The sequence below is a fragment of the Geodermatophilus sp. SYSU D00766 genome (assembly GCF_054049915.1).
Map to the genome: position 1 here is coordinate 1 of NZ_JBJGYI010000006.1, position 110,837 is coordinate 110,837.

Annotated in this window: 111 protein-coding genes, 2 pseudogenes and 2 riboswitches (1 of these 115 running past the window's edge); of the genes and pseudogenes, 59 read left to right on the forward strand and 54 right to left on the reverse strand. The window is 76.1% G+C overall.

The features are described 5' to 3' along the window. Window positions 1-203: 203 nt before the first annotated feature. Window positions 204-1,496, reverse strand: coding sequence for an NDMA-dependent methanol dehydrogenase (gene mdo / locus ACI8AD_RS07185; RefSeq protein ID WP_456869843.1), 1,293 nt, complete (start codon window positions 1,494-1,496; stop codon window positions 204-206). Window positions 1,497-1,731: 235 nt separating this feature from the next. Between mdo and ACI8AD_RS07190 the strand changes: the two genes are divergently transcribed. Beyond that, a complete protein-coding gene (locus tag ACI8AD_RS07190) occupies window positions 1,732-2,952 on the forward strand; it encodes a cysteine desulfurase-like protein (protein WP_456869844.1) in 1,221 nt (406 codons plus the stop codon). Window positions 2,953-3,021: 69 nt separating this feature from the next. On the opposite strand, the gene mftR is transcribed toward ACI8AD_RS07190, so the two are convergent. After that, complete coding sequence (mftR, locus tag ACI8AD_RS07195; RefSeq protein WP_456869845.1) at window positions 3,022-3,633, reverse strand: mycofactocin system transcriptional regulator; 612 nt, start codon at window positions 3,631-3,633, stop codon at window positions 3,022-3,024. Between the two features lie 129 nt (window positions 3,634-3,762). On the opposite strand from mftR, the gene mftA reads away from it, so the two are divergent. The 3 genes from mftA to mftC are packed head-to-tail and all read left to right on the forward strand — an operon-like array spanning window position 3,763 to window position 5,415. After that, window positions 3,763-3,900 (forward strand): mycofactocin precursor MftA, encoded by a 138-nt coding sequence (mftA, locus tag ACI8AD_RS07200; protein WP_456869846.1) that lies wholly within the window; start codon window positions 3,763-3,765, stop codon window positions 3,898-3,900. 10 nt (window positions 3,901-3,910) lie between these two features. Beyond that, the gene (mftB, locus tag ACI8AD_RS07205) at window positions 3,911-4,204 is read left to right on the forward strand and encodes a mycofactocin biosynthesis chaperone MftB (RefSeq protein WP_456869847.1); all 294 of its coding nucleotides are present in this window, start codon (window positions 3,911-3,913) and stop codon (window positions 4,202-4,204) included. Beyond that, window positions 4,201-5,415: a mycofactocin radical SAM maturase gene (gene mftC, locus ACI8AD_RS07210; RefSeq protein ID WP_456869848.1), complete on the forward strand. Its 1,215-nt coding sequence runs from the start codon at window positions 4,201-4,203 to the stop codon at window positions 5,413-5,415. The genes mftB and mftC overlap by 4 nt, the downstream gene beginning before the upstream one ends. A gap of 11 nt (window positions 5,416-5,426) precedes the next feature. On the opposite strand, the gene ACI8AD_RS07215 is transcribed toward mftC, so the two are convergent. Both ACI8AD_RS07215 and ACI8AD_RS07220 read right to left on the reverse strand, forming a co-directional pair. Next, window positions 5,427-5,795 (reverse strand): type II toxin-antitoxin system VapC family toxin, encoded by a 369-nt coding sequence (locus ACI8AD_RS07215; protein WP_456869849.1) that lies wholly within the window; start codon window positions 5,793-5,795, stop codon window positions 5,427-5,429. Continuing rightward, entirely contained in the window at window positions 5,792-6,037 is a 246-nt protein-coding gene (locus tag ACI8AD_RS07220) for an AbrB/MazE/SpoVT family DNA-binding domain-containing protein (RefSeq protein ID WP_456869850.1), read from the reverse strand. Before ACI8AD_RS07220 ends, ACI8AD_RS07215 begins: the two co-directional genes overlap by 4 nt. A gap of 362 nt (window positions 6,038-6,399) precedes the next feature. On the opposite strand from ACI8AD_RS07220, the gene ACI8AD_RS07225 reads away from it, so the two are divergent. Both ACI8AD_RS07225 and ACI8AD_RS07230 read left to right on the forward strand, forming a co-directional pair. Next, the gene (locus ACI8AD_RS07225) at window positions 6,400-7,236 is read left to right on the forward strand and encodes a mycofactocin-coupled SDR family oxidoreductase (RefSeq protein ID WP_456869851.1); all 837 of its coding nucleotides are present in this window, start codon (window positions 6,400-6,402) and stop codon (window positions 7,234-7,236) included. 37 nt (window positions 7,237-7,273) lie between these two features. Next, entirely contained in the window at window positions 7,274-8,107 is an 834-nt protein-coding gene (locus tag ACI8AD_RS07230) for a mycofactocin-coupled SDR family oxidoreductase (protein ID WP_456869852.1), read from the forward strand. An 18-nt stretch (window positions 8,108-8,125) separates the two neighbouring features. On the opposite strand, the gene ACI8AD_RS07235 is transcribed toward ACI8AD_RS07230, so the two are convergent. Further along, window positions 8,126-8,725, reverse strand: a complete 600-nt coding sequence (locus ACI8AD_RS07235) for a TetR/AcrR family transcriptional regulator (protein WP_456869853.1) — start codon at window positions 8,723-8,725, stop codon at window positions 8,126-8,128. A 75-nt stretch (window positions 8,726-8,800) separates the two neighbouring features. On the opposite strand from ACI8AD_RS07235, the gene ACI8AD_RS07240 reads away from it, so the two are divergent. Continuing rightward, window positions 8,801-10,345, forward strand: a complete 1,545-nt coding sequence (locus ACI8AD_RS07240) for an MFS transporter (protein ID WP_456869854.1) — start codon at window positions 8,801-8,803, stop codon at window positions 10,343-10,345. 43 nt (window positions 10,346-10,388) lie between these two features. On the opposite strand, the gene ACI8AD_RS07245 is transcribed toward ACI8AD_RS07240, so the two are convergent. Continuing rightward, window positions 10,389-10,877 carry a pyridoxamine 5'-phosphate oxidase family protein gene (locus ACI8AD_RS07245; protein WP_456869855.1) on the reverse strand — a complete coding sequence of 163 codons (489 nt, stop codon included), beginning with the start codon at window positions 10,875-10,877 and terminating at the stop codon, window positions 10,389-10,391. Between the two features lie 68 nt (window positions 10,878-10,945). Between ACI8AD_RS07245 and mftE the strand changes: the two genes are divergently transcribed. Both mftE and ACI8AD_RS07255 read left to right on the forward strand, forming a co-directional pair. Next, window positions 10,946-11,635: a mycofactocin biosynthesis peptidyl-dipeptidase MftE gene (gene mftE / locus ACI8AD_RS07250; protein WP_456869856.1), complete on the forward strand. Its 690-nt coding sequence runs from the start codon at window positions 10,946-10,948 to the stop codon at window positions 11,633-11,635. Between the two features lie 115 nt (window positions 11,636-11,750). Then, on the forward strand, window positions 11,751-13,247 hold the full coding sequence (locus ACI8AD_RS07255) for a purine-cytosine permease family protein (protein WP_456869857.1): 1,497 nt from the start codon (window positions 11,751-11,753) through the stop codon (window positions 13,245-13,247). Window positions 13,248-13,597: 350 nt separating this feature from the next. On the opposite strand, the gene ACI8AD_RS07260 is transcribed toward ACI8AD_RS07255, so the two are convergent. Then, on the reverse strand, window positions 13,598-14,599 hold the full coding sequence (locus ACI8AD_RS07260) for an iron-siderophore ABC transporter substrate-binding protein (protein ID WP_456869858.1): 1,002 nt from the start codon (window positions 14,597-14,599) through the stop codon (window positions 13,598-13,600). An 80-nt stretch (window positions 14,600-14,679) separates the two neighbouring features. Between ACI8AD_RS07260 and ACI8AD_RS07265 the strand changes: the two genes are divergently transcribed. The 8 genes from ACI8AD_RS07265 to ACI8AD_RS07300 all read left to right on the forward strand — a co-directional run bounded on the left by ACI8AD_RS07265 (window position 14,680) and on the right by ACI8AD_RS07300 (window position 24,574). Then, complete coding sequence (locus tag ACI8AD_RS07265) at window positions 14,680-15,219, forward strand: cysteine hydrolase family protein (RefSeq protein WP_456869859.1); 540 nt, start codon at window positions 14,680-14,682, stop codon at window positions 15,217-15,219. Beyond that, window positions 15,216-16,643, forward strand: a complete 1,428-nt coding sequence (gene mftF, locus ACI8AD_RS07270; protein WP_456869860.1) for a mycofactocin biosynthesis glycosyltransferase MftF — start codon at window positions 15,216-15,218, stop codon at window positions 16,641-16,643. The genes ACI8AD_RS07265 and mftF overlap by 4 nt, the downstream gene beginning before the upstream one ends. A gap of 81 nt (window positions 16,644-16,724) precedes the next feature. Next, window positions 16,725-18,041, forward strand: a complete 1,317-nt coding sequence (locus ACI8AD_RS07275; protein WP_456869861.1) for a GAF domain-containing protein — start codon at window positions 16,725-16,727, stop codon at window positions 18,039-18,041. Window positions 18,042-18,153: 112 nt separating this feature from the next. After that, window positions 18,154-19,341 carry an MFS transporter gene (locus tag ACI8AD_RS07280; RefSeq protein WP_456869862.1) on the forward strand — a complete coding sequence of 396 codons (1,188 nt, stop codon included), beginning with the start codon at window positions 18,154-18,156 and terminating at the stop codon, window positions 19,339-19,341. A 221-nt stretch (window positions 19,342-19,562) separates the two neighbouring features. Continuing rightward, window positions 19,563-20,057 (forward strand): (2Fe-2S)-binding protein, encoded by a 495-nt coding sequence (locus ACI8AD_RS07285; protein ID WP_456869863.1) that lies wholly within the window; start codon window positions 19,563-19,565, stop codon window positions 20,055-20,057. After that, window positions 20,054-22,546 carry a xanthine dehydrogenase family protein molybdopterin-binding subunit gene (locus ACI8AD_RS07290; RefSeq protein WP_456869864.1) on the forward strand — a complete coding sequence of 831 codons (2,493 nt, stop codon included), beginning with the start codon at window positions 20,054-20,056 and terminating at the stop codon, window positions 22,544-22,546. The genes ACI8AD_RS07285 and ACI8AD_RS07290 overlap by 4 nt, the downstream gene beginning before the upstream one ends. Beyond that, complete coding sequence (locus ACI8AD_RS07295; protein WP_456869865.1) at window positions 22,543-23,400, forward strand: FAD binding domain-containing protein; 858 nt, start codon at window positions 22,543-22,545, stop codon at window positions 23,398-23,400. Before ACI8AD_RS07290 ends, ACI8AD_RS07295 begins: the two co-directional genes overlap by 4 nt. 94 nt (window positions 23,401-23,494) lie before the next feature. Beyond that, entirely contained in the window at window positions 23,495-24,574 is a 1,080-nt protein-coding gene (locus ACI8AD_RS07300) for an SRPBCC family protein (protein ID WP_456869866.1), read from the forward strand. Window positions 24,575-24,694: 120 nt separating this feature from the next. Here ACI8AD_RS07300 and ACI8AD_RS07305 read toward each other — a convergent pair whose 3' ends face one another. From ACI8AD_RS07305 to ACI8AD_RS07315, 3 genes are read right to left on the reverse strand one after another with little or no spacing between them, the layout of a single operon-like run. After that, window positions 24,695-25,327, reverse strand: a complete 633-nt coding sequence (locus ACI8AD_RS07305; protein ID WP_456869867.1) for an alpha/beta hydrolase family protein — start codon at window positions 25,325-25,327, stop codon at window positions 24,695-24,697. Continuing rightward, entirely contained in the window at window positions 25,324-25,980 is a 657-nt protein-coding gene (locus ACI8AD_RS07310; RefSeq protein ID WP_456869868.1) for an HAD family hydrolase, read from the reverse strand. Before ACI8AD_RS07310 ends, ACI8AD_RS07305 begins: the two co-directional genes overlap by 4 nt. Beyond that, window positions 25,977-26,672 (reverse strand): DedA family protein, encoded by a 696-nt coding sequence (locus ACI8AD_RS07315; RefSeq protein ID WP_456869869.1) that lies wholly within the window; start codon window positions 26,670-26,672, stop codon window positions 25,977-25,979. The genes ACI8AD_RS07310 and ACI8AD_RS07315 overlap by 4 nt, the downstream gene beginning before the upstream one ends. Before the next feature lie 82 nt (window positions 26,673-26,754). On the opposite strand from ACI8AD_RS07315, the gene ACI8AD_RS07320 reads away from it, so the two are divergent. The 4 genes from ACI8AD_RS07320 (at window position 26,755) to ACI8AD_RS07335 (ending at window position 29,971) form a co-directional block, all read left to right on the forward strand. Continuing rightward, window positions 26,755-28,050: an amidohydrolase family protein gene (locus tag ACI8AD_RS07320; protein ID WP_456869870.1), complete on the forward strand. Its 1,296-nt coding sequence runs from the start codon at window positions 26,755-26,757 to the stop codon at window positions 28,048-28,050. Window positions 28,051-28,239: 189 nt separating this feature from the next. Continuing rightward, window positions 28,240-29,079: an endonuclease/exonuclease/phosphatase family protein gene (locus ACI8AD_RS07325; protein WP_456869871.1), complete on the forward strand. Its 840-nt coding sequence runs from the start codon at window positions 28,240-28,242 to the stop codon at window positions 29,077-29,079. Window positions 29,080-29,141: 62 nt separating this feature from the next. After that, on the forward strand, window positions 29,142-29,495 hold the full coding sequence (locus ACI8AD_RS07330) for a metalloregulator ArsR/SmtB family transcription factor (RefSeq protein WP_456869872.1): 354 nt from the start codon (window positions 29,142-29,144) through the stop codon (window positions 29,493-29,495). Beyond that, window positions 29,492-29,971, forward strand: a complete 480-nt coding sequence (locus ACI8AD_RS07335; RefSeq protein WP_456869873.1) for an SRPBCC family protein — start codon at window positions 29,492-29,494, stop codon at window positions 29,969-29,971. The genes ACI8AD_RS07330 and ACI8AD_RS07335 overlap by 4 nt, the downstream gene beginning before the upstream one ends. Here the strand turns inward: ACI8AD_RS07335 and ACI8AD_RS07340 are convergent, their stop codons facing one another. After that, entirely contained in the window at window positions 29,972-30,817 is an 846-nt protein-coding gene (locus tag ACI8AD_RS07340) for an MBL fold metallo-hydrolase (RefSeq protein ID WP_456869874.1), read from the reverse strand. Between the two features lie 86 nt (window positions 30,818-30,903). Here ACI8AD_RS07340 and ACI8AD_RS07345 point away from each other — a divergent pair, with 86 nt between their 5' ends. Together ACI8AD_RS07345 and ACI8AD_RS07350 are read left to right on the forward strand one after the other, a co-directional pair. After that, a complete protein-coding gene (locus ACI8AD_RS07345; RefSeq protein ID WP_456869875.1) occupies window positions 30,904-32,415 on the forward strand; it encodes a TldD/PmbA family protein in 1,512 nt (503 codons plus the stop codon). Further along, the gene (locus ACI8AD_RS07350; protein WP_456869876.1) at window positions 32,412-33,800 is read left to right on the forward strand and encodes a metallopeptidase TldD-related protein; all 1,389 of its coding nucleotides are present in this window, start codon (window positions 32,412-32,414) and stop codon (window positions 33,798-33,800) included. The genes ACI8AD_RS07345 and ACI8AD_RS07350 overlap by 4 nt, the downstream gene beginning before the upstream one ends. A 119-nt stretch (window positions 33,801-33,919) precedes the next feature. On the opposite strand, the gene ACI8AD_RS07355 is transcribed toward ACI8AD_RS07350, so the two are convergent. Both ACI8AD_RS07355 and ACI8AD_RS07360 read right to left on the reverse strand, forming a co-directional pair. Continuing rightward, the gene (locus ACI8AD_RS07355; RefSeq protein WP_456869877.1) at window positions 33,920-35,275 is read right to left on the reverse strand and encodes a phosphotransferase family protein; all 1,356 of its coding nucleotides are present in this window, start codon (window positions 35,273-35,275) and stop codon (window positions 33,920-33,922) included. After that, window positions 35,272-36,579: an acyl-CoA dehydrogenase family protein gene (locus tag ACI8AD_RS07360; protein ID WP_456869878.1), complete on the reverse strand. Its 1,308-nt coding sequence runs from the start codon at window positions 36,577-36,579 to the stop codon at window positions 35,272-35,274. The genes ACI8AD_RS07355 and ACI8AD_RS07360 overlap by 4 nt, the downstream gene beginning before the upstream one ends. Before the next feature lie 234 nt (window positions 36,580-36,813). Between ACI8AD_RS07360 and ACI8AD_RS07365 the strand changes: the two genes are divergently transcribed. The 5 genes from ACI8AD_RS07365 to ACI8AD_RS07385 all read left to right on the forward strand — a co-directional run bounded on the left by ACI8AD_RS07365 (window position 36,814) and on the right by ACI8AD_RS07385 (window position 40,868). Next, window positions 36,814-37,860 carry an LLM class F420-dependent oxidoreductase gene (locus ACI8AD_RS07365; protein ID WP_456869879.1) on the forward strand — a complete coding sequence of 349 codons (1,047 nt, stop codon included), beginning with the start codon at window positions 36,814-36,816 and terminating at the stop codon, window positions 37,858-37,860. 75 nt (window positions 37,861-37,935) lie between these two features. Next, window positions 37,936-38,619: an NADPH-dependent F420 reductase gene (npdG, locus tag ACI8AD_RS07370; RefSeq protein WP_456869880.1), complete on the forward strand. Its 684-nt coding sequence runs from the start codon at window positions 37,936-37,938 to the stop codon at window positions 38,617-38,619. Window positions 38,620-38,770: 151 nt separating this feature from the next. After that, complete coding sequence (locus ACI8AD_RS07375) at window positions 38,771-39,073, forward strand: hypothetical protein (RefSeq protein WP_456869881.1); 303 nt, start codon at window positions 38,771-38,773, stop codon at window positions 39,071-39,073. 119 nt (window positions 39,074-39,192) lie between these two features. Next, a complete protein-coding gene (locus ACI8AD_RS07380; protein WP_456869882.1) occupies window positions 39,193-39,666 on the forward strand; it encodes a hypothetical protein in 474 nt (157 codons plus the stop codon). 185 nt (window positions 39,667-39,851) lie between these two features. Next, window positions 39,852-40,868, forward strand: a complete 1,017-nt coding sequence (locus ACI8AD_RS07385) for a C40 family peptidase (RefSeq protein WP_456869883.1) — start codon at window positions 39,852-39,854, stop codon at window positions 40,866-40,868. Between the two features lies 1 nt (window position 40,869). Here ACI8AD_RS07385 and ACI8AD_RS07390 read toward each other — a convergent pair whose 3' ends face one another. Beyond that, on the reverse strand, window positions 40,870-41,451 hold the full coding sequence (locus ACI8AD_RS07390) for a YdeI/OmpD-associated family protein (RefSeq protein WP_456869884.1): 582 nt from the start codon (window positions 41,449-41,451) through the stop codon (window positions 40,870-40,872). Window positions 41,452-41,514: 63 nt separating this feature from the next. On the opposite strand from ACI8AD_RS07390, the gene ACI8AD_RS07395 reads away from it, so the two are divergent. Further along, a complete protein-coding gene (locus ACI8AD_RS07395) occupies window positions 41,515-42,093 on the forward strand; it encodes a gamma carbonic anhydrase family protein (protein ID WP_456869885.1) in 579 nt (192 codons plus the stop codon). Between the two features lie 89 nt (window positions 42,094-42,182). On the opposite strand, the gene ACI8AD_RS07400 is transcribed toward ACI8AD_RS07395, so the two are convergent. From ACI8AD_RS07400 to ACI8AD_RS07435, 8 genes are all read right to left on the reverse strand, one after another. Beyond that, window positions 42,183-43,241 carry a threonine aldolase family protein gene (locus ACI8AD_RS07400; RefSeq protein WP_456869886.1) on the reverse strand — a complete coding sequence of 353 codons (1,059 nt, stop codon included), beginning with the start codon at window positions 43,239-43,241 and terminating at the stop codon, window positions 42,183-42,185. A gap of 103 nt (window positions 43,242-43,344) precedes the next feature. After that, on the reverse strand, window positions 43,345-44,427 hold the full coding sequence (gene metX, locus ACI8AD_RS07405) for a homoserine O-acetyltransferase MetX (RefSeq protein WP_456869887.1): 1,083 nt from the start codon (window positions 44,425-44,427) through the stop codon (window positions 43,345-43,347). Between the two features lies 1 nt (window position 44,428). After that, window positions 44,429-45,721 carry a bifunctional o-acetylhomoserine/o-acetylserine sulfhydrylase gene (locus tag ACI8AD_RS07410; protein WP_456869888.1) on the reverse strand — a complete coding sequence of 431 codons (1,293 nt, stop codon included), beginning with the start codon at window positions 45,719-45,721 and terminating at the stop codon, window positions 44,429-44,431. 42 nt (window positions 45,722-45,763) lie between these two features. After that, window positions 45,764-45,881: riboswitch (SAM riboswitch) on the reverse strand. Between the two features lie 21 nt (window positions 45,882-45,902). Continuing rightward, window positions 45,903-46,949 (reverse strand): NAD(P)H-dependent flavin oxidoreductase, encoded by a 1,047-nt coding sequence (locus ACI8AD_RS07415; RefSeq protein ID WP_456869889.1) that lies wholly within the window; start codon window positions 46,947-46,949, stop codon window positions 45,903-45,905. A gap of 41 nt (window positions 46,950-46,990) precedes the next feature. Beyond that, window positions 46,991-47,479, reverse strand: coding sequence for a hypothetical protein (locus ACI8AD_RS07420; RefSeq protein ID WP_456869890.1), 489 nt, complete (start codon window positions 47,477-47,479; stop codon window positions 46,991-46,993). Next, window positions 47,476-48,363, reverse strand: coding sequence for a mechanosensitive ion channel family protein (locus tag ACI8AD_RS07425; RefSeq protein ID WP_456869891.1), 888 nt, complete (start codon window positions 48,361-48,363; stop codon window positions 47,476-47,478). Before ACI8AD_RS07425 ends, ACI8AD_RS07420 begins: the two co-directional genes overlap by 4 nt. Window positions 48,364-48,421: 58 nt before the next feature. Then, window positions 48,422-49,216, reverse strand: coding sequence for a thioesterase family protein (locus ACI8AD_RS07430; protein ID WP_456869892.1), 795 nt, complete (start codon window positions 49,214-49,216; stop codon window positions 48,422-48,424). A 29-nt stretch (window positions 49,217-49,245) separates the two neighbouring features. Next, the gene (locus ACI8AD_RS07435) at window positions 49,246-49,614 is read right to left on the reverse strand and encodes a hypothetical protein (RefSeq protein ID WP_456869893.1); all 369 of its coding nucleotides are present in this window, start codon (window positions 49,612-49,614) and stop codon (window positions 49,246-49,248) included. Between the two features lie 104 nt (window positions 49,615-49,718). Between ACI8AD_RS07435 and ACI8AD_RS07440 the strand changes: the two genes are divergently transcribed. Beyond that, window positions 49,719-50,711 carry an EamA family transporter gene (locus ACI8AD_RS07440; protein ID WP_456869894.1) on the forward strand — a complete coding sequence of 331 codons (993 nt, stop codon included), beginning with the start codon at window positions 49,719-49,721 and terminating at the stop codon, window positions 50,709-50,711. On the opposite strand, the gene ACI8AD_RS07445 is transcribed toward ACI8AD_RS07440, so the two are convergent. Beyond that, a complete protein-coding gene (locus tag ACI8AD_RS07445; protein ID WP_456869895.1) occupies window positions 50,708-51,709 on the reverse strand; it encodes an ABC transporter substrate-binding protein in 1,002 nt (333 codons plus the stop codon). The two genes, ACI8AD_RS07440 and ACI8AD_RS07445, sit on opposite strands and share 4 nt — an antisense overlap. Before the next feature lie 108 nt (window positions 51,710-51,817). Between ACI8AD_RS07445 and ACI8AD_RS07450 the strand changes: the two genes are divergently transcribed. Beyond that, on the forward strand, window positions 51,818-52,750 hold the full coding sequence (locus ACI8AD_RS07450; RefSeq protein WP_456869896.1) for a siderophore-interacting protein: 933 nt from the start codon (window positions 51,818-51,820) through the stop codon (window positions 52,748-52,750). Window positions 52,751-52,868: 118 nt separating this feature from the next. Here the strand turns inward: ACI8AD_RS07450 and ACI8AD_RS07455 are convergent, their stop codons facing one another. The 8 genes from ACI8AD_RS07455 to ACI8AD_RS07490 all read right to left on the reverse strand — a co-directional run bounded on the left by ACI8AD_RS07455 (window position 52,869) and on the right by ACI8AD_RS07490 (window position 60,078). Further along, complete coding sequence (locus tag ACI8AD_RS07455) at window positions 52,869-53,705, reverse strand: ABC transporter ATP-binding protein (RefSeq protein ID WP_456869897.1); 837 nt, start codon at window positions 53,703-53,705, stop codon at window positions 52,869-52,871. Further along, the gene (locus ACI8AD_RS07460) at window positions 53,702-54,811 is read right to left on the reverse strand and encodes a FecCD family ABC transporter permease (protein ID WP_456869898.1); all 1,110 of its coding nucleotides are present in this window, start codon (window positions 54,809-54,811) and stop codon (window positions 53,702-53,704) included. Before ACI8AD_RS07460 ends, ACI8AD_RS07455 begins: the two co-directional genes overlap by 4 nt. After that, window positions 54,808-55,791 carry a FecCD family ABC transporter permease gene (locus ACI8AD_RS07465; protein ID WP_456869899.1) on the reverse strand — a complete coding sequence of 328 codons (984 nt, stop codon included), beginning with the start codon at window positions 55,789-55,791 and terminating at the stop codon, window positions 54,808-54,810. Before ACI8AD_RS07465 ends, ACI8AD_RS07460 begins: the two co-directional genes overlap by 4 nt. Before the next feature lie 159 nt (window positions 55,792-55,950). After that, the gene (locus tag ACI8AD_RS07470) at window positions 55,951-56,667 is read right to left on the reverse strand and encodes a mycothiol-dependent nitroreductase Rv2466c family protein (RefSeq protein WP_456869900.1); all 717 of its coding nucleotides are present in this window, start codon (window positions 56,665-56,667) and stop codon (window positions 55,951-55,953) included. Between the two features lie 156 nt (window positions 56,668-56,823). After that, a complete protein-coding gene (locus ACI8AD_RS07475) occupies window positions 56,824-57,318 on the reverse strand; it encodes a glutathione peroxidase (protein ID WP_456869901.1) in 495 nt (164 codons plus the stop codon). A 55-nt stretch (window positions 57,319-57,373) separates the two neighbouring features. Further along, entirely contained in the window at window positions 57,374-57,775 is a 402-nt protein-coding gene (locus ACI8AD_RS07480) for a DUF2237 family protein (protein ID WP_456869902.1), read from the reverse strand. 79 nt (window positions 57,776-57,854) lie between these two features. After that, a complete protein-coding gene (locus tag ACI8AD_RS07485) occupies window positions 57,855-59,033 on the reverse strand; it encodes a hypothetical protein (protein WP_456869903.1) in 1,179 nt (392 codons plus the stop codon). A gap of 94 nt (window positions 59,034-59,127) precedes the next feature. Further along, window positions 59,128-60,078: a hypothetical protein gene (locus tag ACI8AD_RS07490; protein ID WP_456869904.1), complete on the reverse strand. Its 951-nt coding sequence runs from the start codon at window positions 60,076-60,078 to the stop codon at window positions 59,128-59,130. A 169-nt stretch (window positions 60,079-60,247) separates the two neighbouring features. Here ACI8AD_RS07490 and ACI8AD_RS07495 point away from each other — a divergent pair, with 169 nt between their 5' ends. Then, complete coding sequence (locus ACI8AD_RS07495) at window positions 60,248-62,305, forward strand: acetoacetate--CoA ligase (protein ID WP_456869905.1); 2,058 nt, start codon at window positions 60,248-60,250, stop codon at window positions 62,303-62,305. Here ACI8AD_RS07495 and ACI8AD_RS07500 read toward each other — a convergent pair. Genes ACI8AD_RS07500 through ACI8AD_RS07510 form a run of 3 tightly spaced genes read right to left on the reverse strand, consistent with a single transcriptional unit; the run spans window position 62,302 to window position 64,129 of the window. Continuing rightward, window positions 62,302-62,964: an NUDIX domain-containing protein gene (locus ACI8AD_RS07500; RefSeq protein ID WP_456869906.1), complete on the reverse strand. Its 663-nt coding sequence runs from the start codon at window positions 62,962-62,964 to the stop codon at window positions 62,302-62,304. The two genes, ACI8AD_RS07495 and ACI8AD_RS07500, sit on opposite strands and share 4 nt — an antisense overlap. Next, window positions 62,961-63,332: a DUF4406 domain-containing protein gene (locus ACI8AD_RS07505; protein WP_456869907.1), complete on the reverse strand. Its 372-nt coding sequence runs from the start codon at window positions 63,330-63,332 to the stop codon at window positions 62,961-62,963. The genes ACI8AD_RS07500 and ACI8AD_RS07505 overlap by 4 nt, the downstream gene beginning before the upstream one ends. Then, entirely contained in the window at window positions 63,329-64,129 is an 801-nt protein-coding gene (locus ACI8AD_RS07510; RefSeq protein WP_456869908.1) for a DeoR/GlpR family DNA-binding transcription regulator, read from the reverse strand. Before ACI8AD_RS07510 ends, ACI8AD_RS07505 begins: the two co-directional genes overlap by 4 nt. 190 nt (window positions 64,130-64,319) lie before the next feature. Between ACI8AD_RS07510 and ACI8AD_RS07515 the strand changes: the two genes are divergently transcribed. Then, the gene (locus ACI8AD_RS07515) at window positions 64,320-64,793 is read left to right on the forward strand and encodes a hypothetical protein (RefSeq protein WP_456869909.1); all 474 of its coding nucleotides are present in this window, start codon (window positions 64,320-64,322) and stop codon (window positions 64,791-64,793) included. A 67-nt stretch (window positions 64,794-64,860) separates the two neighbouring features. On the opposite strand, the gene ACI8AD_RS07520 is transcribed toward ACI8AD_RS07515, so the two are convergent. Beyond that, entirely contained in the window at window positions 64,861-66,102 is a 1,242-nt protein-coding gene (locus ACI8AD_RS07520) for an MFS transporter (RefSeq protein WP_456869910.1), read from the reverse strand. A gap of 127 nt (window positions 66,103-66,229) precedes the next feature. Here ACI8AD_RS07520 and ACI8AD_RS07525 point away from each other — a divergent pair, with 127 nt between their 5' ends. Next, entirely contained in the window at window positions 66,230-67,645 is a 1,416-nt protein-coding gene (locus ACI8AD_RS07525; RefSeq protein ID WP_456869911.1) for an MFS transporter, read from the forward strand. Here ACI8AD_RS07525 and ACI8AD_RS07530 read toward each other — a convergent pair. After that, a complete protein-coding gene (locus ACI8AD_RS07530) occupies window positions 67,608-69,317 on the reverse strand; it encodes a glycoside hydrolase family 13 protein (RefSeq protein WP_456869912.1) in 1,710 nt (569 codons plus the stop codon). The two genes, ACI8AD_RS07525 and ACI8AD_RS07530, sit on opposite strands and share 38 nt — an antisense overlap. A 284-nt stretch (window positions 69,318-69,601) precedes the next feature. On the opposite strand from ACI8AD_RS07530, the gene ACI8AD_RS07535 reads away from it, so the two are divergent. From ACI8AD_RS07535 to ACI8AD_RS07545, 3 genes are all read left to right on the forward strand, one after another. Beyond that, window positions 69,602-69,979 (forward strand): FKBP-type peptidyl-prolyl cis-trans isomerase, encoded by a 378-nt coding sequence (locus tag ACI8AD_RS07535; RefSeq protein WP_456869913.1) that lies wholly within the window; start codon window positions 69,602-69,604, stop codon window positions 69,977-69,979. Between the two features lie 148 nt (window positions 69,980-70,127). After that, window positions 70,128-71,129: a cation diffusion facilitator family transporter gene (locus ACI8AD_RS07540; protein WP_456869914.1), complete on the forward strand. Its 1,002-nt coding sequence runs from the start codon at window positions 70,128-70,130 to the stop codon at window positions 71,127-71,129. 28 nt (window positions 71,130-71,157) lie between these two features. Continuing rightward, the gene (locus ACI8AD_RS07545; RefSeq protein ID WP_456869915.1) at window positions 71,158-71,850 is read left to right on the forward strand and encodes a DsbA family oxidoreductase; all 693 of its coding nucleotides are present in this window, start codon (window positions 71,158-71,160) and stop codon (window positions 71,848-71,850) included. A gap of 55 nt (window positions 71,851-71,905) precedes the next feature. Here ACI8AD_RS07545 and ACI8AD_RS07550 read toward each other — a convergent pair whose 3' ends face one another. Both ACI8AD_RS07550 and ACI8AD_RS07555 read right to left on the reverse strand, forming a co-directional pair. Continuing rightward, on the reverse strand, window positions 71,906-72,148 hold the full coding sequence (locus ACI8AD_RS07550; RefSeq protein ID WP_089402767.1) for an acyl carrier protein: 243 nt from the start codon (window positions 72,146-72,148) through the stop codon (window positions 71,906-71,908). A 75-nt stretch (window positions 72,149-72,223) separates the two neighbouring features. Next, window positions 72,224-72,457 (reverse strand): hypothetical protein, encoded by a 234-nt coding sequence (locus ACI8AD_RS07555; RefSeq protein WP_456869916.1) that lies wholly within the window; start codon window positions 72,455-72,457, stop codon window positions 72,224-72,226. A 73-nt stretch (window positions 72,458-72,530) separates the two neighbouring features. On the opposite strand from ACI8AD_RS07555, the gene ACI8AD_RS07560 reads away from it, so the two are divergent. Together ACI8AD_RS07560 and ACI8AD_RS07565 are read left to right on the forward strand one after the other, a co-directional pair. After that, a complete protein-coding gene (locus ACI8AD_RS07560; protein ID WP_456869917.1) occupies window positions 72,531-72,872 on the forward strand; it encodes an ArsR/SmtB family transcription factor in 342 nt (113 codons plus the stop codon). Then, window positions 72,869-73,396 (forward strand): SRPBCC domain-containing protein, encoded by a 528-nt coding sequence (locus ACI8AD_RS07565; protein WP_456869918.1) that lies wholly within the window; start codon window positions 72,869-72,871, stop codon window positions 73,394-73,396. Before ACI8AD_RS07560 ends, ACI8AD_RS07565 begins: the two co-directional genes overlap by 4 nt. Window positions 73,397-73,418: 22 nt before the next feature. Here the strand turns inward: ACI8AD_RS07565 and ACI8AD_RS07570 are convergent, their stop codons facing one another. Further along, window positions 73,419-73,823: a hypothetical protein gene (locus ACI8AD_RS07570; RefSeq protein WP_456869919.1), complete on the reverse strand. Its 405-nt coding sequence runs from the start codon at window positions 73,821-73,823 to the stop codon at window positions 73,419-73,421. A 270-nt stretch (window positions 73,824-74,093) separates the two neighbouring features. Between ACI8AD_RS07570 and ACI8AD_RS07575 the strand changes: the two genes are divergently transcribed. The 5 genes from ACI8AD_RS07575 (at window position 74,094) to ACI8AD_RS07595 (ending at window position 82,700) form a co-directional block, all read left to right on the forward strand. Further along, a complete protein-coding gene (locus ACI8AD_RS07575; protein WP_456869920.1) occupies window positions 74,094-75,908 on the forward strand; it encodes a phosphoenolpyruvate carboxykinase (GTP) in 1,815 nt (604 codons plus the stop codon). Between the two features lie 206 nt (window positions 75,909-76,114). After that, the gene (locus ACI8AD_RS07580) at window positions 76,115-77,320 is read left to right on the forward strand and encodes an MFS transporter (RefSeq protein ID WP_456869921.1); all 1,206 of its coding nucleotides are present in this window, start codon (window positions 76,115-76,117) and stop codon (window positions 77,318-77,320) included. Window positions 77,321-77,324: 4 nt separating this feature from the next. Then, window positions 77,325-78,023 (forward strand): acVLRF1 family peptidyl-tRNA hydrolase, encoded by a 699-nt coding sequence (locus ACI8AD_RS07585; protein WP_456869922.1) that lies wholly within the window; start codon window positions 77,325-77,327, stop codon window positions 78,021-78,023. A gap of 34 nt (window positions 78,024-78,057) precedes the next feature. Beyond that, window positions 78,058-80,115, forward strand: a complete 2,058-nt coding sequence (locus ACI8AD_RS07590) for a HelD family protein (RefSeq protein ID WP_456869923.1) — start codon at window positions 78,058-78,060, stop codon at window positions 80,113-80,115. Window positions 80,116-80,216: 101 nt separating this feature from the next. Beyond that, the gene (locus ACI8AD_RS07595) at window positions 80,217-82,700 is read left to right on the forward strand and encodes a transglycosylase domain-containing protein (RefSeq protein ID WP_456869924.1); all 2,484 of its coding nucleotides are present in this window, start codon (window positions 80,217-80,219) and stop codon (window positions 82,698-82,700) included. Between the two features lie 23 nt (window positions 82,701-82,723). Here ACI8AD_RS07595 and ACI8AD_RS07600 read toward each other — a convergent pair. Both ACI8AD_RS07600 and ACI8AD_RS07605 read right to left on the reverse strand, forming a co-directional pair. Beyond that, a pseudogene (locus ACI8AD_RS07600) lies at window positions 82,724-83,542 on the reverse strand (YhjD/YihY/BrkB family envelope integrity protein); the annotation flags it as partial. A 59-nt stretch (window positions 83,543-83,601) separates the two neighbouring features. After that, entirely contained in the window at window positions 83,602-83,823 is a 222-nt protein-coding gene (locus tag ACI8AD_RS07605) for a hypothetical protein (protein WP_456869925.1), read from the reverse strand. A 191-nt stretch (window positions 83,824-84,014) separates the two neighbouring features. After that, window positions 84,015-84,151, forward strand: a riboswitch (cyclic di-AMP (ydaO/yuaA leader). A 7-nt stretch (window positions 84,152-84,158) separates the two neighbouring features. Here ACI8AD_RS07605 and ACI8AD_RS07610 point away from each other — a divergent pair. The 3 genes from ACI8AD_RS07610 (at window position 84,159) to ACI8AD_RS07620 (ending at window position 87,108) form a co-directional block, all read left to right on the forward strand. Then, window positions 84,159-85,283 (forward strand): C40 family peptidase, encoded by a 1,125-nt coding sequence (locus ACI8AD_RS07610; RefSeq protein ID WP_456869926.1) that lies wholly within the window; start codon window positions 84,159-84,161, stop codon window positions 85,281-85,283. 160 nt (window positions 85,284-85,443) lie between these two features. Then, window positions 85,444-85,761 carry a DUF3817 domain-containing protein gene (locus ACI8AD_RS07615; RefSeq protein ID WP_456869927.1) on the forward strand — a complete coding sequence of 106 codons (318 nt, stop codon included), beginning with the start codon at window positions 85,444-85,446 and terminating at the stop codon, window positions 85,759-85,761. Window positions 85,762-85,776: 15 nt separating this feature from the next. Continuing rightward, entirely contained in the window at window positions 85,777-87,108 is a 1,332-nt protein-coding gene (locus ACI8AD_RS07620; RefSeq protein ID WP_456869928.1) for a serine hydrolase domain-containing protein, read from the forward strand. On the opposite strand, the gene ACI8AD_RS07625 is transcribed toward ACI8AD_RS07620, so the two are convergent. Further along, a complete protein-coding gene (locus ACI8AD_RS07625; protein WP_456869929.1) occupies window positions 87,035-87,655 on the reverse strand; it encodes a hypothetical protein in 621 nt (206 codons plus the stop codon). The genes ACI8AD_RS07620 and ACI8AD_RS07625 overlap by 74 nt on opposite strands. Window positions 87,656-87,708: 53 nt before the next feature. Between ACI8AD_RS07625 and ACI8AD_RS07630 the strand changes: the two genes are divergently transcribed. After that, window positions 87,709-87,963: a DUF3253 domain-containing protein gene (locus ACI8AD_RS07630; protein ID WP_456869930.1), complete on the forward strand. Its 255-nt coding sequence runs from the start codon at window positions 87,709-87,711 to the stop codon at window positions 87,961-87,963. Here the strand turns inward: ACI8AD_RS07630 and ACI8AD_RS07635 are convergent. The 3 genes and pseudogenes from ACI8AD_RS07635 to ACI8AD_RS07645 form a co-directional block, all read right to left on the reverse strand. After that, window positions 87,953-88,513 (reverse strand): hypothetical protein, encoded by a 561-nt coding sequence (locus tag ACI8AD_RS07635; RefSeq protein WP_456869931.1) that lies wholly within the window; start codon window positions 88,511-88,513, stop codon window positions 87,953-87,955. The two genes, ACI8AD_RS07630 and ACI8AD_RS07635, sit on opposite strands and share 11 nt — an antisense overlap. After that, a pseudogene (locus ACI8AD_RS07640) lies at window positions 88,411-89,028 on the reverse strand (hypothetical protein); the annotation flags it as partial. The gene ACI8AD_RS07635 and the pseudogene ACI8AD_RS07640, both read right to left, overlap by 103 nt. Before the next feature lie 9 nt (window positions 89,029-89,037). Next, window positions 89,038-89,535: an Lrp/AsnC family transcriptional regulator gene (locus ACI8AD_RS07645; protein ID WP_456869932.1), complete on the reverse strand. Its 498-nt coding sequence runs from the start codon at window positions 89,533-89,535 to the stop codon at window positions 89,038-89,040. Window positions 89,536-89,750: 215 nt separating this feature from the next. On the opposite strand from ACI8AD_RS07645, the gene pdhA reads away from it, so the two are divergent. The 5 genes from pdhA (at window position 89,751) to ACI8AD_RS07670 (ending at window position 95,225) form a co-directional block, all read left to right on the forward strand. Beyond that, window positions 89,751-90,890 carry a pyruvate dehydrogenase (acetyl-transferring) E1 component subunit alpha gene (gene pdhA / locus ACI8AD_RS07650; RefSeq protein ID WP_456869933.1) on the forward strand — a complete coding sequence of 380 codons (1,140 nt, stop codon included), beginning with the start codon at window positions 89,751-89,753 and terminating at the stop codon, window positions 90,888-90,890. Beyond that, window positions 90,890-91,867 (forward strand): alpha-ketoacid dehydrogenase subunit beta, encoded by a 978-nt coding sequence (locus ACI8AD_RS07655; protein WP_456869934.1) that lies wholly within the window; start codon window positions 90,890-90,892, stop codon window positions 91,865-91,867. The genes pdhA and ACI8AD_RS07655 overlap by 1 nt, the downstream gene beginning before the upstream one ends. Before the next feature lie 3 nt (window positions 91,868-91,870). Next, complete coding sequence (locus tag ACI8AD_RS07660) at window positions 91,871-93,394, forward strand: dihydrolipoamide acetyltransferase family protein (protein ID WP_456869935.1); 1,524 nt, start codon at window positions 91,871-91,873, stop codon at window positions 93,392-93,394. A gap of 123 nt (window positions 93,395-93,517) precedes the next feature. Then, window positions 93,518-94,681 (forward strand): AGE family epimerase/isomerase, encoded by a 1,164-nt coding sequence (locus tag ACI8AD_RS07665; RefSeq protein ID WP_456869936.1) that lies wholly within the window; start codon window positions 93,518-93,520, stop codon window positions 94,679-94,681. A gap of 76 nt (window positions 94,682-94,757) precedes the next feature. Next, the gene (locus tag ACI8AD_RS07670; RefSeq protein ID WP_456869937.1) at window positions 94,758-95,225 is read left to right on the forward strand and encodes an SRPBCC family protein; all 468 of its coding nucleotides are present in this window, start codon (window positions 94,758-94,760) and stop codon (window positions 95,223-95,225) included. A 177-nt stretch (window positions 95,226-95,402) separates the two neighbouring features. Here the strand turns inward: ACI8AD_RS07670 and ACI8AD_RS07675 are convergent, their stop codons facing one another. Genes ACI8AD_RS07675 through ACI8AD_RS07690 form a run of 4 tightly spaced genes read right to left on the reverse strand, consistent with a single transcriptional unit; the run spans window position 95,403 to window position 99,625 of the window. Next, on the reverse strand, window positions 95,403-95,663 hold the full coding sequence (locus ACI8AD_RS07675; protein WP_089402746.1) for an HPr family phosphocarrier protein: 261 nt from the start codon (window positions 95,661-95,663) through the stop codon (window positions 95,403-95,405). 54 nt (window positions 95,664-95,717) lie between these two features. Next, window positions 95,718-97,829, reverse strand: coding sequence for a PTS fructose transporter subunit IIABC (locus ACI8AD_RS07680; protein ID WP_456869938.1), 2,112 nt, complete (start codon window positions 97,827-97,829; stop codon window positions 95,718-95,720). An 18-nt stretch (window positions 97,830-97,847) separates the two neighbouring features. Further along, window positions 97,848-98,855, reverse strand: coding sequence for a 1-phosphofructokinase family hexose kinase (locus tag ACI8AD_RS07685; protein WP_456869939.1), 1,008 nt, complete (start codon window positions 98,853-98,855; stop codon window positions 97,848-97,850). After that, window positions 98,852-99,625, reverse strand: a complete 774-nt coding sequence (locus tag ACI8AD_RS07690; protein WP_456869940.1) for a DeoR/GlpR family DNA-binding transcription regulator — start codon at window positions 99,623-99,625, stop codon at window positions 98,852-98,854. Before ACI8AD_RS07690 ends, ACI8AD_RS07685 begins: the two co-directional genes overlap by 4 nt. A gap of 154 nt (window positions 99,626-99,779) precedes the next feature. On the opposite strand from ACI8AD_RS07690, the gene ACI8AD_RS07695 reads away from it, so the two are divergent. Beyond that, a complete protein-coding gene (locus ACI8AD_RS07695; RefSeq protein ID WP_456869941.1) occupies window positions 99,780-101,489 on the forward strand; it encodes a putative PEP-binding protein in 1,710 nt (569 codons plus the stop codon). A 17-nt stretch (window positions 101,490-101,506) separates the two neighbouring features. On the opposite strand, the gene ACI8AD_RS07700 is transcribed toward ACI8AD_RS07695, so the two are convergent. Then, window positions 101,507-102,214: a MerR family transcriptional regulator gene (locus tag ACI8AD_RS07700; protein WP_456869942.1), complete on the reverse strand. Its 708-nt coding sequence runs from the start codon at window positions 102,212-102,214 to the stop codon at window positions 101,507-101,509. Between the two features lie 63 nt (window positions 102,215-102,277). Between ACI8AD_RS07700 and ACI8AD_RS07705 the strand changes: the two genes are divergently transcribed. The 3 genes from ACI8AD_RS07705 to ACI8AD_RS07715 all read left to right on the forward strand — a co-directional run bounded on the left by ACI8AD_RS07705 (window position 102,278) and on the right by ACI8AD_RS07715 (window position 105,342). Further along, window positions 102,278-102,808, forward strand: coding sequence for a DUF6194 family protein (locus ACI8AD_RS07705; protein WP_456869943.1), 531 nt, complete (start codon window positions 102,278-102,280; stop codon window positions 102,806-102,808). Between the two features lie 89 nt (window positions 102,809-102,897). After that, on the forward strand, window positions 102,898-103,035 hold the full coding sequence (locus ACI8AD_RS07710) for a hypothetical protein (protein WP_456869944.1): 138 nt from the start codon (window positions 102,898-102,900) through the stop codon (window positions 103,033-103,035). Window positions 103,036-103,215: 180 nt separating this feature from the next. Next, entirely contained in the window at window positions 103,216-105,342 is a 2,127-nt protein-coding gene (locus ACI8AD_RS07715) for a diguanylate cyclase domain-containing protein (protein ID WP_456869945.1), read from the forward strand. A 417-nt stretch (window positions 105,343-105,759) separates the two neighbouring features. Here ACI8AD_RS07715 and ACI8AD_RS07720 read toward each other — a convergent pair whose 3' ends face one another. From ACI8AD_RS07720 to ACI8AD_RS07730, 3 genes are all read right to left on the reverse strand, one after another. Further along, on the reverse strand, window positions 105,760-106,464 hold the full coding sequence (locus ACI8AD_RS07720) for an ANTAR domain-containing protein (protein ID WP_456869946.1): 705 nt from the start codon (window positions 106,462-106,464) through the stop codon (window positions 105,760-105,762). Between the two features lie 396 nt (window positions 106,465-106,860). Further along, complete coding sequence (locus ACI8AD_RS07725) at window positions 106,861-107,685, reverse strand: tyrosine-protein phosphatase (RefSeq protein ID WP_456869947.1); 825 nt, start codon at window positions 107,683-107,685, stop codon at window positions 106,861-106,863. A gap of 215 nt (window positions 107,686-107,900) precedes the next feature. Further along, window positions 107,901-108,779: a 3-methyladenine DNA glycosylase gene (locus ACI8AD_RS07730; RefSeq protein ID WP_456869948.1), complete on the reverse strand. Its 879-nt coding sequence runs from the start codon at window positions 108,777-108,779 to the stop codon at window positions 107,901-107,903. Window positions 108,780-108,874: 95 nt separating this feature from the next. Between ACI8AD_RS07730 and ACI8AD_RS07735 the strand changes: the two genes are divergently transcribed. After that, complete coding sequence (locus ACI8AD_RS07735; RefSeq protein WP_456869949.1) at window positions 108,875-109,054, forward strand: hypothetical protein; 180 nt, start codon at window positions 108,875-108,877, stop codon at window positions 109,052-109,054. A 21-nt stretch (window positions 109,055-109,075) separates the two neighbouring features. Here the strand turns inward: ACI8AD_RS07735 and ACI8AD_RS07740 are convergent, their stop codons facing one another. Then, on the reverse strand, window positions 109,076-109,828 hold the full coding sequence (locus ACI8AD_RS07740) for a 3-hydroxybutyrate dehydrogenase (protein ID WP_456869950.1): 753 nt from the start codon (window positions 109,826-109,828) through the stop codon (window positions 109,076-109,078). 189 nt (window positions 109,829-110,017) lie between these two features. Here ACI8AD_RS07740 and ACI8AD_RS07745 point away from each other — a divergent pair, with 189 nt between their 5' ends. Beyond that, window positions 110,018-110,837, forward strand: partial view of an ABC transporter ATP-binding protein gene (locus tag ACI8AD_RS07745; RefSeq protein WP_456869951.1) — the 5' portion only. The gene runs 143 nt beyond the window's last position; only the first 820 of its 963 coding nucleotides appear in the window; the start codon lies at window positions 110,018-110,020; its stop codon lies beyond the right edge, outside the window.

Genomic DNA, 110,837 nt, shown 5'->3' on the forward strand with positions numbered 1-110,837 from the left:
GGGGGGGGGGGGGGGGGGGGGGGGGGGGGGGGGGGGGGGGGGGTGGGGGGGGGGGGGGGGGGGGGGGGGGGGGGGGGGGGGGGGGGGGGGGGGGGGGGGGGGTGGGGGGGGGGGGGGGGGGGCGGGGGGGGGGGGGGGGGGGGGGGGGGGGGGCCCCGGCCCCCCCCCCCCCCCCCCCCCCCCCCCCCCCCCCCGGGAGTCGGTCAGGACAGCAGGTCGTCGAGGTCGCCGGTCATGCAGTGCTCCACCACGGGCCGGACCGTCTCGAAGGTGCACTCCTTGGCGTTGCCAGGGGTGCACGCGTCGCCGAGGACGTGGTGGGTGATCCGGTCGACGTCCTTGTCGTCGCCGAGGATCGTCGGGGCGTTCTCGTAGAACCGGGTCGGGCCGACGCCCAGCCGGTTCTTCGAGTAGCTGTCCTGGGTGACGTCGACGAACCGCTCGGGGATGCCCACGTCTCGCAGCAGCCGGATGGCCGCGGCCAGCGCGGCGTCGGCAGCCTGCACGTCGGTCATCCCGTGGGTGTCCACGCCCATGGCCTGCGCGATGTCGGCGAAGCGCCGGTACTGGGTGGGCATGTTGAAGGCCCACACGCGGGGCAGCGCGATGGCGTTGTTCAGGCCGTGGTGGGTGTCGTAGAACGCGCTCACCGCGTGGCTGATCGAGTGGATGATCCCCAGGCCGCCGGAGTTGAACGCCTGCGCGGCGATGTACTGGGCGTACATCATCCCCTGCCGGCCACCGAGGTCCTGGCCGTTCCACACCGCCTGCCGCAGGTGCTGGTTGGTCAGCCGGATCGCGTAGAGGGCGTTGCCCAGCGACGGCGGGAAGTCCAGCCGCGACACGTAGGGCTCGCTGGCGTGGGCGAGGACGTCGAAGCCGCACTGGGCGGTGTAGTCGATCGGGCAGTCGTAGTAGAGGACCGGGTCGTCGATCGCCAGCGTCGCCAGGCAGTGGTCGTCGAAGGCCACGTACTTGTGCGGGTTCTCCGGGTCGGTGGTCGTGTCGGTGATGACGTAGGCCCAGGAGGTCTCCGAGCCCGTGCCGGCCGTCGTCGAGACGGCGATGTGCGGCGGGTTCTTCGGGTTCTCCGACTGGTTGAAGCCCTCGAACTCGTTGACGCTGCGACCGTCGTGGGCCACCGAGATGCGCGCGCCCTTGCACGCGTCGTGGCTGGAGCCGCCGCCGATGGAGACGAAGCTGTCGCACTCGTTCTCCTGGTACATCGCCACGGCGTCCATGACGTTGTAGTCCTTGGGGTTGGACTCCACCTGGTCGTAGACCACGACCTCCAGGCCGTGGTAGCGCATCGACCCGGCGATCCTCTCGACGATGTCCGAGCCGCGCAGGCCGGACGTCATGACCAGCGTCTTCCGGAACCCCAGCTTCAGCGCCTCGGGGCCGATGATCTCGTGCGCCCCGGGGCCCATGAGCGCCCGCGGGAACGGGTGGAACTCCTTGATGGGGAAGGGCTTGAGGAGTTCTTCGACCTTCATCGAGGGGTCCTTCCAGGCGGGGGCGGGGCGGTCCGGCCGGACGCTAGGACCGGCGTCCCGGCCCGCGGGATCCCCACGGGCCGGGAACCGTCCGTCCGGAGGAGCAGGTCCGGCCACCCGGCCAGGCCGCCCTGCCCGACCGGCCAGGGCCGTCGGCCCCTGCGACCGGGCCCCGACAGGGCGGGGGCGCCGGGCCGGTCGGGTGAGGGGCGGGCGGCGGCGGCATGCTGCGGAGGTGACCACCGCGAGCACCGCCTACGACGTCGCCGCCGTCCGTGCCGACTTCCCCGCCCTGCGCGCCGGCGCCGCCCACTTCGACGGTCCCGGCGGCTCGCAGGTGCCGCGGCAGGTGGCCGAGGCGGTGGCCACCACGCTCACCGCACCGATCGCCAACCGCGGGCAGGTGACCGCGGCCGAGCGCAACGCCGACGCGATCGTCGTCGCCGCCCGCGCCGCGGTGGCCGACCTGACCGCGGGCGACCCCGGCGGCGTCGTCTTCGGCCGGTCGATGACCCAGCTGACCTACGACCTCTCCCGCGCGCTGGCCGCCGGGTGGGGTCCCGGCGACGAGGTCGTGGTGACCCGGCTCGACCACGACGCCAACGTCCGGCCCTGGGTGCAGGCCGCGACCGCGCGGGGCGCCACCGTCCGCTGGGCCGACCTCGACCCCGGCACCGGCGAGCTCACCGCCGGGGCGCTGGCGGCGGTGCTGTCCGACCGCACCCGGCTGGTCGCGCTCACCGGCGCCTCCAACCTGATCGGCACCCGCCCCGACGTCGCCGCGCTGACCGCGCTGGCACACCGGGCCGGCGCGCTCACCTACGTCGACGGCGTGCACCTCACCGCGCACGCGCCGGTCGACGTCGCCGCGCTCGGTGCCGACCTCTACGCCTGCTCGCCCTACAAGTTCCTCGGCCCGCACCTCGGCTGCGTCGTCGCCGCGCCGTCGCTGCTGGAGACGCTGCACCCGGACAAGCTGCTGCCCTCCACCGACGCCGTCCCCGAGCGGTTCGAGCTCGGCACGCTGCCCTACGAGCTGCTGGCCGGCACCACCGCCGCCGTGGACTACCTGGCCGCGCTCGGCGGGGACGACGGCGACCGCCGCGGCCGGCTGGTCGCGGGCCTGACCGCCGTCGAGGCGCACGAGGACCTGCTGCGGGAGCGGATCGAGGAGGGCGTTGCGGAGCTGCCCGGCGTGACGGCGTGGTCGCGGGCCGCCCACCGCACGCCCACGCTGCTCTACACGTTCGCCGACCGCCCGGCCGCCGAGGTGTCGCGTGCGCTGGCCGAGCGGGGCGTCAACGCGCCGGCGGGCAGCTTCTACGCCGTCGAGGTGTCCCGGCGGCTGGGCCTCGGCGACGCCGGCGGGCTGCGCGTGGGTCTGGCGCCCTACAGCGACGACGACGACGTGGACCGGCTGCTCGACGGCCTGCGCGCGACCCTGGGGCAGGCATAGGAAGCACTCCGCACGTCGTGCGGCCCAGGACGTGCGGATCGCTTCCGATGCCTGGAGCAGGCGGAGGGGTCAGCGCAGGCCGGGGAAGCCCGCCGCGAGCTGGCCGAACGCGGTCCGCAGCGCCTCGGCCAGCGACGGGACGTCGCCGGACAGCCAGGCCTCGAAGGCCGTCGTCGCGGCGGCGCGGGTGGCCGTGGCCACCAGCCGCGGCACCAGTGAGGTCGGGGCCTGCCCGCAGCGCCGCGCCACGTAGCCGGCCACCACCCGGTCGACGTCGGCGTAGCGCAGCTGCGAGTGGGCCTGCAGCGCGGGCTCGGTGAGGATCAGCCGCATCCGCTGGCGCAGCACCGGCAGGTCGTCGGGGGCGTAGTCGTTGGCCTCGACGTAGGCGGTGAGGACGGCGGTCAGCACGGGGACGTCGTCGCCGGAGCGGTCCAGCAGCCCCGCCAGCCGGTCGACGTGCCCGTCGAAGTCGCCCCACACCGCGTCGGCCTTGCCGCCCACCGTGCGGAAGAACGTGCGCCGGCTGGTGCCCGCGGCCGCGGCGATCTCCTCGATCGTGACCTGCTCGAAGCCCGCGGCGGTGAACAGCTCGAGCGCGGCCCGCTCGATGCGGGCGCGGGTGTCCTCGCGGGGGTCCTCGCGGGGGACGCCGCGGTCGGACTCGCGCAGCACGCTCACCGGCCCATCTTCACCCGTGGCGCCCCGGTCGCCGTCCAGGCTGTGCCGTGGCTCACCTCCTCGGTTGCCCGTGGCACCCGGTGCCCCTACCGTCCTCGGCATCCCCGCTCCCCTGATCCGGAGGTCGGCATGCCCGAGACGCCCGCCCAGACCGAGGTCCAGACCGTCGCCCAGGACGGGGCCGCGCCCGCCGTCGCCGAGGAGGCGCTGGTCGAGGAGTCCCTCGTCGAGGAGGTCTCCATCGACGGCATGTGCGGCGTCTACTGAGCCTGCGGTCGTGACCCCCGCCGCTCCGGCCGCGAGCGCCTTCGACCCGGGGCTGCCCTGGCGGCGTGCCCGGTCGGTGGCGCTGCGGCCGGAGCCGTTCGGGGCGCTGGTCTACCACTTCGGCAACCGGAAGCTGTCGTTCCTGAAGTCGAGGACGCTGGTCACCGTCGTGGAGACGCTGGCCGACCACCCCAGCGCCGACGCGACGCTGGCCGCGTGCGGTGTCCCCGAGGCCCAGCGGCCGGCCTACGTCAAGGCGCTGGCCGACCTCGCCCGTTCCCAGATGATCGAGGTGCGCGCATGACCGCCGTCGTCCCCGACCGGCCCGTGGGTGGGCGCCTGGTCGACCAGTTCGAGTACGGCCTGGACGCCCCGATCTGCCTGACCTGGGAGCTCACCTACGCCTGCAACCTGGCGTGCGTGCACTGCCTCTCCTCCTCCGGCCGGCGTGACCCACGAGAGCTGTCCACCGCCGAGGCCGAGGGCGTCATCGACGAGCTGCAGCGCATGCAGGTCTTCTACGTCAACGTCGGCGGCGGCGAGCCCACCGTGCGGCCGGACTTCTGGCACCTGCTCGACTACGCGATCGGCCACGACGTCGGCGTCAAGTTCTCCACCAACGGCGTCAAGCTCGACCGGGCTCGCGCGCAGCAGCTGGCGGCCACCGACTACGTCGACGTGCAGATCTCCCTCGACGGCGCCACCGCCGAGGTCAACGACCGCGTCCGCGGCACCGGCTCCTTCGCCACCGCCACGAGGGCGCTGGAGAACCTGGCCGAGGCCGGGATGAAGGACTTCAAGGTCTCCGTCGTGGTGACCCGGGAGAACGTCTCCCAGCTCGACGCGTTCAGGGAGCTCACCGACCGCTACGGCGCCCAGCTGCGGATCACCCGGCTGCGCCCCTCGGGCCGCGGCGCCGACGTCTGGGACCAGCTGCACCCCACCCAGGCCCAGCAGCGCGAGCTCTACGCCTGGCTGCTGGCCAACGGCGAGCGCGTCCTCACCGGCGACTCGTTCTTCCACCTGTCGGCCTACGGCGAGGCCCTGCCCGGCCTGAACCTGTGCGGCGCCGGGCGGGTGGTGTGCCTGATCGACCCGGTCGGCGACGTCTACGCCTGCCCGTTCGCCATCCACGAGCAGTTCCTCGCCGGCAACGTGCGCGGCGAGGGCGGCTTCCAGCGGGTGTGGCAGTCCTCGGACCTCTTCCGGGAGCTGCGCAGCCCGCAGACCGGGGGCGCCTGCACGCGGTGCGCGCACTTCGACGCCTGCCGCGGCGGCTGCATGGCGGCCAAGTTCTTCACCGGCCTGCCGCTGGACGGCCCGGACCCGGAGTGCGTGCAGGGGTACGGCGAGACGGCGCTGGCCGCGCGCGAGGCGGACCTGGTCACCCCCCGCAGCCACCTGGACCACTCCCACACCGGCCCGGTGCGCGGTCAGCCCACGCTGCTCGGCATGCCCGCGATCCCGGCCAAGCCGTGCGACGAGTCGCCGCTGGCGGGCCTGCAGCCCCGCTGAGGGACCCCGGCTCAGCGGATCTGGCGGACGCCGTCCGTGGCGCCCCACGCGGTGTCGGCCGTCCACACGGTGGCACCGAGGCGGCGGCCGGTGGCCAGGCACAGGCGGTCGGCCAGGGAGAGCCCCGATCCGGTGCGCCACAGGCGGGCAGCCACCTCCGCGTCGTCCACCAGCACGGGCTCCACCCGGAGCCCGTAGCTGCGCAGCAGGCCCTGCGGCAGTCCCCAGTCGCGACCGTTCTGCACGATCTTCTGGGCCACCTCGGACCAGTTGACGGCACTGCACACCGGGTCCGCCTGCTCCATCGCGGCCTCGACGACCTCCGCCCCCGGCTCGCCCAGCAGGAAGCACAGCAGGGCGGAGCTGTCGAAGAGGTTCACCCGGCGTCGTCAGCAGCCGAGTCGGAGCGCCGTTCGGCCAGCAGTTCGGAGACCAGGTCGAGTCCGGCCAGGTCCTCACGCACCAGGGCCTTGAGCTGCTCGCGGGTGGCCAGGACGACTCCCCGGGGTGTGTCGAGGAGGACCAGGTGGTCGCCGGCGGAGACGTGCAGGCGCTCCCTCAGCTCGGCCGGGATGACCAGGCGGCCGCGGTCGCCCAGGACCACGGGATACGTCCCACCCACGAATCGACCGTACCACCGGGACCTCATCGGTGGGAGGGGCGGTGGGAGTCGACCGCGCCCCGCGCTCAGCGGGTGGGCGCCACCGCCGCGGGCCCCGGACCGTCGGGCAGCAGCGCCGGGGCGAGGTCGGCGAGGGTCATGGTGAGGAGCAGGGCCACGAGCACGGCGACGGTCAGCACGGGATACCTCCTGGATGTCTCGGATCCCCACCCTCGCCGTCGTCCATGAGGGTCGGCAGGACACCGGCTGGGAGTCGGCTGGACGCCGGCCGGTCGCCCTGACCAGGGCGTTGCCGATCGGCGCAACCCTCCCTAGGTTGAGACCCGCGTCACCTGGCACGCCCCCTCGACCCGGGAGTCCGGATGGGCAAGCTCGACGGCAAGGTCGCGTTCATCACCGGTGCCGCGCGCGGTCAGGGCCGCAGTCACGCGGTCCGGCTCGCCCAGGAGGGTGCCGACGTCGTCGCGGTGGACATCTGCGCCGACGTCCCCACCGTCGGCTACCCCATGGCGACCGAGGAGGACCTGGCCGAGACCGTCCGCCAGGTCGAGGCGCTCGACCGGCGGATCGTCGCCCGGGTGGCCGACGTGCGTGACAGTGCCGCGCTGGAGTCCGCCGTCGGCGAGGGGGTCGCAGAGCTCGGCCGGCTCGACATCGTGCTGGCCAACGCCGGCATCGCCAGCTTCGCGCCGGTGGAGGACCTCACCGACGAGATGTGGGACCAGATGATCGGCATCAACCTCACCGGCGTCTTCCGCACGGTGCGGGCCGCGGTGCCGCACCTGCGGGCGCACGGGCAGGGCGGGGCGATCGTCATCACCAGCTCGACGGCCGGCATCAAGGGCCTGGCGAACCTCGCGCACTACGTCGCGGCCAAGCACGGCGTCGTCGGCCTGGTGAAGACGCTGGCCAACGAGCTGGCCCCCGACATGATCCGGGTCAACTCGGTGCACCCGACCTCGGTGAGCACCGACATGATCCACAACCGCGAGACCTACGGGAACTTCGTCCCGGACAAGCCCCCGGACGAGGTCACCCGCGACGACGTCGCCCCGATGTTCCAGGGGCTCAACGCGCTGCCGATCCCGTGGGTGGACCCGGTCGACATCAGCAACGCGATCCTCTGGCTGGTCAGCGACGACGCCCGCTACGTCACCGGCGTCCAGCTCCCGGTCGACGCGGGGTCGGTCGTCAAGTAACGCCGGCAGTCGAGCATCTCCCGGACAGGAGGACACCGTGGCAGGACGCGTCGAGGGCAAGGTCGCCTTCATCACCGGGGCCGCGCGCAGCCAGGGCCGCAGCCACGCGCTGCGGCTGGCGCAGGAGGGCGCCGACGTCATCGCCGTCGACCTCTGCGGGCCGGTCGAGACGGTGACCATGTACCCACCGGCCACCGAGGAGGACCTCGCCGAGACGGTGCGGCAGGTCGAGGCCCTCGACCGGCGGATCGTCGCGACGAAGGCCGACGTCCGCGACCCGGCGGCGCTGCGCGCGGCGGTCGACGACGGCGTCGCGCAACTGGGCCGGCTCGACATCGTGCTGGCCAACGCGGGCGTGTTCGAGCTGGCGCCCGCACTGGAACTCACCGACCACGCCTGGCAGGAGATGATCGACATCAACCTGACCGGCGTGTGGAACACCTGCCGGGTCGCCCTGCCGCACCTGGTCGACTCCGGAGGCGGGTCGATCGTGATCACCAGCTCGACCGCCGGCCTCAAGGGGACGCCGAACACGATCCACTACACCGCGGCCAAGCACGGCGTCATCGGCATCATGCGGACGCTGGCCAACGAGTTCGGCAAGCAGTCGATCCGGGTCAACACCGTGCACCCGACCGGCGTGGACACCGTCATGATCCAGAACGAGAAGACGTGGGGCCTGTTCACCCCCGACGACCCGAACCCCACGAGGGAGAAGTTCACCGAGCTGTTCGAGACGCTGCACCCGCTGCCGGTGCCCTACGTCGACCCGGTGGACATCTCCAACGCGATCCTCTTCCTGGTCTCCGACGAGGCCCGCTACATCACCGGCGTGACGCTGCCGGTGGACGCCGGCTACACGGTCCGCTGACCAGGGGCCGGCGGCCGGTCAGGACAGTCCCGACAGCAGTGCGGCCAGCAGGCGCTCGAAGGAGGCCTCGGGGTCCCCGGCCTGGGTGACCCCGGCCAGCTCCAGGCTGACCGCGCCGTGCACGGCCGACCAGATGACCTGGGCGGTCTCGGCCGGGTCGTCGCGGCGCAGGACGCCGGCGTCCATCGCCCGCGACACCTCGCCGACCAGCACCCCGAAGGCGGCCGCGGCGTGCTCGTCGAGCTCGGCGGTGGAGGCGGCCGCGCGCGCGTCGGAGGGCACGGCGGTGCCGAACATCGCCTCGTAGTGCTCCCGGTTGCCCAGGGCGAACCGCCGGTAGCGCCGCCCGCAGCCGGCCAGCCGGTCCTGCGGCGCGTCGGCGTCGTCCCCGCGGACGCTGGCGGCCAGCGCGTCGAACCCGCGGACCAGGACGGCGGCCACCAGGCCGTACTTGTTGCCGAAGCGGTTGTAGACGCCCATCGGGGCCACGCCGGCCTCGGTGGCGACGGCCCGGACGGTCAGCCCCGCGGTCCCGTCGCGCACCAGCACCCGCTCGGCCGCGTCGACCAGCGCGCCCTGCACTTCGCGGCTCGGCGTCCGCTGCCCCGTCTCGGTCATGCCGTCATCCTCCCTTGCGCCTTGTAGAACGCCGTTCTACCGTTCTGGAACGTCGTTCTACGAGAGGAGGGCCCCGTGGAGGTCCGATCCCCGGCCCAGCCCACCCGCCGGTGGTGGGTGCTGGCCGTGCTGTGCCTGTCGGTGCTCCTGGTCAGCGTCGACAACACGATCGTCAACGTGGCCCTGCCGACGCTCGCGGCGGAGCTGTCGGCCGACACCAGCGGCCTGCAGTGGGTCGTGGACGGCTACACGCTGGTGTTCGCCGCCCTGCTGCTCCTGGGCGGGCACCTCGGTGACCGGTTCGGCCGGCTGCGCGTCCTGCAGGTGGGCCTGGTGCTGTTCGGGCTGACCTCCCTGCTCGCAGCGCTGGCCGGGACCACCGGGCAGCTCGTCGCCGCCCGCGCGGCCATGGGCGCCGCGGCCGCCCTCGTCTTCCCGGCCACCCTGGCGCTGCTCGTCGTCGCCTTCCCCGACCGGCGCGAGCGCGCGACGGCGATCGGCGTGTGGTCGGCGGTCACCGGGCTGTCGGTCGCGATCGGACCGGTCACCGGCGGGCTGCTGCTCGAGCACTTCGCGTGGGGCTCGGTGTTCCTCGTCAACCTGCCGCTCGTCGCGGTGGCCCTGGTGGCCGGGCGCGTGCTGCTGCGCGAGTCCCGCTCCGCCGAGCACGGCCGCTTCGACGTCGGCGGGGTGGTCGGCTCGGTCGCCGGCGTCGGCCTGCTGGTGTGGACCACGATCGAGGCGCCCGGCCACGGCTGGACCTCGCCGCTCACCCTCGCCGGCTACGCCGCCGCGGCCGCGCTGCTGGCCGGGTTCGTCCGGTGGGAGCTGCGCCGACCCGACCCGCTGCTCGACGTCCGGCTCTTCACCGACCGCCGGGTGTCGGCGGCGAGCGTGGCGATCGCGCTGGCGTTCTTCGCACTCTTCGGGTTCATCTTCCTGATCACCCAGTACCTGCAGGCGGTGCTCGGCTACGGCACGCTCGCCGCCGGCCTGGCGACGCTGCCGTTCGCCACGGTCATCGCCGTGACCAGCCCGGTCGCGGTGCTCCTGGTGCGGCGCGTGGGCACGGCGGTCGTCGTCACCGCGGGGCTGCTGGTCATGGCGGCGGGCTTCGCCGTCGCCGCGGGCGCCGCGGTGGACTCGCAGTACTGGGGCCGGATCGTCGTCTCCATGGTGCTCATGGCCGCCGGGCTCGGCCTGGTCACCAGCCCGGCCACCGAGACGGTCATGGGCGCCCTGCGGACCGGCCAGGCCGGCGCCGGCTCGGCGGTCAACGACACCGTCCGCGAGGTGGGCGGCACCCTCGGCGTCGCCGTCGTGGGGTCGGTGATGAGCACCGTCTACGCACCGGCGGTGCGCGACGGGCTGGCGGGGCTGCCGGCCGCGGTGCGCGACGCGGCCACCGACTCGGTGGTGGCCGGCCTCGCCGCCGCCTCACGGCTGCCCGACGGGCTCACCGCCGCCGACGTCGTCCGCCGGTCCTTCGTCGACGGGCTGTCGGCCGGGTCCTGGGTGTGCGCCGCGGCCTGCGCGGCCGGGGCGCTGGTGGCGGCGGTGTGGCTGCCGGCCCGGCGCCCGGCGGCCGTGCCGGTGCCCGAGCCGGTCCCGGCGGCGTGAGGGCGGGGTGCGGCGGCCGCCCGGCCGCCGCACCCCGTGCGTCCTAGAGGTCGACCTTCTCGTGCTCGCCGGTGTCGGGCTGCGACCCGGTGGCCTTGGCCTTGACGAAGCTGAACGCGGTGGCCAGCCGGTTGCCCGGGCTGTCCCAGTACTCGGCGGAGTCGGCGTCGACCTTCACCAGCACCACCGTGGGGTCGTCGGGTCCCTGCGGCAGCCACGCCTCGACGCCGCTGTTCCACAGCTCCCGCTTCTTCGCGACGTCGTCGACGACGAGCGCGTGCCCGGTCAGCGACACCCAGCTGCCGCCCGAGCCGACCCCGACGTTGACCTGCGGGGAGACCGCGACGTGGCCGAGCCAGGGCGCGTGCGCCTCGGCGAAGAACCACAGGTCGCCGTCGAACTCGACCTCCTGCAGCGACATCGGGCGGCTGGTGAGCTTGCCCTCCGGCGTCGTGGTGGTGAGGAAGCCGAACTTCTGCCCCCTCAGCAGCTCGGCGACCTTGCGGGTGGGGTCCGTCGTGTTCTCGCTCATGTCCCTGCCGTTCCCCGGATCGGCCGCCTGACACCGCCGGTGGGCCGGGCGCTCCGTAGGCTCGGGTGGTGCCCGACCTGGCCGGCGCCGTCTGGCCGGAGCTCCCCGAGCGGCCGCTGCTGGTGGTGGCGCTGGGCTCGGTCGAGCAGCACGGCTCCCACCTGCCGCTGGCCACCGACACCGCCGTCGCCACCGCGGTGGTCGCCGCCGCCGACCTCGGCGCGGCGCTGGTGGCACCGGCCCTCCCGTACGGCGCCAGCGGCGAGCACGAGGGCTTCCCCGGCACCGTGTCGATCGGCACCGAGGCGCTGAGCGCGCTGCTGGTCGAGTACGGCCGCTCGGCGTGCCGCTGGGCCGGGCGGCTGCTGGTCGTCAACGGCCACGGCGGCAACCTCGACGCCCTCCGCCGGGCGGTGCCGCTGCTGCGCGCCGAGGGCCGCGACGCCGCCTGGTTCCCCTGCGCCGTGCCGGGCGGGGACGCGCACGCCGGCCGCACCGAGACCGCGCTGCTGTTGCACGTGGAACCGGACGCGGTCCGCACCGACCGCGCCGTCGCGGGCGTGACGACGCCGGTCGGCGCGCTGCTGCCCCGGCTGCGGGCCGAGGGCGTGCGCGGCGTCAGCCCCACCGGCGTGCTGGGCGACCCGGCCGGCGCCACGGCGGCGGAGGGCGCGCGGCTGCTCGGCGACCTCGCCGCCCGGCTGACGGCGGCGGTGGCCGGCTGGGACGTCGGCGACGACGGGCGGCTGCGCGGCTGACCCGACCGGTGCGGGCAGCGCCGTCCGGGAACCCGTCGCGGGCGCCGGGCGCCCACGGCACGATCATGGCGGGACGGGGCCGGGGACGGCGGGCCCGCCGAGCGAGGAGGTCGGGATGGCGCAGCGGCAGGCCCTGGACGACGGGACCGGCGCGCCCGGGACGCGCGTCGCCGTCGAGACCAACGGCATCAACGTCATCGCCGAGGAGGAGCGCCGCGGCCGCCCGCGGCAGCTGTTCTGGCCGTGGTTCGGCGCCAACGTCAGCGTGCTGGGCCTGGCCTACGGCTCGTTCCTGCTCGGCTTCGGCATCTCCGCGACGCAGGCGCTGGTGGCCGGCGTCGTCGGCATCGTCGTGTCCTTCCTGCTGTGCGGGCTGGTCGCGATCGCCGGCAAGCGCGGCTCGGCTCCCACGCTGGTGCTCAGCCGGGCCGCGTTCGGGGTGCACGGCAACCGGGTCCCCGCGGCGCTGTCGTGGGTCCTCACCGTCGGCTGGGAGACGGTGCTGGTCAGCCTGGCGACGCTGGCCACCGCCACCGTCTTCGACCAGCTCGGCTGGAGCGGCGGGACGGCGACGCAGGTCGTCGCGCTGCTCGTCGTCGCCGCGCTGGTCGTGGCCGGCGGCGTCCTCGGCTTCGACGCGATCATCCGGATGCAGACGGTCATCACCGTGGTCAGCGGCGTGCTGACCGTCGTCTACCTGGTCCTGGTGGCCGACTCCGTCGACTGGTCGGCGGTCACCGGCATCCCGGGCGGCTCGACGGCGGCCGTCGTCGGCGCGCTGGTCCTGGCCATGACCGGGTACGGCTTCGGCTGGGTCAACGCGGCCGCCGACTACTCCCGCTACCTGCCGCGCACGGCGTCGACCGGTGGCGTCGTGGGCTGGACGACGTTCGGCGGCGCGCTGGCCCCGGTCGTGCTGCTCGGCACCGGGCTGCTGCTGGCGGCCTCGGACCCGGAGCTGTCGGCGGCGATCGGCGCGGACCCGATCGGGGCGCTCGGGTCGATCCTGCCGACCTGGTTCCTCGTGCCGTTCGTCGTCGTGGCGGTGCTCGGCCTGGTCGGCGGCGCGCTGCTGGACATCTACTCCTCGGGGCTGTCGCTGCTGGCCGCCGGGGTGCGGGTGCCCCGGCCGGTGGCCGCGTCGATCGACGGTGCGCTGATGGTGCTGGGCGCGATCTGGGTGGTCTTCGTCGCCACCGGCGGCTTCTTCTTCCAGTTCCAGGGGTTCCTCATCACCCTGGGCGTCCCGATCGCCGCCTGGTGCGGCGTCTTCCTCGGCGACCTCGCGCTGCGCCGCCGGCCCTACGCCGAGGCCGACCTCTACGACCCGCGCGGCCGCTACGGCGCCGCCCCCGCGGTGCCGCTGGTGCTGCTGGCGATCGGCACCCTGCTCGGCTGGGGGCTGGTCACCAACACCTACGCCGGCTGGTTGGACTGGCAGGGCTACCTGCTCGGGCCGCTGGGGCTGGGCGGCCGGGAGGGCGACTGGGCCTTCGCCAACCTCGGCGTGCTGGCCGCCTTCCTCGTCGGGCTGCTGGGCACCCTGGCGCTGCGCCGCGGAGCGGTCCGGGCGCAGGAGGCCGCCGGGGTCCGGCCAGGGGCGCCGTCCTGAGGATCTGCTCCGGCCTCAGGGGGGCACTGCCGCCGACGAACGACGTGCAGATGCGTGCAGATCCAGCCCTACAGCTGCCCCCCCAGCGCACACTGTCCGGCCGCTGACAGGTCCCGGGAGGACGTGAGCGCGCACCACGTCCCCGCGGGAACGCCCCGCACACCGAGGAGCCGCTGAGCGGGCCGGTCGGGGCAGCCGGCCACGGTTCCCCACGAGGTGCCGGCCGGCGGTGCAGACACGGGCACGTCACGGCTCCCGGATCCGCCCTGAGCGCACCGTGTCCGGCCGCTGGTGCGCCCCAGGATCAGCGGGCCGCCGCTCCCGTGGTCCCCAGGCCGGCCCTCAGGACCTCAGCGCAGCGTCTCGGCGAACAGCGGGACGGCCTGCTCGAGCGCGTACCCCGTCCCGAGCACCGAGCCGCTGGAGAAGGCGTTCACCAGCGTCTGGTCCTCCAGGACGACGGCGTTGCCCTGCTGCACCGAGCCCAGCGTCTGCCACAGCGGGTTCGAGGTGATCTGCGCGGGGTCGACGAAGATCGGGAAGACGACGGTCAGCGGCGCGTCGAGCAGCGAGACCTGCTCCTCCGACACCGGCACGAAGAAGCTCTCGGTCGCCAGGTTCTGGATCCCCGGGTCGTTCACGAAGCCGAGCGCCTCCATGAAGTCGACGCGGGTGTCGCCGCGGACGTAGGCGCCGAAGCCCTCGGAGGTGTACGCGCCGACGGCGACCTCGGTGCCGGCGAACTCCGGGTGCGCGGCGGCGGCGTCGGCGAAGGCCTGCTCGAGGTCGCCGCGCAGCTGCCCGGCCTCCTCCGTGCGGCCCAGCGCCTGCCCGACCAGGTCCAGCTGCTGCTGCCAGGTGGTCTGGTAGGCACCCACGCCCTCGGGCGCGCCGACCACCGGGGCGATCTCGCTGAGGGAGTCGTAGCGCTCCTGCGTCCCGTCGGAGCGGGTGTCCAGGATGAGGTCGGGTTCCAGCGCCGCTATCGCCTCGAGGCTGGGCTCGAGCGTCTCGATGATCTCCGGTGCCTCGTCGTAGCGACCCTCGGCCCACGGGCCGACGCCCTCGCCGCCGAAGCCGAGCCAGTCGCTGGCCCCGACCGGCTGCACGCCGAGCGCCAGCGCCGTCTCCGCGTCGGACCAGCCCAGGGCGACGACGCGCTGCGGCTCCTCCTCGATCTCGGTGTCGCCGAACGCGGTGCTCACGGTGACCGGGAACTCCCCGCTCCCGCCGGAGGAGGACGCCGACCCCGCCTCGCCGTCGTCGTCGGCGGAGCCGCACGCGGTCAGCGACGCGGCGGTGGTCAGGGCGGCCGCCAGCAGGACGGCGCGGCGGGGCAGGGGGTGGGACATCGGGACTCCTCCGGTGCGGCTACTGAGGGCAGCCTAACCAAAGTCGCGTGGGGCCCCGGCCGCCCGGCTAGGGTCCGGGCGTGGCAGAGCCCTCCGGCCGGCTGGTCGTCGTCGACGCGCAGCGGGTGTTCGCCGATCCGGACTCCCCGTGGGCGGCGCCCCGGTTCGCCGAGGCCCACCCGCGCATCCAGCGGCTGGTGGAGGCCTTCGGCGACCGGGTCGTGTACACCCGCTTCGTCGCCCCGGCCCAGCCGGCCGGTGCCTGGGTCGGCTACTACGAGGTGTTCCCCTTCGCCCTGCAGCCGCCCGACGCCCCGCTCTACGACCTCGTCGAGGACCCCGGGGCGGCCGCCGTGGTCACCGCGACCACCTTCGGCAAGTGGGGCCCCGAGCTCGCCGCGCTGGTCGGTGACGGCCCGATGACGGTGGCCGGCGTGGCCACCGACTGCTGCGTCGTCTCCACCGTGCTGCCCGCCGCCGACGCCGGCGTGCCGGTGCGCGTGGTCGGCGACGCCTGCGCCGGCAGCAGCGACGACGACCACCGCAAGGCGCTGGGCCTCATGGGCCTCTACGCCCCGCTGGTCGAGGTCACCACCACCGACGACGTCCTGGGCGGGTGAGCGTCCCGCCGCCACCGCACGCCCGCCTGCCCGACGGCTACGCGGTCCGGCTCGCCGGGGGCACCCGCCGGGTGGAGGGCGGCGCGGCGCTGCTGGGCGGCTCGCCGCTGCGGCTGCTGCGGCTGTCTGCGGCCGCCCGGGACCTGCTCGACGGCGACCGGCTGGTGGTCTCGTCCACGGCGACGGCGGCCCTGGCCGCCCGGCTGCTCGACGCCGGCGCCGCCGTCCCCGAGCCCGCCGGTCCCGCACCCGGCCCCCACGACGTCACCGTCGTCGTCCCCGTGCGCGACCGCCCCGAGGGGATCGCCCGGCTGCTGGCCGCGCTGCGGGCCGACCCCGCCACCGCGGCCGCGCGGGTGCTGGTCGTCGACGACGGCTCGGTCGACCCGGGCGCCCTGGCCGCCGCGGCGGGGACGGCGGAGGTGCTGCGGCACCAGCGCCCGCTCGGCCCGGCCGCGGCCCGCAACACCGGCCTGCGCGCCGCCACCACCCGGGCGGTGGCCTTCCTCGACTCCGACTGCGTGCCGCTGCCCGGCTGGCTCGACGTGCTGCTGCCGCACCTGGCCGACCCGCGGCTGGCGCTCGTCGCGCCGCGGGTCGTCGCGCTGCCGCCCGCGCGGCCGGGCTGGACCACGCCCTACGAGACGGCGGTCAGCGCGCTGGACATGGGGCCCGTGCCCGCGCGGGTGGCCCCGCTGAGCGCGCTGTCCTACCTGCCCAGCGCCGCCCTGCTGGCCCGCCGGACGGCGCTCGGGGAGGGCTTCGACGCCGCGATGCCGGTGGCCGAGGACGTCGACCTGGTCTGGCGGCTCACCGCGGCCGGCTGGCGGGTGCGCTACGACCCGGCCGCGCGGGTGGCGCACGAGCACCCGGCCACGACCGCGGCGTGGCTGCGACGCCGCGCCGTCTACGGCACCGGGGCCGCACCGCTGGCCGCCCGGCACGGCGGCCTGGTCGCCCCGGTCGTCGTCAGCCCCTGGTCGGCGGTGCCCGTGGCGCTCGCCCTCGCCGGCGGGCGGGCGGGCCGGGTCGCCGCGGGCGGGGTCCTCGCCGTCGCCACGGCCGGCCTGGCCCGGCGGCTCGCGCCTCCCGGCGGGGCACCGCCGTACCGGCTGGCCGCCGCCCTGGTGCTGCGCGGCACCGCCGCGGGCGGGCGCACGCTCGCCCGCGCCGCCACCCGCCACCACTGGCCGCTGACCGTCGCGGCCGCCGCCGTCTCCCCGCGGGCCCGGCGCGCCGCGGCCGCCGTCGCCGCCGCCGACGCCGTCCTGGCGTGGTGGCCGCACCGGGCCGAGGTCGGCCTGCCGCGCTTCGCCGCCGCCCGCCGGCTGGAGGACCTCGCCTACGGCGCCGGGCTGTGGGCCGGCGCGCTGCGGGCCCGGAGCGCCCGGGCGCTGCTGCCGGCGCGTCCACCCGGCGGCTGACCTGCGGCGGGGGGACCTGGCGCGGACCGGTGACAGGGGTCACCATGGGCGGACCATGAGCCACACGTCGGGGAGCGCGCCGTGACCGGCGTCAGCCCGTGGCTCGCACTGCCCGCCGGCCGGCCGCCCCCCGGGCTGACCCGGCAGCTGCGCGCCGCGCACGAGACGCTGGTGACCCACGGCGCGCCGCCGCCCCGCCCCGGCGTGCGGTCGGTCGTCTGGGACTCCTGGCGGCGCAGCCTCGGCAGCGGCGTCGACCCCGACGGCCAGGGGCCGCCGGTCGACCTGCTCGACGACGACCTGGCCGCCTACCGCGCCGCCCACCCGCTCGCCCCGGTGCTGCCGGTCATCCGGCGGCTGCTGGTCGAGGACGCCGAGGCCGACCGGATGATCGTGGGCGTCACCGACGCCGACGGCCGGATGCTGTGGGTGGAGGGCGACCGCCGGCTGCGCTCCCTGGCCGAGACGATGAACTTCGTCGCCGGCGCACGGTGGTCGGAGGAGGTCGCCGGCACCAACGCCCCCGGAACCGCGCTGGCCCTCGACCACCCGGTGCAGATCTACGGCAGCGAGCACTACCGCCGGCCGGTGCAGCCGTGGAGCTGCTCGGCCGCGCCGGTGCACCACCCGGTCACCGGCGTGCTGCTCGGCGCCATCGACGTCACCGGCGGCGACCACGTGGCCACCCCGCACGTGCTCACCCTGGTGCGCGCCACCGTGGCCGCCGTCGAGTCCGAGCTGCGCTGGCTGCACCGCGAGGAGCAGTCCCGCGGGCCGGTGCGCCCCGCGCCGGCCCGGCCGCCCGCGCCGCTGCTGGAGGTGCTCGGCCGCGACCGCGCCCGCCTGACCCTGCCGTCGGGACGCCAGGAGCTGTCCCTGCGGCACTCCGAGCTGCTCCTGCTGCTCGCCGAGGCCGCCGCGGCGGGGGAGGAGGGCCGCAGCGCCGAGCGGCTGGCCGCCGAGTGCCACCCGGCCGGCAGCGCCGCGGTCACCGTCCGCGCGGAGCTGTCGCGGCTGCGCCGGCTGGTGGGCGCCGACCTCGTCGGCTCGCGGCCCTACCGGCTGCTCGCCCCGCTGGAGACCGACCTCGACCGGGTCCGGGTGCTGCTCGACCGCGGCACCGTCGGCGCGGCGCTGGACCGCTACCCCGGCCCGGTGCTGCCGCGCTCGGCCGCGCCGGGCGTCGTCGCCGCCCGCCGCCGCACCGCCGCGGCGCTGCGCGCGGCCGTGCTGCGCAGCCGCCGGCCGGAGCTGCTGCTGCGCTGGACGGCGCTGCCCGAGGCGCGCGAGGACGCCGTCGCGTGGCAGGCCTGTCTCGAGGCGCTGCCGGCCGGCTCACCCCGCCGCGGCCCGGTCGCGGCGCACCTGCTGGCGCTGCGGCGGTCCTCCCGCGGCTGAGCCGACCCGCCCGGCGCGGGAATACGGTCCGGCTCCGTCCCCTTGGCACGGTCACGTGACCGCCCGCGCCGCCGCCCCGCCCGACGCCGTGCCCTCCGCTGCGCCTCCCGCCGTGTCCCTCACCACCCCGCGGGTCGCCGCCGCGCTGCTGGCCCTCGCACTGGGCGGGTTCGCGATCGGGACCACCGAGTTCGTCACGATGGGCCTGCTCCCCGACATCGCCACCGGCATCGGCGTGGACATCCCGACCGCGGGACACGTGATCTCCTCCTACGCGCTGGGCGTCGTCGTCGGCGCCCCCGTCCTCGCCGCGCTGGGGGCACGGCTGCCGCGGCGCGGCGTGCTGGTCGGGCTGGCGGCCGTCCTCCTCGGCGGCAGCGCGCTCAGCGCGGTGGCGTCGGGCCCGACGGCGCTGCTGCTCGCGCGCTTCGTCAGCGGGCTGCCGCACGGCGCCTACCTCGGCGTGGCCTCGCTGGTCGCCGCCTCCCTCGTGCCGCCGACGCTGCGCGGCCGGGCGGTGAGCACGGTGATGCTCGGCCTCGCGGTGGCCACCGTCGCCGGCGTCCCGGCCGCCACCTGGCTGGGACAGACGCTGGGCTGGCGCGCGGCGTACTGGGCCGTCGTCGTCCTCGCCGCGCTCACCGTGGCGGCCGTGCTCGCCGTCGTCCCCTCCACGCCCGGCGACCGGGACGCCACCGTCCGCACCGAGCTCGGCGCGCTGCGCCGGCCGCAGGTGCTGCTCACCCTCGCGGTCGGCACCGTCGGGTTCGGCGGCATGTTCGCCGTCTACAGCTACGTCGCGCCGCTGGCCACCGAGGTCACCGGCCTGTCCCGGGGCACCGTCCCGTGGGTGCTGTTCGCCTTCGGCGTCGGCGGGGTGCTCGGCACCGCGCTCGGCGGGCGGCTGGCCGACGTGGCGCTGTTCCGCTCGCTGGTCGGCACCCTGGTCGCCCTCGCCGTGCTGCTGACCCTCCTGGCCCCTGCCGCGGGGAGCGCGCCGACCCTGCTGACCGGGATCTTCCTCGTGGCGGTGAGCGCCTCGACGCTCGTCGTCTGCCTGCAGCTGCGGCTCATGGAGGTCGCCGGGGAGGCGCAGATGCTCGGCGCCGCCCTCAACCACTCCGCGCTCAACGCCGCCAACGCCCTCGGCGCCTGGCTCGGCGGCGTGGTCATCGCCGCCGGGTACGGCTACACCGCCCCGAGCCTGGTCGGAGCCGGGCTGGCCGGGCTCGGCCTCGTCGCGCTGGGCGCCAGCGCGCTGCTGCGCCGCCGGGAGCTGCGCGCCGTCCCGGCGGGCTGAGCGCCCGCTGCAACGGGATTGCAACCTCTCCGCTGCGGCGCCGCCCCGGGCCCGGTCGGCCGCGACCGCGGACCCTGCAGCGTGACGGCTCCGCATCCGCGGAACCGGTGGTCCCCGCATGGCAGGTAAGCGTGGCCTAAGTCACGCTCCCGTTGGTTGACTCCGCCGTGGAGCGCCCGGCCACCGGGCGCACTCGCCCCCTGCAACCAAGCGGAGGATCCATGACACGGGTGAGCATGCGGGTCGACGGAGTGACCTACACCGACGAGGTCGAACCCCGGACCCTGCTGGTGCACCACCTGCGCGAGGCGCTCGGCAAGGTGGGCACCGTCGTGGGCTGCGACACCAGCAACTGCGGCGCGTGCACCGTCCACCTCGACGGACAGGCCGTGAAGTCCTGCACCGTCCTGGCCGTGCAGGCCGACGGCGCCGAGGTCACCACCATCGAGGGCATCGGCAGCAACGGCACGCTGCACCCGGTGCAGAAGGCCTTCCACGAGATGCACGGCCTGCAGTGCGGATTCTGCACGCCCGGCATGATCATGGCCTCGATCGACCTGCTCAAGGAGAACCCGGCCCCCAGCGAGGACGAGGTCCGCGAGGGCATCGAGGGCAACCTCTGTCGCTGTACCGGCTACCAGAACATCGTCCGCGCCGTGCAGCAGGCCGCCGGCGAGATGTCGGGCACCTCCGAGACCCTGGGAGCGCAGTCGTGACGGTCACCGAGGACGCGGCCACCACCCAGACCCCCGGACCGGAGAAGGAGGTCGGGAAGGCCCGCCGCCGCAAGGAGGACGCCCGCCTGATCACCGGGCGGACCACCTGGACCGACAACATGGTCCTGCCCGGGATGCTGCACATGGCCGTGGTCCGCAGCCCCGTGGCCCACGGGAAGATCACCAACGTCGACGTCAGCGCCGCGCTCGAGGCGCCGGGCGTCGTCGCCGTCTACACCGGCCGCGACCTCGCCGAGGAGCAGGGCTCCATCCCGTGCGCCTGGCCGGTCACCCCGGAGATGCTCAACCCCGGGCACCCCTCGATCGCCGTCGAGGAGGTCAACCACGTCGGCGAGGCCGTCGCGGTGATCGTCGCGCGCTCGCGGGCCGCGGCCACCGACGCCATCGAGCTGGTCGACGTCGACTACGACCTGCTGCCGCCGGTGCTCGACATGGAGCAGGCCGTCGCGCAGGAGGCCGAGCTCTGCCACGACCACCTCGACACCAACACCAGCTACCACTTCGTCTTCGACGCCGGCGAGATCGGCACGGGCGCCGACACCGAGCAGGCGTTCGCCGACGCCGACGTCGTCGTCAGCCGGCGGTTCGTCAACCAGCGGCTGATCCCGGCGTTCATGGAGCCGCGGTCGGTCGTCGTCCAGCCGCAGGGCGACAACTTCACGATGTGGTCGGCGACCCAGATCCCGCACGTGCTGCGGGTGATGCTGGCGATGGTCACCGGCATCCCGGAGCACAAGCTGCGCGTGGTCGCCCCCGACGTCGGCGGCGGCTTCGGCGGCAAGCTGCAGGTCAACCCCGAGGAGATCCTCGCGCTGCTCATCGCGCGGCGGCTCGGCAAGCCGGTCAAGTGGACCGAGACCCGCAGCGAGTCGCTGATGACCGCCCACCACGGGCGTGACCAGATCCAGTACGTCGACATCGCCGCCGACCGGGAGGGCCACGTCAAGGGCCTGAAGGTGCGGATCCTCGCCGACATGGGCTCCTACCTGCGGCTGATCACCCCCGGCGTCCCGGCCCTGGGCGCGTTCATGTTCCCCGGCATCTACAAGTTCCCGGCCTACCGCTTCGAGTGCGACGGCATCTTCACCAACAAGGTGCCCACCGACGCCTACCGCGGCGCCGGCCGCCCCGAGGCCACCTTCGCCGTCGAGCGGATCATGGACGAGCTCGCCACCGAGCTCGGCATGGACCCGCTGGAGCTGCGCCGCCGGAACTGGATCCGCGCCGAGGAGTTCCCGTTCACCACCGTGGCGGGCCTGGAGTACGACAGCGGCGACTACGAGGGCGCCACCCAGCGGGCCCTGGAGCTCATCGGCTACGACGAGCTGCGCGAGGAGCAGCGCCGCCGCCGGGAGTCCGGTGACCCGGTGCAGCTGGGCATCGGCTTCTCCACCTTCACCGAGATGTGCGGCCTGGCCCCCTCCCGGGTGCTCGGCTCGCTGTCCTACGGCGCGGGTGGCTGGGAGTCGGCGTCGATCCGGATGCTGCCCACCGGCAAGGTCGAGGTGGTCACCGGCTCCACCCCGCACGGCCAGGGCCACGAGACGGCGTGGAGCCAGCTGGTCGCCGACCAGCTCGGCGTGCCGTTCGAGGACGTCGAGGTCCTGCACGGCGACACCGCCGTCGCGCACAAGGGCATGGACACCTACGGCTCGCGGTCGCTGGTCGTCGGCGGCACCGCCGTCGTCAAGGCCGCCGACAAGGTGATCGCCAAGGCCCGCCGGGTCGCCGCCCACCTGCTCGAGGCCAACGAGGACGACCTGGACTTCTCCGGCGGGAAGTTCACCGTCCGCGGCACCCCGGGCGCCGGCCTGTCGATCCAGGAGATCGCGCTGGCCGTCTTCGCGGCGCACAACTACCCGGAGGACATCGAGCCGTCGATCGACGCGGACGCGACCTTCGACCCGGTCAACTTCTCCTTCCCCCACGGCACGCACATCTGCGCCCTGGAGGTCGACACCGACACCGGGATGGTGAAGATCCGCAAGTACGCCTGCGTCGACGACGTCGGCACGATCGTCAACCCGCTGATCGTCGAGGGGCAGATCCACGGCGGCCTCGCCCAGGGCATCGCGCAGGCGCTGTACGAGGAGGCCGTGTACGACGCCGACGGCAACCTCACCACCGGCACCTTCGTCGACTACCTGGTCCCCTCGGCCGCCGACCTGCCGCACTTCGACACGGACAACACCGTGCACGTGGCGCCGGGCAACCCGATCGGCGCGAAGGGGGTCGGCGAGGCCGGCACCATCGCGAGCACGCCCGCGGTGGTCAACGCCGCGCTGGACGCCGTCCGTCACCTGGGGGTGCAGGACATCCGCATGCCGCTGACGCCGGAACGCGTCTGGCGGGCCGTCCACCAGGGCGGCGACGGCGGCGACCGGGCCACCGCCAAGACCAACGCGCAGGGTGCCGAGTCGGCCGAGGCGCCGTCCACCGGCACGTCGTCCACCGGAGGTGCCCTGTGATCCCCGCCCCGTTCGAGTACGTCCGGCCGACCACCGTCGAGGAGGCCGTGCAGGCGGTCGCCGAGGGCGGTGACGACGTCAAGATCATGGCCGGTGGGCAGTCGCTCATCCCGGTCATGCGGCTGCGGCTGGCCGCACCCGAGACGATCGTCGACCTCGGCCGGGTCGCCGAGATGCGCGGCGTCCGCGAGGACGGCGACGCGCTGGTGATCGGCGCGATGACCACCCACGCGGAGGTCATCGCCGACCCGCTGATCGCCCAGCACGCGCGGCTCATCGCCGAGGCGACCGAGACGGTCGCCGACCGGCAGACCCGCCGGCGGGGCACCTTCGGTGGGGCGCTGGCCCACGCCGACCCGGCCGGGGACCTGCCGTCGGTGGCGCTGGCGCTCGACGCGGAGATGGTGGTCGCCGGGCCCGGGGGACGACGCACCGTGCCGGCCCGCGAGTTCTTCGTCGACTACCTCACCACCGCCCTCGACGAGGGTGAGGTGCTCGTGGAGATCCGGGTGCCCAAGCTCGCCGGCGACTGGGGGGTGCGCTACGAGAAGTTCAACCGCGTGGCGCAGGCCTGGTCGATCGTCGCGGTCGCCGCGGCGGTGCGGCGGGAGAACGGGCACATCGCCGAGGCGCGCATCGGGCTGACCAACATGGGCCCGGTCCCGCTGCGCGCGTCGGCCACCGAGGCGGCCCTGGCCGGCGCGTCGGCCTCACCGGACGCGGTCGCCTCGGCGGCCCGCTCGGCGGCCGAGGGCACCAGCCCGAGCAGCGACCTCAACGCCCAGGCCGACTACCGCCAGCACCTGGCCCAGGTGCTGACCCGCCGGGCGGTCGCGACCGCCGCCGGGCTGTAGTTTCCGACACAACCCCGGCACCCGCCTGCCCTCGGCCGGCCCGCCCTCCCCGGGCGGACCGGCCGAGGTCCTCTCCCACCCCGGAGGTCGCACCGTGCAGCTGGAGAACTCCTTCACCGTCCCCGTCCCCGTCGACGAGGCCTGGCGGGTGCTGCTCGACATCGAGCGCATCGCCCCCTGCATGCCCGGCGCCGCGCTGGACTCGGTCGAGGGTGACTCGTTCACCGGCCGGGTCAAGGTCAAGCTCGGCCCGATCAACCTGACCTACCAGGGCAAGGCGTCCTTCGTGGAGAAGGACGAGGCGGCGCACAAGGCGGTCATCGACGGCCGCGGCAAGGACCAGCGCGGCAACGGCACCGCGGCCGCCCTCATCACCGCCCAGCTCAAGGGCGAGGGGAACACCACCCGCGTCGACGTCCTCACCGACCTCAACATCACCGGTCGCCCGGCGCAGTTCGGCCGCGGCGTCATGACCGACGTCGGCAACAAGCTGCTCGGCCAGTTCGCCGACAAGCTCGCCGCCCAGCTCGCCAGCGGCGACGACGTCACCGTCGACCGCCAGGCGGCGGCGCAGCAGCAGGAGCCGACCGTGGCCACGACGGTCGCCGCCACCGCGACCGGGGCGGCCGAGGAGGTCGCGCAGTCGGTCGAGCAGGTGCCGGGGGACAACGCCGCCGCCGAGACGGTCCGCAAGGCCGGCACCAAGGCCCGCACGGCGGCGGCCGCGGCCACCGACAAGGTGACGTCCAGCGGGACGACCGACGCCGCCCCGCCGCCCACCGACACCGCGCCGATCACGCCGGTCGGGGCGACGGACACGGTCTCCATCGCGGCGGTCGACGCCGACGCCCCGGCGGCCAGCGACGCCGCTCCCGCCGCCGCGGACACCGCGCCGTCGGCCTCCGACACCGCGCCCGTGGCCGCCGTCGGTGGGGTGCCCAGCACGCCGCCGTCGGGCAACACCGCCCCGCCGAGCCGCCCGGCCACCGGCGCGCCGGCGCGCAGCACCCCCGCGGCGGCCACCGTCCGCTCGCAGCCCGTCGCCGAGCCCGAGCCGATCGACCTGCTCGAGGTCGCCGGCGGTGCGGCGATGGCCCGCTACGCCGGCCCCGCGGCGGGCGTGCTGGCGGTGCTGCTGCTCGTGCTGTTCGCCGTCCGGCGCCGCCGCCGCTGAGGGAGGCGTTTCGACTGTTCCAGGGCGTGGAGGTCATCGCCGGCCGCCACGGAGTCGATCATCGGGTCGTTGCCGTTCCCGTCGGCGTGTCCGCGCGTGTCCGCGGCAACAAGTCGATGATCAACCGCTGAGCAGGTCCTCCAGCCAGGACGTCGCCGCCGCGGCCACCACGTCGGGGGCCCGACGCAGCGAGTGGTCGCCCGGCACCGCGTAGACCGACGCCGTCGGAACGCCGGTGAGCACCGCGGCGACCTCCTCCGGGCGGCCGAAGGCGTCGGTCCCGCCCTGCACCACGCCCACCGGCACGCCGGCGCCGGTCAGCTCGCCGGCGCGGCTGCGCTCGGGCCGACGGGGCGGGTGCAGCGGGAACGCCAGGCACAGCACGCCGTCGGCACCGGCGCCGACGGCGGTGCGGCAGGCCACCCGCGCGCCGGCGCTGCGGCCGCCGAGCACCAGCGGCCCGGCCAGCGCGCCGCCGGCGCGCAGTGCGTCCAGGACGGCGGTCCAGGCGAGGTCCAGGCGCGGCGGCGCGGGGGCGATCCGCCCGCCGGCCACCCGCCACGGCTGCTCCACCAGCAGCACCCGCCACCCGGCCGCGACGGCGGAGCCGCCGACGGCGACCAGGTCGGGCGACCCCACCCCGCCGCCGGCGCCGTGGCCGAGCACCAGCGTCCCGCGGGCGCCCGCGACCGGGCCGTCGGCGTGCACCGCGGCCGGTCCGAGCGGGGTGTCGACCAGCGCGGGGGAGCTCACAGCGCCAGCAGCGCGTCGACCACCCCGGCCAGGTCCCCCGCGACGACGGTCGGGACGGGGAACGCCGGCGGGTACACGCGCTCTCCGCGCGGGAACCAGGCGCCGGTGAGGCCCGCGCGCTCGGCACCGAGGACGTCCCAGCCGTGCGCGGCCACCAGCGCCATCCGCCCGGGCGGCACGTCGCACACGCCGGCCGCCCACAGGTAGGCCTCCCGCGAGGGCTTCCACGCGTGCACCGTCTCGCTGGAGAGGGTCCGCTCGACCAGCGGCGCGATGCCGCCCCGCTCGAGGCCGGCCTCGGCGACGCCGGGCGAGCCGTGCGACAGCGTCACCACCCGCACCCCGGCGGCGGCCAGCCGGCGCAGTGCGGGCTCGACGTCGGGGTGCGGGACGAGCTCGAGGAAGGTGTCGGCCACCCGGGCGCGCTCGCCGGCGGAGAGGTCGGTGAGCTGCGCCAGCGCCGACTCGAAGGCGGCGCGGAAGGTCAGCCGGACGCCGGCCACGGTCGCCGCCGCGCCGGTGTGCAGGGTGCGGCCGAAGACGGTGGGCAGCAGGTGCGCCGGGCGGCCGAGCTCGACCAGTGCCGCGGCGACGGGGGAGAGGTCGAGCAGCGTCTCGTTGACGTCGAACGCGACGACCTCGGGGCGGCTCACGCGGCGGGGCGGTCGCCGGTCCCGCGGACCTCCCCGGAGCGGTCCGCGGCGGTCTGCCGGCGGCGGTGGTGACGGATGTCTCGGACCCGCTTGTAGACCAGGTAGCCCACCGCGAGGACGAAGACCGCGACGACGGCGTAGTCGAGGTAGTGCAGGTTCGCCTCGATGAAGTCGCGGGCCAGCCAGCCGAGGGTGACCAGCACGGCGTTCCAGATGAGGCTGCCGGCCGCGGAGTAGAGGAGGAACTGCGCGAAGGGCATCCGCACGACGCCGGCGGGCACCGAGATGAAGCTGCGCACGATCGGCACCATGCGGCCGAAGAAGACCGCCGAGCGCCCGTGCCGCTCGAACCAGGCGAAGGTCTTGTCGACGTCGGCGGTCTCCACCAGCGGCAGCCGGTCGAGGAAGGCGTGCGAGCGGCGCGGGCCCAGCGCGCGGCCCACGTAGTAGAAGAAGATCGCCCCGAGGATCGAGCCGATGGTCGCGCAGCCGACGACGGCCACGAACGCCCACGGGCTGTCGATGAGCACGCCGGCCGCGCCGAGGACCGCCTCGCTGGGGATCGGGGGGATCACCGTCTCCAGCAGGATGCTGAAGCCCACGCCGATCGGGCCGAGGGAGTCCACGAGGGAGAGCAGCCACGCGGTGAGCCCGCCCTGGTCGGAGGAGGCCGCGGCGGCCAGGAAGGACATGGCTCCCACGGTACGGGCGGCTCCGGGGCGCTGCCTGCACGTCGGCCGGGCGGACGGGGCCGGTGGGGCTAGCGTGCCGACCATGCGCCAGCGACTCGCCGCCCGGGCCGTCGTCGTGGGGGACCGGCCCGGCACCGTCGTCCCGGACGCCGTCGTCGACGTCGAGGACGGGCGGATCGCGTGGACCGGCCCGGCCGCCGACGCCCCGCCGGCCGGGGACGCCGAGGTGGTGACCCTGCCCGGCCTGCTGCTGCCGGGGCTGGTCAACACCCACTCGCACGCGCCGATGGTGCTGTTCCGCGGGCAGGGTGAGGGCCTGCCGCTGGACCGCTGGCTGCGCGAGGTGATGTGGCCCCGGGAGGCGCGGCTCACGCCCGACGACGTCGAGGTCGCGATGACCGCCGCGTCGGCGGAGATGCTGCGCGGCGGGGTGACCACCAGCGTGGAGATGTACTTCTCACCCGAGCGGATCGCCGCCGCGGTCGGCGCCACCGGCGCGCGGGCGGTCATCCCGGCGCCGATGGTGCCGCTGCCGGGGATGCCGCCGCTGGAGGAGCAGATGGCCGCTGCCGTCGACCTCGCGCGCGGGGCACCCGGCGACGGCACCGTCGAGTACGGCCTGGGCCCGCACGCCGCCTACACGGTGCCGCTGCCGCTGCTGCGGCGGGCCGCGGCGCTGTGCCGGGAGCACGGGATGCTGCTGCACCTGCACGTGGCCGAGACCGCCGGCGAGGGTGCCGACCTGCTGGCCCGGCACGGGCTGTCGGTGCCGGCGCTGCTGGCCGCGCACGACGTCCTCGGCGGGCGGGTGCTCGCCGCGCACAGCGTGCACGTCGACGACGGCGACCTCGAGCTGTGGCGGGAGTACGACGTCGCCGTCGCGCACTGCCCGGCCAGCAACGCCAAGCTCGCCAGCGGCATCGCGCCGGTGCGGGCGATGCTCGACCGCGGCATCCGGGTGGGGCTGGGCACCGACGGGCCGGCGTCCAACGACGGGCTGGACCTGCTGGCCGACGTCCGGCTGGCCGCCGGGCTCGCGCGGCTGCGCGAGACGTCGGCGACCGCGCTGACCGCCGCGGAGGCGTTCTGGCTGGCCACCGGCGGCGCCGCCGACGCGATCGACCGGCCCGACCTCGGCCAGCTGGAGGCCGGGCGGCGGGCCGACCTGGTGCACCTCGACACCCGCGACCTCGGCTTCGAGCCGGTGGGCGACGCCGCCGACCTGCTCACCCACCTGGTCTGGTCCGGCGTCTCCCGGCTGGTGCACGACGTGTGGGTCGGCGGCCGGCAGGTGGTCGCGGGCGGTGAGGTCACCACCGTCGACGCCGGTGCGCTGCGGGCCGAGGTGGCGGAGCGCGCCGCCCGACTGGCCGGCTGAGCGCGAGGGGCACGCCGGGATCAGGTGACCTGATCGTGGGGCGTCCTCCCGCACGGTGGGACGTGAGGGAGGACGCGCTGCGGTGGGGGAGGACGCGCCGGCCGTACGGGGAGGGATGCGCCGGCCGCACGCCAGGACGCCCCGCCGCACGCCAGGACGCCCCGCCGCGACCGCGGTTGACTGCGACGCATGACGGCGTCCCTGCGGGTCCTGACCCTCAACGTGCTCGGCCCGGCCAACCCGGACTGGGCCCGCCGGCGGGAGTTGATCGCCGCGACGCTGCGCCGCACCGACGCCGACGTCGTCGCGCTGCAGGAGGTGCCCGTCGCCGACGGCACCGTCGAGGAGCTGCTCGGTCCCGGGTACTGCGTGACCCCGTTCTCCCGCACCGCCGACGACGGCGTGGGCGGCGCGCTGGCCACCCGGGCGCCGCACCGCGTGGTCGAGGAGGTCGACGGGCACTGCACGCCCCGCACGGCCGACTTCCCGTGGTGCGCCACGCTCGTCGTCGAGGCCGACACCCCGGTCGGGCGCACGCTCGTCGCCCACCACAAGCCGAGCTGGCAGTTCGGCTACGAGCACGAGCGCGAGCAGCAGGCGCTCGCCGCCGCCCGGGTGCTCGAGCTCCTGGCGGACGGCGCCGACCACGCCGTCGTCCTGGGCGACCTCGACGCGACCCCCGACGCCGCGAGCCTGCAGTTCTGGCGCGGACGGCGGTCGCTCGACGGCACCAGCGTCTGCTACCAGGACGCCTGGGAGACCCTGCACCCGACCGATCCCGGCTGGACCTTCGACGCGCGCAACCCGCTGGTGCGGGCCGGCGAGGTGGCCACCGCCGTCAGCCGCCGCATCGACCACGTCCTCGTCCGCGCCGGCGTGCACGGCCCGACGCTGCAGGTGGTGTCCTGCGCCCGGGTGCTCGACGAGCCGGTCGGCGGGGTGTGGGCCAGCGACCACTTCGGCGTCGTCGCCGACCTCGCGCTCCCCGGCCACCCGCCCGGCTCGTGGGCTCCTCAACCGATCGGTTGACAAAGGGGGCGCGACGGCGCTAGCGTCGTCGTCAACCGAGAGGTTGAACGAGGAGGTCGGCGGTGGCGGCAGACGCGCTGTCCCGGGTGTTCGCGGCGCTGGCCGACCCGACCCGGCGCGACATCGTCGCCCGGCTCGCGGTCGGTGACGCGACGGTCGGCGAGCTGGCGGCCCCCTACGACGTGACCGTGCAAGCGGTCTCCAAGCACCTGCGGGTGCTGGAGGACGCCGGCCTGGTCAGCCGGACCCGGGAGGCCCAGCGCCGCCCGGTGCACCTCGAGGCGGAGGTGTTCGACCTGATGACGAAGTGGATCGAGCGCTACCGCCGGCAGGCCGAGGAGCGCTACCGCCGCCTCGACGACGTCCTGCGGTCCATGCCGGAGGGCGACCCACCCCAGGAGAGGAACCCGTCGTGACCACCAGCACCCGCGAGACGCAGATCGCCGCCGACCCCGACGTCCCGCTCATCCGCATCACCCGCGAGTTCGACGCCCCGCCGGACCGGGTGTTCCGGGCGCACACCGACCCGGACCTGGTCGTGCAGTGGCTGGGGCCGCGCGGGCTGGAGATGCGGATCGACCACTACGACTGCCGCACCGGCGGCTCCTACCGCTACGTGCACAGCGACGGGAACGGCGAGTACGCCTTCCGCGGCTGCTTCCACGAGGTGCGCCCCGACGAGCTCATCGTGCAGACGTTCACCTTCGAGGGCGCGCCCGACGGTGTCGCGCTGGAGAAGCTCGTGCTCACCGACCTCGGCGACGGCCGCACCCGCCTCACGTCCACCTCGCTGTGCGACTCCTTCGCCGACCGCGACGCGATGCTCGCCAGCGGCATGGAGGTCGGCGTCGTGCAGGGCTACGAGCGACTCGACGAGGTGCTGGGTCGCTGATCAGGCGCGCAGCGAGATCGTCTCCCCGCGCAGGGCGGTCCGCAGCTCCCCCGGCGCCCGCCGCTGGGCGACCTCCCGCACGAAGTCGCCCAGCGGCGAGGCGAACCGGTCGTAGTCGTCGTAGTGCACCGGCACGGTCACCGGCGGCCGCAGCAGCTCCACCAGGTCGGCGCCCTGCCGGCCGTCCATGGTCACCGTGACGCCGAGCGCCTTCGTGCCACCCAGGTGCGGGATGACGACGTCGAGCGGGCCGCAGCGCTGCAGCACCTCGCCCAGCCAGGGCCGGAACAGCGTGTCCCCGGTGATGTAGCCGCGCCAGGTCACCTCGCCGTCGCGCAGCAGCTCCAGCACGCTGCCCATGACCGGCGGGAGCACCCGCGCCAGCGGGCCCGGGCCGTGCACGCCCGGCACCGAGGTGATCCGCAGCGTCTCCTCGCCGCGGCCGACCTCGTGCACCTGCCAGGGCCGCAGGTCCGCGGTCGCCGAGAAGCCGCGGGAGGACAGCGTGCGGGCCGCGGCCGGCGTGGTGACGATCGGCGTGGCCCGGTCGACGGTGGCGTAGGCGATCCGGTCCCAGTGGTCGCCGTGCAGGTGGGAGAGCAGGACGGCGTCGAGGTCGGGCAGGTCCTCGGGCAGGATCGCGGGGTCGGTCAGCCGCTTGGCGAACAGGCCCTTGCCCAGGTAGACCCGCTGCCCCCGCCGGATGAAGTTCGGGTCGGTGAGCAGGGTGAACCCGCCCAGCCGCAGCAGCGTCGTCGCGTTGCCGCCGAAGGTCAGCGTGACGTCGGAGGTGCGCTCGTCGGTGAGGTCGGCGCTGCGGTCGGCGCTGCCCGGGTCGGCCGTCATGCGGCGGTGCTACCCCCGGGCACGGGTGCGTGCACGTCCGCGGAAGTACACGGAGGGGGAGCGGGGGCGGCTGGTAGACAGGGGCGGTGGTGCAGCCCCGCGACGTCGACGAGTCGTTCCTCGCCCTGCCCCTGTCCGCACTGACGGAGGCCGCGCTGACCCGCGCGGTCGACCTCGGCTGCGAGCACGCCGACCTGCGGGTCGAGCGGATCCGCACGCAGGCGATCACCCTGCGCGACGCCCGCCTCGAGGCGCTGGCCACCGGTGAGGACCTCGGCCTGGCCGTCCGCGTGGTCCACGAGGGCACCTGGGGCTTCGCCGCCGGCGTGGTGCTCACCGCGGCCGAGGCGGTGCGGCTGGCCGAGCAGGCGGTCGCCGTCGCGAGGGTGTCCGCGGCGCTGGCCACCGACCGGGTGGAGCTCGCCCCCGAGCCGGTGCACCAGGGCGCGTGGGTGTCGGCCTACGACGTCGACCCCTTCGACGTCCCCGACGCGGAGAAGACGGCGCTGCTCACCGAGTGGTCGGAGCGGTTGCTGGCCGCCGACGGCGTCGAGCACGTGCAGTCGGGGTGCATGCACGTCAAGGAGCAGAAGTACTACGCCGACACCTCCGGCACCCGCACCCGCCAGCAGCGGGTGCGCATCTCCCCGGAGTTCACCGCGCTCACCGTCGACCGGACGACGGGCGCCTTCGAGAGCATGCGCACCCTCGCGCCGCCGGTGGGCCGCGGCTGGGAGTACCTCACCGGCGGGCACTGGGACTGGGACGGCGAGCTCGCGCAGCTCCCCGAGCTGCTGCGCGAGAAGACCAAGGCGCCGTCGGTCGAGCCGGGCCGCTACGACCTCGTCGTCGACCCGTCCAACCTGTGGCTGACCATCCACGAGTCGGTCGGGCACGCCACCGAGCTCGACCGGGCGCTGGGCTACGAGGCGGCCTACGCCGGGACGTCGTTCGCCACCGTCGACGGGCTGGGCAGCCTGCGCTACGGCTCGGAGCTCATGCAGGTCACCGGCGACCGCACCGTCGAGCACGGCCTGTCGACCGTCGGCTGGGACGACGAGGGCGTCGAGGCCCAGCGGTGGGACATCGTCCGCGACGGCGTGCTGGTCGGCTACCAGGTCGACCGCAACACCGCGCGCCTGGGCGGCATGGCGCGCTCCAACGGCTGCGCGTTCGCCGACTCGCCGCACCACGTGCCGGTGCAGCGGATGGCCAACGTCTCGCTGCAGCCGGTGGCCGGCGGCCCCGACCTCGACGGGCTCGTCGGCGGCGTCGAGCGGGGCATCTACGTCGTCGGCGACAAGAGCTGGTCGATCGACATGCAGCGCTACAACTTCCAGTTCACCGGCCAGCGCTTCTACCGCATCGAGGGCGGGCGGCTGGCCGGGCAGCTGCGCGACGTCGCCTACCAGGCCACCACGACGGACTTCTGGGGCTCGATGCGCGCCGTCGGCGGGCCCGACACCTACCGCCTCGGCGGGGCGTTCAACTGCGGCAAGGCCCAGCCCGGGCAGGTCGCGCCGGTGAGCCACGGCTGCCCGGCGGCGCTCTTCGAGGGCGTCACGATCCTCAACACGGTCCAGGAGGGCGGGCGATGAGCCAGCTGACCGCGCAGCAGCTGGTCGAGAAGGCGCTGGCCGCCTCGACCGCCGACGGCTGCGTCGTCCACGTCGTCGAGAGCACCGAGGCCAACCTGCGGTGGGCGTCGAACAGCCTGACGACGAACGGGGCGATGCGCTCGCGCCAGGTCGTCGTCGTCTCGTTCGTCGACGGCGGGTCCGGAACGGCCGCCGGCACCGTGGCGCGCACCGGCACGCCCGACGTCGCCGAGCTGGTGGCCGCCAGCGAGCAGGCCGCCCGGGACGCCGGGCCCGCCGAGGACGCCGTGCCGCTGGTCGACCAGGCGCCGCCGGGCGGCGGGGACTGGGACGCCGACCCCGCCGAGACCTCGATCGAGGTGTTCGCCGAGTTCGCGCCGGCGCTGGGCGAGGCGTTCGGCGCCGCCCGCGACCGCGGCGAGCTGCTGTTCGGCTACGCGGAGCACGCCATGACCACGACCTACCTCGGCACCTCGACCGGGCTGCGGCTGCGCCACGACCAGCCCACCGGCCGCGTCGAGCTCAACGGCAAGAGCACCGACTACTCCCGTTCGGTGTGGGCCGGCGTGGGCACCCGCGACTTCCGCGACGTCTCGGTGGCCGACCTCGCCGCCGACGTCGAGCGCAGGCTCGGCTGGGCGCAGCGCCGTGTCGACCTGCCCGCCGGGCGCTACGAGACGCTGCTGCCGCCGTCGGCGGTGAGCGACCTGATGCTCTACGCGTACTGGACGATGGAGGCCCGCGACGCCGACGAGGGGCGCAACGTGTTCGCCCGCGCCGGCGGCGGCAACCGCATCGGCGACCGGCTCGCCGCGCTGCCGCTGACCCTGCGCAGCGACCCCGCCGCACCGGGCCTGGAGGCCGCGCCGTTCCAGGTGGTGAGCACCTCGTCGGGGTCGGCCAGCGTGTTCGACAACGGCATGGCGACGCCGGCGGTCGACTGGATCCGGGACGGCGTGCTCACCAACCTGGTGCGGCCGCGGGCGTGGGCGCTGAAGACCACCGCACCGGCCGTGGCCGCCGTCGACAACCTGGTCCTCGAGGACGCCGGCGCGACCGCCACGCAGGACGGGATGGTGGCCGCCACCGACCGCGGGCTGCTGCTGACCACCCTCTGGTACATCCGCGAGGTCGACCCGCAGACGCTGCTGCTCACCGGTCTCACCCGCGACGGCGTCTTCCTCGTCGAGGGCGGCGAGGTGACCGGCGCGGTGAACAACTTCCGGTGGAACGAGTCCCCGGTGGACCTGCTGGCGCGGATCACCGAGGTCGGCCGCACCGAGCGGACCCTGCCGCGCGAGTGGAACGACTGGTTCACCCGCGCCGCGATGCCGCCGGTGCGGGTGCCGGACTTCAACATGAGCTCGGTGTCGCCCGCCAGCTGAGCGCCGCGTCGCCGGGCCGGGGCCGCCCACGGGCGCGGCTTGCCGGCGTTCCTCGTGCGTTGCCGGTGCTGCAGCGCCCGCACTGCGCGAGGAACCCCGGCAACGCGCTCAGGAAGGGGTCAGGCGTCGGGGACGGCGAGGTGGCGGGGGGCGGCCACCCGCAGCCGGTCCCGCACCCCCTCGCGGACGGCGTCGACCACCGCGTCCCAGCGGTCGTCGAGCGTGCCGTCGGCGACCGCCTCCGACAGCCCGGCGTCGTCGGTCAGGCCCAGGCCCGCCAGCCGGGCCCGCCGGCGCGCCCGGGCGCCGTCGCCGAGCAGCAGCTCGCGGCGCACGGTGGCGACGACGTTGGCCGCCACCTGCGCGTGGAAGGACGTCCGCCCGCCGGTGGCCGCCCGCACCTCGCCGGCCAGGAAGTCCCCGACGGCGGCGGCGAGCTCGGCCGCGGTGGGCCGGCCGAAGAGCAGCTCGTCGTCGCCCGCCGGGTCCTCGGGCGCGGTCGCGTCCGGGGTGTCGAGGCCGAGGGCGAGCAGGACGTCGAACTCCTGCTCGGCGGCGCGCCGACCGATCGCGGCCAGCTCCACCGACGGCTCGGCGCCCGACAGGTGGCGCTCGGTCATCGCCCGGGTCATCAGGCCCCACTGGACGGTGCCGTGGAGCTCCCACCAGTGCAGCTCCGCCGCCGTCGGCCGCCACCCGGCGACCGCGGCGTAGCCGTCGAGCAGCTCCTCGCGGGTGCCGACCCCGGCGGCGGGCAGCCGGGAGCCGAAGCGCCAGACCTTCGCGCAGCACCAGCCGAGGTCCTCCAGCGGGTCGCCGCGGTGCACCAGCTCCCAGTCCAGGACGGCGCGCAGCCCGTCGGGACCCACCACGAGGTTGCCCAGCCGGAAGTCGCCGTGCACGAGCACCGGCCCGTGCGCCGGCGGGCGGTGCTCGCGCAGCCACCGCAGGCCCAGGGCCAGCCCGGGCGGGGGCGGCCCGCCGGTGAGGTAGGCCGCCGTCAGCTGCTCCAGCGGGTCGCCGACCGCCGGGACCGCGGTCAGCCCGTCGAGCGGGGCGGCGTGCAGCCGGGCGAGGACGGCGCCGAGCTCGCGGGCCAGCCCCGCCCGCGCCGTCGCGTAGGTCTCGTCGCGCAGCAGGCGGCGCGGGATCGTCTCGCCGGCCACGCGGCCCATCAGCAGGTACTCCGCCGGCAGGCCCTCCTCCCCGCCGCCGACGTCGACCAGCTCGGGCACCGGCACCCCCGCCCGGGCGGCCGCGGCGATCGCCTCGGCCTCCACCGCCAGCGGGGCGCCGCCGGTGCCGACGCCGCCGCGCAGCACCAGGCCCCGGCGCCCTGTGGAGTCCACCGCGGTGAGCGCCCACGTCTCGCGGTTGGCCCCGCCGGTGAGCCGGGTCAGGTCCTCGACGGTCACCGGCCGGCCGGTGAGCCGGGTCAGCCGCCGGGCGAGCGCGCTCGCCGGCACCCCGGTCACCGCAGGAAGCCGAACAGCTGCCCGGCCACCCGCCGCATCTGGATCTCCTCGCTGCCCTCGGTGATCCGGTAGCGGCGGTGGTGGCGGTAGATGTGCTCGAAGGGCAGGTGGCGTGAGTAGCCCATGCCGCCGTGCACCTGCATCGCGCGGTCGGCGGCGTCGCAGACCAGCCGGTTGCCGCGGTAGTTGCACATCGACACGCGGTGGCCGATGGTCACCGCCGGCTCGCCGCGGGCGGTCAGCTCGTCGAGGTCGGCGGCGGTGGCGCGGATGAGCGTGCGGACCAGCTCGGCCTCGGTGTGCAGCTCGACCAGCGGCCACTGGATCGCCTGCCGCTCGGCCAGCGGCCTGCCGAAGGTGTGCCGCTGACGGGCGTGGGCGACCGAGCGGTCGATGCAGAACTGCGCGGCGCCCACGCCGGACGCGGCCTGGCGGATGCGGTTCTCGTGCACGAAGGTCTGCGCGACCGCGAGCCCCTCGCCCTCGGCGCCGAGCACCGCGGACCCGGGTACCCGGACGCCGTCGAGCACCACCTCGCCGTGGTCGGTGGGCATGTTGAGCGTCCACCAGAACTGCGGGACGGACAGGCCCGGGGCGTCGGCGGGCACCAGCAGGGCGCTGATCCCGCGGGCCTCGCCCGGGCGGCCCGAGGTGCGGGCGAAGACCAGCAGGTCGGTGCCGGTGTGCACACCGGTGATCCAGCGCTTGCGGCCCGTGATCACCCAGTCGCCGCCGGCGCGCTCCGCGCGGGTCTCCATCCACGTGGCGTCGCTGCCGTGGTCGGGCTCGGTGAGCGCGAAGGGCATCCGGCGCTCGCCGGTGACCAGCGCCTCGACGAGCTCCTCGCGCTGCTCGGCGGTGCCGAACAGGTGCACCAGGTGCGGCACCACGAGGTTGCCGACGACGCTGTGCTCGTTCTGCAGGTCGTTGTGCAGGCCCAATCCGCGGTGGGCGAGGTGCTCGCGGACCACGGCCATGTCCACGTTGCTGCCGTCCCGCCCGCCCAGCTCGGCGGGCAGCGAGTACCGCAGCCACCCGGCGGCGTCGGCGCGGCGGCGCACCTCGGCCAGCAGCTCCTCCCACTCCGCCCGCGGCACCCCGCCGGCCTCGACGTCGGTGCGGGCGAACTCGCGGCGGTGGTCGAAGAAGCGGACGTTGTCGTCCTGCTCCTCGAGCGGGTCGACCTCCGCCGCGACGAAGGCGTCGAGGTCGGCGAGCAGGGCGGTCAGCCGGGCGGGCAGCGCGGATCCGGCGACCTCGCCGCGGGACGCGGACGGCGCGGCAGGCCGGTCGTGCGGGGCCATGCGACCTCCTGTCCGGCGGCGGTGCCGGTGGCCCCGACCCTGGCAGCGGCACCCCCCGGGGTCAACGTCGCCCGCTGGCGGCCCGCGGTACCAGGGAGCGCGGCTTGCCGGTGTTCCTCGTGCGTTGCCGGTGCTGCAGCGCCGTCACTGCGCGAGGAACCCCGGCAGTCCACGGCGCCCGGACGGCGCCCGCCCGTAGGGTGACGCCGGTTCCGGTCGAGGAGGCGGTGGGCCGTGCGCGTCGGCATGCGGATCCGGTACGACGGCGGCTTCCGGCAGGTCGCCGAGGAGATCGGCGAGCTCGAGCGCGCCGGGCTGCAGCTGGTCTCGGTCGCCGAGGCCTACAGCTTCGACGCCGTCAGCCAGCTCGGGTACCTCGCCGCGGTCACCGAGCGGATGGAGCTGACCAGCGGCATCCTGCAGGCCTTCACCCGGACCCCGACGCTGACGGCGATGACCGCCGCCGGCCTCGACATGGTCTCCGGCGGCCGGTTCACCCTGGGGCTGGGCGCCAGCGGTCCGCAGGTGGTGGAGGGCTTCCACGGCGTCCGCTACGACGCGCCGCTGGCCCGCCAGCGGGAGATCGTGGAGATCTGCCGGATGGTGTGGCGGCGCGAGCGGGTCGTCTACGACGGGCAGCACTACACGCTCCCGCTGCCGCCGGACCAGGGCACCGGCCTGGGCAAGCCGCTCAAGCTGATCTCCACCCCGGTCCGCGAGCGCATCCCGGTCACCATCGCCGCGATCGGGCCGAGGAACGTGGAGCTGACCGCGGAGATCGCCGAGGGCTGGGAGCCGATCTTCTTCGTCCCCGAGCGGGCCGCCGAGACCTGGGGCGACGCGCTCGCGGCCGGCGCGGCCCGGCGGGACCCGGCGCTGGGCCCGCTCGACGTGCGCGTCGGCGTCCCGTGCGCCATCGGGGAGGACCTCGGCGAGCTGCGCGAGCGGTCCCGGGCCGACCTCGCGCTCTACATCGGCGGCATGGGCGCCCGCGGCCGCAACTTCTACAACGAGCTCGCCGTCCGCTACGGGCACGCCGAGGCCGCCGCCACCGTGCAGGACCTCTACCTCGCCGGCCGCCGGGAGGAGGCCGCCGCGGCGGTCCCGGCCGAGCTGGTGGAGGCGACGTCGCTGGTCGGCCCGAGGAGCTGGGTGGCCGAGCGGCTGGCCGCGCTCCGCGACGCCGGCGTCACCACGCTGGTGGCCTCCCTGGTGCAGCCCGAGCGGGCCGGCCGGCTGCACACCGTCGAGCAGCTGCGGGAGCTGGCGCAGGACCTGTGACCGGCGGCCGCCGCTGGGCCGTCGGCTAGCGTCCGGCCGGGTGCTCCGCCGGGGAGCACGGCGAGGAGGCGTCCTGTGACCGAGGCGAACGGGGCCGGCGTGCCCGAGGGCCTGACCGTGGCGGTGCTGGGCGGCACCGGCCCGCAGGGGCGCGGCCTGGCCCGGCGGTTCGCCGCCGCCGGCGTGCGGGTGGTGCTGGGGAGCCGGGACGCCGGGCGCGCCTCCGCCACCGCCGCCGACCTCGCCGGGGCCACGGGGGGCGACGTCGTGGGCGCGGACAACCACGGTGCGGCCCGAGCCGGCGACGTCGTCGTCGTGGCGGTGCCCTGGGAGGGGCACGGCCACCTGCTGGCCGGCCTGCGCGAGGAGCTCGCGGGCAAGGTCGTGGTCGACTGCGTCAACCCGCTCGGCTTCGACAAGCAGGGCTGCTTCGCCCTACCGGTCGAGGAGGGCTCGGCCGCCCAGCAGGCCGCGGCGCTGCTGCCCGACAGCCGCGTCGTCGCCGCCTTCCACCACGTGAGCGCCGTCCTGCTGGAGGACCCGGAGGTGACCGACGTCGGCACCGACGTCCTGGTGCTCGGCGACGACCGCGAGGCCACCGACCTGGTGCAGGCGCTGGCCGGCCTGGTGCCGGGCATGCGCGGGGTCTACGCCGGCCGGCTGCGCAACGCGCGCCAGGTGGAGGCGTTGACCGCCAACCTGATCAGCGTCAACCGGCGGTACAAGGCGCACGCGGGGCTGCGGGTCACCGACGTGTGAGGCGCTGCCCCACGCGTGGGGCAGCTGTGACGCAAGGCGTCGAAACGCCGTGTCATACCGCAGGGGTGATGCCCTCAAACCCGGTTCGCGGATTACTTTTCCGCGCAGCCGCAGCAGCCTCCGGACGTGGGGGCGTCGAGGGGAGCACTCCATGACCCGCACGCAGAAGCCCTCCGTCTTCCAGGTGGGCCAGATCTGGGACGACGGCCGGACGGTCGTCGTCTCCGGGTGGGGCATCGGCCTGTGCGCCTCCGGGTGCGCCTGCCACCGCTCACCGTCGGGCGGGCACCTGTCGATCGACGAGGACCAGGCCGGCGGGACGCTGGGCCTGCGCTGCTTCCGCGAGGACGGCTGCGACTGCTGCGAGCCGTGGACCGCCGACGAGCTGTCGGCCGTCCTGCGCGACCTGCAGCGCGTGGCCGGTCTGGACGCCCAGGAGCCCCTGGCCGGCTGAGGACGGACCCCTCTGCGCCCCACCGCTCGCACGCTCGCGGCGGGACCCTGCGGAGGGGCCGTTCCAGCACGTCACCACGCGAGGTTCGGGGAGCCCCGGCCCGCGGGTAGGGGACGGCTGTGCTGGGACGAGCGGCGGCGTGCGGTGCCCTGGCCGGTCTGGCCGGCACCGCGGCGATGACCCTGGCCACGAAGGCCGAGCAGCAGGTGACCGGGCGGCCGGACTCCTACGTGCCCGGGCGCACGCTCACCGCGCTGGCCACCCGGCGCCGCCCGCCCGGCTCGGAGCGCCCGTTCGTCCGCAACCACCTCATGCACTGGGGGACCGGCGCCGCCGTCGGCGCGCTGCGCGGCGTCTGGTCGGCCAGCGGGCTGCGCGGCTGGCGCGCCTCGGCCTGGCACACCTCCGTCCGGCTGGCCACCGACCAGACCCTGGAGAACGCCACCGGCGTCGGTGACCCGCCGTGGACGTGGGACCGCCGCGACCGGGTCGTCGACGTCGCCGGCAAGGCCATCTACTCCTTCGTCACCGGAGCCGTCTCCGACGCGCTCGTGCCGATGGCGCCCGACCGGCGGCGCAGCACCGCCTCCTGACAGCACCGCCCCCTGACAGGACCGGTCGCCCGCCGCGGCCCCTGGGGTGGGTGGGACGAACGGGGCCGGTGAGGTCCCGCCCGTCCCGATCACCGCGCGCCCTGCACACGCTCCGCTGATGACCTCCCTACGGTCCGTGTCGACCACAGCGGGCCGCCCGGGACGGCGGCAGGGGGAGGCCGATCGTGCAGCGCAACCGGACGACGGGACGCCGCTGGACGGGCGCGGTCCTCGCCGCCACCGGCCTGGTGGCCCTCGTGCTGGTCCCCGGGTCGGCCGCGGCCGCGCCCTCGACCGCCGAGGAGGCCGCGCGGCTGGTCGAGGAGGCCGGCCGGCGGCTCACCGCGCTCGACGAGCAGGTGCACCAGGCCGAGCTGGCCGTCGCGGCCCAGCAGCAGGCCGCCACCGACGCCGACCGCACCGCCGACGACGCCGAGGCCACCCTGGCGACCTACGAGCCGGCGATCCGCGCCATCGCCCAGAGCGGCTACACCGGCACCACCCGGTCCCGCGTGGCCGCGTTCCTCGGCAGCGACTCCGCCGACGACCTCATCGCGCAGATGACCATGATCGACCTCATCGCCGACCACACCGACGGCGTCCTCACCGAGGTCGCCGCCGCGCAGGCCCGTGCCGCCGCGACCCGTGCCACGGCCGACGCGGCCGCCGCCGAGGCCACCACGGCGCTGCGGACGCTGGAGGAGCAGCAGGCGCAGGTGCAGGCGGAGGTCGACCGCTACGAGGCCGACTTCGAGCGGCTGACGGCTGCCGAGCAGGCGCGGGTCACCACGGCGCTGGCCGGCCCGGTCCTCGCCGCACCGCCGGCCGCCGTCGCCGCGGCCGGCGCCCCCGGCCCCGCCGCCGCGACCGCCGTCGAGACCGCCCTGGCCCAGCTCGGCGACCCCTACGTGTGGGGCTCCTCCGGTCCCGACGGGTTCGACTGCTCGGGGCTGACCCAGTACGCCTACGCCGCCGCCGGGATCTCGCTGCCGCACTCGAGCAAGGCGCAGTCGACGATGGGCACGCCGGTCTCGCGCGCCGAGCTGCTGCCCGGCGACATCGTGTACTTCTACTCGCCGGTCAGCCACGTCGGCATCTACATCGGCGACGGCCGCATGGTGCACGCCCGCACGTTCGGGCAGCCGGTCGCGGTGACCAGCGTCGACCAGGCCGGGTACCGCGGCGCCGTCCGCGTCGCCTGAGTCACGCGTGGGGCCGGCGGCCCTCGGCGAGCACCTGCACCAGCGCGGCGATCCGCTTCGCCCGGGTGGCCGGGGTCGCGGCGGTCTGCACCCGGTACAGGACGGCGTAGCGGTTCTGCCGGTCGAGCGCGTCGAAGGCCGCGCGCGCGGCGGGCGAGGCGTCCAGCGCGGCGGTGAGGTCGTCGGGCACGGTGGCGGTGGCCGGGCCGGCGTAGGCGCGGTCCCAGCGGCCGTCGGCCTGCGCCGCCGCCACCTGCGCCAGGCCCGCCGGGCGCATCCGCCCGGCCGCGGTGAGCTCGGCGACGGCGGCCACGTTCTTCTGCGACCACACGCTGCGCGGCCGGCGCGGGGTGACGCGGATGAGGTACCACTGCTCGTCGAAGCGGTTGGAGCGGCCGTCGATCCAGCCGAAGCACAGCACGGACTCGACCAGCTCGGCGTAGGTCAGCGACGGCACCCCGGCGCCCTTCTTGGCCAGCTTGACGTACAGGCCGGGCGCGGAGGCGTGCTCGGCCTCCAGCCACGCCTCGAAGGCGGCCTGATCGGGGAAGGCGAGCACCGGCAGGTCGGTCGGCACGGTCACGGCCGCCGATCCTGGCCGCCGTCCCGGGTGCCGTCCAGGGGCCGGTTGTGCTGGGGTGGGGCCGTGGCGGACAACTACATCGCAGAACTGGGGTTCGGGGCGCCGGCCATCGACGACGAGGCGTTCGTCGCGCCGACGGCGGTGGTGGTCGGCGCGGTCACGATGGGACCGCACTCGAGCATCTGGTACGGCGCGGTCGCGCGCGCCGACCACGAGGTGATCGAGATCGGCGAGGGCTCCAACGTCCAGGACGGCAGCACGCTGCACTCCGACCCCGGTTTCCCGCTGGTCATCGGCCGCGGTGTGACCGTGGGCCACCGGGTGGTGCTGCACGGCGCGCGCATCGACGACGACGTCCTGATCGGTATGGGCAGCGTCGTCATGAACGGCGCGCACATTGGCGCGGGCTCGATCGTGGCCGCCGGCGCCGTCGTCACCCAGGGCACCGAGGTGCCCGCCGGCTCCCTGGTGGCCGGTGTCCCGGCGACGGTGCGCCGGCAGGTCACCGACGACGACCTGACCCACATCCGGCTCAACGCGCAGAGCTACACCGAGCGGCTGCCCGCGGCGCGCAGGGTGCGCCCGGTGGTGCGCCGCCCGCTGCCCCCGGCCGGCCACATCCCGGGCGACGCCGCCGACTGAGGAAGGACCCCCTCGCCCCCCACCGCTCGCAGGCTCGCGGCGGGACCCTGCGAGGGGGCCGTTCCATCCGCTCGCGAGGGGCCGTTCCCTCACGTCACCAGGTGGGCGACGGCGGCGCGGATCTCGTCGAGGGACAGCGCCAGCGTCGCGTCACCGGCGCCCAGCTCGACGCGCAGCACGCCCGGGTCGCCGGTGGACGCCGCCGAGGGCCAGGTCCACAGCCCGCCCTCGGCGAGCTCCCGCGCGGCGGCGCCGAACGCCTCCGGCGTGGTCTCCAGCAGCAGGTGCAGCATCGGCGTCTGCGGCGGGTCGGGGACGACGCGCACGCCGGGCAGGTCGCGCACGCAGGCGGCCACCTCGCGCGCCCGCTCCAGGTAGCGCGGCATCAGCGGCAGCCGCTGCCGCAGGCAGGTCAGCGCCGACGCCGCGCCCGGCCACAGCCCGAACAGTGTCCCGCCCATGCGGTGCCGCCACTCTTGCACCTCGGCGACGACGTCGGCCGGCCCCGCCAGGCAGCACCCGGCGAGCGCGCCGAGGCCCTTGTAGAAGCTGACGTAGACGGTGTCGAACGGGGCGGCGACGTCGGCCGGCGGCAGGTCGTAGCCGGCCGTGGCCTCCCACAGCCGGGCGCCGTCGAGGTGGGCCACGGAGTGCACGTCGTGCGCCCACGCCGTCTGCTCGACGACGTCCTCCCACGGCGGCAGCTGCCCGCCGAGGTCGCGCTGGGGCAGCTCCACCACCAGCGCGGCCGGCGACTCGGCGACGGCGTCGAGGTCGGCGCGCAGCAGCAGCCGGTGCCGGTCGCCGACCGGGCGCGGCACCAGCCCGTGCAGCCGCTCGAGCGCGCCACCCTCGTGCTGGAACAGGTGGCAGTGGGGGTGGGCGACGACGGTGCGCCGCAGCGTGCGCCCGGCGTGCACCCGCAGCACGGCCTGCTGGGCCATCGTGCCGCTGGGCAGGTACACCGCCGCGGGCTTGCCCAGCAGGCCGGCCACCTCGGCCTCCAGCTCCGCGACGACGCCGCCGGCGCCGTAGCGGTCCACCGCGGTGTCGGCCGGGATCGTCGCCAGCAGCGCGCCGGCGCGCACCGGCCCGTGCCCGGACAGGGCGCGGTCGCAGGACGGGCGGAGGGCCTCGAGGTCGCTCACCCGCGCCAGTCTGCCCGGCCAGCTCTGCGCGAGATCGGCGGTCTCGTGGCGATCGGCCGCTGATGACCACGAGACCGCCGATCTCGCCGAGGAGGGGAGGGCCTCAGCCGCCCAGCAGCTCGCGCACCAGCGCGCCGACGGCGTCGGCCTCGATGAGGAACCCGTCGTGCCCGTACGGCGAGGAGATCACCCGCAGCGGCACCCCCAGCCCGTCGGCCACCCGCTGCTGCAGGTCCAGCGGGTAGAGCCGGTCGCTGTCCACCCCGGCGACGACGGCGCGCGCGGTCACCCGGGCCAGCGCCGCCTCCACCCCGCCCCGGCCGCGGCCGACGTCCCAGGTGTTCATCGCCTCGGTGAGCACCAGGTAGCTGCCGGCGTCGAAGCGGCGGGTGAGCTTGTCGGCGTGGTGCTCCAGGTAGGAGGCGACGGCGAACCGGCCGTCGTCCTGCACGGTCGCGCCGAAGCGCTCCTCCAGCTCCAGCGCGCTGCGGTAGGTCAGGTGCGCGATCCGCCGGGCGACGCCGAGCCCGGCGGCCGGGTCGGCGCGGATGGCGGCCTGCTGGGTGGTCTGCGTGCCCAGCTGGTCGGCGGTGACCGCGGCGCCCGAGGCGAGGAAGAACAGCCCGGCCACCCGGTCGGGCAGCGCCACCGCCCACTCCAGCGCCCGCATGCCGCCCATCGACCCGCCGACGACGGCCGCCCACCGGCGCACCCCCAGCGCGTCGGCCAGCGCCGCCTCGACCAGGACCTGGTCGCCGACCGTCACCTCGGGGAACCGCGACCCCCACGGGGAGCCGTCGGGCGCCGTCGACGACGGTCCGGTGGTCCCCTGGCACCCGCCGAGCACGTTGGCGCAGACGACGAAGAGCCGGTCGGTGTCCAGCGGCGCGCCCGGCCCGACCAGCGACGCCCACCAGCCGGGTGTCGGGTGGCCGGGCCCGGCGGGGCCGGTGACGTGGCTGTCGCCGGTGAGCGCGTGCTCGACCAGCACCGCGTTGCCGCCGTCGGGGGCGAGCGTCCCCCACGTCTCGTAGGCGACCCGGACGCCGGGCAGCACCCCACCGCGCTCGAGGCGGACCGGTCCGTCCAGGTCGAGGAACAGCCGGTCCCCGGCGGGGTCGCCGTCGCGCCACCCGCCGGTGCGCGGCGGGGTGCGGGACCCGGGGAGGTCCCGCACCCCCGTCACGTCAGGCTCCCTTGGCGGCGCGGAACCCGGCCTCGAGGTCGGCCAGGACGTCCTCGATCCCCTCCAGGCCGGCGGCCAGCCGCACCAGGCCCGGGGTGACGCCGGCGGTCAGCTGCTCGTCCGCGGTCAGCTGCGAGTGGGTCGTGGACGCCGGGTGGATGACCAGGCTGCGCACGTCGCCGATGTTGGCCACGTGGCTGTGCAGCTCCAGCCCCTCGACGAACCGCTTCCCGGCCTCGATGCCGCCGCGGATCTCGAACGCCAGCACCGCGCCGGCGCCCTTGGGCGCGTAGCGCTGCTGGGCGGCGTGCCACGGCGAGGACGGCAGGCCGGCGTAGTGCACCGCCTCCACCTCGTCGTGCGCCTCGAGGAACTCGGCCACCCGCTGGGCGTTGGCCACGTGCCGCTCCATGCGCAGCGACAGCGTCTCGATGCCCTGCACCACCAGCCAGGCGTTGAACGGGCTGATCGCCGGTCCGAGGTCGCGCAGCAGCTGCACCCGCGCCTTGAGCGCGTAGGCCGGCGCGCCGAGGTCGGCGTAGACGACGCCGTGGTAGGTGGGGTCCGGCGTGGTGAACCCGGGGAACTTCCCGGACGTCCAGTCGAACCCGCCGCCGTCGACGATGACGCCGGCGATCGCGGTGCCGTGCCCGCCGAGGTACTTGGTGGCCGAGTGCACGACGACGTCGGCACCGTGCTCGAGCGGGCGCACCAGGTACGGCGTGGCGATGGTGTTGTCGACGATCAGCGGCACGCCGTTGCGGTGCGCCACCTCGGCCACGGCGGCGATGTCCAGGACGTCGCCCTTCGGGTTGCCGATGGACTCGCCGTAGAACGCCTTGGTGTTCTCGCGGACCAGCGCCTGCCAGTTCTGCGGGTCGTCGGGCTCCTCGACGAAGGACACCTCGACGCCGAGCTTGGGCAGCGAGTGGTGCAGCAGGTTGTACGTGCCGCCGTAGAGCGAGGCGGAGGCGACGACGTGGCTGCCGGCCTCGGCGACGTTGAGCAGCGCGAGGGTCTCCGCGGCCTGGCCGCTGGCCACCGCGAGCGCCGCGACCCCGCCCTCGAGGGAGGCGACGCGCTGCTCGAGCGCGTCCTGCGTGGGGTTCATGATCCGCGTGTAGATGTTGCCCAGCTCCGCCAGCGCGAACAGGTCCGCGGCGTGCTGGGTGTCGCGGAACTGGTAGCTGGTGGTGGCGTAGATGGGCAGCGCCCGGGCCCCGGTGGTGGGGTCGGGGCTGGTCCCGGCGTGGATCTGCCGGGTCTCGAAGCTCCAGCTCTTCGGGTCGGTCACGCGCCGTCTCCTCTCGTCCCGGAGGACCTGCGGCGCACAGGTGCTCCGTCCTTGCCGGGCGGCGGGCGCCGCACGGCCGGCTCTTCCCCTGGGAGCACCTCAGACGGAGGAAGAGGTTGCCGGGCAGCCAGCCAGGTGCTTCGCGCTGCCTCTCGTGAGCCTGGTCCGACGATAGCCGAGGTCAGCGACTCCCGGTCCCGGGGTACGGGCGGGCCAGGGCCGCGCGGGCGTCCTCGTCGAGGCGGCGCACCAGCTCGGCGGCGGGGACGGCCTCGACGAGGGGGTGGGCCTGCCCGGCCCACAGGTTGTAGCCGCCGTCGTCGCCGGCCCGCCGGGCGGCGGCGCGCAGCGGCGCGGTCAGGTGGTGCACCTCGGGGTAGGCCGCCGGCGCGGCGGCGGAGTGCTCGGTGAGGAACCGGTTGACCAGCCCGCGGGCGCGCCGGCCGCTGAAGGCCCGGGTGAGCGCCGTCCGCCCGTGCGTGGTCAGCGCCGCGCGGTGCTCCGGGGTGGTCCCCGCCTCGGGGCAGCAGAGGAACGCGGTCCCCAGCTGCGCGGCCTCGGCGCCGGCGACGAGCACCGCGGCGACGGCGGCGCCGTCGGGGATGCCGCCGGCGGCGACCAGCGGCAGGTCCACGGCCCGGGCGACCAGCCGCAGCAGCGGCAGCAGCCCGTACTCGCCCTCGCCGTCGCGGTCGGCGAAGCTTCCGCGGTGCCCGCCGGCCTCGACGCCCTGCACGACCAGCGCGTCGGCGCCGACGTCGCGGGCGGCGACCGCCTCCTCCGGGGTGGTGACGGTCACGAGCACGGTGGCCCCGGCGTCGTGCAGCGCGGCGACCGCGTCGGCGGGGGGCAGGCCGAAGGTGGAGGAGACCACCGGCACCCGCTCCTCGGCGAGCAGGGCGACCTTGTCCTCCCAGGCGTCGTCGTCGGCTCGGGGCTCGCCCAGCCCGACGCCCCAGCGGCGGGCCTCGGCGTCGAGCTCGCGGGCGTAGCGGCCCACGGCGCCGGCGTCACCGGGCGGGCCGGGCACGAACACGTTGACGGCGAACCGCTGCTGGGTCCTCGCGCGGACGGCGTGGATCTCCTCGCGCACCGCCGCCGGCGTGCGGTAGCCGGCGGCCAGGCAGCCCAGCCCGCCCGCCTCGGACACGGCCGCGGCCAGGGCCGGGGTCGACGGCCCGCCGGCCATCGGGGCCTGCACGATCGGGCGGCGCAGCTCCAGGACCATGCCGGCCATCCTCCGCCCCGGCGGGGCCGGCCGGGCGCGGGTCAGCCCGGCGGGGAGACGGTCGTCGGCTCGGTGGCGGGGGCCGTCGGGGCCCGCGTGGTGGTCGGGACCGGCGGCTCCGACGGCGTCTCCCCGGGGGTGGTGGCCGGCGGCGTGGTCGGCGACGGGGCCGTGGTCGGCCCGGTCGTCGGCGGCTCGGCCGGCGGCGTCGTCGGGACGTCGGTCGTCGCGGGGGCCTCCGGAGCCGGCGGGGCGGTGGTGGCCGGCGGTGCGGGGGGCGGCGTGGTCACGGTCGTGGTGCCGGCCGGCGCGGTGCCGGCCGGGTCCGGGCGCACGTAGAGGTAGAGCAGCCCCAGGCCGAGGAACAGCACGACCAGGACCACCGTGGAGGTGCGGGCCCGCCCGATGTGTCCGGGCGTGCGGCGCAGCGCGGACAGGCCGAAGCGGCCGCGGCCGGCCGGGTCGCCGCCGGGGTGGGGCTCGGCGGCGGGCTCCGGACCGGGGGAGCGCGGGGCGCCGGGGACGGTCACGGCTTGGCCGCCGGCGCGGGTCGGGTCGCGACGGCCGGCTCGGGACTCGGGGCGAGGGTGAGCCCCGCCGCGGCGAAGGCCAGCACGATCCGCTCGCGCAGGTCGCGGCCCACCTCGAACTGCCGCCCGGGCAGCGTCCGGGCCACCACCCGCACGTTGACCTGGTCGAGGTCGATGCTCTCCACGCCCATGACGCTGGGCTCGTCGAGGAGCAGCCGGCGCAGCTCGGCGTCGGCGAACGCGTCCCTGCCGACGTCGTGGAGGATCTCGTTGACCCGGGTGACGTCGGCGCTGGTGGGCACCGGGACGTCGACCACCGCCCGCGCCCAGTCGCGGGAGAGGTTGGTGACCTTGACGATCTGCCCGTTGGGCACGGTCACCACCTCGCCGTCGGCCGAGCGCAGCCGGGTCACCCGCAGGGTGACGTCCTCGACGGTGCCCGCGGCCGGGTCGCCCCCGCCGGTGACGGCGATGGAGACGACGTCGCCGAAGCCGTACTGCCGCTCGGTGATGAGGAAGAACCCGGCGAGGACGTCGCCGACGATGCGCTGCGCGCCGAAGCCCAGCCCGACGCCGAGCACGGTGGCCGGCGCGACCAGCCCGGTGATCGGGACGCCGAGGCGGTCGAGCACGTAGAACGCCGCCACGGTGTAGACCAGCACGATCAGCGCCCACGTGATCACCTGGGTGAGCGAGTGCCGGTGCTTGGCGGCCTCCGAGCGCACCAGCACGTCGCCGCCGGTGGCGCGCGCGTCGATGCGGTCGGTGATCCGGGTGCCCACCCAGGTGGTGAAGCGGGCGACCAGCACCGAGCCCAGGATGATCAGCACGATCTCCAGGCCGCGGCCGGCGAGCCAGTCGAGCAGGTCGGTCAGCGGGCCCATGGCAGGTCAGGTCCTCCGTCCGTGTCGCGTCGTGCCCCCATCCAACCGGGCCGCCCCGTCAGCACGCTCGGCGCGGCTCGACGAACAGCGACGCGACCGAGCGGCCGATCCGCCCGCCGGTGTCGTAGAGGTCGGCGGCGCACTGCCCGACCCCGGCGGGCCCCAGCGTGGTGACGGCGTCCATCGCCAGCCACCGCCCCTCCGGCCGGCGGAACAGCGCGACGACGAGGTCGACGTTGGCGAACGTCGCCTGCGACCAGTCCAGCGCCGCGGAGACGCCGCTGGCCGCGTCGGTCATCACCAGCAGGTGCTCCAGCGGGGTGATCGGCTCGCCCTCGACCAGGCCGCACAGCGGGCGGGTCCACACGGCGGCCGGGCCGGTCGCGGTGATCGAGCCGCCGGCCTCCCGCCACTCCAGCGACCGGTGGTAGGCGACCTCCTCGCGGAAGACGTCGAACTGCGCCGGGCGGCCGTCCTCCGGCCCGACCGGGAACCGCTGGGGCGGGTGCGCGGCGGCGGCCGAGTCGCGGACCCGCATCCGCCAGGCGGTCAGCCGCACCACCGGGCGCCCGCCGGCCTCCAGCGTCGCCTCGACCAGCTCGATCCGGCGGCCCGGGCGCAGCACCCGCGCGGCCACCCGCACCGGCCCCACCGGCACCGGCCCGAGGACGTCGAAGGCCAGCCGCACCGGCTGCCCGTCCTCGATCCCGCCGGCGCGCTCGGCCTCCCGGGCCAGCAGCGCGGCGGGCGGGCCGGCGTGCTGCAGGCCGGGGTCCCACGGCCCGATGGTGAGCGCGGTGGCGACGAAGGCGCCGGGACCGTCGGGCAGGTAGTAGGCGGAGGGCAGCTGCACGCCCCGCAGTCTCGCGCCGGTCCTCCCGGTCACCCGCGGCGGGCCAGCCACACCGCCGCGCCCACCCAGAGCGCGCCCGCGGCGGCCGCCGTCCACCACACCCAGCGCAGCGGCTGCCCCTCCGTGGACAGCGCCAGCAGGACGGCGACGACGCACACCGCGCCGGCCAGGGGCGTGGTGCGCACCAGCGTGCCGAGGGTGTCCGGCCCCGGGATGGCCACGAACAGCACCGCGGCGGCGACCAGCAGGAACCCGCACAGGGCGCCGAGGAAGCCCGCGGTCACCCCGACCTCGGCCGGCAGCACGACCGCCCCGACACCGCCGGCCACGCCGCCGAGGGCGAGGCCGACCAGCAGCCGACGGCGCCGGCGCGACCACGGCGGGCGGGTCTCGGTCACGACGTCGAGGGTGCCCCGCGTCCCTGGGAGCCACGCGCGGGCGGGCGTCGCGCCCGACACACCGGTAGGTGGCGTCTGTCACTACGCCCGCTACAGTCGGACGGGTGCCGCACACCCGTCGTCCCGCCGTCGGCTATGCCACGACCGTCGCCGCGGCCGGCCTGTTCGCCGTCAACGGCACCGTCTCCACGCTCGCGCTGCAGGCCGGCGTCCCGCCGACCTGGCTGACCGCGATGCGCTGCGGCGGGGCGGCGGTGGGCCTGCTGGCCGCGCTGGCGCTGGTCTCACCGCACCGGCTGCGGCTGTCCTGGCGGGAGGTGCCCTTCCTCGCCACCTTCGGCGTGGTGGGCGTCGCGCTGACCCAGTTCCTCTACTTCGTGGCCATCGGCCGGCTGCCGGTCGGCATCGCCCTGGTCTTCGAGATGACCGCGCCGGTCGGGATCGCGCTGTGGGTCCGGCTGGTGCGGAAGGAGCCGGTGCGGCCCCGCATCTGGGTGGCGCTGACGCTGTCGCTGTCGGGACTGGTCCTGGTCGCCCAGGTGTGGCGGGGCGGCGGGTCGCTGGACCTGCTGGGCGTCGGCGCCGCCCTGGCCGCGGCGGTGTGCCTGGCCACCTACTACCTGATGGGCGAGCGCGGGGCGGCCACCCGCGACCCGGTCGCGCTGACCACCTGGACGTTCGTGGCCGCGGCCCTGTTCTGGGCCGTCGTCGCGCCGTTCACCGCCCCCTTCGACGCCGGGGTGCTCGGCGAGCGGGTGCCGGTCTCGCTCGGCGCGGTGGCGCTGCCGCTGTGGGTGCTGGTGCTGTCGATCGTCGTCCTCGGGGCGATCGTGCCGTTCTGGCTGTCGATCGCCGCGCTGCGGCACCTGCCGCCCACCACCGCCGGCCTGGTGGCCACCGTCGAGCCGGTGCTCGCCTCGGTGGTGGCCTGGCTGTGGCTCGAGCAGGTGCTCAGCGGCTGGCAGGTCGTCGGCGGGCTCGTCGTCCTGGGCGGCATCGCGCTGGCCCAGACCGCGCGGACGGCCCCGGTGCGGCCGGCGCCGGCGCCCCTCCCGGAGGCGCCCGCGCCGCTCGCGCCGGGCCGCTCGCCCGCCTAGGTGACCTTCTGCGCGTCGCGCAGCCAGCCGGCCAGCCGCTCCATGTATCGGGCCTGGGCGGCGTGGTCCATGCCGACGTACTCCCACGGGTGCACCTGGCCGGCCTGCGCGGCGGGCAGCAGCCCGTAGGTGGGCTGGCCGGCCATCTGCTCCGGCGTCATCGCGCCGCGCAGCGAGTACAGCAGGACGTCGCTGCGGTACTGCGGCACGACCTCCCAGCTCGCCGTCTCCCAGAAGTACCCCTCGCCGCCGGGGTCGACGAACTGCACGCCGAGGTCGCGGTAGAGGCGCAGTGACGGGTCGTCGGCGGCCTTGGCCATGTAGAAGCCCTCGTCGGGGTAGGCCGCCACCGGCAGCACGGTGACGCCGGAGGAGGCGGCCTCGGTGAGCGCGGCCGCGGCGTCGTCGTAGGCCTGCCGGGCCGCGCGGGCCTCCCCGCCGTCGGTGTCGGCGCCGAGGGCCGCGGCCAGCTCGGCGGTGCGCTCGACGACGTCGGCGGCCGACCCGCGCCAGGCGATCGCGACGATGGGCGCGATCCGCGCCACCTGCTCCTGCTGCTCGAGGGACTCGAACCCGTACAGCGGCTGGGTGGCGTCCAGCGTCCCCTCGGAGTCGACCGGGTAGACGCTGGTGACGACGACGTCGGGATCGGCCGCGGCCAGCGCCTCGAGGTCGATCGCGCCGTAGCTCTCGCCGACGACCTCCACCCCGGACAGGTCGCGCCCCTCGAACTGGACGTCGTCGGCGGCCGAGGTCTGCCCGAAGGTGGCCACCGGCTCGATGCCGAGGTTCCACAGCGAGGAGACGACGTCGTTGAGGCCGGCGACCCGCTGGGGCCGCGCGTCGAGCTCGACGGTGGTGCCGACGTCGTCGGTGAACGACCAGCCCTGCCCGGACGAGGCGGCCGCCTGCGTGTCCTCGGAGGTCGAGCAGGCGCTCGCGGCGAGCAGCGTCGCGAGCGCCAGGGAGGCGCCGAGCAGGCGCGGGGGTCGGGACACGGGGTCTCCTCGCGGGTCGGGGCAGGGGGTTCCCCCTGCGAGCGAGGGCAGGTTAGCCTTGCCTTACCAGCGGTCCGCACGGGCCGGCCCCGAGCGGAGGAGACACCGGTGGCGACGACGACCGAGGCCGTGACTGCGGCGCTGCCGCAGTGGCTGTTCTTCGACACCGTCGTCGCCCGGGTGCGCCCGCTGGGCCCGTCGATCGTGCGGATCACCCTCACCGGCCCGCGGCTGGGGGAGTTCGGCGTCGCCGGTGACGACCAGCGGGTCAAGCTCGTCCTCGTCCCCGATCCCACCGCGCTGGCCGAGCTGCACGCCGCCGGCGCCGAGTGGTACCCCGCCTGGTGCGCGCTGCCCGAGGAGCGGCGGCCGGTGCTGCGCACCTACACCGTGCGCGCGGCGCGGCCGGAGGCGGCCGAGGTCGACCTCGACGTCGTCCTGCACGGCGTCGACGACGGGTCCGCGGGCCCGGCGGCGACCTGGGCCGCGCAGGCCGCGCCCGGCGACCCGGTGGTGCTCATGGGCCCCGACCGGCCCGGCCGCGGCCGCGCCTGGGGCGTGGAGTGGGCGCCGCCGCAGACCGCCCGCTGCCTGCTGCTGGCCGGCGACGAGACCGCCGTCCCCGCCGTCGGCGCGATCCTCGAGTCCCTGCCGCCGGGCCGGCGCGCCGTCGCCGTCCTCGAGGTGCCCGGGGCGCGCGACGTGCAGGACCTGCGGCTGCCCGTGGGCGTGGAGGTGCGCTGGCTGGCGCGCGGCGACCGCCGGCGCGGGGAGCTGCTCGTCCCCGCCGTGCACGCCGCGCTGGTCGACCTCGGGATCGCCGCGGCACCGGCTCCCGACCCGGAGGACGTCGACCTCGACAGCGGGCCGCTGTGGGAGGTCCCCGAGGACCCCGGTGCGGGCGCGGGCTGCTACGCCTGGCTCGCCGGTGAGGCGGGGGTGGTCAAGCGGCTGCGGCGGCACCTGGTCGCCGACCTCGGCGTCGACCGGCGCTCGGTGGCCTTCATGGGCTACTGGCGCGAGGGCCGCTCCGAGTCGTGAGGCCCCGCGGGGATCAGGTGACCTGATCGTGCGGCGTTCTCCCTCACGGTGGGACGTGCCGGAGGACGCCCGGGGACCAGGTCACCTGATCCCCGCGCCACCCGCACCGGCGTTCCCGTCAGCGCAGGCGGCGGACGGGGACCACCAGCGGCGTCCCGGCCACCGGGTCGGGCACCACGCGGGCCTCGAGGTCGAAGACGTCGGCCAGCAGCCGCTCGGTGAGCACGTCGTGCGGCGTCCCCGAGGCCACCAGGACGCCGTCGCGCATGGCCACCAGCCGCTGCGCGTAGCGGGCGGCGAGGTTGAGGTCGTGCAGCACGACGACGACGGTGCGGCCGCGCTCGGCGTGCAGCCGGGCCACCAGCTCCAGGACGTCGATCTGGTGCGACAGGTCCAGGTAGGTCGTCGGCTCGTCGAGCAGGAGCAGGTCGGTCTCCTGCGCCAGCGCCATGGAGATCCAGGCCCGCTGCCGCTGCCCGCCGGAGAGCTCGTCGACCGGGCGGTCGGCGAGGTCGGCCATGTCGGTCCAGGCCAGCGCCTCGGCGACGACGGCCTCGTCCTCGCGCGACCACTGCCGCAGCCAGCTCTGGTGCGGGTGCCGGCCGCGGGCGACCAGGTCGGCCACGGTCAGCCCGGCCGGGGCCACCGGGGTCTGCGGCAGCAGGCCGAGGACGCGGGCCACCTCGCGGGTCGGCGTCCGCGCGATCGAGCGCCCGTCGAGCAGCACCCGGCCCGCCGCCGGGCGCAGCAGCCGGCCCAGCGCCCGCAGCAGCGTGGACTTGCCGCAGCCGTTGGGGCCGACGATCGCGGTGAACGAGCCGTCGGTGAGCGCGAGGTCCAGGCCGTCGACGACGACGCGGTCGTCGTAGGCCAGGCGCAGGTCCTCGGCGGCCAGACGGACGGCGGGGGCGGGCGGAGGCTCGTGCACGGGCGCCTCGGAGGTGGAGGTGGTCATGCGGGGGTCCGCCTCCCGCGGACGAGCAGCCAGAGCAGGTAGGGCGCGCCGACGGCGGCGGTGAGGATGCCGACGGGGAGCGCCTCGGGCAGGCCGGTGCGGGTGAGCAGGTCGGCCCCGGTGACCAGCGCGGCCCCGAGCAGGCCCGACGCCAGCAGCGGCGGCCGTGAGCCCCCGGTCAGCCGGACGGCGATCTGCGGCACCACGAGCGCCACGAACGCGATCGGCCCGGCGGCGGCCACCGCGGCGGCCACGAGCAGGACCGCGACGACGACCACCGTCGCCTGGGCGCGGGCCAGCCGGACGCCGAGGCCGCGGGCGGTGTCGTCGCCGAACTGCAGGACACCCAGCACCCGACCGGCGGCCAGCGCGAGCGGCACCAGCACGGCCAGCGCGACCGCCAGCTGGGTCGCGTGGTCCCAGGTGCGGGCGTTGAGCGATCCGGTGATCCACACGTAGGCGGCCGCGGCGTCGTAGATCTCCGCGCGGGTGAGCAGCCAGTCGGTGAGCGCCGTGCCGGTGGTCCACAGCGCGATGCCGACCAGCACCAGGCGGAAGCCGTCGAGGCCGGCCCGCCAGGCGAGGACGAACAGCAGCGCACCCCAGACCAGCGCGCCGAGCAGCGCGGCGAGTGGCACGCCGAGGCCGCCGAGCAGTGCGCCGGCCGAGCCCCCGCCGCCCAGCACGATGGCGGCCACCGCGCCGACCGACGCGCCCTGGGTGATGCCGAGGACGTCGGGGGAGGCCAGTGGGTTGCGGGCGAAGGTCTGGAACAGTGCCCCGGCGATCCCCAGCGCGAGGCCGACCAGCACCCCGACCAGCGTCCGCGGGGCGCGCAGCTCCAGGACGACGAAGCGGTGGGCGTCGGTGCCCGCGCCGACCAGCGTGCGCAGCACGTCGACGGTGCCGATGGGGTAGTCGCCGCGGCCGAGGCCGGCCGCCGCCAGCAGCACCACGACGGCGAGCGCGACTGCCGGGACGACGACCGAGCGCCAGCGGAACCGCGCCGAGACCCTCCCGAAACGGACGGTGACCGCGCGGCCGCGCGGGCGCCCGCCGGGCTCGGGCGGGGTCGTCTCGCGGAGGGTGTCGGCGGTGGCGGTCACAGCGTCGCCACCCGCCGGCGGCGGACCAGCGCCACGAAGAACGGGCTGCCGACCAGCGCGAGCACGATGCCCACCTGCAGCTCGCCCGGGCGGGCCACGACCCGGCCCAGGACGTCGGCCGACAGCAGCAGCACCGCCCCGAGCAGGCCGGAGCAGGGCACCAGCCAGCGGTGCGCCGGCCCGGTGAACGCCCGCACGGCGTGAGGCACGACCAGCCCGACGAAGGCGATCGGCCCGCAGGCGGCGGTGGCGGCCCCGGCCAGCAGGGTGACGGCGGCCAGCCCGAGCGCGCGGGCGAGCCACACCCGCTGGCCCAGGCCCCGGGCGACGTCCTCGCCCATGCCGAGCAGGTCGAGGGCGGGGGCGTTGAGCAGCGCGATCACCAGGCCGGCGGCGATGAACGGCGCCACCTGCCAGGCGACGTCGGCGCCGCGGCCGGCCAGCGCCCCCACCACCCAGAAGCGGAACGCGTCGAGGGAGTCCGAGTCGCTGACCAGAAGCGCCCGGACCAGCGCGAACAGCAGCGCCGACAGCGCCGCGCCGGCCAGCGCGAGGGTGACCGGGGTGGCGCCACCGCGCCCGGCCGAGCCGAGCACGAAGACGGCGACGGTGCCGGCCAGGGCCCCGGCGAAGGCGAACCAGACGTAGCCCGACGGCGTGCCGACGCCGAGCAGCGTGATCGCCAGGACGACGGCAAACGACGCCCCCGCCGTGACGCCGAGCAGGCCCGGGTCGCCCAGCGGGTTGCGGGTGTGGCCCTGCATCAGCGCGCCGGAGACGCCGAGCGCGGCACCGACGAGGAGGCCCAGCACCGTCCGCGGGACCCGCAGGTCCCAGACAATCACCGCCTCCTCGGTGCGCAGCGACCGGTCGGTGAGCGCGGTCCACACGGTGCCCAGGCCCAGGGGGCGGGTGCCGACGGCGATGCTCGCCGCGCACGCCGCGACGACCAGCACCAGCAGGAGCACGGCGCCCAGCACGCGGCGCCGGGTCCGCGCCGCGCGAGCCGTCCGCCCGGAGGTCCCCGCGGTCCCCGGGGTCGCCGGGGACGGGCGGGTGGCACTGGGGACGGGCACCGGCGAGCTCCGGACGGCAGGGGCTAGGTGAGGCTCACCTTAGTCCGCGGCCGGGTGGTGTGCTCACCCGTCCAGCCGGCGGCTGCCGGCACGCCACTCCTCCTCCACCCCGACCTGGCCGGGCGCGACGCCCGCCGCGGGCAGCTGCGGCCGCTCGCGCAGGCTGCGCTTGAGCTCGGCGAAGCCGGGGAAGCGGGCCAGGCCCACCACGTGGTCCCACAGCTCCGCGGCGCGGTCCTCGGCGGGCACCCGGCTGATCACGGGGCCGAAGAACGCGACGCCGTCCGGTGGCTCGAAGTGCAGGATCGGCGTGCCGACGTCGCGGCCGGTCAGCGACAGCGCCTCGTCGGTCTCGGCCTGCAGCACGCCGTCCCAGCGGTCGTCGTCGAGCGCCGCCGTCAGCTCGCGCGGCAGGCCGGCCCGCTCCAGCACCGGCTCGAGGTAGGCCGCCGTGCCACGCTCGGCCGCGGTGCCGGGACGGTCGGGCTCGGTCTCGAACACCCGCTGCCCGAGGTGCTCGTAGAGGACGCCGACCGCCGCGCGCCCGTGCTGCTCGCGCGTCTGCGCGCACACCCGCAGCAGCCGCAGCCCCGCGGTGTGGCCCGCCTCGTACTCGGGCGGGAAGTGCGAGTCGTAGTCGACGTGCGCGTTGAGCAGCCGCAGCGAGATCAGCCGCCAGTCGACGTCGTAGTCGCGCTGCGCGGCGACCAGGCGGACCCACCTGCTGGTCAGCCAGGCGAACGGGCAGACGGGGTCGAAGTAGAAGTGCAGGTCGGCCACGGCTCCATGCTGCCCCCGCCGCCGCGCCTCAGCCCACCGAGAGCGGCGCCGGGGCCCGCACTGCCGGCGTTCCTCGCGCCGTGCCGGTCCTGCAGCGCGGGCAGAGCACGAGGAGAGCGGGCAACGGCGTGCCGGGAGCGCGGTGGAGGAACTCCGTCAGGCGGGCAGGAGGGCCTCGATGGCGGTGCGGACCTCGGGCGAGCCCGGGTCGGTCTGGGGGCGGAACCGCGCCACGACCGCGCCGTCGCCGTCGACCAGGAACTTCTCGAAGTTCCACTGCACCGGGCCGGCCTCGCCACCGGCGTCGGGCGCCGTCGTCAGCCGCTGGTACACCGGGTGCGCGCCCTCGCCGTTGACCTCGACCTTCTCGGTCATCGGGAAGCTGACGCCGTAGGTGGCCGAGCAGAACCCGGCGATCTCCTCGGCGGTGCCCGGCTCCTGCCCGGCGAACTGGTTGCAGGGCACCCCGACGACGGTGAACCCGCGCGGGCCGTACTCGCGCTGCAGCTCCTCGAGCCGGGTGTACTGCGGGGTCAGCCCGCACCGGCTGGCCACGTTGACCAGCAGCGCCGGACGACGGCCGGTGAGCTCGCCGAGGGTGGTGTCCTCGCCCCGCAGGGTGGCGACGGGCAGGTCGAGCAGGTCGGTCACGGGCACTCCTCGCGGGCGGGGACGGTCACCGGCACCAGCGCGCGGGAGGCCGGGCTCATTCCAGGTCGCTGATGTCGTCGGGGACGTCGACGGCGTGCTGGCGCAGCGCCGTCAGCGGGACCACCTCCAGCGCCCGCTCGTTGGTGGCCGCGAGCACGACGCCGGCCGCCGCCCCGGCGCGGTAGGCCTGCAGCCACCGCACGGCGACGACGCACCAGCGGTCGCCCGGGCGCAGTCCGGGGAAGCCGTACTCCGGCCGCGGCGTGGTGAGGTCGTTGCCGAGCTCGCGCTGCATCGTGAGGAACTCCTGGGACACCACGGCGCAGACGGTGTGGCTGCCGACGTCCTCCGGCCCGGTGCGGCAGGCGCCGTCGCGGAAGAAGCCGGTCAGCGGCTCGGTGCCGCAGGGCTCCAGCGCGCCGCCCAGCACGTTGCGCTCGGTCTCCGGCTCGGTCATGCCCGGATCGTGGCAGAGCGGCGGCGCCGTGCCGCGTGCGCGGGCCCGGCCGGTGGTGCCGGCCGGGCCCGCACCGGGCTCAGGCGGTGCCGTCCCGGCGCCGTGCCGCCAGCAGCAGGACCTCACCCAGCAGCAGGACCAGCAGTCCCGCTCCCAGGGCGCGGCGCACGTCCGCGCCGGTGGAGGCCAGCTGCCCACCGGAGGAACCGTGCCCGCCGGCCGTCGCGGTCCCCGGACCGGCCGCGGGGCCGGCCCACGCGCCGGACCCCGAGGTCGCCGCGGAGCCGGTCCAGGACCCCGACCACGGGCCGGTCCAGGACGCGGACCACGGGCGCGTCCACAGGCCGGTGGACGCGCCGTCCCAGGCGGCCGGCCGGACGGATCCCGGGCCGTCGGCGGTCCCGTCGCCCGGCCGGCTGCCGGGCTGGGTCCCCGGGTGCTGCGGGCCGGCCGGGTGCGCCGGCTCCTGCGGACCGGCCGGGGGAGTCGGGCCGGCCGGGGGAGTCGTTCCGCTCGACGGCGCGCAGTCGGCCGACGCGTCGCCCAGCACGCCCACGCCCACACCGCAGACGGTCACGGGCACGTCGACGAGGGCGCCGTCCCCGCTGCCGGGGGCGCCGGCGGGCGGGGGGCAGTCCCCGGCGGCGTCGCCGAGCACGCCCACGCCCACACCGCAGACGGTGACGGGCACGTCGACGAGGGCGCCGTCCCCGCCGTCCGCACCGCTCGCGGACGGGGTGCACTCCGCCGAGGCGTCGCCGAGCACGCCGGCGCCGACCCCGCACACGGTCACCGGCACGGTGACCGCACCAGCCGGCGCCGCCGGGGTGGTGCCGGAGGCCTCCGCGTCACCGAGCACGCCGACGGCGTTGCCCGACACGGTGACCGGGACGGCGACGTCGGCCGGCGCGGGAGCCGGGGTGGGAGCGGGCGCGGGAGCGGCCGGTTCCTGGTGGACCCCACCGTCGGCGACCGCGACGTCGTTGCCGCCGATCGTCACGGGCACCGAGACGGCGGCGGGGCCGAGGTCGACGGTGAGGTCGGCGGTGACGGCGGGCAGCTCGAGCCCGGCGTCGGCGGGGGCGTCGGTGAGGACGCCGAGGGAGTTGTCGGTGACGGTGACCGGCACGGTGGCGTCGAGATCGTCGGTCAGGTCGTCGGACGCGGCGGCGACGCCGGTGCCGACGGCCAGCAGGCCGCCGGTCAGCAGCGCCACGCGCAGGGCACGGGTGGCCCACGTGGTCCTGGAGGTGTTCACGGGAGGTCTCCTCGACTGGGTGCTGGGACCCCGGTCCCGGACGGGACGGCGGGGGTCGTGCGCTCGGCCGGCCCGCGGGCCGGCGGCGCAGCACTCAGTCGGGGGAGGTGTCGGGGTCGACCGGGTCGGCGGCCGCGGCGTCGCGGGCACCGGCGGACACCGCGCCGGCCGCCGCGAGCAGCGCGGCGGGGGCGGTCGCCGCCAGGTCGGCGGCGGGCTGGTCGCGGTCGGCACCGGCCCCGGACGCCGCCGTGCCCGCCGGCGCCGGCCCGACCGGCACGGCCGGCGGCAGCGGGGCGACCGGCGCGACCGGCAGCGGCGGCGCGGGGACGACGGCGGGAGCGGACGGCGCGGCGACCGGGCCGGCCGTCGCCGTGGCGTCCGGCGACCCCGGGTCCGGGGTCACGGCACCCGGGGCCGCCGGAACGGGGGCGTCCACCGCACCGGCGGCGGACGGCGGGACGACGGCGGGCGCCTGCAGCGACGCGGGGTCGGCCACCACGGGGTCGGCCACCACGGGGTCGGCCACCACGGGGTCGGCCACCACGGGGCCGGCGGCCGGACCCGGGACGGGCGGCAGCACACCGGTCACCGGCTCGACGACGTCGTCCACCGGGGCGAGCACGTCGGTGACGGGCACGAGCACGTCGGTCACCGGGGCCAGCGCGTCGGTGACGGGGGTCAGCGCGTCGGTGACCGGGGCCAGGGTCTGCGCCGCGGGGGCCAGCACCGGCTCGAGTGCGGCGGTGACCGGCGCGACGGCGTCCGTCAGCGGCGCCACCGCCGGCGTCGCGGCCGGGGAGACCGCCTCGGTCACCGGTGGCAGCACCGGCTCGAGGACCGGGCTCAGCGCCTCGCCGACGGGTGCGGCGACGTGCCCCACCAGGTCACCGGCCGGAGCGAGCACGGGAACGGGCGGCGCCTCGTCGGCCGAGGCCGGGACCTGACCGCCCAGCCACGCCCCGGCCCCGAGGCCGGCCAGCAGCAGGGCGCGGCCGCTCCACCGGCGCAGGCGGGCGCGACGGCCCGTCGTTCCCCCGGCCATCGCACCCCCCTCCGACACGGTGACTCTCGGCATCCAGATTGGAACGGACGGTCACCGCGAAACGGCAGTCACCCGATGGGCGGAGCCGTCCTGACCGACCGTGACCGCCGGGTCGACCGCTGCCCGCCCCGGTCGCCCGATGGGCGGTCCCCGGTGGCAGAGTCCGGGCGTGACCGTCGACACTCCCGGCGCGACCGGCCCCTCGACCGGCCCGACCGGCCTGACCGGCCCGACCGGCCCGACCGGCCCGACCGGCCCGGCCGTCCTCTGGCAGCCGACGCGGGAGTCCCGCGACGCGACCCGGCTGGCCGGGTTCGCCCGCGACGCGGCCGCCCGGCGCGGGCTCGACCTCGACCCGACCGACTACGACTCGATCTGGCGCTGGTCGGTGGAGCACCTCGACCAGTTCTGGGCCGACGTCGCCGCCTGGTCGGGCGTGCTGCCCGGCGTCCCCGACGACCGGGTGCTGACCGACCGGCGGATGCCCGGCGCCGTCTGGTTCCCCGACGCCACCGTCAACTACGCGGAGCAGGCCCTGCGCCACGCCACGGACGAGCACCCCGCGCTCATCGCGGTGGCCGAGGACGCCGACCCGGTGGAGGTCTCCTGGGCCGACCTGCGCGGGCAGGTCGGCGCGTTCGCCGCCACGCTGCGCCGGCTGGGCGTGCGGCGCGGCGACCGCGTCGCGGGGTACCTGCCCAACGTCCCCGAGGCGGTCGTCGCGTTCCTGGGCGCGGCGTCGATCGGCGCCGTGTGGTCCTCCTGCGCGCCGGACTTCGGCACCCGCGCCGTCCTCGACCGGTTCGCCCAGATCGAGCCCACCGTGTTGGTCGCCGTCGACGGGTACCGCTTCAACGGCCGGGCCCACGACCGGCGCGACGTCGTCGCCGAGCTCCGGGCCGCGCTGCCCACGGTGACGACGACGGTCGCCGTCCCCCGGCTGTTCCCCGACGAGCTGCCCGACGGCGCGCTGGCCTGGGCCGACGCCGTCGCCGACGCGCAGGAGCCCGAGTTCGAGGCGCTGCCGTTCGACGCCCCGCTGTGGATCGTCTACTCCTCGGGCACCACCGGGCTGCCCAAGGGGATCGTGCACGGGCACGGCGGTGTCGTCCTCGAGCAGCACAAGCAGCTGGGCCTGCACGGCGACGTCGGCCCCGGCGACCGCTTCTACTGGTACGCCTCCACGGCCTGGATCATGTGGAACATCGCCACCTCGGCGCTGCTGCGCGGCGCCACCGTGGTCGTCCACGACGGCGCCCCCGCGTACCCGGCGGTCGACGCGCAGTTCGCCCTCGCCGCCCGCACCGGCCTGACCTACCTGGGCACCAGCGCCGGCTACCTGGTCGCCTGCGAGAAGGCCGGCATCCGCCCGGGGGAGGACCACGACCTGTCGGCGCTGCGCACGATCGGGTCCACCGGCTCACCCCTGCCCGAGTCGGCGTTCCACTGGGTCTACGACGCGGTGGGCGGTCACGTCTTCCTCGGCTCGGTGTCGGGCGGCACCGACGTCGCCACCGGGTTCATCGGCAGCACCCTGCTGCTGCCGGTGACCGCCGGGGAGCTGCAGCGGCCGATGCTCGGCGTCGCCGCGGCGGCGTGGGACGAGGACGGCCGGCCGGTCGTCGGCGAGCTCGGCGAGCTGGTGGTCACCGAGCCGATGCCGTCGATGCCGCTGTACTTCTGGAACGACACCCCTCCGGGCCCGGCCGGCAGCCGCTACCGCGAGGCCTACTTCGAGCCGTGGCCGGGCGTGTGGCGGCACGGCGACTGGATGGAGGTCACCGAGCGCGGCACCTGCCTGATCACCGGCCGCTCGGACTCCACGCTCAACCGCGGCGGCGTGCGCATGGGCACCGCCGACATCTACGCCGCCGTCGAGGCATTCCCGGAGATCGCCGACTGCGTCGTCCTCGGCGTCGAGCAGCGCGACGGCGGCTACTGGATGCCGCTGTTCGTGCAGCTGGCCCCCGGCGCGGAGCTCACCGACGACCTCACCGACCGCATCCGCGCCGCCATCCGCACCTCGGCCAGCCCGCGGCACGTGCCTGACGAGATCCTGGTGGCGCCCGGCGTCCCGCACACCCGCACCGGCAAGCGGCTGGAGGTGCCGCTCAAGCGGCTGTTCCAGGGCGTGGCGCCGGAGAAGGCGGTCAACCCCGGGGCCGTCGACGACGCGTCGCTGGTCGAGCACTACGTCGCCCTGGCCCGCGAGCGCGGGGCCCGCTAGCCCGAGAACGGCCCCCGCAGCGCCGCCCACTGCAGCAGCAGGACGGTCTTGGCGTCGGCGATCCGGCCGTCGCCGGCCATGGCCAGGGCCTCGTCGAACGGCAGCTCGAGCACCTCGATGTCCTCGCCCTCCTCGGCGAGCCCGCCCCCGGCCGACACCCGGTCGGCGGGGGTGTACGGGCCGGCGAAGAAGGCCAGCCGCTCGGTCACCGACCCCGGGCTCATCCACACGTCGGGCAGCCGGGTCAGCGGCCCGACGGCGACGCCGAGCTCCTCGGCGGCCTCCCGGCGGACCGCGGCCTCGGCGTCCTGCTCGTCGAGCAGCCCGGCGGCGGTCTCCACCAGCATCCCGTCGGGGGAGCCGTTGACGTAGGCCGGGAACCGGAACTGGCGGGTGAGCAGCACGGTGCGGCGGGCGGTGTCGTGGAGCAGCACGGTGGCGCCGTTGCCGCGGTCGTGCGTCTCGCGCCGCTCGGTGTGCCACACGCCGTCGCGGCCGCGCCGGTCGAACGTCGTCCGCCGGTTGACGTACCAGGAGCTGGAGAGCACCTCGACGTCGCGGACGACGACGTCGGGGTTGCCGGTGAGGTCGCGGCCGGCGCGGTCCAGGCCGGTCCGCCCCCGCGCGTCGGGCAGGTCCACCCCGAGGACGCCGGTCACCGCGTCACCGCCGGCACCTCGTGGAGGCTGCGGTACACCGCGGCACCACGGGCGCGGGCCAGCGCGACCATCTCGTCGGACCCGGCCGAGGCGCCGGGCAGCCGCAGCACCGCGTCGACCCGGGCCACCAGCCGCCGGCCCATCGGGTGGAACACCTCGTCGAAGGCGGCGTCGCCCACCCGCGTCGAGCCGGCCAGCTCGGCCAGCGGCAGCGCGAGGTCCTCCCCGTTGACGGCGAGGTGGCCGGCGCGGAACAGCTCCAGGCAGGCCTGCTGGATGGCGCGGTGGTTGGCCGCGATCTTCTCCGGGTCGTCGCCGGTGCCCCCGCGGTAGGGGCCGGCGACCAGGATCATCAGCGGCTGCGTCACGAGAAGTCGACCTCCACGCCGGCGTCGTCGAGCGCGGCGAGGGTCTCCTGCGCCGCGGGGCTGAGCTGCGGGTCCCGGGCGCTGGCGTCGGTGACCAGCCGGCCGACGGCGTCCAGCGGCGCGACCGAGGCGAACGCGCGCACGCCGAGCTTGGAGGCGTCGGCGACGGCGAGGGCCGCGCGCGACTGCTGCAGGCCCACCTGCTTGACGGCGGCGTCCTCGAGGGTGAACTCCGACCAGCCGGCCTGCGCGCTCACCGCCCCGATCGACATGACGAACAGGTCGACGGTCAGCTGCCGCAGCACCGCGGCGGTCAGCGGGCCGGCCAGGCTGCGCTCGCCCGGGCGCGACTCGCCGCCGACCACCAGCAGCCGGACGCCGGGCCGGTCGGCCAGCGCGTCGGCCACCGGCAGGCTCACGACAGCAGCGGTGAACGGGCCCTCGCCCGCGGCGGCGCGGTCGGCCAGCGCGCGGGCGACGTGCACCGTCGTCGTCCCGGCGTCGAGCAGCACGGTGGAGCCCGGCGCGACCCGCGCGGCCGCGGCCCGGCCGATGCGCTCCTTGAGCCCGGCCTGCCAGCCGGCCCGGGCGGTGAAGCCCGCCGCGCTCTCCGGCTCGGCGACGGCGACCGCCCCGCCGCGCACCCGCTCGACCAGCCCCCGGGCCTGCAGGGCGTCGAGGTCGCGGCGCACGGTCATCTCCGAGACGCCCAGCCGCGCGGCGAGGTCGGCGAGCGGCACCCGGCCGGCGTTGCGGACCAGCCGCAGCGTCACGTCGAGTCGGTCGGGGACGGCCACGGCGACGTTCCTACCAGGTCCGTGTGAGATGTGTGAAGTGTCTGTGAGATGGGAGCCGCGCGCGGATCCGGTGACGGCACGGCGACGCTCGGCTACCTTCCCGCCCGGCCCGCCGCCGGACCGCCTCCACGGCGGCGCGGTGGGCCGGCTCCGGGCAGCCGCACGGGGCCGACCACGCCCGAGGAGAACCGTGCCCGCCACCCGCCCGACCGCCCGCCGCGCCCTGACCGGGGCCCTGCTCGGCGCCGCCCTGCTGCTGTCCGCCTGCGGCGGTGACGACACCGACGAGCCGGCCGCCGCGGTCGGGGACGGCGCCGCCGCGCTCGGTGCCGACGTCCCCGAGGAGTGCACCGCGGCCTTCCCGCTGACCGTCGCCGGCGCCGACATCGCCGACGTCGAGTCCGTGCCCGACGACTTCCCCGAGCCGCCGGACGGGTCGACCCTCTGCGAGACCGGCGGCACGGCCGGCGGCGGGCAGGAGTACGCCAACTACGCCACCGACCTCGGCAGCGAGGAGGTGCTGGCGCACTACGAGTCGGTGTTCGGCGCCGGGCGCACCGAGACCGGCCTCGGCGCGCCGGCGGTCGGCGGCGCCACCGGGGACACCTTCTGGCAGGTCGAGCCGGTCGACGGCGGGTTCCGCATCGTCTTCTCGACCGTGTGACCGACCTGTCCCGCGCTCGCTCGTGCTCTGCACACAGGTGTGTGCAGAGCACGAGCGGCGGAGGACCTCAGCCGGCGGCGAGGGCGACCTCGTCGGCGTGCGCGACGTGCCCGAGCTCGCGCCACACCGCCGCCAGCAGCACCGCCGACCCGGCGAAGGCGAACCAGAACGGCCCGGTCACGCCCCAGACGCGGGCCACGACCCCGCCGACGGCCTGGCCGACGACGATGCCGCCGAACACGCCCATCGCGTAGAGGCTGCCCACCCGGCCCTGCAGCTCCATCGGCACCGCCCGCATGCGGACCGTGCGCGAGGTCGTGCCCCAGACGAAGGCGTGCACGCCGAAGACGAACAGCACGGCCAGGGCCACCCAGACCGTGGTGGTGAGGGCGAGCGCGAGGTGGGTGAGCGTCTCCAGCGTCAGCCCGACCCGCATCAGCGTGGCCAGCCGCACGTGCCGCTCCAGCCAGCCGTAGCACGCCGTCCCCACCATGCCGCCGAGCGCGCCGACCGTGGTGAGCAGGCCGTAGCCGGCCGCCCCGAGCCCGAGCCGCCGGTCGGCGTAGAGGACGAGGACCGACCAGGCCGCACCCCACGTGACGTTGAACAGCACGATCGTGAGGGTCAGCGTGCGGACGGCGGGGTCGTGCCACGTCCAGCGCAGCCCCTCGGCGATCGACCGGCGCACCGGCGGGTGCCGCGTCACCGGCGGGCGCGCGGGCAGCCGCATCCGCGAGACCAGCACCGCGCCCAGCCCGACGCACACCGCCTGGGTCAGGAACGGCCAGGCCGTGCCGGCGGCGAACAGCAGACCGCCGAGGGCCGGGCCGGCGAACTGGTCCATCGTCAGCGTGCCGGCCATCAGCCGGGCGTTGCCGGTGCCGAGGTCGGCCCGCGGCACCACCATCGGCAGCAGCGTGCCGCCGGTGGTGTCGGCGAAGACCTCCGCGGTGCCCAGCACGAACAGCGTGCCCAGGACGACGGGCAGGCCGACGTCGCCGGTGGCCAGCGCGACGGTGAGGACGGCGAGCACCCCGGCGCGGGCCAGGTCGACGCCGACGAGCAGCCGGCGCCGGTCGACCCGGTCGGCCAGGACGCCGGCGTGCAGGCCGAACAGCAGCCACGGCAGCTGCTGCAGCAGGGCGCCCAGCGCGACCAGGAGCGGGTCCTGGGTGAGGCCGGCCACCAGCAGCGGCCCGGCGGCCAGCGCGATCCCGTCGCCGAGGTTGCTCACCCACGAGGAGGCGACCAGCCAGCGGAACGGCGTGCCCATGCGGGCCGGGAGCACCGCCTCGACCAGTCCCCCCACGGGGCCGGGACTGTAGCCGCCGACCGTTCCTGCGCTCTCGGCGATAACCGGCTGCTCCTGTCGGCCCCGTCGGCGAGCATGGGGGCCCGACGGCGCCGACGGCGCCACCCCCCGAGGAGGAACCGAGATGGCCGGCCTGCCGCGCGCGCTCGCGCCCCTGCGGCACCGCTCCTACCGCCTGCTGGCCGCCTCGATGGCGTTGTCGCTGCTCGCCCAGGGGCTGTGGACCGTGGCGCTGGTGTGGCAGGTCGTCGACCTCGGCGGCGGTCCGGGGGCGCTGTCGCTGGCCACCGCGCTGTCGGCCGGCGGCATGCTGGCCAGCACCCTGCTCGGCGGCGCGCTGGCCGACCGGGTGCCGCAGCGGCGCATCCTGCTCGGCGTCGCGCTGCTGCAGACGGCGGCGGCCGGACTGGTCGCCGTCCTCTCGCTCACCGGCACGCTCGCGCTCGGGCCGCTGGCCGCCGCCTCGCTGGCCGGCGGCGTGGCCACGGGGCTGTACTACCCGGCCTACTCCGCGCTCGTCCCCGGTGTGGTGCCGCCGGGGGACCTGCTCGCGGCCAACGGCCTCGAGGGCGTGGTGCGCCCGGCGCTGGCGATGGCGGCCGGGCCCGCGGCCGGGGGCCTGCTGGTCGGCGCGTTCTCCCCCGGGGCCGCCCTGCTCGCGACCTCGCTGACCTCGGCCGCGGCGGCGCTGTGCGTGGCGGCGCTGCCCACGCTGCCGGTGCGCCGCGAGGAGCTCGGCGCGGGCCTGCTCGCCGACGTCCGGGAGGGCGTGGCCTACATGGTCCGCACGCCGTGGCTGCTGGCCACCCTGCTGTTCGCCTCCCTGATGGTGCTGGTGTTCATCGGCCCCTTCGAGGTGCTGGTGCCCTTTGCGGTCCGCGACCAGGCCGGAGGCGGGCCGTCGGAGCACGCCTGGGTGCTGGCCGCGTTCGGCATCGGCGGCGCGGTCGGGTCGGCCGTCGTCGCCTCGTTCCGGCTGCCGCGGCGCTACCTGACGGTGATGAACCTGCTCTGGGGCGTCGGCTGCGTGCCGCTGGTCGTGTTCGGCTGGACGTCGTCGCTGGCGGTGATGATCGCGGCGGCCGCGGTGCTGGGGGCGGCGTTCGAGGCCTCGACGGTCATCTGGGGCACGCTGCTGCAGCGGCGGGTCCCGCCCGCGCTGCTCGGCCGGGTGTCCAGCCTCGACTTCTTCGTCTCGCTGGCGTTCATGCCGCTGTCGATGGCGCTGGCCGGCCCGGTCAGCGGCCTGGTCGGGCTCACCGGCACCTTCCTGCTCGCCGGGCTGGTGCCGCCGGTGCTCGCCGTCGTCGCCGTGCTGGCCTGGCGGCTGCACGTCGACGAGCTGGCCCACCCGCTCGACGTGCCCGCCGACGAGCCGGTGGAGCCCGGGCCGGACGAGGCGCTCAGCGAGCCGGCAGGCGCAGACGAAGGACCCCGTCCTCCCCACCCCTCGCAGGCTCGGGGCGGGCCCCTGGACGGGGCCGAGGAGCGAGACGGACTGCCTACGGCAGGCGCAGGACTCGGGCCTCCCAGGGCCTGAGCACCGCGGGGTCGTCCTCGGGCAGGTTCCCGAGGACGACCCCGGCGGCGACCGCTTCGGGCAGCAGGTCGGCCAGCGGCTGCGCGGTGCCGCCGAGGTTGCAGACGACGAGCAGCGTGTCCCCCTCGAGGCAGCGGGTGAACGCGTACACCTGGTCGTGGTCGGGCAGCAGCATCGTGAAGTCCCCGAGCGCCACCACCGGGTCCTCGTGCCGCAGGGCGATCAGGCGCCGGTGGTGGGCGAGCACCGACGCCGGGTCCTCGCGCTGGGCCGCCACGTTCCACTCGCCGTGGTCGGGGTTGACCGCGATCCACGGCGTGCCGGTGGTGAACCCGGCGTCCGGCGAGCCGTCCCACTGCACCGGCGTGCGCGCGTTGTCGCGGCTCATCCGGCGCATCGCGGCGAGCACCTCAGCGGGGTCGGCGCCGTGCGCGACGGCCTGCGCGTGGTGGTTGAGCGACTCGACGTCGCGGAACTGCGCCAGGTCGGTGAACGGGAAGTTCGCCATCCCGATCTCCTCGCCCTGGTAGACGTAGGGCGTCCCGCGGTGCAGGTGCAGCAGCGTGGCCAGGCACGTGGCCGAGTCGCGACGGAACCGCGGCGAGTCGTCGCCGAAGCGGGACACCGCCCGCGGCTGGTCGTGGTTGTCCCAGTAGAGGGAGTTCCAGCCGACGTCGGCCAGCCCCGCCTGCCAGCGGCCGAGGGAGGCCTTGAGGTCGCGCATCCGCAGCGGCCGCGGGTGCCACTTGTCGCCGTCGAGGTCGAGCTGCACGTGCTCGAACTGGAAGACCATGTCCACCTCGGCCCGCGCGGGGTCGGTGTAGAGCCGCGCCTGCTCCGGCGTGACGCCGGGCATCTCCCCGACCAGCAGCAGCGACTCCCGGCGGCCGTCGAAGACCTCGCGGTGCATCTCCTGCAGGTACTCGTGGATCCGCGGGCCGTTGGAGAAGTGCGGCGTCCCGTCGCCGTAGGGCAGGCCGGGCAGCGGCGGCCCGTCGGGCAGCGACCCGTCCGGCTCGACCGCCTTGCTGATCATGTTGATGACGTCCATGCGGAAGCCGTCGACCCCGCGGTCGAGCCACCAGCGCATCATCGCGTAGACCGCCTGCCGGACCTCGGGGTTCTCCCAGTTGAGGTCGGGCTGCTTGCGGTCGAACAGGTGCAGGTAGTACTCGCCGCTGGCCTCGTCGTACTGCCAGGCCGAGCCGGAGAAGTGCGAGTGCCAGTTGGTCGGCTCGGCGCCGGGCTGCCCCGCCGTCATCCCCTCCCGCGGCGGCCGCCACCAGTACCAGTCGCGCTTGGGGGAGTCCGTCGACGACCGGCTCTCGGCGAACCAGGGGTGCTCGTCGCTGGTGTGGTTGACCACCAGGTCCATCACCAGCCGGATGCCGCGGGCGTGCAGCGCCGCGATCAGCTCGTCGAGCTGGGCCAGCGTGCCGAACGCCGGGTCGACGTCCTGGTAGTCGCTGATGTCGTAGCCGTTGTCGGCCTGCGGTGACCGGTAGACCGGCGAGAGCCAGACGACGTCGACGCCGAGGTCGGCGAGGTGGTCTATGCGCTGCAGGATCCCGCCGAGGTCGCCGACGCCGTCGCCGTCGGAGTCCTGGAAGGAACGCGGGTAGACCTGGTAGACGACGGCGCGGGTCCACCACGGCGCCTGCTCGGGGGTCACCGGACCACCCCAGCACGGCCACCGGCGCCGCGCACCCGCGCGGCACGGTCCCCGACCGTGCCCGCTGGTGTGCTGCTCGTGACCGGTGGCAGCCGGGGGGATCGGGGCGGCGACCGCCCGTGCCGCCGCGGCCGCCGGCTGGTCGGTCGCCCCGACCTACCGCGACGACGGGGCCGCGGCCGCCGCCGTGGTGGCCGACGTCGCGGCCGCGGGGCCGCTGAGCGTCCCGGCCGGGCCGCTGTTTGGATGGGCGGGACCGCCCGGCGCCGACCCGAGGAGCACCGATGTCCCAGCCCACCCGCCCCGAGGTCGAGCCGCCGACCGGCCCGGCGCCCGACGACCTGGTGATCGAGGACATCACCGTCGGCGACGGTCCCGAGGCGAAGGCCGGCGACCTGGTCAGCGCGCACTACGTCGGGGTCACCCACGACGGCGGCGAGCAGTTCGACGCGTCCTGGGACCGCGGCGACCCGCTGGAGTTCCGCCTGGGCGTCGGCATGGTCATCCAGGGCTGGGACGAGGGCATCCAGGGGATGCGGGTCGGCGGCCGGCGGCGGCTGACCATCCCCGCGCACAAGGCCTACGGCGACCGCGGTGCCGGGGGCGTGATCCGGCCCGGCGCGACCCTCGTGTTCGTGGTCGACCTCGTCGGCGTCCGCTGACCCGCGGGCGGCGTCGATGATCAGGTGACCTGATCGTGCGGCGTCCTCCCTCACCGTGGGACGTGCGGGAGGACGCCCGGGGATCAGGTCACCTGATCGTCGCCCACCCGGTGGTTGTGCCAGGCAACGGCGGGGCACCGGAGGCACCGTGAGCGAGCCGGTCCCCACCCGCGACCACGCCCTGGCCCAGGCGGGCACCGAGCAGGCCGGCGGCGAGTCCACCGGCACCGTCGTCGTCGCCGGGCTGGCCAACCTCGGCATCGCGATCGCCAAGCTCGTCGGCGGGCTGATCAGCCACTCCTCGGCGATGCTGTCCGAGGCCGCGCACTCCCTCGCCGACACCATCACCGAGGTGCTGCTGTTCGTCGCGCTCAAGCGTGGCGAGAAGGCGCCCGACGCCCGCCACCCCATCGGCTACGGCCGGGAGACCTACTTCTGGGCGCTGCTGGCCTGCCTGGCGACGTTCACCCTCGGCGCCGGGTTCTCCTTCTACCAGGGCGTCGAGACCATCCTCGAGGGCGAGGAGCAGGGCTCCCCCACGGTGGCCTACGTCGTCCTCGCCGCCTCCTTCGTCCTCGAGGGCGCCTCCTGGCTCAAGGCCGTCCGGCAGGTCCGCGGCGCCGCCCGCCGGTGGGGGACCACGCCCCGGCGCTACCTCGCCGAGACCACCGACACCACCGTCAAGGCCGTCACCTTCGAGGACAGCGCCGCCCTCGTCGGGCTGGTGCTGGCCGCGCTGGGGCTGTTCCTCGAGCAGGTCACCGGCGACCCGGTGTGGGACGGGATCGCCGCCCTGCTCATCGGCGTGCTGCTGCTGGTGGTGGCCGGCGCACTGGCCCGGGCCAACGTCTCCCTGCTCATCGGCCAGTCGATCCCGGCCCCGCTGCAGGACCAGCTGCGGCAGGAGATCGCCGGGCTGCCGCAGGTCGACGGCGTCCCGGTGCTGCTCACCACGGTCATCGGTCCCGGGCAGCTGGCCGTCATGGCCAAGGTCGACTTCGCCGACACCGCGACCGTCGCCGACATCGAGCGCGCCTCCGACGAGGCCGAGCGCCGGCTGGTGGCCCGGCACGAGGGCGTCCGGTTCGTCTTCCTCGACCCGACCCCGGGCGACGGCCGCGCGCGGGCGGAGGTCCACCGCCCGGAATGACGGCCGCGGGCGGGCGGTTGACCGGGCCGTGCGCATCGAGGTCTGGTCCGACGTCGTCTGTCCGTGGTGCTACATCGGCAAGCGCCGGCTGGAGTCCGCGCTCGAGCGGTTCCCGCACCGCGACTCCGTCGAGGTCGTGTGGCGGTCCTTCCAGCTCGACCCGTCGGTGCCCGAGGGCGAGACCCACCCGACGCTGCCCGCGCTGGCCGCCAAGTACGGCCGCCCGGTGGCGGAGATGCGGGCGATGATGCGGCACGTCGAGGAGACCGCCGCCGGCGAGGGCCTGGAGTACCACCTGGCCGACGGCGTCAGCGGCAACACGCTGCTCGCCCACGAGCTGCTGCACCTGGCCGCCGAGCGCGGGCTGCAGGGCGAGGTCAAGGAGCGGCTGCTGCACGCCTACTTCGAGGAGTCGCGCCCGGTCTTCGACGTCGACTCGCTGGCCGCGCTGGCCGTCGAGACGGGGCTGGACGAGGCGGAGGTCCGCGCCGCGCTGGCCGACCACCGGTACCGGCCCGCCGTGCTCGAGGACGCCCGCACCGCGCAGGCCCTGGGCGCCACCGGGGTCCCGTTCTTCGTCGTCGACCGCCGCTACGGCGCCGCCGGCGCGCAGCCGGCCGACCTGCTGCTGCAGCTGCTCGAGCGGGCCTGGGCCGACGCCCACCCGCTGGCCACCGTCCCCGCCGCCGAGGGCTGCGAGGGCGACAGCTGCGCCGTCTGAGGTGCCGGACACGACGGAGGCCCCCCACCCGCGCGGGTGGGGGGCCTCCGCCGTCTCACTTCGTCGCCGGGCCGCCCTGGTCGGTGCCGGAGATGTTCCGGAGCAGCTCGTGGCAGCGCCGCGCCCGCGCGGAGTCCTGCTCCATGACCTCGCGGAAGAAGGCGGCGACGTCGTCCAGGCCGGCGTTCTCGGCGTCCCGGACGTACTGGCCGTAGTCGTGCCCGGCCTTGAGCGAGTGGTACTGCACGGAGATGAGGTCGAAGGTGACGTCCTCGAAGCCGGTCTCACCGGTGGCCATCGGGTCCTCCTCGTCGTCGGGGGCTGGACGTCCGGACGGGTTCCCCGCTCCTCCGGCGTGAAACGAGCCGGTCCGTCACGGTGCGTTCGAGAACGCCCCTCCGGTGACGTCCCCGCCGCCGGCGTCGTCGGCCGCGGTCCGCCCGGCCGTCGTCTCCGGGTCGTCGGCGCCGAGCTCGTCCTGCCCGGCCGACACGGGATCGTCGCCGGCGGAGGCGAGGTCGGCCCCCTGGCCGACGGTGCCGGGATCGGCCTGCGTCGTCCGGGGGTCGTTCAGCGGGTCCGGGACGTCGGGGTCGGTGACGGTCATGCGCCGTCCCTGCCCGCCGTGCCCCGGCGGCAACCGCTGGCCGAACCCGTAACACCTGTGTTACACATCCTGAGTGGAGGCGCTCGCGGCACTCGCCGACCCCACCCGGCGGCGGCTCCTCGCGCTGCTGCGGGACGGCGAACTGCCCGCCGGAGAGCTGGCCGGCCGGTTCGCGGTCAGCCGCCCGGCGATCAGCCGGCACCTGCGCGTGCTGCGCGAGGCCGGCCTGGTCCGCAGCCGGGTCGAGGGGCGCCGGCGGCTCTACGCGCTGGACCCGCGCCCGCTGCGGGAGCTCGACGACTGGCTGAACCCCTACCGCGACCTCTGGGCGCAGCGGCTCGACGCCCTCGACACCGAGATCGCCCGCGGCCGCCGGGCCCGGGCCCACCTCCCGACGGACGGAGACCCGCCGTGACCCAGCCCGAGACACCCGCCGACCCCCCGACCGGCCGGAGCGGCGTGGTCACCGAGCTCCCCGACGGCCGCCTGCGGCTGGAGTTCCGCCGCTCCTGGCCCGAGGGGCCCGACGACGTCTGGGCGGCGCTCACCGAGCCCGACCGGCTGGCCCGCTGGTTCGGTCGCTACGACGGCGAGCGCGCACCCGGCGGCCGCGGGACGCTGACGATGACGCACGAGGCCGAGCCGATCGGCGAGCCGGTGACCGTCGTCGAGTGCGACCCGCCGCGCCGGCTGGTGGTCGAGTGGGTCGACCAGGCCGACTGGCGGGTCGAGCTCGCCCTCGCCGTGGAGAGCGGCCGCACCACCCTGCACTTCGTGCAGGTCTTCGCCGCCGGCACCGACGTCGTCGACTTCGCCCTGGGCTGGCACTGGTACCTCGACAAGCTCGACGCCGAGGCCGGCGGGCGCCCCGCGCCCGGGGACTGGGACGCCTTCCTCGCCGCGACCGGGCCGGACTACGGGCGCGCCCCGGAGGGCTGACCCCGTCCCGCAGGGCCGATCCTCAGCGGCGCCGGGCGAGCGCGACCATCGCGGCGGCCAGGCCCAGGCCGCCGGCGACGACCGCCGTCTCCAGCGGCTGCGATCCGCCGGGGGTCAGCCGCTGCCGCACCAGCCGCTCCAGCAGGTAGCCGGGCACCAGGCCGGCCCCGAGCAGCCGCAGCACCGGCGCGGCCCGCTCGTCCCCCGCGGCCAGCCGGACGACGGCCCAGCCCTGCAGGCCGAGCATCCACACCGGCGCGCTGAGGGCGGTGCCGGCCCACAGCGACTCCCGGCCCACGGCGGCCGGGTCCCCGGCGGCGAACGGGATCTCGAAGGCGTGCCGCCGGCGCAGCGCGAGGACCTGTCCGGCGAGCCCGGCGGCCAGCTGCAGCCCCGAGACGGCGAGGAGGGCGGGACGGGAGGTCATGGCCCGCGGACGGTACGCGGGCGCCGTCGTCCCGGGAGTGAGGCTCGTCACGTCGAGCCGTCAACGCCGCACTGACCTGCACGGTCCCGGGTCGCGGGGTGCCCGTCACCTAGACGTCCTAGACGTAACCTCTCTCACGGTTACAGGCAGGTGTCCCCGCTTGTACGCTGACGCGACCCGGACGGCCGGACCCGTTCCGCCGGCCCGGGACGCAGCACACCGGCGCCGGTGTCCTCCCACCCGGCGTGCGCCGCACAGGATGGAGACGCCGTGACTTCCGTGGCCACCCCCGGTCTCGAGAACGCCCCCACCACGCACGCCCGGCTGCTCGCCTGGGTGCAGGAGATGGCGGAGCTGACCACCCCGGACCGGGTCGTGTGGGTCGACGGCAGTGACGAGGAGTGGGAGCGGCTGACCCAGCGGCTGGTCGACGCCGGCACGTTCACCCGGCTGGAGAGGAAGCCCAACTCGTTCTGGTGCGCCTCCGACCCCAGCGACGTCGCCCGCGTCGAGGACCGCACCTTCATCTGCTCGGTCGACGAGGCCGACGCGGGGCCCACCAACAACTGGATGGCGCCCGACGAGATGAAGTCGGTGATGACCGAGCTGTACCGCGGCTCGATGCGCGGCCGGACGATGTACGTCATCCCGTTCTGCATGGGCCCGGTCGAGGCCGAGAACCCGATGTTCGGCGTCGAGCTCACCGACTCGGAGTACGTCGTCGTCTCCATGCGGGTCATGGCCCGCATCGGCAGCCGGATCCTCGAGGCGATGGGCACCGACCGGCCGTTCGTGCCGGCCATGCACTCTCTCGGCGCGCCGCTGGAGCCGGGCCAGGAGGACGTGCCCTGGCCCTGCAGCCAGACGAAGTACATCGTGCACTTCCCCGAGGAGCGGGCCATCTGGTCCTACGGCTCGGGCTACGGCGGCAACGCCCTGCTGGGCAAGAAGTGCTACTCCCTGCGGATCGCCTCGGTCATGGCCCGCGACGAGGGCTGGCTCGCCGAGCACATGCTGATCCTCAAGCTGACCAGCCCGCAGCAGAAGACGTACTACATCGCCGCCGCCTTCCCCAGCGCCTGCGGCAAGACCAACCTGGCGATGCTCGAGCCGACCATCCCCGGCTGGCGGGTCGAGACCCTCGGCGACGACATCGCCTGGATGCGCTTCGGCGAGGACGGCCGGCTCTACGCGCTCAACCCCGAGTACGGCCTGTTCGGCGTCGCGCCCGGCACCGGCTGGGACACCAACCCCAACGCGATGCGCACCATCGACAAGGGCAACTCGGTGTTCACCAACGTCGCGCTCACCGACGACGGCGACGTCTGGTGGGAGGGCATGACCGACGAGCCCCCGGCCCACCTGACCAGCTGGAAGAAGCAGGACTGGACGCCGGAGTCCGACGAGCCCTCGTCGCACCCCAACTCGCGGTTCTGCACCCCGATCACCCAGTGCCCCATCCTCGCGCCCGAGTACGACGACCCGCGGGGCGTGCCGATCTCGGCGATCCTCTTCGGCGGCCGCCGCAAGACCACCATCCCGCTGGTCACCGAGGCCCGGGACTGGAACCACGGCGTCTTCATGGGCGCCACGCTGTCCTCGGAGACGACGGCCGCGGCCACCGGCGCCGTCGGCGTCGTGCGCCGCGACCCCTTCGCCATGCTGCCGTTCATCGGCTACAACGCCGGCGACTACTTCCGGCACTGGGTCGAGACCGGCAAGGCGCACGACGCGATCAAGCTGCCGAGGATCTTCTACGTGAACTGGTTCCGCCGCGACGAGGACGGCGGCTTCCTGTGGCCGGGCTTCGGCGAGAACAGCCGGGTGCTCAAGTGGGTCGTCGAGCGCATCGAGGGCACCGCGGCCGCCGAGGAGACGCCGGTGGGGCACGTCCCGACGCCGGACTCGCTCGACGTCTCCGGCCTGGCGCTGACCGGTGACCAGGTGCGCAAGGCGCTCGCCGTCGACCGCGACGAGTGGCGCGCGGAGATCCCGCAGATCACCGAGTGGTTCGAGAAGTTCGGCGACAAGCTGCCCAGCACGATGTGGGACGAGCTCGCCATCCTCGAGAGCCGCCTCGCCTAGTCCGAGGACTCCCTCCCCGTCCCCGGGCCGGGAGGGTGCACACACGGGCTCCGCACCGGACAGCGTCGTCCGGGGCGGAGCCCGTGTTCGTCCGGACACGGAACGCAAGCCACCGCCTGCCCGCCGTGCCGACGTCGGTTAGCGTGGGGTGAACCCGCGTCCCCCTGACGACAGGTCCCCCTCACTTGCTCACTCCCTACCTTCACGTGCTGCGCACGCCGCACGCACTGCCCATGGTGCTCGCCGCCTTCGTCGGGCGGCTCCCGCTGTCGATGGTGGGCCTGGGGTGCGTGCTGCTGGTGGCCTCGGAGACCGGCTCCTACGGGCTCGGCGGCACGGTGGCGGCCGCCGGCGCGATCACCACCGCGCTCGTCGGCCCGGTGCTCGGGCGGCTGGCCGACACCTTCGGGCAGCGCCGCGTGCTCCTCCCGGTGACCGCGGTCTTCGCCGCCGCGGGCGCGGCGTTCCTGGCCGCGGTCAAGGACGACTGGCCGCGCTGGACGCTGTTCGTCACCGCGGGCGTCGCCGGCGCGTGCATCCCGCCGGTCGCCTCGATGATCCGCGTGCGCTGGACCCACCTGCTGCGGGGGACGAAGCGGCTGCCGGCGGCCCTGGCCATGGAGTCGGTGGTCGACGAGCTGGTGTTCATCGTCGGGCCGGTGCTGGTCACCTTCCTGTCCACCACCGGGCACGCGACCTCCGGCGTGGTCACCGCCTTCACGCTGGCCGTCGTCGGGGCGCTGCTGTTCGCCGCACAGGGCCGCACCGAGCCGCCGCCGCACGGCCACGAGGCGCGCCGCGGACCCTCGGCCATCCGCACGCCGGGCCTGCGGGTGCTGTTCGTCGTCGGCGCCGCCGTCGGCTCGGTGCTCGGCACGCTGGAGATCGCGCTGGTCGCCTTCGCCGACGAGGTCGACGCCATGGGCCTGTCCGGGGTGCTCATCGCCGGCCTCGCGGTCGGCTCGATGATCAGCGGGATCGGCTGGGGGGCGGTGCACTGGCACCACCCGCTGCGGCACCGGCTGCTGGTCGTCCTCGCGGTGCTCGCCGCGCTCACGGTGCCGCTGACCCTCGTCGACGACATCTGGGTGATGATCCCGTTCGTCGTGGTCGCCGGGGTGGCGGTGTCGCCGTCGCTGATCAGCTCGTTCACCCTCGCCGAGATCATCGTGCCGCGGACCGCCGTCACCGAGGCCTTCACCTGGATCGGCACCGCGCTGGGGTTGGGTGTCGCCGTCGGCACGTCGATCGCCGGGAAGATCGTCGACACCGTCGGCGCCAACGCCGCGTTCCTCGTCGCGACCGTGTCGGCCGGCCTGGCCGCGCTGGTGGTCGCCGCGGCCCAGCGGCTGCTGCACGTCCCCGCCGAGAACATCGCCGAGCCGGTCCTCGCCGGTGAGGTGACCGGCTGAGCCGGTGACCCGCCCCCGGCCGGCGGCCGGCGGCGGCCGCGTCCTCGGCGTCGCCCCGGAGCGGCTCGGCCGCTGGCTGGACGGCGTCGCCGCCCGGCACGGGGCCTTCGCCGAGGTGACCCGCACCGACGACGGCGCCGTGGCCGTGACCTGCGACGACGGCACGACGCTGACCCTGCGCCCGCCGTTCGCGTGGACGCCCGGGCCGGCGCTGCTGACCTCGCTCACCGCCGCGGCCCGGCAGCCCCGGCGCGCCGCCGTCCTGCTCGTGCGCCGCGGCCGCTGGGCGACCGGCGTCTTCGACGGCGCCGACCTCGTCGTCTCCAAGGTCGACACGCGGCTGGTGCAGGGGCGCAGCGCGGCCGGCGGCTGGAGCCAGCAGCGCTTCGCCCGCCGGCGGGCGAACCAGGCCGACGCGGTCGTGGCGGCCGCCGTCGAGACCGCCGTCCGGGTGCTGCTGCCGCACGCCGCCGCCGTCGAGGCGCTGTTCACCGGCGGCGACCGGGCCATGGTCGACGCCGTGCTCGCCGACCCCCGGCTGGCCGGGCCGGCGGCGCTGCGCCGCGAGCCGGCACTGGAGGTCGGGGAGCCGACGAAGGAGGTCCTGCTGGCCACCCCGGCGCAGTTCCGGGCGGTGCGGGTCCACCTCGTCGAGCCCGGTGACCGTCCGGGAGGGGATCGGACCGCAGGGTCACGAGCGTGACGCGGGCCACCGCGAGGCGTAGCGTCCAACGACCGTGTCCGCCCCACCGACCGACACGAGCCCTCCCGCGCACCCCGCTTCCGACCCCGTCCTCGCCGCCGAGCGCGCCCACCTGGTCCTCGCCGCCGACTGCCTGACCGGGATGCGCGCCGCCGCGAGCGCCGTCGTCGACGCCGGGGTCGACGCCTGGGCCTCCGAGCGTCTCGGCGCCGCCCGCGCCGAGCGGCTGCGCGCCCTGGCCGCCGACCCGGGCGTGCCGGCGTTCTTCGGCCGCACCGACACCGGCGCACCCGACGGCGCCGGCGAGACGTTCCACATCGGCCGCCGGCACGTCCGCGACGCCGCCGGCCGGCCGGTGGTCATCGACTGGCGCGCGCCGATGAGCCGGCCGTTCTACCGCGCCACCGCCGCCGATCCGCAGGGCCTGGTGCGCCGCCGCCGGTTCGGGTTCTCCGGCGGCGAGCTGACCAGTTACGAGGACGAGCTGCTCGCGGCCGGCCGGGAGGGCGACGGCGCGCTGCTGCGGGCCGAGATCGAGCGCCCGCGCAGCGGTCCCATGCGCGACATCGTGGCCACCATCCAGCCCGAGCAGGACGAGATCGTGCGCGCCCCGCTGGCCGAGTCGGTGTGCGTGCAGGGGGCGCCCGGCACCGGCAAGACCGCCGTCGGCCTGCACCGCGCGGCCTACCTGCTGTACACGCACGGCGGTCAGCTGGCCCGCACCGGCGTCCTCCTCGTCGGCCCGAACCGGGCGTTCCTGCGCTACATCGAGCAGGTGCTGCCCACCCTCGGCGAGGTCGACGTCGACCAGACGACGGTCGCCGAGCTCACCGCGCACGTGCCCGTCCGCGCGCTGGACGCCCCCGGCGTCGCCGTCCTCAAGGGTGACGCCCGCATGGCGCAGGTGCTCGAGCGGGCGCTGTGGGGCGCGATCGCCAAGCCCGCCGACGACGTCCTGGTCCCGCTGGCCGGCCGCCGGTACCGGGTGCCGGTCGAGCGGCTCAAGCGCCACGTCGACGACCTGCGCCGCCGCGGCCGCGTCGCCGACGACCAGCAGCGGTTGCACCACGCCGCCGGGCGCGAGCGGCTGGCGCTGCTGCTGGCCGAGGACGCCCGCCGGCAGAAGGAGGAGTCCGGCGGCAGCCCGACCGACGCCGAGACCCGCCGCGCCGCCCGCAGCGCCGAGGTCCGCGCCTTCTGCGACGCCGTCTGGCCGGCCCGCGACCCCGCCGCGCTGGTCGCCGCGCTGCTCTCCGACCCCGCCGTCCTCGCCCGGGCCGCCCGCGGCGTCCTCGGCGACGGCGAGCAGGCGCTGCTGCTGCGCCCGCCGGCCCGCTCGGTCCGCGCCACCGCCTGGACCGCCGCCGACGCCGTCCTCGTCGACGAGGCCGCCGGGCTCGTCGAGCGCACCGCCGGCTACGGGCACGTCGTCGTCGACGAGGCGCAGGACCTCTCGCCGATGCAGTGCCGGGCGATCGCCCGCCGGCTGGCCGCCGGGTCGCTCACCGTGCTCGGCGACCTCGCGCAGGCCACCAGCCCCTGGTCACCGGCCGAGTGGGCGCCGACGCTCGCGGACCTCGGCCGCCCGCAGACCGCCGTCCGGCCGCTGACCCGCGGCTACCGGGTGCCGGGGGAGGTGCTCGACTACGCCAACCGGCTGCTGCCGGCCATCGCCCCGGGCCTGCGCCCGGCCACCGCGGTGCGCCGCGACCCCGGCGCGCTGGAGGTCCGGCCGGTCGCCGACCTCGCCGGTCCGCTGGCCGAGGTGGTGGGCGGGCTGGCCGCGGCACCGGGGTCGGTGGGTGTGGTCTGCGCCGACGCCGCGGTGCCCGAGGTGGCCCGGCTGCTGGCCGACGCCGGGCTGCCCACCGCGGTGCTCTCCGACGACGGCGCGGCGGCCGACCGCGTCGCCGTCGTCCCGGCGTCGCTGGCCAAGGGCCTGGAGTTCGACGCCGTCGTCGTCACCGACCCGGCCGCGATCGTGGCGGCCGAGCCGCGCGGGCTCAACCGGCTCTACGTGGCGCTCACCCGCGCGGTGAGCACCCTCGTCGTCCTGCACCGCGACGACCTGCCCGTGCCGCTGACCGGCTAGCACCACGCGTCCCGCCCGCCCCCGGGCGGGATCCGCGTCCGGCGCGGGTGGTTGTGGCCGGCGCACATCTCTGTTGCAGTGAGCGGCCGAGGAGGGAGCTCATGGACCGGCTCAGTCCGGTGGGGACGCTGCTGCGTCTGGCGGCCACCGTGGTGGTCGCCGGGGCGCTGGTGGCGGGTCTCCTCATCCCGTGGGTCGGCGGTCCGACGGTGGCCGCGCAGCGGTCCACCGGCCTGCTCGGGGACCTGCCCACCGAGTTCACCGCCGAGACGCCGCCGGGCAACACCGTGCTGCTGGCCGCCAACGGCGAGCCGATCACGTACTTCTACCGGGAGAACCGCCAGCCGGTCGCGCCCGAGCAGATCGCCGAGGTCATGAAGCAGGCGATGGTGGCCATCGAGGACGCCCGCTTCTACGAGCACAACGGGCTCGACGTGCAGGGGACGCTGCGCGCGCTGGCCACCAACATCGCCGCCGGCGGGGTGGCCGAGGGCGGGTCCACGATCACCCAGCAGCTGGTCAAGCAGACGCTGCTGCAGGCCGCCGACACCCCGGAGGAGCGGGCGGCGGCCACCGAGCAGACGGTGGGCCGCAAGCTGCGCGAGGCCCGCCTGGCCCTGGCGATCGAGGACGAGCAGACCAAGGACGAGATCCTCACCCGCTACCTCAACACCGTCTACTTCGGCTCCAACGCCTACGGCGTGCAGCCCGCCGCGCGCGCGTTCTTCGGCGTCGACGCCGCCGCGCTCACCCTGCCGCAGGCCGCGCTGCTGGCGGGCCTGGTGCAGAGCCCCACCGAGGACGACCCGTTCACCGACCCCGAGGCCGCCACCGCCCGCCGCGACGAGGTCCTGTCGCGGATGGCCGAGCAGGGGCGGATCACCCCCGAGGAGGCCGCCGCCGCGCAGGCCGAGCCGCTGGGGCTGGCGCCGGGGCCGGCTCCGCCGCGGGGCTGCGTCGAGGCCAGCGTCGGGCCGTTCGTCTGCGACTTCGTGCAGCGGTACCTGATCCAGGAGCTGGGGATGACCCAGGAGCAGCTCGACGGCGGCGGCTACGTCGTCCAGACGACGCTCGACGTCGAGCTGCAGCGCGCCGGCGACGCCGCGGTGCTGCGCACCCTGCCGCGGGAGGACTCGCTGGCCGGCATGTTCACCGCCGTCGAGCCGGGCACCGGCCACCTGCTGGCGATGAGCGTCAACCGGACCTTCGGCTACGACCGGACCGACCCGACGCAGGAGTCCTTCAACCTCAACGTGGCGGCCAGCCAGGGCTCGGGCTCGACGTACAAGGTCTTCGTGGCCGCCGCCGCCCTGGCCCGCGGCTACTCGTCCTACTACACGCTCAACGCCCCCGACCCCTACGTCTCCCGGGTCTACAGCGGCCCCTGCCAGGGCCGTGACACCGACGGCCGGTACTGCGTGCGCAACGCCGGCCGGTACCGCTCGACGCTGGACCTGGAGACGGCGCTCTACCAGTCCTCCAACACCTACTTCCTCGCGCTCGAGGACGCCCTCGGCAGCGTCGAGGAGCCGGTGCGGATGGCCGAGGCGGCGGGCCTGTTCCAGTTCAGCCCGCCGGAGCTGCCGCAGCAGATCATCGACGAGAACCGCGGCTCGTTCACCTTCGGCGCCGAGGCCACCAGCCCGCTGGCGCTGGCCAGCGCGTACTCCACGTTCGCCGCGAACGGCACCCAGTGCGACGTCGTCCCGGTGACCGCCGTCCTCGACGCCACCGGACAGCCGGCCGTCGGTGCCGACGGCGAGCCGCTGCCGGTGGGGGACCGGTGCACGCCCGAGGCCATCCCGCCGGGCGTGGCCACGACGATGAACCAGATGCTGCGCAAGGACGTCGAGCCCGGGAACCCGGGGCAGACCGGGTCGCGCGCCTACGTCCGCGGGCACCAGATCGCCGGCAAGACCGGCACGTCGCAGGACAACTACTCGGTGGCCTTCGTCGGCTACACGCCCGAGATCACCGCGAGCGTCATGGTGCTCAACCCCAAGCAGAACGAGGACGTCGGCGGGTTCGGCGGCGGCAAGGGCGCCACGATCTGGCACGACGCGATGGAGCCGGTCCTCACCGCCCGGGGGAGCGGGGAGTTCCCGCCGGCCGACGAGACGGTGCAGAACGGCAACACCCGCCCGGTGCCCGGCTGCGGCGGCGTGCGCGCCTGCGAGCGGGCGCTGCGCGAGGCCGGGTTCACCCCGCAGACGCTGCGGGTCGACAGCGACGAGGCGGCCGGCACCTTCCTCGGCACCAGCCCGCCGCGCGGTGCCCGTGCGGTGCCCGGCCAGGTCGTGTCGATCCTGGTGAGCAACGGCAGCGACTACGTCGAGCCGGAGCCCGACCCCGCACCCCTCCCGGCGCCCGAGCCCGAACCGGCCCCCGAGGCGCCGGCGCCCGAGCCGGCCCCGGTGCCGGAGGCGCCCGCACCGGAGCCCGAGGTGCCGACGGTGCCCGTCCCCGAGCCGGGACCCGAGCCGGAGGTGCCCCCCACGGCGCCCGCGGAGCCCGCGCCCGCGGCGCCGCCTCCACCCGCCCCGCCCCAGGTCCCCCCGGAGTGGGGCGGGGCGCCGGCCGCGTGACGGCGGCCGAGCCGCTCGTCGAGTGACTGGGTGAGCAGCCACCCGGCCAGCAGCACCAGGTGCAGCAGGAACAGCCACAGGCCGACGGCGACCACCGCCCCGACGACGACCAGGCCGCCGAAGGGGGCACCCAGGTCCAGCGGCAGGGACAGGAACACCACGAAGCCCTGCAGGAAGCCCGACAGGCAGGCCGCGGTGAACAGCGCCCCGCTGGTCAGCGCACCCCAGCGCAGCTGGCCGCCCGAGACGACGCCGAACCCCCACAGCACCGGCACGGTCAGGACGAACAGCACGGTGTAGTAGCCGACGGCGAAGCGGCCGAGTGCCGCCCCGACGCCGTCCTCGCGGGCCAGGTCGGCCATCACCCGGGCGGCCAGCAGCAGCGGGTAGAGCAGCAGCGGCGTGGCGACGACCAGCGGCAGGGTGAGCAGCCGGCCGCGCCAGCCGGTCAGGTTCTCCCGGCGCTGGCTGAAGCGCAGCAGCGCGCGGCGCAGCCCCTCGCCGTAGAAGGTCAGCGGGACCAGCGCCAGGACGAAGCCCAGCAGGTCGAGGTGGGTGCCGGCCTCGACCAGCCGCTCGACCGCCTCCGGGGCGCCCAGCGGCGTGGGCAGCAGCTCGGTCAGCCGCGCGGTGAGCGCCCGCACCTCCTCCGCCGAGGTCACCAGAGCGGTCAGCCGTACGGCGACCAGCAGCAGCGGCACCACCGCGATGCCCGCGTAGAAGGTCAGGCCGGCGGAGATGAGGGCGAGGTCGCGGCCGCGCAGCAGCCGCTGGGCCCCGCGCAGCAGGGTGTGCACCTCGGCGCGCAGGCGGGCCGCGGTCCACCTGCGTTCCGGAGTCACCCGCTCATGGCACCAGCCCCCGCGGGCGCGCGCCCGTCGGAGTGGCGCCGGTGCGGTGCTCAGTCCTCGGAGCTGTCGTCGGTGGTCGGCGCGTCGTTGCCGGGATTCGGGCCGGTCTCCTGGCAGCTGGCGTCGTTCTCGTTGCTGGCGTTCTCGCCGCTGGCGTCGCAGTTGGTGGGCCCGCGGGAGAAGTCGGTGTTGTCGCCGCAGGCGGTGAGGGAGCCGAGCAGCGCGAGCACGACGAGCGGCCGGGCCAGGCGCATCCGCGTGGAGGAGGACATGCCCTGACTCCTACACGCCCCGGCGGCCGGTCAAACGGGCGGGGTCCCGCGTGTCCGTAGCCGCACCACCACGGAACGTCACCGATGTGATTACACCGCGGTGATTGTCACGGGTCCGTCACGCCCCTTACTCTGTGTGTGTCCAACGGGGCGCTCCGTCACTGACCTGGGTGACACCCCGAGGACGCCGTCGAGCCGGTGCGCCCCTCGGGTGCGCCGGGCCGGGGACCCATCGCAGTCCTGGGGTGCAGCGCGTGTCCGCACGCGCCGGGCGAGTCCACGCCCGAACCCGTCAGCTAACCCGGTAGGCGGCCTGGGAAGAGGAGAACCACCGCGTGGCGTCCCTGCGCACGTCCGTCCCCGGCGCGACCGGCCGCCCGCACCGCCGGCCCGGCCGCCGCGCCGCCCTCGTCCTCGCCGGGGCCCTCGGTCTCGGCGTCGGCGTGGGGGTCGTCCCGTCCGCGGCCCTGGCCGAGGAGCCCACCACGGCGGCCGAGGCCGCGCAGCTGGTGGCCGCCCGCGGGCACGACCTCGAGGTCGTCACCGAGCAGTTCAACGAGGCCCGGGAGGCACTGGCCGCCCAGCAGGCCGCGGCCGAGGCCGCCGCCGCGTCCCTTGCCCAGGCGCAGGCCGAGGTCGACACCGCCCGCCGGCAGGTCGTCGGGATCGCCCGGTCGGCCTACACCGGCAACGGCATGGGCTCGTTCCAGGCCCTCATGACCAGCGAGGACGCCGACGAGTTCGTCAACCGCGTCAGCCTCCTGCAGGGCGTCGCCGGCTACCAGGGCGAGCTGCTCGGCCAGGCCGTCGCGGCCACCGAGACCGCCACCGCCGCGCAGACCGCGGCCGCCGAGGCCGCCGCCGAGGCCCAGCGCCAGTACGACGCCGTGGCCGCCCAGCAGGCCGACCTCGAGGGCCAGATCGCCGCCTACCAGGCCGACTTCTCCCGGCTCAGCGCCGAGGAGCAGCGCGCCGCGCTCGAGGCCGCCGCCGCCGCGCACGCCGCCGGGGACCAGCGGGCCAGCCGCGACGAGGACCGCGAGGAGCCCGCCGCCGAGGAGGCCCCCACCGCGTCCTCCGCGCCGGCCGCGGCCCCGGCCCCGGCCAGCGGCGTCGCCGGCACCGTCGTCGCCACCGCCATGGCCCAGCGCGGCAAGCCCTACGTGTGGGCGGCCGCCGGGCCGGGCTCGTTCGACTGCTCCGGCCTGACGCAGTACGCCTTCCAGGCCGCCGGGATCAGCCTCCCGCACTCCAGCAAGATGCAGTCGCAGATGGGCACGGCGGTGTCGAAGGCCGACCTGCAGCCCGGTGACCTGGTCTTCTTCTACAGCCCGGTCAGCCACGTGGGCATCTACATCGGCAACGGCCAGATGGTCCACGCGCCGACCTCCGGCGACGTCGTCAAGGTGGCCAGCATCGACTCGATGGGCAGCTACTCCGGAGCCCGCCGCATCGGCTGAAGGACCACCCTTCCCCCCACGCCTCGCACGGTCGGCGCGGGACCCTGGAGGGCGGCCGCTCCGGCACGTCACCGGGGTCACAGCGGGACGGGGAGCCGGGGGACCGGCTGCCGCGTTGGTCCCTGCGGAGCTGCCGCCGACGCCTGAGGACCGCGTACCGATGAACCCCCGCACCGTCGCCACCGCCTTCCGCGTCGTCGCCGTCGCCGAGGCGCTGTCCTGGGTGGGCCTGCTCGCCGGCATGTACGTCAAGTACGTGCCGGAGACCTCCGAGGTCGGCGTGCAGGTGTTCGGCCCGGTCCACGGCGCGGTGTTCGTCGCCTACGTCGCCGTCGCGCTGGTCGCGTCCCGGGTGCTGCGCTGGTCGCCGTGGACGACGCTGCTTGCGCTCGCCGCCTCGATCCCGCCGCTGGCCACCGTGGTGTTCGAGCGCTGGGCCGGCCGCACCAGGAGGCTCGCGGCACCCGCGCGGGCCTGACCTACCGTTCCGGGCATGCCCGAGCCCGTGCTGCCCGCCACCGCCCGCACCCTGCTGGCCCGCACCGCCCGCGCCCAGCGCGACGGCCGGGCGCCGAGCCTGGTCGCCGGCGTCGTCCGCGACGGCGGGCTGGCGTGGTCGGCCGGGCGCGGCGACGTCGCCGAGCCGCACACCGACGTCCAGTACCGGCTCGGCTCGATCAGCAAGACGGTCACCGCGGTCGCGGTGCTGCGGCTGCGCGACGAGGGCCGGCTGGGCCTGGACGACCCGCTGGACCGGCACGTCCCCGGCACGCCGCTGGGCGACCGGTCGATCGGGCAGCTGCTGTCGCACCTGGCCGGCGCGTCCGCCGAGAGCCCCGGCGGCTGGTGGGAGCGGGTGCCCGGCGGCTCGCTGGCCGACCTCGCGCTCACCGGCGGCGACGTCGTCCTGGGTGAGGCCCGGCGCTTCCACTACTCCAACCTCGGCTTCGGCCTGCTCGGCGAGCTGGTGGCGCGGCTGCGTGGCCGGCCGTGGGACGACGTCGTCACCGGCGAGGTGCTCGCGCCGCTGGGCATGGCCCGGACGACGCCGCGCCCGTCGGGCCGTGCCGCGCAGGGGTACGCCGTGCACCCGTGGGCCGACGTCGTCCTGCCCGAGCCCGAGCACCACGCCGGGGTCATGGCCGCCGCCGGCCAGCTGTGGGCGTCCCTCGCCGACCTCGCCCGCTTCGCCGCATTCCTGCTCGGCGACACCGGCGACGTGCTCTCCCCGGCCACGCTGGAGGAGATGGCGGTGCCGGCCGGCGTCGACCCCTCCTCACCGGCCTGGTCGGCGTACGGGCTGGGGCTGCAGGTGCTGCGGGTCGACAGCCGCACGCTCACCGGCCACGGCGGCTCGATGCCGGGGTTCCTCGCCGGGGTCTTCGTCGACCGCGAGGAGGGCACCGGCGGGGTGTCGCTCGCCAACACCACCAGCGGGCTGGACTCGGCGCTGGTCCCGGGCCTGCTCGCCGACCTGCGGGCCGCCGAGCCGCGGGTGGTCGAGCCGTGGCGCCCGGCCGGTTCGCCGGTGCCGCTCGAGCAGCTCGGCGTCTGGTACTGGGGGCCGGCGCCACTGGCCCTGCGAGCGGTGCCCGGCGGGCTGCTGCACCTCGGGCCGCTGCCGGGGCGGGCCGGGCGGGCCAGCCGGTTCCGCCGCTGCGACGACGGCACGTGGCTCGGGCTGGACGGCTACTACGCCGGTGAGACGCTGCGGATCGCCCCCGACCACCTCGACCTGGGCACGTTCGTGTTCACCCGCGAGCCCTACGACCCCGCCGCCCCCGTGCCCGGCGGCGTCGACCCCCGGGGCTGGACCGCCCCCTGACCGTGGGCTTCCGCGGCAGTGCACGCGTCTCCGGGGGGTCGAAGGCGTCCATGGTGGTCTTGACGACGGCGCCGTAGGCCAGGTGCGGCACCACGTCGGCGGCCCAGTCGGCCGCCGACCACGTGCGCGGGTCGGTGACGCCCAGCACCGTCATCGGTCCGTTGGCGGCCACCAGCACCGCGAGCGTGGTGAGCAGCGTGCCCACCAGCGGCTGCGACCGGAAGCCCGACGCCCGCACCAGCCCGACGCCGACCCCGACGCCGACGCCGGCCACCAGCCCGGTGATCGGCCCGAGGCCCTGGACCCGGTTCTGCCGGTGCTCCTCGTCGCCCGGGATGGGCACGTGCGCCTTCTCGGCGAGCCGCTCCACCGTCTCCTCGGGCGTGGAGCTGGTGCCCCGGCCGCGGACGGTCATGTCGAGGTAGGTGACGGCGTTGAGCGCGGTCGACCCCGCCGCCCCCGCCGCCGCGCCGCGCAGCGCCCAGCCGAGGGTGCTGATGCCCCGCTTGCCCTTGCCGAACGTCCCCACCGGGGTGCGCTTCGCCATGGACGGCGCCCTACCCGTCGCGCTCACCAGCGCAAACGGCGCATGCTGGGGACGTGGACGACGTCGGCGCGGCCCTCGAGCGGGCGATCGGTGCGCTGCTCGACGCCCGCGCGCCCGGCGCCACGATCTGCCCCTCGGAGGCCGCGCGCGCCGTCGACCCGGAGGGCTGGCGGGAGCTCATGCCCGGGGCGCGGGCGGCGGCCGCCCGGCTGGCCGCCGCGGGCGCCGTCGAGGTGACCCGGCGCGGCGCGGTGGTCGACGTCGCCACCGCCCGCGGCCCCGTCCGGATCCGGCGGGTCAGCCGCTGACCGGCAGCGGCCGGGCCAGGAACGCCGCGAGCAGCCGGGCGGTGCGGTCGACGGTGCCGGAGTGCAGCACCTCGTAGCCGTGCGTGCTCAGCGTGGGCAGGCTCAGCAGCGCCGCCCGCGCCGACTGCCCCGACGCCTGGGCCTGGGAGGCGTCGGAGTCGTAGGACTGCCACACCGCCGTCTGCGGCTGCAGCCCCAGCTCGGTGCCGACGTCGACCAGCGCGTCGGCGACCGCGCGGTCGTAGACGACGGCGTCGTCGGCGTAGGCCACCACCGGCCCGCCGTCCACGGTGACCTGGTACTCCGCCTCCGCGGGGCCGACGTCGAGGGCGATGGTGAGGTCGCCGGGCAGCGTGCGGGCGGCGTAGGAGGCGCCGACGCCGCCCATCTCCTCGCTGGTGCTGGCCACGAGGTACACGTCGCCGCGCGGGCGCCCGCGCACAGCCGCGCCGTCCCCACCAGCGCGGTCAGCGCCGCCCGGTCGTCGAGGAAGTACGAGCCGACGTAGGCGCCGAAGCGGGTCAGCCCGCGCCGGTCGGCGTGCACGCACACCCGCGTCCCCGGGTGCACCCCGGCGGCGGCGAGGTCCTCGGCGGAGCAGCCGGTGAAGACGTACACGTGCGACCAGTCCATCGCCTGTCCGCCCTGGTCGGGCTTGGTCTGCCAGATCCGCGTGCTCTCGGCGGTGGTGTGCTCCGACCCGAGCGTGAGGACGCCGGTGAGGGTCTGCCGCCGGCCGAGGACGGCGACCGGGCCGAGGCCGAAGTTGCCCGGGTACATGACGCCCAGGGAGGTCACCCACAGCGTGCCGTCGGGCTCGACCCGCTTGACCATCATCGACAGCTCGTCGAGGTGCGCGGTGACCCGCACCGCCGGGGCGGACCGGTCCGTCCCGTGCAGCAGCGCGACCAGGTTGCCGACGGCGTCGACGGTGGTCTCGTCGGCCAGCGGCTCGAGCTCGCGCCGGACGACGTCGCGCACCGCCTCCTCCTGCCCGCCGGGGCCGTAGGTGCGCAGCAGCTCGTCGAGCAGGTCGGGCAGCGGGGTCGGGGCCTCGGCGGTCACCGGGGACCCCTACCCGGACGGCGGCTCCTCCCCCGCCGCGCGCCGCAGCAGCGGGTCGACCCGGTGGTCGACGTAGCGGCGCAGCGCCAGGGCGGTGTCGGTGCGCTCCACCCCGGGCAGGGCGAGCACCTGCTCGGTCAGCCGCCACAGGTCGTCGGCGTCGACGGCGACCACCCGCACCAGCAGGTCCGCCGCGCCGGACAGCGCGGTCACTTCCAGGACCTCGGGCATCGCGGCCAGCGCGGCGGCGACCTCCTCGAGGCCGCGCTGCACCACCTGCACCGTCACGTAGGCGCTGAGCCGGTAGCCGAGCGCCTCCGGGCGCACCCGCGAGGCGAAGGGGGCGAGCAGCCCGCCGGACTCTAGCCGGGCCAGCCGCGCCTGGACGGTGTTGCGGGCCAGCCCGAGCTGCTGGGACAGCGCCAGCACCGTGGCCCTCGGGTCGGCGTCGAGCGCCTGCACCAGCCGCGCGTCGGTGGCGTCGAGGCGCTCGGGACCGGCGGGCACGGCGCCAGTCTGGCACGTGCCGGCCGCTCCGGAAACGCATCCTGCTCAGTCCGCCGTGGCGGCCTTGCGCATCCCGATCGGGGGGTGGTGTGCTCCCTACCGGCGGGGGACGTGTCACGATGTGTGAGTGGAGCCACAACCCCGGCGCCACAGGACGTCCAGCACCGCGACCGGCCGGTGACCCCGGCAGCGCGGACGACGGCGAGGAGCAGCGCGTGAGCGTGTCGAGCGCGACCACCGAGGTGGTCGACCCCGTACCCGGGGCGGCCGCGCCCCACCTTCCGCAGCAGCCCGACCTGGTGCAGTTGCTGACCCCCGAGGGCGAGCGGGTCGAGCACCCCGACTACCCGCTCGACGTCTCCGCCGACGAGCTGCGCGGGCTCTACCGCGACCTCGTGCTGGTCCGCCGGTGGGACGTCGAGGCCACCGCGCTGCAGCGCCAGGGCGAGCTGGGCATCTGGGCCTCGCTGCTGGGCCAGGAGGCCGCCCAGATCGGCGCCGGCCGGGCGATGGCCGACGGCGACACGGCCTTCCCCACCTACCGCGAGCACGGCGTGGCCTGGACCCGCGGGGTCGACCCGCTGCACGTCATCAGCCTGTTCCGCGGCGTGGACAACGGCGGGTGGGACCCGGTCGCCACCGGCTTCAACCTCTACACCGTCGTCATCGGCGCGCAGTGCCTGCACGCCACCGGCTACGCCATGGGCCTGCAGCGCGACGGCGCCGAGACCGCGACGCTGGCCTTCCTCGGCGACGGCGCCACCAGCCAGGGCGAGGTCAACGAGTCCTTCATCTGGGCGGCGAGCTTCTCCGCGCCGGTCGTCTTCTTCTGCCAGAACAACCAGTACGCGATCAGCGTGCCGCTGGAGCGGCAGTCGCGGGTGCCGCTCTACCAGCGCGCGGCCGGCTTCGGCTTCCCCGGCGTCCGCGTCGACGGCAACGACGTCCTCGCCGTCCTCGCCGTCACCCGGGCCGCGCTCACCGCCGCCCGCGAGGGCCAGGGCCCCACGTTCATCGAGGCCTTCACCTACCGGATGGGCGCGCACACCACCTCCGACGACCCCACCCGCTACCGGCTGGCCAGCGAGCTGGAGGAGTGGAAGCTGCGCGACCCGATCGCGCGGGTGAAGGCCCACCTCTCGCGCACCGGCATCGCCGACGCCGAGTTCTTCGACGCCGTCGAGGCCGAGGCCGACGAGCTGGCGCAGCGCATCCGCTCGGGCACCACCGAGATGACCGACCCCCCGGGGACGGCGATGTTCGACCAGGTCTACGCCGAGCAGACGCCGCTCGTGGCCGCGCAGCAGGCGCAGTTCGAGGCCTACCAGGCCTCCTTCGAGGGGAGCGAGCACTGATGGCCGAGACGCTCACCATCGGCAAGGCCCTCAACCTCGGCCTGCGCCGGGCGATGGAGGACGACGCGAAGGTCCTGCTCATGGGCGAGGACATCGGCCGCCTGGGCGGGGTCTTCCGGATCACCGACGGCCTGCAGAAGGACTTCGGCGAGGACCGCGTCGTCGACACCCCGCTGGCCGAGGCCGGCATCCTCGGCACCGCCGTCGGGCTGGCCATGCGCGGCTACCGGCCGGTCTGCGAGATCCAGTTCGACGGGTTCGTCTTCCCCGCCTACAACCAGATCGTCACGCAGGTCGCCAAGATCCACGCCCGCTCCCGCGGCCGGCTGCCCATGCCGATCGTCATCCGGATCCCCTTCGGCGGCGGCATCGGCGCGGTCGAGCACCACAGCGAGAGCCCGGAGGCGTACTTCGCGCACACCCCGGGCCTGAAGGTGGTCGCCGTCAGCAACCCGGCCGACGCCTACTGGGGCATCCAGCAGGCCATCGCCCACCCCGACCCGATCGTCTTCCTGGAGCCCAAGCGCCGGTACTGGGAGAAGGCGGAGGTCGACACCGACGCCACGCCCGGCCCGCTGTTCGCCTCGCGGGTGGTCCGCGGCGGCGACGACGTCACGGTGCTGGCCTACGGCCCGATGGTGAAGACGGCGCTGCAGGCCGCCGAGGCCGCCGCCGAGGAGGGCCGCTCGCTGGAGGTCGTCGACCTGCGCACCCTCTCGCCGCTCGACCTCGACCCGGTGTTCGACTCGGTGCGGCGCACCGGGCGCTGCGTCGTCGTCCACGAGGCGCCGGTGACCCTGGGCCTGGGCTCGGAGATCGCCGCCCGGGTGACCGAGACCTGCTTCCACTCCCTGGAGGCGCCGGTGCTGCGGGTGGGCGGCTACGACACCCCCTACCCGCCGTCGAAGCTCGAGGAGGAGTACCTCCCCGACCTCGACCGTGTCCTCGACGCCGTCGACCGCGCGATGGAGTTCTGACCGATGGCACTGCGCCAGTTCAAGCTGCCCGACGTCGGGGAGGGCCTGACCGACGGCGAGATCCTCCAGTGGCTGGTCTCGGTCGGCGACACCGTGACGGTCAACCAGCCGCTGTGCGAGGTGGAGACCGCCAAGGCCGCCGTCGAGCTGCCCTCCCCCTACGCCGGCACGGTGACCGAGCTGCTGTTCGAGCCGGGCACGACCGTCGACGTCGGCACGCCGATCATCACGATCGACACCGGCGGGGAGGCCCCCGCGCCCGCGCCGGCGGCCGGCGGTGCCGCGCCGGCCGCGGAGTCCGCCGAGCCCGCCGCCGGGCTGATCGGCGGGGCGGCCCCGGGCGGGCGGACGGCGGTGCTCGTGGGCTACGGCCCGCGCACCACCGAGGCCCGCCGCCGGCCGCGCCGTGCGGTGCACGCCGGCCCGGCCCCCGTCGGCGCCGACTACGGCTCCGGCGGTCAGGACCGGCCGCCGCTGCTGGCCACCGCACCCGACGCCACCGTCAAGCCGGTGCGGCACGGCGGGCTCGAGGTGGGCCGGCAGGCCGAGGCGCACGCCCGCGCCGAGGCGGCCGCCCCCTCCCGTCCCGTCTCGCCCGGCCACGGGCGGGTGCGCCCCCTGGCCAAGCCGCCGGTGCGCAAGCTCGCCCGCGACCTCGGCGTCGACCTGACCGCGCTGACCGGCAGCGGCGCCGGCGGGGTCATCACCCGCGAGGACGTCACCGCCGCGGCCGCCGCGCCGCAGGCCCCGGCTCCCGACCAGGGCACCGACCTGACGGCCGACCTGGTCCCCGACCTCGCGGCGGTCCCCTCGCCGGCCGCCGCCCCGGTCGCCGGCGAGCGGGTGCCGGTCAAGGGCGTGCGCAAGGCGACGGCGGCGGCGATGGTGGCCAGCGCGTTCACCGCGCCGCACGTCACCGAGTTCCTCACCGTCGACGTCACGCGGATGATGCGGCTGCGGTCGGAGATCGCCGCCCGGCCGCAGTTCGCCGGGGTGAAGGTCAGCCCGCTGCTGTTCGTCGCCAAGGCGCTGCTGCTGGCCGCGCGCCGGCACCCGATGGTCAACAGCTCCTGGGACGAGCAGGCGCAGGAGATCGTCGTCCACGGGCAGGTGAACCTCGGCATCGCCGCGGCCACCCCGCGCGGGCTGATCGTGCCCAACGTCAAGGGCGCCGACCGGCTGTCGATGGCCGAGCTCGCCGGGGCGCTCACCGAGCTGACCGAGACCGCCCGCGCCGGGCGGACCGCGCCGGCCGACATGACCGGCGGCACGATCACGATCACCAACGTCGGCGTGTTCGGCGTCGACACCGGCACGCCGATCCTCAACCCCGGCGAGTCGGCGATCCTCGCCTTCGGCGCCGTCCGCGAGATGCCGTGGGTGCACAAGGGGAAGGTGCGGGTGCGGCAGGTGACCCAGCTCGCGCTGTCGTTCGACCACCGGGTCATCGACGGCGAGCTCGGCAGCCGGTTCCTCGCCGACGTGGGCGCCCTGCTCTCCGACCCCCGGACCGCGCTGGCCTACTGAGCGCACGACAGCGGGCCCTGCCGGATCCCGGCAGGGCCCGCTGTCGTCCCCGGAGGGGTCGGGCCCGGCGGGGTCCCCGCCGACGGGGTGGCCCGGTCCGCCCCGGGCGCCCAGGATGACCGGGTGACCGACCTGGACCGGCTGCTGGCCTTCGCCGCGCGCTCGCGGCTGCCCGGCGGCGGCTTCGGCTACCTCGGCTCCGACGGCACGGTCGAGTCCGGCCGGCCGCAGGAGACCTGGATCGTCGCCCGGATGACGCACGTCTTCGGGCTGGCCGCCCTGCTGGGACGGCCCGGCGCGGAGGAGCCGGCGGCCGCCGGGGTGGCGGCGCTGCGCGAGGGGCCGCTGCACGACGGCGCGCACGGCGGCTGGCGGAGCACCGAGGACGACGACACGAAGGCGGCCTACGTGCACGCCTTCGCCGTCCTGGCCGGGGCGACGGCCACCACCGCCGGGATCGAGGGCGGCCGCGCCCTGCTGGAGGAGGCGCTGGAGGTCTGGGACCGGCGGTTCTGGGACGACGCCGCCGGCCTCGCCGTCGAGGAGTGGACCGCGGACTGGTCCCGGCTGTCGGACTACCGCGGCGCCAACGCCAACATGCACGGCGTCGAGGCCACCCTCGCCGCGGCCGACGCGCTCGGCGGGGCCGACGCCGACCGGCTGCGGCAGCGGGCGCTGCGCAGCCTCGAGCGGGTGGTGCACGGGTGGGCGCGGGAGCGGGACTGGCGGCTGCCCGAGCACTTCACCGCCGACTGGACGCCGCTGCCCGGCTTCAACCGCGACCGCCCGGCCGACCCGTTCCGGCCCTACGGCGTCACCGTCGGCCACCAGTTCGAGTGGGCGCGGCTGGCCCTGCACGCCCGCGCGGTCCTCGACGACCCGCCGGCCTGGCTGCTCGACGACGCCGTCGCGCTGTTTCGCGCCGCCGCCGGGCGGGGCTGGGCGGCCGACGGCGCACCGGGCTTCCCGTACACGCTCGACTGGGACGACCGCCCGGTGGTGTCCGCGCGGATGCACTGGGTGCTGTGCGAGGCGGTCGCGGCGGCGACCGTGCTGGCCGCGATCACCGGCGAGGCGCGGTACGGGGAGCTGGCCACCACCTGGCGGGCGCACGGCGAGGAACGGTTCGCCGACCCCGCCACCGGCAGCTGGCACCACGAGCTGACGCCGTCGGGGGAGGTGGCCACGGGGACCTGGACCGGCCAGCCCGACGCCTACCACCTGGCGCAGATGCTGCTGCTCGACGGCCGGCCGGTGCGGGGGAGCGTGGCCGCCGCGCTGCGGTGACCGGTGTGTCCGCCCCCGCGGGGAGGGGTAGGGCGAGGTCACCGCAACGACATCCCGAGCAGCGAGGAGCGTTCCCGTGGCCAGCGTGCAGGAATCCGTCGACGTCGACGTCCCGATCCGTGTCGCCTACGACCAGTGGACGCAGTTCGAGTCGTTCCCGCAGTTCATGGGCGGCGTCGAGCGCATCACCCAGGTCGACGACACGCGCACCCACTGGATCACCAACATCGACGGCGTCAAGCGCGAGTTCGACGCGGAGATCACCGAGCAGCACCCCGAGGAGCGGGTCGCGTGGGCGAGCACGGGCGGTGACGCCAAGCACGCCGGGGTGGTCACCTTCCACCGCCTCGCCGACGACAAGACCCGCGTGATGATCCAGATCGACTGGGAGCCGACCGGCGTCGTCGAGAAGGTCGGCGCCGCGCTCGGCTTCGACGACCGGCAGGTCAAGGCCGACGCCAAGCGGTTCAAGGAGTTCATCGAGAGCCGCGGCGGCGAGACCGGCGCCTGGCGCGGCGACGTCCCGCGCCCCGACCAGCGCTGAGCGCGGCGGCGGCGCGATGATCAGGTGACCTGATCCCGGGGCGTCCTCCCGCACGTCCCACCGTGAGGGAGGATGCCCCACGATCAGGGACCCTGATCGTGGCGCACGCGCAGCACGGACACGACGACGGCGCCCGCTCCCTCCGCGCGAGGGGGCGGGCGCCGTCGTCGGTGCTGGTTACTCCGCGTCGAGGTCGGCGGCCACCATGCCGGCGATCTGCTCGACGACGGCCTGGTCGTCGCTGGTGACGGTGACCTCGGCGCCCTTCTGGGCACCCAGCGTCATGATCATCAGCGGCGAGCCGGCGTCGACGGGGTTGCCGCCGGGGGTGGCCAGGGTGACCGGGACGCCGGCCTTGCCCACGGCCTCGGCGATGAGCGCGGCGGGGCGGGCGTGCAGGCCGACCCGGGAGCCGACGGTGACGGTCTGACTGGGCATTCGACGTCCTCGCTTCTCGGGGTATCGGTGGGTGTCGGGGTCGAGCCTGCCCTGTCAGGCGCGAGCGGGCGCGCTGACGGTGGAGGCGGGGGCGGCGTTGTGGGCGTGGGCGAGGTCGACGGCGTCCTCGGGGACGGCGTCGGCCTTCCGGCGGCCGATGCTCTTGGCGACGGTGACCGCCAGCGCGCCGACCACGGTGCCGACGACGAGGGCCAGCAGGAACATCCCGATCCCGTTCATCGCGAAGAGCACGAAGATCCCGCCGTGCGGGGCGCGCAGCTCCACCCCGGACGCGGCGACGATCGCGCCGGTCGTGGCACCGCCGAGCATCATCGACGGGATGACCCGCAGCGGGTCGGCCGCGGCGAACGGGATCGCGCCCTCGGAGATGAACGAGGCGCCGAGCAGCCACGCGGCCTTGCCGTTGTCGCGCTCGGCCGGGGTGTAGAGCTTCGGCCGGATCGCGGTGGACAGCGCCATCGCCAGCGGCGGGACCATGCCCGCGGCCATGACCGTGGCCATGATGACCAGCGAGCCGCTGGTCTGCGAGGCCAGGCCGGCGGTGGCGAACAGGTAGGCCGCCTTGTTCACCGGGCCGCCGAGGTCGAAGCACATCATCAGGCCGAGGATGATCCCCAGCAGCACCGCGGAGGTGCCGCTCAGGCCGTTGAGCCAGTTGCCCAGGCCCTCGACGGCAGCGGCCAGCGGGCGGCCGAGCACCGCCACCATGAGCCCGCTGGAGATCAGCGTCGCCAGCAGCGGGATGATCACCACCGGCTGCAGCCCGCGGACTCCGGTGGGCAGCTTCCACGAGGCGATCCACCGCGCCACCAGGCCGGCGAGGATGCCGCCGACCAGGCCGCCCAGGAAGCCGGCGCTCATGGTCACCGAGACGGCGCCGACGACGAACCCCGGCGCGATGCCCGGGCGGTCGGCGATCGCGTAGGCGATGTAGCCGGCCAGCGCCGGGACCAGGAACCCGAACGCGGCCTGGCCGAGCACGGTGCACAGCGCCCCGAGGTAGCCCCAGAACCCGTCGTTGAGGCCCTCGAGGGGTGCCGCGGAGGGCAGGTCGAGGAAGGAGTTGTTGAGCGCCCAGCTCAGCGCGAAGCTCTGGCCCTCGACGTCGGGGTTCGGGTTGACGATCTGGTACCCGCCGAAGAGGAAGCCGAGCGCGATGAGCAGACCGCCGGCCGCGACGAACGGGATCATGTAGCTGACGCCGGTGAGCAGCCAGCGGCGGATCTCGGTGGCGGTGCTCGGCCGGCCCGCGGGGGCGGCCGCGGCGGCGTCGGCAGCCCCGCCGCCGGGCACCCGGCGGGCGTTCGGGTCGTCGGCGGCGGCCAGCGCCTCGCGGATCATGACCTCGGGCTCGTTGATCGCCCGCTTGGTGCCCGACTGGACGACCGGCTTGCCGGCGAACCGGTCGCGGTCCCGGACGCCGACGTCGACGGCGAAGATGACCGCGTCGGCGTCGCGGATGACCGCCGGGTCCAGCGGGGTGGACCCCGAGGAGCCCTGCGTCTCGACGGCGAGGTCGACGCCCTCGGCCTGCGCGGCCGCGGTGAGCTTGTCGGCGGCCATGTAGGTGTGCGCGATGCCGGTGGGGCAGGCGCTGACCGCGACCAGCCGGCGGCGGGCCGGGGCGGACTCCGGCGCCGGGGCGGTGGCGGGCACGGGGGTGCTGGTCGCCGCGGTGGCGCCGGTGGCCGGCGTCGGGGACACGACCTCCTCGACCAGCGCGACGACGTCGGCGGGCGTGGCGGCGGCGCGCAGCGCGGCGACGAAGTCCGGCCGCACCAGGGCCCGGGCCAGCGCCGACAGCAGCGTCAGGTGGTCGGCGTCGCCCTCCGCGGGGGCGGCGATGAGGAACACCAGGTCGGCCGGGCCGTCGGCGGCACCGAAGTCGACGCCGGGCGCCAGCCGCGCGAACGCCAGCGACGCCTGGGTGACCGCGGCCGACCGGCAGTGCGGGATCGCGATGCCGCCGGGCAGCCCGGTGGCGGCCTGCGCCTCGCGGGCCAGGGCGTCACCGGCGAGCGCCTCGGCGCCGGTGGCCCGGCCGGCGTCGGCCACGAGACCGGCCAGCCGGCGCACGACGGCGTCCTTGTCGGAGCCGAGATCGGCGTCGAGGACGACCAGCTCGGGGGTGATCAGTGCTGACATGACGGACCTTCCGGGGCGTCAGGGGACGTCCCGGCCGGCGGCCGGGACGGGTTCGGGGGAGGGGACGGGCAGGCCCGGCACGACGGGGACGGCGGCCGGCTCGACGAGGTCGGGGGTGGGGACGGCGGAGCCGGGCAGCGCCGCGGCGGCCGAGCCGGTGGCGACGGCGCGGCGCAGCCGCTCGGCGGCGGGGGCGCCGGCCAGGTCGGCCAGCAGGTGCCCGGCCAGGCTGGAGTCGCCGGCGCCGACGGTGCTGCGGACGGCGATCCGCGGGGGGCGCGCCGACCACACCTCGCCCGCGGCGGTGGAGAGCACCGCGCCGTCGCCGCCGAGGGTGAGCAGCACCTCGCCGACGCCGCCGTCGTGCAGCCGCGCGACCGCGGCCGACAGCGCCGCGGGGTCGGCCAGCAGCGCCGCCTCCGTGGTGCCGGTCACCTGGGCCAGCTCCTCGGCGTTGGGCTTGAGCAGGTCGGGTGCGGCGTCGGGGCCGGCGACCAGCAGTGCCCGCAGCGGCGCCTCGGAGGTGTCGACGGCGACCCGTGCGCCGGTGCCGCGGACGGCGCGGACCAGCTCGGCGTACCAGTCCTCGGGCGTGCCGGGCGGCAGCGAGCCGGACAGCACGACCCAGCGGGCGCCCGCGGCGGCGGCGGCCACGGCGGCGGCGAGCGCGGCGCGCAGGCCGGCGTCGAGCGGGGTGCCGGGCTCGTTGAGCTTGGTGGTGGTGCCGTCGGGCTCGGTCAGGGAGTAGTTGGTGCGCACCGGGGCGCCGGTGGGGACGGTGACCAGCGGCAGCCGCAGCGCGTGCAGCGCGGTGACCAGCGGGTCGGTGGGGTCGGCGGGCACCACCGCGAGGACCTCGGCGCCGGCCGCGGCCAGTGCGCGGGCGACGTTGACGCCCTTGCCGCCGGGCTCGGTGGAGCTGGCGCCGAGGCGGGCCACCTCGCCGCGCAGCAGGGGGCCGGGCAGGGCGAGGGTGCGGTCGAGGCTGGGGTTGGCCGTCAGCGTGACGACGCGGCCGCCGCTCACGCGACGACGACCTCGACGCCGGCGTCCTCGATGCGCCCGACGACGGCGGGGTCGGCCTCGCCGTCGGTGACCACCACGTCGACGTCGTCGAGCGCGGCGAAGCGCACCAGCTGCTCGCGTCCCAGCTTGCTGCTGTCGGCGAGCACGACCACCCGCTGGCCGGCCCGGACCATCGCCCGCTTCACCGACGCCTCGGCCTCGTCGGGGGTGGTCAGGCCGTGGCCGGGGGCGATGCCGTTGGTGCCGAGGAAGGCGACGTCGGCGCGCAGGTCGGCCAGGGCGCGCACCGGCGTCTCCCCGACCGCGCACTGGGTGAGCCCGCGGACCCGCCCGCCGAGCACGTGCAGCGTGAGGCCGGCGACGGTGGCCAGCCGGGCGGCGATCGGCACCGAGTTGGTGGCCACGAAGAGGTTGCGGTCGACCGGCAGCACCTCGGCCAGCGCCGCGGTGGAGCTGCCGCCGTCGAGCAGGACGCTGCCGCCCGGGCCGGGCAGCAGGTCCAGCGCCGCCGCGGCGATCTTCCGCTTGGCCTCCGCACGGGTGCCGTGGCGCTCGGCCAGCGCCGTCTCCACCAGGCTCAGCGCCGCGGCCGGCACCGCGCCGCCGTGCACCCGGCGCAGCACGCCGGCCCGCTCCAGGACGGCGAGGTCGCGGCGGACGGTCTCGGTGGTGACGCCGAAGTGCTCGGCGACGGCGGTGACCGCGATGCGGCCCTGCTCGACGACCAGCGTGGCGATCGCCTGCTGTCGTTCCTCGGCGTACACGCCCACCTCGCTCCGTCCTGGTGCGCTGCCCGATCGTGTGGGCACCGACTTGTGTCTGTGTTGTTCTACGTGGGATTCATTGACAAGTCAACACCGATCCGTGAGGCTGGTCACCGACGGACGACGGCGTCCCCCTGTTCCCCCTGACGGAGAGGTCCGCATGTCCACCACCGCTGCTCCCGCCCCCGGCACGTCCGCGGCCGCTCCCGTGCTCACCGGCACGCCCGTCGTCCCGGGGGTCGTCCTCGGGCCGGTGGTGCGCCCGGCCGGCGCGGTCCGGCTGCCCGACGCCGAGTCCGCCGAGACGCTCCCGGAGACCGCCCGCGCCGAGGAGCGCGCCCGTTTCACCGCGGCCGCCGAGGCCGTGGCCGGCCGGCTGGCCACGCGCGCCGCGGCGGCCACCGGCATGACCGCCGAGGTCCTGTCGGCCACCGCGGGCCTCGCCCGCGACCGCGGCCTGCTCTCCGCCGCCGAGCAGCGCATCGACGCGGGCACCCCGGCCGCGGTCGCCGTCGTGCAGGCCGCCCAGCAGTTCGTCGACGTCTTCACCGCGCTCGGCGGGGTGATGGCCGAGCGCGTCACCGACGTCCGCGACGTCCGCGACCGCGTCGTCGCCGAGCTCACCGGCCAGGGGGAGCCGGGCGTGCCCGCGCCGGAGACGCCGTCGGTGCTGCTGGCCGACGACCTGGCGCCGGCCGACACCGCCGGTCTCGACCCCGCCCGCATCGTCGGGCTGGCCACCCGGCTGGGCGGCACGACCAGCCACACCGCGATCATCGCCCGGCAGCTGAACCTGCCGCTCGTCGTCGCCGTCGAGGGCCTCGACGCCGTCCCCGCGGGCGCGACCGTCCTGCTCGACGCCGAGGAGGGCACCGTCACCGTCGACCCGGAGCCGGAGGCAGCCGCCGCCCAGGTCGCGGAGGCGCGGCGCCAGGCCGAGGCGCTGGCGGGCTACCGCGGACCGGCCGCGACCCGCGACGGCGTGGCCGTGCCGGTGCTGGCCAACGTCCAGGACGGCGCGGGCACCCGCGCCGCCGTGGCCGCCCACGCCGAGGGGGTCGGGCTGTTCCGCACCGAGCTGGCCTTCCTCGGCCGGGCCGCCGAGCCCACCGTCGAGGAGCAGGCGCGGGGCTACGCGGAGGTGTTCGAGGCCGCGGCCGGCCGCCGGGTCGTGCTGCGGACCCTCGACGCCGGGTCGGACAAGCCGCTGGAGTTCGCGACGCCGCCGGAGGAGCCCAACCCGGCGCTCGGCGTGCGCGGCCTGCGGGTGGCCCGCCGCGACCCCGGGCTGCTCGACCGCCAGCTCGACGCCGTCGCCGAGGCCGCCCGCCGCACCGACGCCGCGCCGTGGGTGATGGCGCCGATGGTGGCCACCGTCGCCGAGGCCGCCGACTTCGCCGGCCGGGTGCGCGAACGCGGGCTGGTGCCCGGCGTGATGGTCGAGGTGCCGTCGGTGGCGCTGCTGGCCGACCGGTTCCTCCGGCACGTCGACTTCCTGTCGATCGGCACCAACGACCTGTCGCAGTACGCGCTGGCCGCCGACCGGCTCTCGGCCGACCTGGCCGACCTCACCGACCCGTGGCAGTCGGCGCTGCTGGCGCTGGTGGCCGCCACCGCGGCGGCGGGCCGGCGGGCCGGCAAGCCGGTCGGGGTCTGCGGGGAGGCCGCCGCCGACCCGCTGCTGGCCTGCGTGCTCGTCGGCCTGGGGGTGACCTCGCTGTCCTGCGCGGCCCCGGCGGTCGCCGGCGTCGGGGCCCGGCTGGCCGGGGTGGACTCCGGCGCCTGCGTGGAGGCCGGCGAGGCGGCGCTGGCCGCCGACGACCCGCGCGCCGCGCGTGCGGCGGCGCGGGCGGTGCTCACCCGCGGCTGAGACCCCTCCGCAGGGGGCTACTGCTCCAGCAGGGCCTCCAGCCGGGCGGTGCCGGTGAGCAGCGCCCGCGACCGGCGGTCGACGTCCCGGGAGCGGGCGGCCAGCGCGGCCGCGGCCTCCTCGGTGCGGGTCGCCTGCCGCAGCGCGGGCAGCAGCTCGCGCAGCGCGCCGATCCCGCGGCCGGCCCGGCGCAGCTGGTGCACGAGGCGGGCGTCGCGGACGTCGCCGGGTGCGTACGTCCGCGCCCGGCCCGGCAGCACACGCCGGGGGACCACCAGTCCCTCGGCGTCCCAGTGGCGCAGCGTGGAGGCCCGCACCCCGAGTGCGTCGGCCAGCTCGCCGATGCCCATCACGTCCGCGGGGCGCGGCTCGTCGATCGGCTCGGCGGCGATCGCCCGCGCCGCCTCCTGCGCCAGCCGCAGGTCGCGGCGCTCGGTGTGCAGCCGCGCGTGGGCGTCGTCGAGGAGGGCGAGGAGCTCCCCGAGCGGCCCCCGGTTCGCCGTCCGCACGATGCGGCCGGCCCCGGCGGGGCCGACCGCCGCGGCGAACGCCCGGTAGGCGAGGGCCGCCTGCACGTGGGTCGCGGTGAGGACGCGGTGGCCCGCCGCGGTCCGCGCCGCCGGGGGCAGGACGCCCTCGCGCTCGAGGTCGCGGACCTGCTGCACCGAGCACCCGGCCTGCCGCGCGACGTCGACCGTGCGCAGGCCCCCGTTGCGACTCCGCACCGCGTCCTCCCTGGTCGTCCGCGCCGGACCCTCCACAGGGGCCTGAGTGTCACGCTCGAACCCGTGAGCGCCGGACGCCTGAGCATCGACGACGTCGTCGGCCTGGTCGAGTCGCTGGGCGGGGTGCTGACGCTGCGCCCCGGTCCCGGTGACGGCTCGCCCGAGGCCGCCTGGGGTGACCTGTTCTTCTACTACGCCCCCGACGGGGTCCTGCCCCGCACGCAGCCCTTCGCCACCGTGGTGACCAAGGACCTGCCCGGTGAGCCGGCGGCGGGGCTGGACCGTCCCGGGGCGTTCCGGCTCAACAGCGCGGCGAGCGCTGCCGACTCCTCCCGGTGGACCGGACGGGCGCCGGGGGAACCGGCGCCGGACGACACCGGTCTCGCGGTGCCCGACACCGTCCTCGCCCACCCGGTCTACGGGCACCTCGGCTGGGTCGCCGTCGTCGACCCGGGACCGCGGACGGCGGGCGCGGTCGCCGACCTGCTGCGGGCGGCCCACGCCCGCGCCGGCGCCCGGCGCGAGCGCCGCCTCGCGGTGCGGCCCCAGCCGCCCCATCTCCCTCCCTCGGGTGAACGATCGTCGGAAATGTGATGACGCTCCCTACGGATCGACGGAACAATCGTGGCTGCGCCTGCTTTACTACTGGTGCACCCCGCGACGGCACCGAAGAGGAGACGGACATGACGATCACCACCACCTGGCGCAAGCGCCGGCAGGCCACCCGCACCCGGCGCGCTCTCGAGCGCGCGCTCGCCCGCTCCAGCAGCCCCGCGATGCGCGACGAGCTGCTGACGATGGCCAACAACGGCGGCTTCTGAGCAAGGACCTCCCTGCCCCCACCGCTCGCACGCTCGCGGCGGGCCCCTGCAGGGAGGCCGTTCCAGTGCGTCACCTGGCCCCGGTCTGCTCCGCAGCCCGGGGCCGTTCGCCGTCCGGGGACCCTCCCCCCTTCGGGTCGGCGGCTCAACCCCGGGCCGGGCGGTGCCGATCCCCCTCGTGTGACTGCAGGACGCCGGGGCGGCCCGTCCCCCAGCCGGCCAGGGGACGACGACGCCGCGCCGGTCGAGGCCCACGAGACCTCGGGGGCGACGACCGGGCTGGTGCTCGCCTTCGTCCGCGAGCACGCCGGCGAGGCCGCGGTGCAGGAGGTGCTGCGCCGGGCGGGCGTGCCGTTCACGGCCGAGGAGCTCGCCGAGCCCGCCACCTGGACCAGCTACGCCACCCGCATCCGGCTGTTCACCGCCGCGACCGAGGTCCTCGGCGACCCGGGCGCGATGTTCCGCGTGGGGGCGGAGTCCCTGCGCACCGGCATGAACCCCAGCGTGGTCGTGCTGGTGCGCGCCATGGGCTCACCCCGCCAGGTCTACGCCCGGCTGCCCCGTGCGGTCGCCAACTTCTCCACCACCTCCACGATGGAGGTCCTGCACTCCGACGCGACGTCGGCGACCATCCGGTACCGGCTGCACGAGGGCTACGCGCACTCGCGGCTGGACTGCGACTACGCCCGCGGGCTGATCAGCATGGTGCCCACCGTCTTCGGCCTGGCGCCGGCCCAGGTGGTCCACGACGAGTGCGAGTCCTCCGGCGCCGACGCCTGCGTGTACCGGCTCTCGTGGGACCGCCGCTCCCGCCTGCCGTGGCGGCGCCGCACCGAGGTGGCGGCCGACGCCGAGCTCGTGGCCCTGCGCAGCCAGGTCCGCGCCCTGCAGTCCGCGGCGACCGACCTCGTCGACGGCGAGGACCTCGACAGCGTCCTGCCGCGCATCGTCGAGCGCGCCGCCGCCGCGGTGCTCGCGCCCGCCTACCTGCTCGCCGTCTCCTCCCCCCGCGGCGGCCCGCCGCTGGTGCACAGCTCCGGCCTGCCCGCCGCGGACGTCCCCGCGCTCGCCACCCGGCTCCTGGCCGGGGAGGACCTCGGTCCCGGCTCGGTCGTGGTCGACGTCGCCTCCGCGCGGCGCACCCACGGCCGGCTGGCCGCGCTCGGCCGCTCCGCCGAGGGCGGGCTCGGGGACGAGCGCCCGATGCTGGCCGCCTACGCCGGCCACGCCGCGGCCGCGCTGGACCTGGTGATGGCGGTGGAGGCCAGCCGGGCGGAGGCGCGCCGCGCCGGTGCGCTGCTCGACCTGGCCCACGGCCTCGCGCAGGCCGCCGACGCCACGGGGATCTGCGAGGTGGTGGCCGGGGCGCTGCCCGGCGTCGTCGGCTGCAGCAACGCCGCCGTCATGCTGTGGGACCCCGCCGCCGGGACGCTCGCCACGGCCGCCACGGTGGGGCTGCCCCCGCAGCAGGACGCGATCATGCGCGCCACGTCGCTGCGGGCCGAGGACGTGCCGGAGCTGTTCGGCATGCTCACCGACCGCACGCCGCAGGTCGTCAGCGCCGCCGCTGCCAGCGCCCCGCTGCGCGAGCTGCTCACCGCGCTCACCCTCAGTGACGTCGTCGCCGTCCCGCTGCTGGCGGGCAGCACCTTCCTCGGCGTCGTCACCGCCAGCTGGACCGCTTGGGAGGTGAGCGGCGCCCTGGACGCCGACGTGCTCACCCGCCTGCGCGGTGCCGGGGACCAGGCGTCGACGGCGCTGCAGAAGGCGCGGCTGCTGGAGACCGTCCGCCACCAGGCCACCCACGACGCGCTCACCGGCCTGCCCAACCGGGTGCTGTTCCGCGAGCGGCTGGTCGCCGCGCTGGCCGCCTCGCCGGCGTCCGGGCACGTCGGCGTCCTGTTCTGCGACCTCGACCGGTTCAAGGCGGTCAACGACACCCTGGGCCACGCGGCCGGCGACGAGCTGCTGCGGCAGGTGTCGGCGCGCCTGCGGGCCGCCGTCCGGCCCGGGGACACCATCGGGCGGCTCAGCGGCGACGAGTTCGCCGTCCTGGTGCCGCGCCTGTCGGGGGCCCGTGCCGCCGACGCGGTGGTCGCGCGGGTGGCCCGGGCGTTCGCCGAGCCGTTCCGGCTCGAGGGCACCCCGGTCGACGTCGGCACCAGCACCGGGGTGGCCGTGCACTCCGGCGTCGTGGAGGACCCCTCCGCGGTCGCCGAGGGGCTGCTGCGCGACGCCGACGCCGCCATGTACCGGCACAAGCACCGCGAGCGGCCGGCGGCCCCCGCTCCCCGCGCGGCGGAGTAGCGAGGAGCCGACCTCTGGTGGCGCTACACCGATCTGGGCGGACACCAGCCCCGCGCCGCACTGGCCGATCACCTGGTCGGCGCCGCCGCGTGGCCGGCCGCCGAGCACGACGTCCTCGCTCAGACGCTGAACGAACCTGTGGGATCTGGGCACCTCCAGTCCGGCTCCGCTCCGCGAACTCCAGGACACCGTGCGGAGAACCCCACCGGAGACCGGCCACGGCCGGCGGGCCGGAGCCGGCCTGCCGCCGGCGATGCCCGTGCCCACGGTCTCGCCTCTGGAACAGCCCGCTGCGCGGCCGTCGTCGCTGCCAGTGGTCGCGGTCGCGGAAGGAGGGGACGGTCGCGCGGGATCCCGGGGTGCCGGGCGGCCCAGACCCGGTGGTCCAGAGCCGTGGCCGCCGGGTCGCCTCCGACCTCAGCTCCGCCGACCCGGGATCTCCCCGGTCTCCACCAGCCGCCGGGCCACCTCCCGCAGCTTGGTGTTGCTCTCCTGCGACAGCCGGCTGAGCACGCCGAACGCCTGGTCCGGCGTGAGCCTCAACCGCTCCATCAAGATCCCCTGGGCCATCCCGATCAGGTTGCGGGTCGCCATCGCCGAGCGCAGGTGCTCCTCGGTCTGCGCGCTGCGCAGCGCGACCGCGGCCTGCGCGGCGAACGCCAACCCCTCGCCGCGGGTCTCCTCGTCGAAGGCGGCCGGCTCCGGCGAGTAGAGGTTGAGCGCGCCGAGGCTGCCCTGCTCCTGGTCGGTGAACAGCTGCAGCGACAGGCTGCTGCGGATGCCGGTCTCCTCGGTGACCGCCCGCGTCCAGCGGGGATAGCGCTCCTCGGTCGTCATGTCGTCGATCTGGAAGGTCTCCTGCTCCCAGATCGCGTCCAGGCACGGCCCTTGCTCGAGCTCGTACTGCAGCCGGTCGGCCCGCCCGGCCCGGTCGTCGGTGGCCGCCGGGGTCTCCACCTCGCGGCGCTGCTTCACCAGCGACACGCTGGCCCACACCTCGCCGTCGAGGTTGTGCGCGGCGGCCTCGACCACCCGCTGCAGCGTGTGCTGCATGTCCGGTTCCCTGACCAGCTCACGGGCGATACCGGCCAGCCGCTCGTTGAAGTCCGACATCTCGGACATCCACCGCTCCTCCGCACCGTCCGCGGCCCGCGGCCTGGACGACCCGGGGACCGGAGCCCTACCCCCACCGGGTCCTGCCTCATGCCGTCCGTCGCCGGTTTCCGTCCGGGCGGCGAGGTCCGACCGACCAGTACGCCGTAGCTCCCGCCGGCCACGGGGCGCCGCGCAGCCCCGACCACCCGGCACCACGCACATCGACGCAGGCCACGTCGACCAGAACCGCCAGGCTGTCTCATGGTGCACGTGACCGCCCCTGGGCGTTCCCGCGGGAACGTCGTGGAGGACGCGAGCGCGCGTCACGTTCCCGCGGGAACGTCCGAGTACCGAGGTGCTCCTCAGCGGGCCGCTCGGGGACACCTGTCGAAGCCCTCTCTCGCGGGATCCGCGGAACGGGCTCTAGTCGCGCAGCCGGCGGCGCAGCGCGGCCTGCTCGTCGGGGCCGAAGCCGTGCTCGGTGAGCCAGCCCAGCGGGCCGCCGTGCCGCTCGTCGAGGATCTCCAACAGGCGCCGCATGGTCGCCGCGCGCGGGGTGTGACTGGCGACGTCGCGGTTGGTCATGTCCTCGGCGTAGGTGGGCGAGGTCCGCAGCTTGGCGACCAGCGCCTCGATGACGTCGGCGGTGAGCGCGTAGTCCGCGACGATCTCCTCGTGCGGCACCCCCGCCGCGGCCAGCGCGAACATCACCACCACGCCGGTGCGGTCCTTGCCGGCGGCGCAGTGCACCACCGCCGCGCCCTCCCCGCCGGCGATCACCCGCAGCGCCGCGAGGACGTTCTCCGGCCGGTGGTGCAGGTAGCCCAGGTAGGAGCGCACCGCCGGCGGCTCGACCTCGTCGGCCTCGGTGGTCTGGCGCGGCAACAGGGTCTCCGCCCAGTCCGCGGGCAGGTCGGGGACGTCGGCCTCCTCGACGGCGAAGACGTCGGTGTGGTGGCCCTTCTCCGGGAGCAGGCTCAGGTGCCGGTGGGTGACGCCCTCCACCGCGCGCAGCGGACCGCGGCCCTCCAGCAGCACCTCAGCGGTGGTGCGCAGGTCAATGACGTCGCGCAGCGGCAGCTCGGCCAACCGGCGCAGGTCGTCGTCGCTGAGGGTCTGCAGGTTGTCGCTGCGCAGCACCCGGCCGAACGCGGTGGTGCCGCCGTCGGTGGTGGGCAGGCCGCCGAGGTCGCGCGTGTTCGTCGTCCCGTCGAGTCGGAGCCAGCGGTCGGGGTGCGGTGCGGTCACCCTCCGACCGTACGGCGCGGCCCCGGACGGTGCGGCCGGCGCAGGTGGCCGCAGGTGGCCGTGCACGATCAGGTGACCTGATCCCGGGGCGTCCTCCCTCACGGCCTGCGGTGAGGGAGGACGCGCTGCGGTGCGGGAGGACGCGCTGCGGTGCGGGAGGACGCGGTGAGGTGCGGGAGGACGCGCTGAGTCGAGCCCGGACGCCCGGGGACGAGCTAGGACGTGAGCAGCGCGTCGCAGAGGTCGACCAGCCGCTGCCGCAGCGGGGCGGCGCGGCGGGCGAACTCCCGCTGCGCGGCCACGTACTCCGCCTTGCCCTCCGGCGTCTCGATCCGCACCGGCGCGTACCCGCGGTCGGCGAGGTCGTAGGGCGAGGCGCGCATGTCCAGCTCGCGCACCTCGACGGCGAGCTCGAAGCAGTCGGCCACCAGCTCCCCGGGGACGGCGGGGGAGAGCTTGTAGGCCCACTTGTAGAGGTCCATCGTCGCGTGCAGGCAGCCGGGCTGCTCCATCGCCACCTGTGTCTCCCGCGTCGGCCGCAGCCGGTTCAGGCCGACGGCGTCCGGGGTGAAGAACCGGTAGGCGTCGACGTGGCTGCAGCGGACCGGGTGCGACTCCACGACGGCGTCGGTGCCCGCCCGGCCCAGCCGCAGCGGCACGGCGTGCCGGCGCTCGTCGGCGCGGTAGACCATCGCCCACTCGTGCAGGCCGAGGCAGCCGGTCTGCGCCGGCCGCGACGCGGTGGCCGCCAGCAGGTCGCGCACGAAGCGCCCGGTGCTCCCGCGCTCGGCGACGTAGCCGGCGACGTCGAGTCCCACCGTGCCGTCGTCGGCGGTCGCGTAGGACCGCCACGCGGCGTGCGGTGCCGGCCCCTCGGGTGACGGCGCCAGCGCGACCCCCGGCCCCGGGTGCCAGCGGCGCAGCCGGCCCGGTGTCTCGGAGTAGTAGGTGAACAGGAAGTCCAGCACCGGGTGGCTCTCGCCCCGCTGCCGGCGCTCCCGGTGCGGCGCGGTCCACCGCTGCACCCGCGCGTCGTGGGCGGCGGCCCGCGCCGTCCACTCCTCGGCGGACAGCACGACGGCGACGGCGGGCACCGGACCAGGGTAGGTGCCGCCGGCGTGCGTCCGGGGCTCCCCGCGGGCAGGCCGCAGGTGCCACCCCTGGGTGCCCCGACGAGGAGGCGATCGCCATGGCCGGCGACGCGAGCACCGTCCGCAAGCCTCTGTCGTGCCGGTTGGGGTTCCACGCCTGCGTGCAGAGCCGTCCCGAGGACGAGCGGCTCCGCGGCCCCGACCACGAGATCTGCCGGCGCAGCGGCAGGCACCAGGACATCGACACCACGATCATCCCGCCCGGGGGCGTCGGCTGACCGGCCGCCACCCTCCGGAGGTCAGTGGGCGGTCCAGCCGCCGTCCATCCGCAGCGACGTGCCGGTCACCGACGCCGCCGACGGCGAGCAGAGCCAGGCCACCGCGTCGGCGACCTCGGCCGGCTCGATCAGCCGCCGGATCGCCGCGGGCGCGAGCATGACCTGCTCGACCACCTCGTCCTCGGAGATGCCGTGGGTGCGGGCCTGGTCGGCGATCTGCCCCTCGACCAGCGGGGTGCGCACGTAGGCCGGCGCCACGCAGTTGGAGGTGACGCCGTGCGCCGCGCCCTCGAGCGCGACCACCTTCGACAGCCCCTCCAGCGCGTGCTTGGCCGTGACGTAGGCGGACTTGTACGGCGAGGCGATGTGGCCGTGCACCGAGCTCACGTTGACCACCCGCCCCCAGCCGCGGCCGTACATGTGCGGCAGCGCGGCGCGGACCAGCCGGAACGGCGTCTCCACCATCAGCCGCAGGATCGTGGAGAAGACCTCCGGCGGGAACTCGTGCAGCGGCGCCACGTGCTGGAAGCCGGCGTTGTTGACCAGCACGTCGACGTCGAGGTCCAGCCCGCCGAGGGCGTCGAGGTCGGACAGGTCGACGGCGACCGCGGTGCCGCCCACCGCGCCGGCCACCTCCTCGGCGGCCGCGGCGTCCCGGTCGACGACGACCACGGCGGCGCCGGCCTGCGCCAGCCGCGCCGCGACCGCCCGGCCGATGCCCGAGCCGCCGCCGGTCACCATCGCCCGCCGTCCTGCGAGGTCGTCTGCGCTCATGCCGCGACGCTAGCGGCCCCGCGGCGCCGGCACGGGACACCCGTGACACGCGTCATGGCCGGCCCGTGCACGGGGCGCGCCAGGTCGTGAGGAACGGCACCCGTCCCGGGCCCGGTCCGGCGGGAGCGTGGGGACGTGCCCCGGAGGACCGGCCGACCCGCGGCCGGTGGGGCACGAGGAGGAGGCCCCGTGCAGCTCACCCGCCCGGCTCCCGCCGCCGGCCCGCTCCCCGCCGGCGCCGCGGCACCCGTCGTCGAGGTCACCGACCTGCGCCGCCGCCACGGCGACGTCGAGGCCGTGCGCGGCATCAGCTTCGAGGTCCGTCCCGGTGAGGTGTTCGCCCTGCTCGGCGTCAACGGCGCGGGCAAGACCTCCGCGCTGGAGGTGGTCGAGGGCCTCGCGCCCGCGTCCGGCGGCACCGTCCGCGTGCTGGGCGCCGACCCCGTCACCCAGCGCGCCGCCGTCCGCCCGCACCTGGGCGTGCTGCTGCAGTCCAGCGGCCTGCCCGCCGACCTCACCGTGCGGGAGACCGTCGCGCTGTGGGCGGCGACCCTCACCGCCCCCCGCCCGGTCGACGAGGCCCTCGCCCAGGTGGACCTGACCGGCCGGGCCGACCTGCGGGTGCGCAGCCTCTCCGGCGGGGAGCGGCGCCGGCTCGACCTCGTCCTCGCGCTGCTGGGCTCCCCGCGGGTCGTCGTCCTCGACGAGCCCACCACCGGCCTGGACCCCGAGAGCCGCCGCGTCGTGTGGGCGCTGGTCCGGCAGCGGGTGGCCGAGGGCGCCGCGGTGGTGCTCACCACCCACCACCTCGAGGAGGCCGAGGAGCTCGCCGACCGGATCGCGGTGATGCGGGCCGGCCGGATCGTGCTGTCCGGCACCGCGGCCGAGATCGCCGCCACCCAGCCGGCGACCGTCCGCTTCACCCTCCCGCCCGGCGCCCCCGCCCTGCCGGTCGTTCCCGGCGCGCGGGTCGTCTCCGCGGTCCCGCGGGTCGAGCTGCACACCCGGG

Bases quoted from the DNA above. Each gene is read 5' to 3' on its own strand.
- mdo (WP_456869843.1), bottom strand. From the start codon at position 1,496: ATGAAGGTCGAAGAACTCCTCAAGCCCTTCCCCATCAAGGAGTTCCAC.
- mftA (WP_456869846.1), top strand. From the start codon at position 3,763: ATGCCCGAGACGCCCGCCCAGACCGAGGTCCAGACCGTCGCCCAGGAC.
- mftC (WP_456869848.1), top strand. From the start codon at position 4,201: ATGACCGCCGTCGTCCCCGACCGGCCCGTGGGTGGGCGCCTGGTCGAC.
- ACI8AD_RS07225 (WP_456869851.1), top strand. From the start codon at position 6,400: ATGGGCAAGCTCGACGGCAAGGTCGCGTTCATCACCGGTGCCGCGCGC.
- ACI8AD_RS07235 (WP_456869853.1), bottom strand. From the start codon at position 8,725: ATGACCGAGACGGGGCAGCGGACGCCGAGCCGCGAAGTGCAGGGCGCG.
- ACI8AD_RS07245 (WP_456869855.1), bottom strand. From the start codon at position 10,877: ATGAGCGAGAACACGACGGACCCCACCCGCAAGGTCGCCGAGCTGCTG.
- ACI8AD_RS07255 (WP_456869857.1), top strand. From the start codon at position 11,751: ATGGCGCAGCGGCAGGCCCTGGACGACGGGACCGGCGCGCCCGGGACG.
- ACI8AD_RS07260 (WP_456869858.1), bottom strand. From the start codon at position 14,599: ATGTCCCACCCCCTGCCCCGCCGCGCCGTCCTGCTGGCGGCCGCCCTG.
- ACI8AD_RS07285 (WP_456869863.1), top strand. From the start codon at position 19,563: ATGACACGGGTGAGCATGCGGGTCGACGGAGTGACCTACACCGACGAG.
- ACI8AD_RS07315 (WP_456869869.1), bottom strand. From the start codon at position 26,672: ATGTCCTTCCTGGCCGCCGCGGCCTCCTCCGACCAGGGCGGGCTCACC.
- ACI8AD_RS07320 (WP_456869870.1), top strand. From the start codon at position 26,755: ATGCGCCAGCGACTCGCCGCCCGGGCCGTCGTCGTGGGGGACCGGCCC.
- ACI8AD_RS07325 (WP_456869871.1), top strand. From the start codon at position 28,240: ATGACGGCGTCCCTGCGGGTCCTGACCCTCAACGTGCTCGGCCCGGCC.
- ACI8AD_RS07340 (WP_456869874.1), bottom strand. From the start codon at position 30,817: ATGACGGCCGACCCGGGCAGCGCCGACCGCAGCGCCGACCTCACCGAC.
- ACI8AD_RS07350 (WP_456869876.1), top strand. From the start codon at position 32,412: ATGAGCCAGCTGACCGCGCAGCAGCTGGTCGAGAAGGCGCTGGCCGCC.
- ACI8AD_RS07360 (WP_456869878.1), bottom strand. From the start codon at position 36,579: ATGGCCCCGCACGACCGGCCTGCCGCGCCGTCCGCGTCCCGCGGCGAG.
- ACI8AD_RS07375 (WP_456869881.1), top strand. From the start codon at position 38,771: ATGACCCGCACGCAGAAGCCCTCCGTCTTCCAGGTGGGCCAGATCTGG.
- ACI8AD_RS07415 (WP_456869889.1), bottom strand. From the start codon at position 46,949: ATGGTCCTGGAGCTGCGCCGCCCGATCGTGCAGGCCCCGATGGCCGGC.
- ACI8AD_RS07425 (WP_456869891.1), bottom strand. From the start codon at position 48,363: ATGGGCCCGCTGACCGACCTGCTCGACTGGCTCGCCGGCCGCGGCCTG.
- ACI8AD_RS07455 (WP_456869897.1), bottom strand. From the start codon at position 53,705: ATGACCACCTCCACCTCCGAGGCGCCCGTGCACGAGCCTCCGCCCGCC.
- ACI8AD_RS07480 (WP_456869902.1), bottom strand. From the start codon at position 57,775: ATGACCGAGCCGGAGACCGAGCGCAACGTGCTGGGCGGCGCGCTGGAG.
- ACI8AD_RS07490 (WP_456869904.1), bottom strand. From the start codon at position 60,078: ATGGCCGGGGGAACGACGGGCCGTCGCGCCCGCCTGCGCCGGTGGAGC.
- ACI8AD_RS07525 (WP_456869911.1), top strand. From the start codon at position 66,230: ATGGCCGGCCTGCCGCGCGCGCTCGCGCCCCTGCGGCACCGCTCCTAC.
- ACI8AD_RS07535 (WP_456869913.1), top strand. From the start codon at position 69,602: ATGTCCCAGCCCACCCGCCCCGAGGTCGAGCCGCCGACCGGCCCGGCG.
- ACI8AD_RS07550 (WP_089402767.1), bottom strand. From the start codon at position 72,148: ATGGCCACCGGTGAGACCGGCTTCGAGGACGTCACCTTCGACCTCATC.
- ACI8AD_RS07555 (WP_456869916.1), bottom strand. From the start codon at position 72,457: ATGACCGTCACCGACCCCGACGTCCCGGACCCGCTGAACGACCCCCGG.
- ACI8AD_RS07570 (WP_456869919.1), bottom strand. From the start codon at position 73,823: ATGACCTCCCGTCCCGCCCTCCTCGCCGTCTCGGGGCTGCAGCTGGCC.
- ACI8AD_RS07595 (WP_456869924.1), top strand. From the start codon at position 80,217: ATGGACCGGCTCAGTCCGGTGGGGACGCTGCTGCGTCTGGCGGCCACC.
- ACI8AD_RS07605 (WP_456869925.1), bottom strand. From the start codon at position 83,823: ATGTCCTCCTCCACGCGGATGCGCCTGGCCCGGCCGCTCGTCGTGCTC.
- ACI8AD_RS07615 (WP_456869927.1), top strand. From the start codon at position 85,444: ATGAACCCCCGCACCGTCGCCACCGCCTTCCGCGTCGTCGCCGTCGCC.
- ACI8AD_RS07620 (WP_456869928.1), top strand. From the start codon at position 85,777: ATGCCCGAGCCCGTGCTGCCCGCCACCGCCCGCACCCTGCTGGCCCGC.
- ACI8AD_RS07625 (WP_456869929.1), bottom strand. From the start codon at position 87,655: ATGGCGAAGCGCACCCCGGTGGGGACGTTCGGCAAGGGCAAGCGGGGC.
- ACI8AD_RS07655 (WP_456869934.1), top strand. From the start codon at position 90,890: ATGGCCGAGACGCTCACCATCGGCAAGGCCCTCAACCTCGGCCTGCGC.
- ACI8AD_RS07660 (WP_456869935.1), top strand. From the start codon at position 91,871: ATGGCACTGCGCCAGTTCAAGCTGCCCGACGTCGGGGAGGGCCTGACC.
- ACI8AD_RS07675 (WP_089402746.1), bottom strand. From the start codon at position 95,663: ATGCCCAGTCAGACCGTCACCGTCGGCTCCCGGGTCGGCCTGCACGCC.
- ACI8AD_RS07680 (WP_456869938.1), bottom strand. From the start codon at position 97,829: ATGTCAGCACTGATCACCCCCGAGCTGGTCGTCCTCGACGCCGATCTC.
- ACI8AD_RS07695 (WP_456869941.1), top strand. From the start codon at position 99,780: ATGTCCACCACCGCTGCTCCCGCCCCCGGCACGTCCGCGGCCGCTCCC.
- ACI8AD_RS07710 (WP_456869944.1), top strand. From the start codon at position 102,898: ATGACGATCACCACCACCTGGCGCAAGCGCCGGCAGGCCACCCGCACC.
- ACI8AD_RS07720 (WP_456869946.1), bottom strand. From the start codon at position 106,464: ATGTCCGAGATGTCGGACTTCAACGAGCGGCTGGCCGGTATCGCCCGT.
- ACI8AD_RS07735 (WP_456869949.1), top strand. From the start codon at position 108,875: ATGGCCGGCGACGCGAGCACCGTCCGCAAGCCTCTGTCGTGCCGGTTG.
- ACI8AD_RS07740 (WP_456869950.1), bottom strand. From the start codon at position 109,828: ATGAGCGCAGACGACCTCGCAGGACGGCGGGCGATGGTGACCGGCGGC.